131 protein-coding genes, 8 tRNA genes, 1 pseudogene and 2 riboswitches (1 of these 142 cut by a window edge) are annotated in these 110,524 nt (G+C 52.9%); of the genes and pseudogenes, 44 read left to right on the top strand and 96 right to left on the bottom strand.

Annotation, left to right across the window (positions count from 1 at the left end; all coding sequences use genetic code 11):
- Positions 1-69 carry the 5' portion of an ornithine carbamoyltransferase gene (gene argF / locus KNP67_RS04410; RefSeq protein WP_214715651.1) on the bottom strand. 960 nt of this gene lie to the left of the window's left edge, so 69 of the gene's 1,029 nt are visible here — the first part of the coding sequence; its start codon is at positions 67-69; its stop codon lies off the left edge, out of view.
- A gap of 16 nt (positions 70-85) precedes the next feature.
- Positions 86-1,315 (bottom strand): arginine deiminase, encoded by a 1,230-nt coding sequence (gene arcA / locus KNP67_RS04405; protein WP_214756347.1) that lies wholly within the window; start codon positions 1,313-1,315, stop codon positions 86-88.
- A gap of 342 nt (positions 1,316-1,657) precedes the next feature.
- Here arcA and mgtE point away from each other — a divergent pair, with 342 nt between their 5' ends.
- The 6 genes and pseudogenes from mgtE (at position 1,658) to KNP67_RS04375 (ending at position 7,472) form a co-directional block, all read left to right on the top strand.
- On the top strand, positions 1,658-3,016 hold the full coding sequence (mgtE, locus tag KNP67_RS04400) for a magnesium transporter (protein WP_214756041.1): 1,359 nt from the start codon (positions 1,658-1,660) through the stop codon (positions 3,014-3,016).
- 139 nt (positions 3,017-3,155) lie between these two features.
- Positions 3,156-4,942: pseudogene (locus KNP67_RS15645) on the top strand (solute:sodium symporter family transporter).
- Positions 4,943-5,049: 107 nt separating this feature from the next.
- On the top strand, positions 5,050-6,078 hold the full coding sequence (locus KNP67_RS04390) for a serine hydrolase domain-containing protein (protein ID WP_214756031.1): 1,029 nt from the start codon (positions 5,050-5,052) through the stop codon (positions 6,076-6,078).
- Positions 6,075-6,461 (top strand): GNAT family N-acetyltransferase, encoded by a 387-nt coding sequence (locus KNP67_RS04385; RefSeq protein ID WP_138858658.1) that lies wholly within the window; start codon positions 6,075-6,077, stop codon positions 6,459-6,461. The genes KNP67_RS04390 and KNP67_RS04385 overlap by 4 nt, the downstream gene beginning before the upstream one ends.
- An 11-nt stretch (positions 6,462-6,472) precedes the next feature.
- A complete protein-coding gene (locus KNP67_RS04380) occupies positions 6,473-7,177 on the top strand; it encodes an SDR family NAD(P)-dependent oxidoreductase (protein WP_214756028.1) in 705 nt (234 codons plus the stop codon).
- Positions 7,178-7,265: 88 nt separating this feature from the next.
- Positions 7,266-7,472, top strand: a complete 207-nt coding sequence (locus KNP67_RS04375) for a hypothetical protein (RefSeq protein WP_034779520.1) — start codon at positions 7,266-7,268, stop codon at positions 7,470-7,472.
- A gap of 19 nt (positions 7,473-7,491) precedes the next feature.
- Here KNP67_RS04375 and KNP67_RS04370 read toward each other — a convergent pair whose 3' ends face one another.
- Entirely contained in the window at positions 7,492-7,923 is a 432-nt protein-coding gene (locus KNP67_RS04370; RefSeq protein WP_214756000.1) for a hypothetical protein, read from the bottom strand.
- A 146-nt stretch (positions 7,924-8,069) separates the two neighbouring features.
- Between KNP67_RS04370 and KNP67_RS04365 the strand changes: the two genes are divergently transcribed.
- Complete coding sequence (locus KNP67_RS04365; RefSeq protein ID WP_029594539.1) at positions 8,070-9,065, top strand: MDR family oxidoreductase; 996 nt, start codon at positions 8,070-8,072, stop codon at positions 9,063-9,065.
- A 58-nt stretch (positions 9,066-9,123) separates the two neighbouring features.
- Here the strand turns inward: KNP67_RS04365 and KNP67_RS04360 are convergent, their stop codons facing one another.
- The 4 genes from KNP67_RS04360 to KNP67_RS04345 all read right to left on the bottom strand — a co-directional run bounded on the left by KNP67_RS04360 (position 9,124) and on the right by KNP67_RS04345 (position 11,611).
- The gene (locus KNP67_RS04360) at positions 9,124-9,468 is read right to left on the bottom strand and encodes a YflT domain-containing protein (protein ID WP_029594538.1); all 345 of its coding nucleotides are present in this window, start codon (positions 9,466-9,468) and stop codon (positions 9,124-9,126) included.
- A gap of 96 nt (positions 9,469-9,564) precedes the next feature.
- Entirely contained in the window at positions 9,565-11,025 is a 1,461-nt protein-coding gene (locus KNP67_RS04355) for a UDP-N-acetylmuramoyl-L-alanyl-D-glutamate--2,6-diaminopimelate ligase (RefSeq protein ID WP_029594537.1), read from the bottom strand.
- Between the two features lie 155 nt (positions 11,026-11,180).
- Positions 11,181-11,381 (bottom strand): helix-hairpin-helix domain-containing protein, encoded by a 201-nt coding sequence (locus tag KNP67_RS04350; RefSeq protein WP_029594536.1) that lies wholly within the window; start codon positions 11,379-11,381, stop codon positions 11,181-11,183.
- Complete coding sequence (locus tag KNP67_RS04345; protein ID WP_029594535.1) at positions 11,378-11,611, bottom strand: hypothetical protein; 234 nt, start codon at positions 11,609-11,611, stop codon at positions 11,378-11,380. Before KNP67_RS04345 ends, KNP67_RS04350 begins: the two co-directional genes overlap by 4 nt.
- A 130-nt stretch (positions 11,612-11,741) precedes the next feature.
- On the opposite strand from KNP67_RS04345, the gene KNP67_RS04340 reads away from it, so the two are divergent.
- Together KNP67_RS04340 and KNP67_RS04335 are read left to right on the top strand one after the other, a co-directional pair.
- Positions 11,742-11,957 carry a hypothetical protein gene (locus KNP67_RS04340; protein WP_251128688.1) on the top strand — a complete coding sequence of 72 codons (216 nt, stop codon included), beginning with the start codon at positions 11,742-11,744 and terminating at the stop codon, positions 11,955-11,957.
- A gap of 166 nt (positions 11,958-12,123) precedes the next feature.
- Positions 12,124-12,396 (top strand): sigma factor, encoded by a 273-nt coding sequence (locus tag KNP67_RS04335; RefSeq protein ID WP_029594533.1) that lies wholly within the window; start codon positions 12,124-12,126, stop codon positions 12,394-12,396.
- On the opposite strand, the gene KNP67_RS04330 is transcribed toward KNP67_RS04335, so the two are convergent.
- Entirely contained in the window at positions 12,379-13,191 is an 813-nt protein-coding gene (locus KNP67_RS04330) for an HAD family hydrolase (protein WP_029594532.1), read from the bottom strand. The two genes, KNP67_RS04335 and KNP67_RS04330, sit on opposite strands and share 18 nt — an antisense overlap.
- Before the next feature lie 63 nt (positions 13,192-13,254).
- On the opposite strand from KNP67_RS04330, the gene KNP67_RS04325 reads away from it, so the two are divergent.
- From KNP67_RS04325 to KNP67_RS04305, 5 genes are all read left to right on the top strand, one after another.
- Positions 13,255-13,506, top strand: a complete 252-nt coding sequence (locus KNP67_RS04325) for a hypothetical protein (RefSeq protein ID WP_029594531.1) — start codon at positions 13,255-13,257, stop codon at positions 13,504-13,506.
- A 115-nt stretch (positions 13,507-13,621) separates the two neighbouring features.
- Positions 13,622-14,182: an RNA polymerase sigma factor gene (locus KNP67_RS04320; RefSeq protein WP_029594530.1), complete on the top strand. Its 561-nt coding sequence runs from the start codon at positions 13,622-13,624 to the stop codon at positions 14,180-14,182.
- Positions 14,179-14,892, top strand: a complete 714-nt coding sequence (locus KNP67_RS04315; RefSeq protein WP_029594529.1) for an anti-sigma factor — start codon at positions 14,179-14,181, stop codon at positions 14,890-14,892. The genes KNP67_RS04320 and KNP67_RS04315 overlap by 4 nt, the downstream gene beginning before the upstream one ends.
- 84 nt (positions 14,893-14,976) lie before the next feature.
- Positions 14,977-15,888 (top strand): Gfo/Idh/MocA family protein, encoded by a 912-nt coding sequence (locus KNP67_RS04310; protein ID WP_029594528.1) that lies wholly within the window; start codon positions 14,977-14,979, stop codon positions 15,886-15,888.
- Positions 15,889-15,903: 15 nt separating this feature from the next.
- Positions 15,904-16,089, top strand: coding sequence for a hypothetical protein (locus tag KNP67_RS04305; protein ID WP_021065953.1), 186 nt, complete (start codon positions 15,904-15,906; stop codon positions 16,087-16,089).
- Positions 16,090-16,126: 37 nt separating this feature from the next.
- On the opposite strand, the gene KNP67_RS04300 is transcribed toward KNP67_RS04305, so the two are convergent.
- Positions 16,127-17,044, bottom strand: coding sequence for a DMT family transporter (locus tag KNP67_RS04300; protein WP_029594526.1), 918 nt, complete (start codon positions 17,042-17,044; stop codon positions 16,127-16,129).
- Positions 17,045-17,370: 326 nt separating this feature from the next.
- Here KNP67_RS04300 and abc-f point away from each other — a divergent pair, with 326 nt between their 5' ends.
- Complete coding sequence (gene abc-f / locus KNP67_RS04295; protein ID WP_214755999.1) at positions 17,371-19,209, top strand: ribosomal protection-like ABC-F family protein; 1,839 nt, start codon at positions 17,371-17,373, stop codon at positions 19,207-19,209.
- Positions 19,210-19,225: 16 nt separating this feature from the next.
- Here abc-f and KNP67_RS04290 read toward each other — a convergent pair whose 3' ends face one another.
- Positions 19,226-19,387, bottom strand: a complete 162-nt coding sequence (locus KNP67_RS04290; protein ID WP_034779568.1) for a hypothetical protein — start codon at positions 19,385-19,387, stop codon at positions 19,226-19,228.
- Between the two features lie 98 nt (positions 19,388-19,485).
- Here KNP67_RS04290 and KNP67_RS04285 point away from each other — a divergent pair, with 98 nt between their 5' ends.
- A complete protein-coding gene (locus KNP67_RS04285) occupies positions 19,486-19,818 on the top strand; it encodes a hypothetical protein (protein WP_138858646.1) in 333 nt (110 codons plus the stop codon).
- 558 nt (positions 19,819-20,376) lie between these two features.
- Here the strand turns inward: KNP67_RS04285 and KNP67_RS04280 are convergent.
- Positions 20,377-21,231: an HAD family hydrolase gene (locus KNP67_RS04280; RefSeq protein WP_214755998.1), complete on the bottom strand. Its 855-nt coding sequence runs from the start codon at positions 21,229-21,231 to the stop codon at positions 20,377-20,379.
- Between the two features lie 164 nt (positions 21,232-21,395).
- On the opposite strand from KNP67_RS04280, the gene KNP67_RS04275 reads away from it, so the two are divergent.
- From KNP67_RS04275 to KNP67_RS04245, 7 genes are all read left to right on the top strand, one after another.
- Positions 21,396-22,910 carry a BCCT family transporter gene (locus KNP67_RS04275; protein WP_214755997.1) on the top strand — a complete coding sequence of 505 codons (1,515 nt, stop codon included), beginning with the start codon at positions 21,396-21,398 and terminating at the stop codon, positions 22,908-22,910.
- Positions 22,911-23,031: 121 nt separating this feature from the next.
- Positions 23,032-24,309: a kynureninase gene (gene kynU / locus KNP67_RS04270; protein WP_214755996.1), complete on the top strand. Its 1,278-nt coding sequence runs from the start codon at positions 23,032-23,034 to the stop codon at positions 24,307-24,309.
- An 11-nt stretch (positions 24,310-24,320) separates the two neighbouring features.
- Entirely contained in the window at positions 24,321-25,160 is an 840-nt protein-coding gene (gene kynA / locus KNP67_RS04265; protein WP_214755995.1) for a tryptophan 2,3-dioxygenase, read from the top strand.
- Positions 25,161-25,174: 14 nt separating this feature from the next.
- The gene (kynB, locus tag KNP67_RS04260; RefSeq protein WP_138858641.1) at positions 25,175-25,798 is read left to right on the top strand and encodes an arylformamidase; all 624 of its coding nucleotides are present in this window, start codon (positions 25,175-25,177) and stop codon (positions 25,796-25,798) included.
- A gap of 124 nt (positions 25,799-25,922) precedes the next feature.
- The gene (locus KNP67_RS04255; RefSeq protein WP_214755994.1) at positions 25,923-26,909 is read left to right on the top strand and encodes a glycosyltransferase family 2 protein; all 987 of its coding nucleotides are present in this window, start codon (positions 25,923-25,925) and stop codon (positions 26,907-26,909) included.
- Positions 26,857-27,246 (top strand): GtrA family protein, encoded by a 390-nt coding sequence (locus KNP67_RS04250; RefSeq protein ID WP_214755993.1) that lies wholly within the window; start codon positions 26,857-26,859, stop codon positions 27,244-27,246. Before KNP67_RS04255 ends, KNP67_RS04250 begins: the two co-directional genes overlap by 53 nt.
- Positions 27,243-29,771, top strand: a complete 2,529-nt coding sequence (locus KNP67_RS04245) for a YfhO family protein (protein WP_214755992.1) — start codon at positions 27,243-27,245, stop codon at positions 29,769-29,771. Before KNP67_RS04250 ends, KNP67_RS04245 begins: the two co-directional genes overlap by 4 nt.
- Here KNP67_RS04245 and KNP67_RS04240 read toward each other — a convergent pair.
- A complete protein-coding gene (locus tag KNP67_RS04240; protein WP_214755991.1) occupies positions 29,764-30,648 on the bottom strand; it encodes a MurR/RpiR family transcriptional regulator in 885 nt (294 codons plus the stop codon). The two genes, KNP67_RS04245 and KNP67_RS04240, sit on opposite strands and share 8 nt — an antisense overlap.
- 203 nt (positions 30,649-30,851) lie before the next feature.
- On the opposite strand from KNP67_RS04240, the gene KNP67_RS04235 reads away from it, so the two are divergent.
- Positions 30,852-32,249, top strand: coding sequence for a 6-phospho-beta-glucosidase (locus tag KNP67_RS04235; protein ID WP_214755990.1), 1,398 nt, complete (start codon positions 30,852-30,854; stop codon positions 32,247-32,249).
- Positions 32,250-32,290: 41 nt separating this feature from the next.
- On the opposite strand, the gene KNP67_RS04230 is transcribed toward KNP67_RS04235, so the two are convergent.
- A complete protein-coding gene (locus KNP67_RS04230) occupies positions 32,291-32,839 on the bottom strand; it encodes a GNAT family N-acetyltransferase (RefSeq protein WP_214755989.1) in 549 nt (182 codons plus the stop codon).
- A 67-nt stretch (positions 32,840-32,906) separates the two neighbouring features.
- On the opposite strand from KNP67_RS04230, the gene KNP67_RS04225 reads away from it, so the two are divergent.
- Positions 32,907-33,353 carry a DUF4385 domain-containing protein gene (locus KNP67_RS04225; RefSeq protein WP_021065936.1) on the top strand — a complete coding sequence of 149 codons (447 nt, stop codon included), beginning with the start codon at positions 32,907-32,909 and terminating at the stop codon, positions 33,351-33,353.
- Here KNP67_RS04225 and KNP67_RS04220 read toward each other — a convergent pair whose 3' ends face one another.
- The 15 genes from KNP67_RS04220 to KNP67_RS04155 all read right to left on the bottom strand — a co-directional run bounded on the left by KNP67_RS04220 (position 33,354) and on the right by KNP67_RS04155 (position 47,656).
- Complete coding sequence (locus KNP67_RS04220; protein ID WP_214755988.1) at positions 33,354-33,791, bottom strand: GNAT family N-acetyltransferase; 438 nt, start codon at positions 33,789-33,791, stop codon at positions 33,354-33,356. It abuts the gene before it with no gap.
- Positions 33,792-33,878: 87 nt separating this feature from the next.
- A complete protein-coding gene (locus KNP67_RS04215) occupies positions 33,879-34,328 on the bottom strand; it encodes an OsmC family protein (RefSeq protein WP_021065934.1) in 450 nt (149 codons plus the stop codon).
- Between the two features lie 45 nt (positions 34,329-34,373).
- A complete protein-coding gene (locus KNP67_RS15360; protein WP_353048244.1) occupies positions 34,374-35,471 on the bottom strand; it encodes a diguanylate cyclase domain-containing protein in 1,098 nt (365 codons plus the stop codon).
- Positions 35,472-35,537: 66 nt separating this feature from the next.
- A complete protein-coding gene (locus tag KNP67_RS15355; protein ID WP_251130785.1) occupies positions 35,538-35,939 on the bottom strand; it encodes a hypothetical protein in 402 nt (133 codons plus the stop codon).
- A 134-nt stretch (positions 35,940-36,073) separates the two neighbouring features.
- The gene (locus KNP67_RS04205) at positions 36,074-36,706 is read right to left on the bottom strand and encodes an SDR family oxidoreductase (RefSeq protein ID WP_214755987.1); all 633 of its coding nucleotides are present in this window, start codon (positions 36,704-36,706) and stop codon (positions 36,074-36,076) included.
- A 23-nt stretch (positions 36,707-36,729) separates the two neighbouring features.
- Positions 36,730-37,368, bottom strand: coding sequence for a thiamine phosphate synthase (gene thiE / locus KNP67_RS04200; RefSeq protein ID WP_214755986.1), 639 nt, complete (start codon positions 37,366-37,368; stop codon positions 36,730-36,732).
- Entirely contained in the window at positions 37,340-38,176 is an 837-nt protein-coding gene (gene thiD, locus KNP67_RS04195) for a bifunctional hydroxymethylpyrimidine kinase/phosphomethylpyrimidine kinase (RefSeq protein ID WP_214755985.1), read from the bottom strand. Before thiD ends, thiE begins: the two co-directional genes overlap by 29 nt.
- Entirely contained in the window at positions 38,176-38,964 is a 789-nt protein-coding gene (gene thiM / locus KNP67_RS04190; RefSeq protein WP_214755984.1) for a hydroxyethylthiazole kinase, read from the bottom strand. Before thiM ends, thiD begins: the two co-directional genes overlap by 1 nt.
- On the bottom strand, positions 38,961-39,635 hold the full coding sequence (tenA, locus tag KNP67_RS04185) for a thiaminase II (protein ID WP_214755983.1): 675 nt from the start codon (positions 39,633-39,635) through the stop codon (positions 38,961-38,963). The genes thiM and tenA overlap by 4 nt, the downstream gene beginning before the upstream one ends.
- 81 nt (positions 39,636-39,716) lie before the next feature.
- A riboswitch (TPP riboswitch) is annotated at positions 39,717-39,821 on the bottom strand.
- A gap of 61 nt (positions 39,822-39,882) precedes the next feature.
- Entirely contained in the window at positions 39,883-41,331 is a 1,449-nt protein-coding gene (gene pelG / locus KNP67_RS04180) for an exopolysaccharide Pel transporter PelG (RefSeq protein ID WP_058765034.1), read from the bottom strand.
- A complete protein-coding gene (gene pelF, locus KNP67_RS04175; RefSeq protein ID WP_021065926.1) occupies positions 41,312-42,730 on the bottom strand; it encodes a GT4 family glycosyltransferase PelF in 1,419 nt (472 codons plus the stop codon). Before pelF ends, pelG begins: the two co-directional genes overlap by 20 nt.
- Entirely contained in the window at positions 42,727-44,574 is a 1,848-nt protein-coding gene (locus tag KNP67_RS04170) for a DUF2194 domain-containing protein (RefSeq protein WP_214755982.1), read from the bottom strand. Before KNP67_RS04170 ends, pelF begins: the two co-directional genes overlap by 4 nt.
- Positions 44,556-45,494 (bottom strand): tetratricopeptide repeat protein, encoded by a 939-nt coding sequence (locus tag KNP67_RS04165; protein ID WP_214755981.1) that lies wholly within the window; start codon positions 45,492-45,494, stop codon positions 44,556-44,558. The genes KNP67_RS04170 and KNP67_RS04165 overlap by 19 nt, the downstream gene beginning before the upstream one ends.
- Before the next feature lie 4 nt (positions 45,495-45,498).
- Entirely contained in the window at positions 45,499-46,668 is a 1,170-nt protein-coding gene (locus KNP67_RS04160; protein ID WP_214755980.1) for a GAF domain-containing protein, read from the bottom strand.
- 160 nt (positions 46,669-46,828) lie between these two features.
- Complete coding sequence (locus KNP67_RS04155) at positions 46,829-47,656, bottom strand: glycoside hydrolase family 191 protein (RefSeq protein WP_353048243.1); 828 nt, start codon at positions 47,654-47,656, stop codon at positions 46,829-46,831.
- A 104-nt stretch (positions 47,657-47,760) separates the two neighbouring features.
- Between KNP67_RS04155 and KNP67_RS04150 the strand changes: the two genes are divergently transcribed.
- The gene (locus tag KNP67_RS04150; RefSeq protein ID WP_233004872.1) at positions 47,761-48,162 is read left to right on the top strand and encodes an ion channel; all 402 of its coding nucleotides are present in this window, start codon (positions 47,761-47,763) and stop codon (positions 48,160-48,162) included.
- A gap of 13 nt (positions 48,163-48,175) precedes the next feature.
- On the opposite strand, the gene KNP67_RS04145 is transcribed toward KNP67_RS04150, so the two are convergent.
- Genes KNP67_RS04145 through KNP67_RS04135 form a run of 3 tightly spaced genes read right to left on the bottom strand, consistent with a single transcriptional unit; the run spans position 48,176 to position 49,815 of the window.
- Positions 48,176-48,328, bottom strand: a complete 153-nt coding sequence (locus KNP67_RS04145; RefSeq protein ID WP_034779628.1) for a hypothetical protein — start codon at positions 48,326-48,328, stop codon at positions 48,176-48,178.
- A 48-nt stretch (positions 48,329-48,376) separates the two neighbouring features.
- Positions 48,377-49,216: an aminoglycoside 6-adenylyltransferase gene (locus KNP67_RS04140; protein ID WP_214755979.1), complete on the bottom strand. Its 840-nt coding sequence runs from the start codon at positions 49,214-49,216 to the stop codon at positions 48,377-48,379.
- Complete coding sequence (locus KNP67_RS04135) at positions 49,213-49,815, bottom strand: pentapeptide repeat-containing protein (protein WP_214755978.1); 603 nt, start codon at positions 49,813-49,815, stop codon at positions 49,213-49,215. Before KNP67_RS04135 ends, KNP67_RS04140 begins: the two co-directional genes overlap by 4 nt.
- Positions 49,816-49,868: 53 nt before the next feature.
- Between KNP67_RS04135 and KNP67_RS04130 the strand changes: the two genes are divergently transcribed.
- Positions 49,869-50,315, top strand: a complete 447-nt coding sequence (locus KNP67_RS04130; RefSeq protein WP_021065918.1) for an NUDIX hydrolase — start codon at positions 49,869-49,871, stop codon at positions 50,313-50,315.
- Here KNP67_RS04130 and KNP67_RS04125 read toward each other — a convergent pair.
- Positions 50,286-50,996 carry a YjjG family noncanonical pyrimidine nucleotidase gene (locus tag KNP67_RS04125; RefSeq protein ID WP_131472193.1) on the bottom strand — a complete coding sequence of 237 codons (711 nt, stop codon included), beginning with the start codon at positions 50,994-50,996 and terminating at the stop codon, positions 50,286-50,288. The two genes, KNP67_RS04130 and KNP67_RS04125, sit on opposite strands and share 30 nt — an antisense overlap.
- Before the next feature lie 71 nt (positions 50,997-51,067).
- On the opposite strand from KNP67_RS04125, the gene KNP67_RS04120 reads away from it, so the two are divergent.
- A complete protein-coding gene (locus tag KNP67_RS04120; RefSeq protein ID WP_131472191.1) occupies positions 51,068-51,910 on the top strand; it encodes a GNAT family N-acetyltransferase in 843 nt (280 codons plus the stop codon).
- A gap of 12 nt (positions 51,911-51,922) precedes the next feature.
- Here the strand turns inward: KNP67_RS04120 and KNP67_RS04115 are convergent, their stop codons facing one another.
- From KNP67_RS04115 to KNP67_RS04100, 4 genes are read right to left on the bottom strand one after another with little or no spacing between them, the layout of a single operon-like run.
- Positions 51,923-52,870 (bottom strand): alpha/beta hydrolase, encoded by a 948-nt coding sequence (locus KNP67_RS04115; RefSeq protein WP_214755977.1) that lies wholly within the window; start codon positions 52,868-52,870, stop codon positions 51,923-51,925.
- A gap of 59 nt (positions 52,871-52,929) precedes the next feature.
- Positions 52,930-53,286, bottom strand: a complete 357-nt coding sequence (locus KNP67_RS04110) for a hypothetical protein (protein ID WP_214755976.1) — start codon at positions 53,284-53,286, stop codon at positions 52,930-52,932.
- Positions 53,286-54,041 carry an HAAS domain-containing protein gene (locus KNP67_RS04105; protein ID WP_214755975.1) on the bottom strand — a complete coding sequence of 252 codons (756 nt, stop codon included), beginning with the start codon at positions 54,039-54,041 and terminating at the stop codon, positions 53,286-53,288. The genes KNP67_RS04110 and KNP67_RS04105 overlap by 1 nt, the downstream gene beginning before the upstream one ends.
- A complete protein-coding gene (locus tag KNP67_RS04100; RefSeq protein WP_128123661.1) occupies positions 54,016-54,369 on the bottom strand; it encodes a PadR family transcriptional regulator in 354 nt (117 codons plus the stop codon). The genes KNP67_RS04105 and KNP67_RS04100 overlap by 26 nt, the downstream gene beginning before the upstream one ends.
- 170 nt (positions 54,370-54,539) lie before the next feature.
- Here KNP67_RS04100 and KNP67_RS04095 point away from each other — a divergent pair, with 170 nt between their 5' ends.
- The gene (locus KNP67_RS04095) at positions 54,540-55,997 is read left to right on the top strand and encodes an aldehyde dehydrogenase family protein (protein ID WP_029594491.1); all 1,458 of its coding nucleotides are present in this window, start codon (positions 54,540-54,542) and stop codon (positions 55,995-55,997) included.
- Between the two features lie 41 nt (positions 55,998-56,038).
- On the opposite strand, the gene KNP67_RS04090 is transcribed toward KNP67_RS04095, so the two are convergent.
- The 4 genes from KNP67_RS04090 to KNP67_RS04075 all read right to left on the bottom strand — a co-directional run bounded on the left by KNP67_RS04090 (position 56,039) and on the right by KNP67_RS04075 (position 58,087).
- Positions 56,039-56,377 (bottom strand): zinc ribbon domain-containing protein YjdM, encoded by a 339-nt coding sequence (locus KNP67_RS04090; RefSeq protein WP_021065910.1) that lies wholly within the window; start codon positions 56,375-56,377, stop codon positions 56,039-56,041.
- Between the two features lie 66 nt (positions 56,378-56,443).
- Entirely contained in the window at positions 56,444-56,956 is a 513-nt protein-coding gene (locus tag KNP67_RS04085; RefSeq protein ID WP_029594490.1) for a GNAT family N-acetyltransferase, read from the bottom strand.
- Positions 56,957-57,067: 111 nt separating this feature from the next.
- A complete protein-coding gene (locus tag KNP67_RS04080; protein WP_021065908.1) occupies positions 57,068-57,394 on the bottom strand; it encodes a four-helix bundle copper-binding protein in 327 nt (108 codons plus the stop codon).
- Positions 57,395-57,475: 81 nt separating this feature from the next.
- Positions 57,476-58,087 (bottom strand): serine/threonine protein kinase, encoded by a 612-nt coding sequence (locus KNP67_RS04075; RefSeq protein WP_029594488.1) that lies wholly within the window; start codon positions 58,085-58,087, stop codon positions 57,476-57,478.
- A 153-nt stretch (positions 58,088-58,240) separates the two neighbouring features.
- On the opposite strand from KNP67_RS04075, the gene KNP67_RS04070 reads away from it, so the two are divergent.
- The 3 genes from KNP67_RS04070 to KNP67_RS04060 all read left to right on the top strand — a co-directional run bounded on the left by KNP67_RS04070 (position 58,241) and on the right by KNP67_RS04060 (position 61,678).
- Positions 58,241-59,137 carry an aldo/keto reductase gene (locus tag KNP67_RS04070; protein ID WP_021065906.1) on the top strand — a complete coding sequence of 299 codons (897 nt, stop codon included), beginning with the start codon at positions 58,241-58,243 and terminating at the stop codon, positions 59,135-59,137.
- Between the two features lie 286 nt (positions 59,138-59,423).
- Positions 59,424-60,698, top strand: coding sequence for a hypothetical protein (locus tag KNP67_RS04065; protein WP_353048242.1), 1,275 nt, complete (start codon positions 59,424-59,426; stop codon positions 60,696-60,698).
- 122 nt (positions 60,699-60,820) lie between these two features.
- Positions 60,821-61,678 carry a pirin family protein gene (locus KNP67_RS04060; protein WP_021065904.1) on the top strand — a complete coding sequence of 286 codons (858 nt, stop codon included), beginning with the start codon at positions 60,821-60,823 and terminating at the stop codon, positions 61,676-61,678.
- A 24-nt stretch (positions 61,679-61,702) separates the two neighbouring features.
- On the opposite strand, the gene KNP67_RS04055 is transcribed toward KNP67_RS04060, so the two are convergent.
- The 5 genes from KNP67_RS04055 to KNP67_RS04035 are packed head-to-tail and all read right to left on the bottom strand — an operon-like array spanning position 61,703 to position 64,176.
- Positions 61,703-62,005, bottom strand: coding sequence for a hypothetical protein (locus KNP67_RS04055; protein WP_021065903.1), 303 nt, complete (start codon positions 62,003-62,005; stop codon positions 61,703-61,705).
- A gap of 10 nt (positions 62,006-62,015) precedes the next feature.
- Positions 62,016-62,798: a CPBP family intramembrane glutamic endopeptidase gene (locus tag KNP67_RS04050; RefSeq protein ID WP_214755974.1), complete on the bottom strand. Its 783-nt coding sequence runs from the start codon at positions 62,796-62,798 to the stop codon at positions 62,016-62,018.
- 15 nt (positions 62,799-62,813) lie between these two features.
- Positions 62,814-63,275 (bottom strand): GNAT family N-acetyltransferase, encoded by a 462-nt coding sequence (locus KNP67_RS04045; RefSeq protein ID WP_214755973.1) that lies wholly within the window; start codon positions 63,273-63,275, stop codon positions 62,814-62,816.
- Entirely contained in the window at positions 63,275-63,595 is a 321-nt protein-coding gene (locus tag KNP67_RS04040) for a hypothetical protein (RefSeq protein WP_131472181.1), read from the bottom strand. Before KNP67_RS04040 ends, KNP67_RS04045 begins: the two co-directional genes overlap by 1 nt.
- A gap of 56 nt (positions 63,596-63,651) precedes the next feature.
- Positions 63,652-64,176, bottom strand: a complete 525-nt coding sequence (locus tag KNP67_RS04035; RefSeq protein WP_021065900.1) for a GrpB family protein — start codon at positions 64,174-64,176, stop codon at positions 63,652-63,654.
- A gap of 154 nt (positions 64,177-64,330) precedes the next feature.
- Between KNP67_RS04035 and KNP67_RS04030 the strand changes: the two genes are divergently transcribed.
- A complete protein-coding gene (locus KNP67_RS04030) occupies positions 64,331-64,873 on the top strand; it encodes a TraR/DksA C4-type zinc finger protein (protein WP_021065899.1) in 543 nt (180 codons plus the stop codon).
- A 140-nt stretch (positions 64,874-65,013) separates the two neighbouring features.
- Positions 65,014-65,493 (top strand): helix-turn-helix transcriptional regulator, encoded by a 480-nt coding sequence (locus KNP67_RS04025; RefSeq protein ID WP_029594482.1) that lies wholly within the window; start codon positions 65,014-65,016, stop codon positions 65,491-65,493.
- 17 nt (positions 65,494-65,510) lie between these two features.
- Here the strand turns inward: KNP67_RS04025 and KNP67_RS04020 are convergent, their stop codons facing one another.
- The 3 genes from KNP67_RS04020 to KNP67_RS04010 form a co-directional block, all read right to left on the bottom strand.
- Positions 65,511-66,503, bottom strand: coding sequence for a M23 family metallopeptidase (locus KNP67_RS04020; protein WP_214755972.1), 993 nt, complete (start codon positions 66,501-66,503; stop codon positions 65,511-65,513).
- Positions 66,504-66,671: 168 nt separating this feature from the next.
- Positions 66,672-66,851, bottom strand: a complete 180-nt coding sequence (locus KNP67_RS04015) for a hypothetical protein (RefSeq protein WP_029594480.1) — start codon at positions 66,849-66,851, stop codon at positions 66,672-66,674.
- Positions 66,851-67,648, bottom strand: a complete 798-nt coding sequence (locus KNP67_RS04010) for a GNAT family N-acetyltransferase (RefSeq protein ID WP_214755971.1) — start codon at positions 67,646-67,648, stop codon at positions 66,851-66,853. The genes KNP67_RS04015 and KNP67_RS04010 overlap by 1 nt, the downstream gene beginning before the upstream one ends.
- Before the next feature lie 70 nt (positions 67,649-67,718).
- On the opposite strand from KNP67_RS04010, the gene KNP67_RS04005 reads away from it, so the two are divergent.
- Entirely contained in the window at positions 67,719-68,183 is a 465-nt protein-coding gene (locus KNP67_RS04005; protein WP_214755970.1) for a GNAT family N-acetyltransferase, read from the top strand.
- On the opposite strand, the gene KNP67_RS04000 is transcribed toward KNP67_RS04005, so the two are convergent.
- From KNP67_RS04000 to KNP67_RS03985, 4 genes are all read right to left on the bottom strand, one after another.
- On the bottom strand, positions 68,164-68,751 hold the full coding sequence (locus KNP67_RS04000; RefSeq protein WP_214755969.1) for a GNAT family N-acetyltransferase: 588 nt from the start codon (positions 68,749-68,751) through the stop codon (positions 68,164-68,166). The genes KNP67_RS04005 and KNP67_RS04000 overlap by 20 nt on opposite strands.
- A 91-nt stretch (positions 68,752-68,842) precedes the next feature.
- The gene (locus KNP67_RS03995) at positions 68,843-69,436 is read right to left on the bottom strand and encodes an NUDIX hydrolase (RefSeq protein ID WP_214755968.1); all 594 of its coding nucleotides are present in this window, start codon (positions 69,434-69,436) and stop codon (positions 68,843-68,845) included.
- A complete protein-coding gene (locus KNP67_RS03990) occupies positions 69,433-70,446 on the bottom strand; it encodes a S66 family peptidase (RefSeq protein WP_353048241.1) in 1,014 nt (337 codons plus the stop codon). The genes KNP67_RS03995 and KNP67_RS03990 overlap by 4 nt, the downstream gene beginning before the upstream one ends.
- 66 nt (positions 70,447-70,512) lie before the next feature.
- On the bottom strand, positions 70,513-70,818 hold the full coding sequence (locus KNP67_RS03985; protein WP_214715791.1) for a hypothetical protein: 306 nt from the start codon (positions 70,816-70,818) through the stop codon (positions 70,513-70,515).
- Between the two features lie 147 nt (positions 70,819-70,965).
- Between KNP67_RS03985 and KNP67_RS03980 the strand changes: the two genes are divergently transcribed.
- Positions 70,966-71,280: a hypothetical protein gene (locus KNP67_RS03980; RefSeq protein ID WP_131472167.1), complete on the top strand. Its 315-nt coding sequence runs from the start codon at positions 70,966-70,968 to the stop codon at positions 71,278-71,280.
- A gap of 85 nt (positions 71,281-71,365) precedes the next feature.
- Positions 71,366-72,151: an SDR family oxidoreductase gene (locus KNP67_RS03975; protein WP_021065888.1), complete on the top strand. Its 786-nt coding sequence runs from the start codon at positions 71,366-71,368 to the stop codon at positions 72,149-72,151.
- Positions 72,152-72,182: 31 nt separating this feature from the next.
- Here KNP67_RS03975 and KNP67_RS03970 read toward each other — a convergent pair whose 3' ends face one another.
- The 12 genes from KNP67_RS03970 to KNP67_RS03915 all read right to left on the bottom strand — a co-directional run bounded on the left by KNP67_RS03970 (position 72,183) and on the right by KNP67_RS03915 (position 81,657).
- Positions 72,183-72,977, bottom strand: a complete 795-nt coding sequence (locus KNP67_RS03970) for a GNAT family N-acetyltransferase (protein ID WP_131472165.1) — start codon at positions 72,975-72,977, stop codon at positions 72,183-72,185.
- A 67-nt stretch (positions 72,978-73,044) separates the two neighbouring features.
- Positions 73,045-73,545 carry an NUDIX hydrolase gene (locus KNP67_RS03965; protein WP_035385626.1) on the bottom strand — a complete coding sequence of 167 codons (501 nt, stop codon included), beginning with the start codon at positions 73,543-73,545 and terminating at the stop codon, positions 73,045-73,047.
- Positions 73,542-74,609, bottom strand: coding sequence for a saccharopine dehydrogenase family protein (locus tag KNP67_RS03960; RefSeq protein ID WP_214755966.1), 1,068 nt, complete (start codon positions 74,607-74,609; stop codon positions 73,542-73,544). The genes KNP67_RS03965 and KNP67_RS03960 overlap by 4 nt, the downstream gene beginning before the upstream one ends.
- Positions 74,610-74,675: 66 nt before the next feature.
- Positions 74,676-75,146, bottom strand: a complete 471-nt coding sequence (locus KNP67_RS03955) for a hypothetical protein (protein ID WP_131472161.1) — start codon at positions 75,144-75,146, stop codon at positions 74,676-74,678.
- A gap of 88 nt (positions 75,147-75,234) precedes the next feature.
- Entirely contained in the window at positions 75,235-75,864 is a 630-nt protein-coding gene (locus KNP67_RS03950; RefSeq protein ID WP_029594468.1) for an NADPH-dependent FMN reductase, read from the bottom strand.
- Positions 75,861-76,853: a ring-cleaving dioxygenase gene (locus tag KNP67_RS03945; protein WP_214755965.1), complete on the bottom strand. Its 993-nt coding sequence runs from the start codon at positions 76,851-76,853 to the stop codon at positions 75,861-75,863. The genes KNP67_RS03950 and KNP67_RS03945 overlap by 4 nt, the downstream gene beginning before the upstream one ends.
- Before the next feature lie 35 nt (positions 76,854-76,888).
- Positions 76,889-77,323: a MarR family winged helix-turn-helix transcriptional regulator gene (locus KNP67_RS03940; RefSeq protein WP_131472157.1), complete on the bottom strand. Its 435-nt coding sequence runs from the start codon at positions 77,321-77,323 to the stop codon at positions 76,889-76,891.
- A 131-nt stretch (positions 77,324-77,454) separates the two neighbouring features.
- Positions 77,455-77,889, bottom strand: coding sequence for a GNAT family N-acetyltransferase (locus KNP67_RS03935; RefSeq protein ID WP_131472155.1), 435 nt, complete (start codon positions 77,887-77,889; stop codon positions 77,455-77,457).
- A 10-nt stretch (positions 77,890-77,899) separates the two neighbouring features.
- Positions 77,900-79,027 (bottom strand): tetratricopeptide repeat protein, encoded by a 1,128-nt coding sequence (locus KNP67_RS03930; protein ID WP_131472153.1) that lies wholly within the window; start codon positions 79,025-79,027, stop codon positions 77,900-77,902.
- Positions 79,028-79,076: 49 nt separating this feature from the next.
- Entirely contained in the window at positions 79,077-79,616 is a 540-nt protein-coding gene (locus KNP67_RS03925) for a ribonuclease FAU-1 family protein (RefSeq protein ID WP_131472151.1), read from the bottom strand.
- Between the two features lie 64 nt (positions 79,617-79,680).
- Entirely contained in the window at positions 79,681-80,733 is a 1,053-nt protein-coding gene (locus KNP67_RS03920; RefSeq protein ID WP_214755964.1) for a DUF58 domain-containing protein, read from the bottom strand.
- A 3-nt stretch (positions 80,734-80,736) separates the two neighbouring features.
- Positions 80,737-81,657 carry an AAA family ATPase gene (locus KNP67_RS03915; RefSeq protein ID WP_021065876.1) on the bottom strand — a complete coding sequence of 307 codons (921 nt, stop codon included), beginning with the start codon at positions 81,655-81,657 and terminating at the stop codon, positions 80,737-80,739.
- Between the two features lie 98 nt (positions 81,658-81,755).
- Between KNP67_RS03915 and KNP67_RS03910 the strand changes: the two genes are divergently transcribed.
- Together KNP67_RS03910 and KNP67_RS03905 are read left to right on the top strand one after the other, a co-directional pair.
- A complete protein-coding gene (locus tag KNP67_RS03910; RefSeq protein ID WP_214755963.1) occupies positions 81,756-82,448 on the top strand; it encodes a hypothetical protein in 693 nt (230 codons plus the stop codon).
- Between the two features lie 92 nt (positions 82,449-82,540).
- Positions 82,541-83,287 (top strand): hypothetical protein, encoded by a 747-nt coding sequence (locus tag KNP67_RS03905; RefSeq protein ID WP_214755962.1) that lies wholly within the window; start codon positions 82,541-82,543, stop codon positions 83,285-83,287.
- Position 83,288: 1 nt separating this feature from the next.
- Here the strand turns inward: KNP67_RS03905 and KNP67_RS03900 are convergent, their stop codons facing one another.
- Complete coding sequence (locus KNP67_RS03900) at positions 83,289-84,257, bottom strand: aminoglycoside phosphotransferase family protein (RefSeq protein ID WP_214755961.1); 969 nt, start codon at positions 84,255-84,257, stop codon at positions 83,289-83,291.
- A 42-nt stretch (positions 84,258-84,299) separates the two neighbouring features.
- On the opposite strand from KNP67_RS03900, the gene KNP67_RS03895 reads away from it, so the two are divergent.
- The 3 genes from KNP67_RS03895 to KNP67_RS03885 all read left to right on the top strand — a co-directional run bounded on the left by KNP67_RS03895 (position 84,300) and on the right by KNP67_RS03885 (position 85,626).
- The gene (locus tag KNP67_RS03895; protein ID WP_131472139.1) at positions 84,300-84,620 is read left to right on the top strand and encodes a hypothetical protein; all 321 of its coding nucleotides are present in this window, start codon (positions 84,300-84,302) and stop codon (positions 84,618-84,620) included.
- Between the two features lie 24 nt (positions 84,621-84,644).
- A riboswitch (TPP riboswitch) is annotated at positions 84,645-84,743 on the top strand.
- Between the two features lie 64 nt (positions 84,744-84,807).
- Positions 84,808-85,296, top strand: a complete 489-nt coding sequence (gene thiW, locus KNP67_RS03890) for an energy coupling factor transporter S component ThiW (RefSeq protein WP_131472137.1) — start codon at positions 84,808-84,810, stop codon at positions 85,294-85,296.
- 63 nt (positions 85,297-85,359) lie between these two features.
- A complete protein-coding gene (locus KNP67_RS03885; protein ID WP_131472135.1) occupies positions 85,360-85,626 on the top strand; it encodes a hypothetical protein in 267 nt (88 codons plus the stop codon).
- Here KNP67_RS03885 and KNP67_RS03880 read toward each other — a convergent pair.
- Complete coding sequence (locus KNP67_RS03880; RefSeq protein WP_021065869.1) at positions 85,621-86,100, bottom strand: GNAT family N-acetyltransferase; 480 nt, start codon at positions 86,098-86,100, stop codon at positions 85,621-85,623. The two genes, KNP67_RS03885 and KNP67_RS03880, sit on opposite strands and share 6 nt — an antisense overlap.
- Entirely contained in the window at positions 86,082-86,582 is a 501-nt protein-coding gene (locus tag KNP67_RS03875; protein ID WP_165569440.1) for a YcxB family protein, read from the bottom strand. The genes KNP67_RS03880 and KNP67_RS03875 overlap by 19 nt, the downstream gene beginning before the upstream one ends.
- A gap of 93 nt (positions 86,583-86,675) precedes the next feature.
- On the opposite strand from KNP67_RS03875, the gene KNP67_RS03870 reads away from it, so the two are divergent.
- On the top strand, positions 86,676-87,074 hold the full coding sequence (locus KNP67_RS03870) for a VOC family protein (protein ID WP_214755960.1): 399 nt from the start codon (positions 86,676-86,678) through the stop codon (positions 87,072-87,074).
- Positions 87,075-87,187: 113 nt separating this feature from the next.
- Positions 87,188-89,017, top strand: a complete 1,830-nt coding sequence (locus KNP67_RS03865; RefSeq protein WP_214755959.1) for an LTA synthase family protein — start codon at positions 87,188-87,190, stop codon at positions 89,015-89,017.
- Between the two features lie 19 nt (positions 89,018-89,036).
- Here KNP67_RS03865 and KNP67_RS03860 read toward each other — a convergent pair whose 3' ends face one another.
- The 29 genes from KNP67_RS03860 to KNP67_RS03720 all read right to left on the bottom strand — a co-directional run bounded on the left by KNP67_RS03860 (position 89,037) and on the right by KNP67_RS03720 (position 110,510).
- Positions 89,037-89,921 carry a VOC family protein gene (locus KNP67_RS03860; RefSeq protein WP_029594450.1) on the bottom strand — a complete coding sequence of 295 codons (885 nt, stop codon included), beginning with the start codon at positions 89,919-89,921 and terminating at the stop codon, positions 89,037-89,039.
- Between the two features lie 14 nt (positions 89,922-89,935).
- Positions 89,936-90,220: a putative quinol monooxygenase gene (locus tag KNP67_RS03855; protein ID WP_029594448.1), complete on the bottom strand. Its 285-nt coding sequence runs from the start codon at positions 90,218-90,220 to the stop codon at positions 89,936-89,938.
- Positions 90,221-90,322: 102 nt separating this feature from the next.
- Complete coding sequence (locus tag KNP67_RS03850; RefSeq protein ID WP_034779733.1) at positions 90,323-91,780, bottom strand: methyl-accepting chemotaxis protein; 1,458 nt, start codon at positions 91,778-91,780, stop codon at positions 90,323-90,325.
- A gap of 147 nt (positions 91,781-91,927) precedes the next feature.
- The gene (locus KNP67_RS03845) at positions 91,928-94,588 is read right to left on the bottom strand and encodes an MMPL family transporter (protein ID WP_029594446.1); all 2,661 of its coding nucleotides are present in this window, start codon (positions 94,586-94,588) and stop codon (positions 91,928-91,930) included.
- A 3-nt stretch (positions 94,589-94,591) separates the two neighbouring features.
- A complete protein-coding gene (locus KNP67_RS03840; protein ID WP_214755958.1) occupies positions 94,592-95,035 on the bottom strand; it encodes a MarR family winged helix-turn-helix transcriptional regulator in 444 nt (147 codons plus the stop codon).
- Between the two features lie 85 nt (positions 95,036-95,120).
- On the bottom strand, positions 95,121-95,624 hold the full coding sequence (locus KNP67_RS03835; RefSeq protein ID WP_214755957.1) for a GNAT family N-acetyltransferase: 504 nt from the start codon (positions 95,622-95,624) through the stop codon (positions 95,121-95,123).
- Positions 95,612-96,085, bottom strand: coding sequence for a YfbM family protein (locus KNP67_RS03830; RefSeq protein WP_214755956.1), 474 nt, complete (start codon positions 96,083-96,085; stop codon positions 95,612-95,614). Before KNP67_RS03830 ends, KNP67_RS03835 begins: the two co-directional genes overlap by 13 nt.
- A gap of 72 nt (positions 96,086-96,157) precedes the next feature.
- Complete coding sequence (locus KNP67_RS03825; RefSeq protein ID WP_251128690.1) at positions 96,158-97,090, bottom strand: NAD(P)/FAD-dependent oxidoreductase; 933 nt, start codon at positions 97,088-97,090, stop codon at positions 96,158-96,160.
- 67 nt (positions 97,091-97,157) lie between these two features.
- Entirely contained in the window at positions 97,158-97,844 is a 687-nt protein-coding gene (locus tag KNP67_RS03820) for a DUF975 family protein (protein WP_214715840.1), read from the bottom strand.
- Between the two features lie 96 nt (positions 97,845-97,940).
- Positions 97,941-98,147: a helix-turn-helix domain-containing protein gene (locus tag KNP67_RS03815; RefSeq protein ID WP_029594441.1), complete on the bottom strand. Its 207-nt coding sequence runs from the start codon at positions 98,145-98,147 to the stop codon at positions 97,941-97,943.
- Between the two features lie 10 nt (positions 98,148-98,157).
- Positions 98,158-98,637 (bottom strand): DUF2975 domain-containing protein, encoded by a 480-nt coding sequence (locus tag KNP67_RS03810; protein ID WP_029594440.1) that lies wholly within the window; start codon positions 98,635-98,637, stop codon positions 98,158-98,160.
- A gap of 113 nt (positions 98,638-98,750) precedes the next feature.
- Positions 98,751-99,311 carry a YdhK family protein gene (locus KNP67_RS03805; RefSeq protein ID WP_214755954.1) on the bottom strand — a complete coding sequence of 187 codons (561 nt, stop codon included), beginning with the start codon at positions 99,309-99,311 and terminating at the stop codon, positions 98,751-98,753.
- A 131-nt stretch (positions 99,312-99,442) separates the two neighbouring features.
- Positions 99,443-100,003: a hypothetical protein gene (locus KNP67_RS03800; protein ID WP_131472116.1), complete on the bottom strand. Its 561-nt coding sequence runs from the start codon at positions 100,001-100,003 to the stop codon at positions 99,443-99,445.
- A gap of 153 nt (positions 100,004-100,156) precedes the next feature.
- Positions 100,157-101,338, bottom strand: a complete 1,182-nt coding sequence (locus tag KNP67_RS03795; RefSeq protein ID WP_214755953.1) for an MFS transporter — start codon at positions 101,336-101,338, stop codon at positions 100,157-100,159.
- A 217-nt stretch (positions 101,339-101,555) separates the two neighbouring features.
- Positions 101,556-103,352 carry a glutamine--fructose-6-phosphate transaminase (isomerizing) gene (glmS, locus tag KNP67_RS03790; RefSeq protein WP_214755952.1) on the bottom strand — a complete coding sequence of 599 codons (1,797 nt, stop codon included), beginning with the start codon at positions 103,350-103,352 and terminating at the stop codon, positions 101,556-101,558.
- 359 nt (positions 103,353-103,711) lie between these two features.
- Positions 103,712-105,070, bottom strand: a complete 1,359-nt coding sequence (glmM, locus tag KNP67_RS03785; protein ID WP_021065183.1) for a phosphoglucosamine mutase — start codon at positions 105,068-105,070, stop codon at positions 103,712-103,714.
- A gap of 35 nt (positions 105,071-105,105) precedes the next feature.
- On the bottom strand, positions 105,106-106,386 hold the full coding sequence (locus KNP67_RS03780) for a CdaR family protein (protein WP_131472108.1): 1,281 nt from the start codon (positions 106,384-106,386) through the stop codon (positions 105,106-105,108).
- The gene (cdaA, locus tag KNP67_RS03775) at positions 106,387-107,247 is read right to left on the bottom strand and encodes a diadenylate cyclase CdaA (RefSeq protein WP_021065185.1); all 861 of its coding nucleotides are present in this window, start codon (positions 107,245-107,247) and stop codon (positions 106,387-106,389) included.
- A 135-nt stretch (positions 107,248-107,382) separates the two neighbouring features.
- Positions 107,383-108,018 carry a hypothetical protein gene (locus KNP67_RS03770; RefSeq protein ID WP_058765075.1) on the bottom strand — a complete coding sequence of 212 codons (636 nt, stop codon included), beginning with the start codon at positions 108,016-108,018 and terminating at the stop codon, positions 107,383-107,385.
- Positions 108,015-108,590, bottom strand: a complete 576-nt coding sequence (gene sigW / locus KNP67_RS03765; protein WP_021065187.1) for an RNA polymerase sigma factor SigW — start codon at positions 108,588-108,590, stop codon at positions 108,015-108,017. The genes KNP67_RS03770 and sigW overlap by 4 nt, the downstream gene beginning before the upstream one ends.
- A 141-nt stretch (positions 108,591-108,731) precedes the next feature.
- Positions 108,732-109,634, bottom strand: coding sequence for an arginase (rocF, locus tag KNP67_RS03760; RefSeq protein ID WP_021065188.1), 903 nt, complete (start codon positions 109,632-109,634; stop codon positions 108,732-108,734).
- 199 nt (positions 109,635-109,833) lie between these two features.
- Positions 109,834-109,909, bottom strand: a tRNA-Ala gene (locus tag KNP67_RS03755).
- A 15-nt stretch (positions 109,910-109,924) separates the two neighbouring features.
- A tRNA-Gly gene (locus KNP67_RS03750) sits at positions 109,925-109,999 on the bottom strand.
- A 7-nt stretch (positions 110,000-110,006) separates the two neighbouring features.
- Positions 110,007-110,079: transfer RNA gene (locus KNP67_RS03745), tRNA-Lys, on the bottom strand.
- Positions 110,080-110,084: 5 nt separating this feature from the next.
- Positions 110,085-110,168 (bottom strand) — tRNA-Tyr (locus KNP67_RS03740).
- A gap of 6 nt (positions 110,169-110,174) precedes the next feature.
- Positions 110,175-110,247, bottom strand: a tRNA-Thr gene (locus KNP67_RS03735).
- A 29-nt stretch (positions 110,248-110,276) separates the two neighbouring features.
- A tRNA-Val gene (locus KNP67_RS03730) sits at positions 110,277-110,352 on the bottom strand.
- A 3-nt stretch (positions 110,353-110,355) separates the two neighbouring features.
- Positions 110,356-110,430: transfer RNA gene (locus KNP67_RS03725), tRNA-Glu, on the bottom strand.
- A 5-nt stretch (positions 110,431-110,435) separates the two neighbouring features.
- Positions 110,436-110,510, bottom strand: a tRNA-Asn gene (locus KNP67_RS03720).
- Positions 110,511-110,524: the final 14 nt, after the last annotated feature.

The following is a 110,524-nucleotide window of genomic DNA, read 5'->3' as shown; positions in this document are numbered from 1 at the left end:
GTCTCCTGAAAAATCGTTCAATGATAGAAAATGACGGCCTTTCAAATCAAAGTTGTACGTTGTGGACATGCTCGTTTCCTCCTCGTTAAATGTCTTCGCGGATAATCGGACAGCTCATACAGCGTGGACCCCCACGACCACGCGACAGTTCACTCGACATGATTTCGATGACTTCAACGCCCTCGGAACGGAGCAACTCGTTCGAAACGTAGTTGCGGTCGTACGTGACGACGACGCCTGGGGCGATGGCGAGCGTGTTCGACCCATCGTTCCATTGCTCGCGGGCAGCGGCAATCGGGTCCCCGCCCCCACATGGAATTAAGACGATCTCATCGAGACCGAGTGCGGCTTTTAACACGTTCAACAGATCCGTATGCTGCGTGATGTGAAGTTCGCCTACGGCGTTCAACGTCAGTTCAAAGATATTCATCTTGCCTCCTGGACCTTGGATGAACGGATGAATCGTGAACTTGTCATGGTCGACCATCGTAAAGACCGTGTCGAGATGCATGAACGCGCGCGATTTCGGAATCTCGATGGCGATGACTTTCTTGAATGTACCGCCTTTTTTCAACAAGTTGAGGGCGACCCGTTCAATCCCTTGGGCCGTCGTTCGTTCGGAAATCCCGATGGCGACGACTTCCTTCGACAACACGAGCTCGTCCCCCCCCTCCATCGCGAAACGATAGTCGCGGTCCGACCAAATCGGGATGTCGTGTTTCGCGAATCGCGGATGATAGCGCATAATATATTGTGTGAACAACGATTCACGACGACGAGCCGGCTCTTTCATCCGGTTGATGGATAGCCCGTTGCCGATTGCTGCCGCCGGGTCACGGGTGAAGTATAAGTTCGGCATCGGATCGAGATAGAACGGATACGTGTCCTCAATCATCTCGTGTAAGTGGCGCCGTTTTTCGGGCTTAATCTCAGACTTGCGAATGCCGGCCATGACGGTTTCAATCAATTTTTCGTTGTCGTAGGCGAGCAAATATTCTTTAAGTGTCTCGTACGAGCCGTTGATATTCGATTTTGACTCCGCCAAGATATCGGCGACGAATCGTTCGCGCACCCCTGGTAGTGATAACGTTTCCGCCATCAAATTTTCTAGATAGAGTACTTCGACGCCTCGATTTTGCAGCACGCTCGCAAAGTAGTCGTGTTCTTTTTGAATGACTGGAAGATGGGGAATGTCGTCAAACAGGAGTCGTTCCAAATATTCCGGGGTCAAATTTTCGAGTTCGCGTCCTGGACGTTTTAAAAGGACGGTCCTGAGTTCACCAATTTCTGAATACACGTGGATCGGATGTTTCAGCGTAGTATCCCGTGCGGTTTGTTGATCCGTCATCGATATCATCTCGCTTCCTCCTTGTGATTCGGGTGTGTTGCTACCCTTACATTATCAACTTACCCATTTCCACGATGGGCAAGTCCGACGTTTGGACTGTGGTGGATTCCACACTAAAGTGCATAGACCATGACGTGACATGAATGAACAATCACTCGAGAAACGGTGTGGCCCCTCGAATCGAGAGAAAGTGACGTATACACGCTGTATAGATTGTGAAAAAAATTCATAGCTTTTTTTTGATTTTGTTTGAGACCGCTCAAACTCGTGACATAATATAGACAAATGATGTGAAAAGGAAGTGAGTCGATGGCAATCGAACGTACAGAACGCGCCCGTCATGAAGCCCAAGTGACAGCGCTCATTCAAAAAGGGGACCCGGTCGATTTCCGCGACGTGTTCCTCACCCTCCACCCTGGTGAACAGGCCGACCTGTTCATCGAACTTGAACGTCCGGCCCGTGAGTTCGTCTACGAGGCGTTATCCCCGGAAGCGTTCACCGACTTGTTTGAAAAACTTGAACTGGACGAACAGGAACAGTTCATTCAAGAGATGCCACGTCCGTTCGCCGTACGTGTGTTGAACGATATGTTCTCGGATAACGCCGCCGACTTGATGACCGAGCTCCCAGACGACTTCATGAACGAACTGTTCGAGTTGATGGACGAGACCGAGGCGACCGAGGTCAAAGACTTGATGCGCTATCCGGACGATACGGCCGGTGCCATCATGACGACCGAGTTTATCGTGTTGAAGGCGGACAAGACCGTAGGTGCGACACTCGAAGACTTGCGCGAACTTGGACCGGAAGCCGAGACAATCTATTACCTGTACGTCATCGACACCGATCGCCGGCTCGTCGGCGTCGTCTCGCTACGCGACTTGATCGTCTCCCCGCTCGACGTGCAAATCGCGGACATCATGGGCCGGCGCGTCGTGTCGGCCCACGTCCTCGCCGACCAGGAAGACTTGGCCCGGACCGTTCAGAAGTATGACTTATTGGCCCTGCCTGTCATCGACAGCGAGGACCATCTGCTCGGGATCATCACGGTCGACGATGTCATGGACGTCATCGAACGCGAGACGACCGAGGATTTCGAAGAGCTGTCGGCGACGAAAGGTTCGTCGGACATCAACATGGGACCGGTCGAGGCGGCGATGAAGCGCGCGCCATGGATTATTAGCCTCATGTTCCTCGGGATGATCACTGCGTCGACAATCGGTGGTTTCGAGGACACGCTCGAAACGATCGTCTTGCTCGCCGTCTTCATGCCGCTCGTCATGGGTTCGGCCGGTAACGCCGCCACCCAATCGCTCGTCGTCGCCGTCCGCTCAATCGCGCTCGGGACGATTAATCGAAAGAACGTGTTGAAGATGATTCGTCGTGAGTTCGGGACGGGCGTCTTGCTCGGTCTCGCCTGTATGGTCGTCATCTTCGGCGTCATCACCGTCCTCTATGACAGTGCCTTAATCGGCATAATCGTCGGTCTGTCGATTTTTGCGTCGCTCAGCGTGGCGACCATCGTCGGGACGCTCGTGCCGCTCTTGATCAATCGATTGAAACTCGATCCAGCCGTCGCGTCGGGTCCGTTCATCACAACAGTCGTCGACAATCTCGGCTTAATCATTTATTTCACGGTCGCGACTTCGTTGCTTCGCTTTTTTTGACACCTGACCTCTCAGGTGTCTTTTTTTGTTGTGAGGTTTGTTACAGTTCTTTTACAAAAGAGAAAACGGGAAATAATCATACTTCGTGAAGGGTAGTTATGAAAAAGTACTTATAAATAAGAAGAAGTTGAGGGAGGGAATGTCGTTGACCATTCAACAAGTTGTTTACATATTAATCACAGGGGCCTTATTCATGGGGCTCGTCGCTTACGTGTCTTATCGCATGACGAAAGGGAAAGTCGAGAGTGCCGACGACTACTTCTTGGCAGGACGGGGGCTAACCGGCATCTTTATCGCCGGATCACTCTTATTGACGAACTTGTCAGCCGAGCAGTTGATCGGCTTAAACGGGCAATCGTTCGCCGGCAACATGTCAGCCATGGCGTGGGAAGTCACAGCCGGAATCGCCGCCATCATCATGGCGCTCTTTTTACTGCCGCGTTTTCTCGGAATCGGGATTTCGACGATCCCTGAATTTTTGAGCCAACGGTATGACGAGGACGTCCGCCGCTTGACGGTCCTGTTGTTCTTGTTCGGCTATATGTGCGTCACGATCCCATCGATGCTCTATTCCGGCGGATTGGCCGTCCTGCAACTGTTTGACGTACCGGAATTACTCGGAATCAGCTTCGAGCAGTCGCTCTGGCTCGTCATTTGGTTCATCGGGATTATCGGAGCCGTTTACGCCATTTTCGGTGGTCTCCGCGCCGTCGCCGTCTCCGACACGTTGAACGGGATCGGATTAATCATCATCGGTTTCCTCGTCCCGACGCTCGGCTTCATCGCGCTCGGTGACGGCAACCTCGTCGATGGGATGAAGACGATTGCAACCGAGAATCCAGAGAAACTGAACGCGATCGGTTCAGAGAACGATTCCGTTCCGTTCTTGTCCATCTTCACGGGGATGATTTTTGCGAACTTGTTTTATTGGGCGCTCAATCAATATGTCATCCAACGGGCACTCGGGGCGAAGAACTTGGCCGAGGTCAAAAAGGGGTACTTTTCACCGGTTATTTGAAGTTGCTCGTCCCGATTTTCATGCTGCTTCCAGGGATTATCGCGTTCCATTTGTATGGCACGAACGTCGATAAGGCGGACCTCGCTTATCCGAGCTTGATTGCCGACTTGTTGCCGATGTGGCTCATGGGCTTCTTCCTCGCCGTCTTGCTCGGTGCCGTGTTCAGCTCGTTCAACTCGTTGCTCAATAGTATCGCCACCTTATTCGTGCTCGATATTTATAAGCCGAAGTTCAAACCGGACGCGTCTGACAAAGATTTGATTCGTGTCAGCAAATGGTTCGGGACGTTCGTCGCGCTCGTCTCGTTCTTCGTCGCTCCGAACTTGATGTACGCACCGGACGGACTGTGGGACTTGATTCGCCGCTTCACCGGTTTCTTCAATATCCCGATTCTCGTCATCGTCTTAATCGGGATGCTCGTGAAGCGCGTACCGCCGATTGCCGCGAAACTCGTCATCGGCTTCCACGTCGTCACGTATTACTTCCTCGTCTGGGGAACGGAGCAGTGGTTCGGCTTCGACCTTGGCATCAACTTCATTCACATTTACGGGATTTTGTTCGTCCTCGAAACGACCATCATGCTCGTATTCGCAAAAGTTCGACCGATGCAACACATCAATCCGATTCGCATCGATCTTGGCCGCGTCAAGCCATGGCGTCATGCAATTTCGACTTCCATCATCCTTGTCGCGTCGATGATTTTCGTCTACTTCGTCTTCTCACCGATCGGTCTCGCCTATGCGGACGGGATTGTCTCGAGCTGGTTCTGGCCGGCGACCATCGCCTTGTTCGTTGTGACGGGTGGCCTCGTTTGGGCGTCCTATCGCTACTGGCTCCCGAGATATGAGGTTTACTTGACGAATCTCGGTACGACGGACACTGACCGTGAAGAAGCGATTGGTGAATAATCAGCGTCTCCTCCGCCTTTGACGGAGGAGACATTTTTTTGTGTGGTTAGGGATTGATTGGCCGTATGCTATGCTAAAAACACTAGACAAACTTTCGGAGGTGCCCGATGAACAAGCTTTTGGACGACGACTTTACTGACCTTCCCATTAAACCTGATTTTTCTGGATCGGCGCTCGTCATGCGACAGAACGACATCCTGTTCGACCATCAACAAGGTTATGCGAATCGGGCGGAACGCATCGAAAATCGAACGTCGACCCGATTCGGTATCGCTTCGGGCTGTAAGTTGTTCACGGCCATCGCCGTCTGCCAGCTCATCGAACAAGACAAGTTGGCATTCACATCGACGCTCGGCGAATGCCTCACCATCGATTTTCCAACGTTCGATCCGGCCGTGACAGTCGAACAGTTGCTCACTCACACGTCCGGCATCCCCGATTATTTCGACGAGTCTGTCATGGACGATTTTGAGGAATTGTGGCGGCAACGTCCGATGTATCACATCAGGCAGCTACGTGACTTTCTTCCGATGTTCCAGCACGAACCGATGCGACAAGAACGGGGCGTGTTCCAATACAATAATGCCGGGTATATCCTACTCGGCCTCATCATCGAACAAGCGAGCGGGTTGACGTTCTCGGACTATATCGAACGATTCGTGTTCAAACCGGCCGACATGACCGATTCGGGGTACTTCTCCCTCGATGCCTTACCAGCGCACACGGCGCTCGGGTATATCGACAATGTGGACGGCTCTTGGCGGACGAACCACTATTCGATTCCCGTCAAAGGCGGCGCGGACGGCGGCGCGTTCGTGACGGCACAAGATATGGCCAAACTTTGGAGCGCCCTGCTCGGTCATCGCCTGCTTGGGGAGGCGATGACGTCACGGTTGCTCACGCCTCACGTGCCAGTGAACGAAACAGGCGCACATTATGGCTACGGTCTGTGGATTCAATTGGACGCGAATCGACACGTCTTCAAATATCATGTCATGGGTTATGACCCCGGCGTCAGTTTTCATTCTGCTTACTACCCGGCCACAGACATCGTCTCGGTCGTCTGTTCGAACGAGTCAGACGGGGCGTTCGACCTCATGAAAGTCATCGAACAGAAAGCAGGTGTGTCTTCTTGAATATCCGCCCATACGAAGAACGTGACTTCGAACAGATTCAAGCGTTGAATGAAGCGGAAGGTTGGAGTCAACTCGTCCGACAACACGAGTTGACGAAACAGGCGTGGCGGCAATCGAACGTCGCCTATGTCGTCGAGTCAGAAGGACAGGTGATCGCCTACTTGCGTGGATTGACCGACACGACCGTGAGCCTGTACGTGTGCGAACTGCTCATCGCGGCCTCGCACCGTCGCCTCGGGATTGGCGAGCGACTGCTGTCACACGTGCATGCGCTCTACCCCGAAACGCGCCTCGAGATGCTCGCGAGCGCTTCATCCCACACGTATTACGAGAAATTGAATTTCCGTCCGTTTTACGGATATCGGAAGACGATTCACGAATAGGAGGAACTGCCATGAAACTAGCTATTGTGACCGGTGCATCGCGCGGCCTCGGCCGTGCCATCGCCGAGGAATTATTGAAGCGTGATTATGAGGTCGTCAATTTTTCACGGACGCAGGCGACCGATGCCTCGTTCCGTCACGTCAAGGTCGACTTAGCCGATCCGACAAGCACACTGGCCGCGATTGGACAGATGAAGCCGCTCATCGAGACGGCAACGTCCTTGCTCGTCGTCCAAAATGCGGCGTTGATTGAACCGATTCACCGGGCCGGTCAAGTGGATGATGCGCAGCTTATCGCCCACGTCCAAGCCAATCTGCTCGCCCCGATGCTCTTGACGAACGCGGTGCTCGCGTACGACTTGCCCGTCTCGCTCATCCATGTGACCTCAGGGGCCGCCAAGCGCCCCATCTCGGGCTGGAGCGCCTATTGTGCGACGAAAGCCGGGCTCGACCATTTCACGGAGACGGTCGCCCTTGAATTGACCGGGACGGACGACAAGGTCGCCTTGTTCAATCCAGGCGTCATGGACACCGCGATGCAGGAAAGCATTCGGGCCTCGTCAGAAGACGCGTTCCGTGACGTTGAACAGTTCCGCTCCTATGTGACGGAAGGACGATTGCGCACCCCTGAGACGGTTGCCCGCATTTTGGCGAAACACTTGCTAGACGAGCCGTTCGAGAATGGCAAGACGTATTCGGTGTATGACCTAGACTGATTTTTCACCTGGTATAAAATTCAGCCACCCTTTTTAGGTTCAACCGCCTACACTAGAGACAGATGAAATGAGAAAGGGTGGCTAAGTCATGAAGACGATTGCAGGAGGATTATTATTTTTCGGCTTGTTCAGTCTCGGATTGTCGTTCACGATGATTGGGGACACGGCGATTGTCGGAGCGATGGTGAGCGGTGTCGCCATCTTATGTAGCGTCGGGCTTTGGTTCGGAGCGACAGAAGTAACGCGCATCCGTGTTGCTCTCCTCGACAGCAAAAAAACGTCTTTCCCTGAATGAGGGAAAGACGTTTTTGGATTCATTGATTGTCTTCTTCTTCGTAATCATCATCAGCATATTCCTCGAAATCATACTCTTCGAAGTCCGCTTCATCGATAAAGATGTCGCGGTCATTGACGACGTGAATCGGACCGTTGGCCACATCGATTCGAATCGTCCATGCCCATGGAATGCGCAATCGGCTATAAACGCCTGTCCAGAATTCCATCGATTCTTGCTCGTATCGTTCGAACTCTGCCAGCAACTCTTTAAAAGTGATTCCTGACAACTGGAAGTTTGAGTCTTGGATTCGCTCAAGGGCATTATGCGTCGCCTCGAGCTCCGCCGCACGTACCATTTCTTCGGCCGTAGCCATCTCAAGAATGGTTCCATCCGGTGGCAGAATGTCGTATACGTTAAACAATTCGCCTTCTTCTACTTCTTCATCAAACTCATAGTCGTCGTGCCGCATGCTTCATTCCTCCTCACTCTAGTTGAATCTCTTTCATTGTACCATTCCACTCCCTGTTAGAACGAAACATTCGTGTATATATTTTGGCAGGTGGGGAATGATAACAAAGGAATAGAATACGTATCAGCGAAAGGGGCCAATTGACCATGAACGAATCATTTCAAGCACTCGTCCTCGACAAAAAAGACGACCGTCTCCATTCCACGGTGACCGACGTCAAATTCGACGCCCTTCCGAGAGAAGAAGACGGCAACGTCCTCGTCGAAGTCCATTATTCAGCGCTCAACTACAAAGACGCTCTCGGGCTGACCGGATCCGGCAAAATCGTCAGTCATTATCCGTTCATCCCCGGGTGCGAGTTCGTCGGGAAAGTCGTTGAATCCGACCATCTCGATTTCAAAGCCGGCGACGATGTCATTGCGACCGGTTTCGGCATCGGCGAACGACATTTCGGTGGCTTCAGCCGTTACGCTCAAGTCCCTGGGAACTGGCTCATCAAACTACCGAAAGGCATGGCGCTGCGAGATGCAATGACAATCGGAACGCCAGGACTTACCGCCATGTTCGCTGTTGAGGCGCTCGAACACGAGGGTGTGCATCCTGGTCAAGAAGTACTTGTGACCGGTGCTTCCGGGGGAGTCGGCAGTTTTGCCATCGCCTTGCTCCACAAGCTCGGCTATCACGTGATTGCCTCGACCGGCAAACAAGACCCGGCGTATTTGCGCGACCTCGGTGTCGAGAACGTGATGGCCCGAAGCGAGCTCGAAGGACCGGCCCGACCGCTGGATGAACAGCGGTTCGATGCTGCCATCGACTCGGTCGGAGGCGAGACGCTCGGTAATATCCTCAGCCGAACGCGCTATGAAGGGACGGTCGTTGCGTGTGGGCTTGCCGGTGGCCATGAGCTCCACACGACCGTCTATCCGTTCATCTTACGAGGCGTACGGCTCATCGGCATTGATTCGGTCATGCAACCCATCGTACGTCGTCTGAAGGCGTGGGAACGATTGGATGAGCTGCTTGATTCTAACGTGCTCAACCATATGATTCATGAGATTCCGTTGCATGACGTCCCTCGCCACGCTGAGGCGATGATGCGCGGCGAACTGAGCGGCCGGACCGTCGTTCGGATCCATGACTAACAAACAGGGCTGAATCCATCGATTCAGCCCTGTCCCTGTATTCTCCATGGTGGTGGAATTATAAAGTGAATCCGGCTGGTGCGTCTTTGACGACGACAATCACCTTGCCTTGGTCTAATTTTTTCTCGAGTTGGTCCGCTTCTGTCGATGAGAAGCCGAGCTGTTCGAATTGGGCTCGGAGCTCGTCCCCTTTTTTACGGAATACATTTTTCGCGGCCGTCCCCAGGCCGACGTCTGATGCCGATACTGTATTCGCGTCGGCGTTATCGGCCACACGATCGGTCCGGTCATCATCGTGGGTGACGACATAAATGTGCTTGTCCTCAATCCCTTTCGCTTTCATCGATTGAATGGCGGTCACAACTTCTTCATCATTTGTGAACTCTTTGTACAAAACTGACATGTGTAGTTCCCTCCTTCGATAGCGTTACAGTAAGAGTAATTACCTTCTTTTGCAAAAATTACACATTAAAAAACGATGACAGCTGTCATCGTTTCGTTAAACGGCCGGTTCTTGGCCTTTTAATTTTTTTAATTCATCGAGCAAAATGTCCGATTCGTTGAACGGAATCGACTCTTGTCCGACTCGTTCGACGTGGTCATGACCTTTTCCGACGACGACGATCCGTTTCCCGACGAGCGCTTGTTGCGCTGCATGGCGCAAGGCATCTCGCCGTTCCTCGAACGTCACGTAATGCGTGTTCGAATCAACACCTTCGAGCAATCCATCGATGATGTGCCTCGGGTCTTCCGTCCGCACGTCATGTACTGTCACGATTAAATCGTCTGAATAGCGGCTCGCGATTCGACCCATCTCTGCCCGCTTCGTCGGATCTCGGTCTCCGGCCGCACTCAAGACGACCACGAGCTCTCGCTCACCTTGCTGAAGCGTCGACAAACATTTTTCGAGTCCGTCCGGCGTATGGGCATAGTCGATATAAATCTCGCCATCTTCCGTATCAAGTCGCTCGAGACGACCTTTTGGAAGCGTGAGTCCTGGCACGTTGGCGATGATGGAGCGCAACATCAGTTCCGACGTCGAGACGAGACCGATGGCCGCAGCCAGGTTGGCGGCGTTGAATGCGCCCATGAAGCGGACCGGCGCCTCAATCGTCAGTGCGTTCATTTTGACGACTACCGTTTGGTCATGCCAAATGACTTGGATATCGGCCGGTACGTCGGCATGCGTGCTATACATGATACGTCGACGGGTCGGGGCAAACGCGGCCATCGTCTTACTGGCCGGGTCTTCGGCGTTCAAAATAATGGCGTCCCCGTCTGTCGTTTCGACTTGTTCGAATAATCGGGCTTTGGCCCGGGCGTACTCGTCCATTGAGCGATGGTAATCCAAGTGGTCATGCGTCAAGTTCGTGAACGCCGCCGCGTGAAATCGGACGCCTTCGACACGTCCTTCCATCATTGCATGCGAGGAGACTTCGACGACACAGTCGGTCACGCCGGCATCCGCCATCTCGGCCAAAATACGATGTAAGACGACGGCTTCCGGCGTCGTATTTGGTGTTTTTAATGTTTGATCTCTATAACGTGCTCCAATCGTACTGACAATCCCGACCGGCCGTCCGGACAGACGAAATAAATCATATGTCAATGTCGCGGTCGTCGTTTTGCCATTCGTACCGGTGACACCGTAAATACGCATCCGATGTGAGGGGTGGTCATAAAAGGCACTGGCCACCACGCCGGCTGTCCGCTTCGTGTCCGCGACGACAAGGTTCGGCACCTCAAGATCAAGCGGGTATTCCGAGATGACAGCAACCGCTCCTTTGGAGACGGCATCCTCAGCGAATTCATGTCCGTCCACCGTATAACCGCGGATACAGATAAATAAATTCCCTGGACTGACCTTTCTGGAATCTGTCTCAATTCCGGTCACCCATGGATCGCGTTCGATGTCATCCATCTCATTTTCTAGAATGGCGGATAAACGTTTCGTCCTCATGCTGTGTACTTCCTTTCTCATGGGTGTCGCTAGGTTCGCAAACCTTATCGTCATGGTACTAGATATTAGGCTGTAATGGAGATGACAAATATATTACTTCCCTTTTTACGTGCAATGCAATCGCCCAACCAAAAAATTCCTAGTCCAGGACGGGACTAGGAATGTATTTCGCTGTCGGTGAACCGAAGTCCTTGCTCATGAAGCGCGGTTTCCAAGATTCGCAGCACACTTGGCCCGACCCCATGTAAGGCCGCAATCTCTTGCTTCGTATACGTGGCCAACTGTTCGAGCGTATCGATATAGGCGGCCTTGAGCGCCCGTTCGGCCGGCGCCGAACATTTCGGAAGTGGTGTCATCCAATTCCCTCCTCTCGTCCTGAATCTCGTTCGATCGTCGGGAGACAGGCGAGGACACGTTCCATACAAAATGTCCGACGGGCCTTCTTGCGTATATCCCACGCGACAAGTCGATCGCCTTGTAGCTTCATCAGTTTGACGCGTCGCTTTGAAATGACCCCGTTCCGATCGATATACACCATTTCTACGACTTGTCCGTTCCGCATCCAACGCATGACCTCTTGCCTCATCTGATTTCCCTCCTTTTGTTACCTTTATTATATCGAACATTTGTTCGTAACTCCAGTCTAGAGGTGTGCGTTTGAGCGATTTGCCGTATGCTAGAAGAAATGAATCTTTTGCGAAAGGGGTTTACCCGATATGACCTATTTGCTGTTGGCCGTTTTGGCCATCGTCTTATTCATTTCCATGATTTATGCGGCCAAAGCCTTGCCAAATTTAAGCAATGTTTTATTCAACCGCGGCAGCCTGTTCGGTCAAGACACCGAGACCGTCACGTGTCCGAACTGTAAGAAAACCTTCAAACGGTCCGGTGGGAACACCCAGACATGCCCTCACTGTTATACGTCGTTTTAACCCAAAAACACCCGCCTGGCCGCTAGACGCGGACCTCGGGTGTTTTTTGAATGTGCTCGAAGCAACAAGTAACCGTTTACGCTCACCTTATAAGTGAAATAAGAAGGTTACGTCATTTGCCCGCAAGTCAAACCACGAGACAGTCTCATTCCTAAAGGAGTTCACCATGTCATTCATATCCGATCACGATTTATACGCACGATTGTTAAACCGCGACACTTCCGCGCTCGAACTGCTGTACGACCGCTATGAGCGCATCTTATATTCGCTCGCCCTCCGCTTGACGACGCGAGCCGACTGGGCCGAGGCCGTCCTATCCGAGGTGTTCACCGAGCTTTGGAAACGGCGTCTGCCGCTCGATTTGACGACCCATCGGCTGAGAACGCATTTGTTCGAGCGTGTGGAGACCGCAGCGCTACGTCTAGTCGCGAGCGCTTAAACCCGTCTGCTCTACCGCTCGATGTAACACTTCTAGAATCCCATCCGCATACATGCCCTCGGTGACACGACCATGTTCTCGTTTGGCTTCTTCCGTCCCGTTACCAAGCACATAGCCGTTGCCGACATACCCCAACATTCCTAAATCGTTCCCACTGTCCCCGAACGCGTAGGCGTGCTCGGTTTGAAACGTATATCGGTCGCACACGTAGTCGACTGCAGCGACTTTCCCCGCCCCTCGTGGGATGAAATCAATATCGTAGGCGTCTGCCGGATCCCCGGCGAGCGGGTTGCAACGACTAACGTTGACCGCGATTCCGAAGTCACCGGCACTCGAACGAATATGCTCGAGCTCCTGTGCGCTCTCGCCGAAGTAATAATAATTGTGCATCCAGCCGCTTGTGCCAAGATTCGTCTGTGGTTCAATCGTGAGTGTTCGCCCTAGCCTGTCGACGACTTGGGTGACGCGGTCTGAAAAATCATCGGGAAACCGTGACGAATAACCGGGATCAAGCTCCAGTTGTCCGGACGCCGTCACTTGATACAGCTCTGTCCCGAGACTCGCCGCGATTCGATGTGGGAAGTAACGCATCTCGGCCCGCTTCACTTTCTCCATAATCGTCTCGAGCGAACTCCCCGTCACCCACATCGTCGATAAGCGATGTGAATGATGATCGAGAAAATCTTCGAGTTGCCGCAAGTGCTCCAACTGCTTTGCGGAACAAGCATGCGGGAAGTACGTCTCGTCGAAATCAAAACAGATGAGCGTCCGTCCTTCCTTTGTAAATCGTTTCATCGTCATCCTCCTTGTGTCGCCATACCCCCTTCTCGTATAGTAAAAGGAGAAAGGACGTGCAACATGAAAAATCGTTTAAGCCGCTACTACTGTCAGTATAGCGGAATCGTGATCGGGTTCGGACTTGTCTTCGCCTTTTTGTTCGGCATACGGACATATTCATTTTGGCAACAATGGCTCCCGAACGGATTTGCGCTTCTCATCACATTCCTCACAGCAATGCTGTTTAGTTACGTGACGTATCGACTGCTCAGTGCCTTGAATTTGAAACTCTTTCACCGACTCGGCGACGCGACATCGACATGCTCCCGTTAAACACGGGACTACATAACGACCGTTCACAAAATAGTCACCTCAAATAGGCATCCATTTCACGGTTTCATCCGTTAGATCAATACAAGGGATTCCCTTATGGATAAAGGAGACAGCCATGACTGATATTGAATTGTACGAGCGCGTCAGGCAAAAAGACAAACAAGCGCTCGAGGCACTTTATGATCGCTATGAACGAATCCTGTATGCCTTTGTCATGCAGTTGACGAAAGACCGCGACCTCGCCGAAGAAGCGATGCAGGAAGTATTCATCAAGCTGTGGCGCGGCGGCGGCGTATATGATGACTCAAAAGGAAAATTCAAATCGTGGCTGTTCACGATGAGCCGTCACGTCACGATCGACTTGATTCGCAAACGAAAACCCGACCTGCAACTAGACGAGTCTTACGCTGAAGCCATCCCGGCCCCGGCCCCGTCCGTCGAGACCGAGGTCGAATGGCAAGAAGAGCGAACGCAAATCGAGACGGCGATGGCCGAGCTTCCGGTCGAGCAACAACAAGTCGTCCGTCTCATGTATTTCCAAGGGCTCAGCCAACAAAAGATCGCCGATGCGTGTGGCATCCCGCTCGGCACCGTAAAAGGAAGGATTCGATTAGCGTTGAAACAGTTACGAAGGCATCTATCCCATGATTTGATTGATAAGGAGGTGGAACGATGAACGCTTGTGACCAATTGATTGATTATTTCAACCAGCATTTGACGGAAGACGAACGCATCCGGTTCGAAGCGCATCTCGCGACATGTCAATCGTGTCAAGAAGAGCTCGAACAACTCGAGGCCCTCGTCGGCGGCGTCGCGTTCCTCTCTGAACCGGCTGAACCACCGAGCGGGATGAAGGCACGCATCCTCGACAACGTGTTCGCAGAAGACGATACGGAGACAGCGTCGAAACCAGACGAACCGACCCCGATCACACCGTTCACTGCCACGAAGAAGAACCAGAAGACGCCCTGGGGAGCGCTCGCTCTCGCAGCCGCACTCATGCTCTCCTTGATCGGGAACGGCTACCTGCTCTTGAACCAAGATGACCCGAGCGGCATCGCCTTGACCGAGACCGTCCCGCTCGAAGGCGATTCGGAAGGCGTGGCTTATCTGGCCGAACAGGACGGCCAGCGTCAGCTCATCGTCCAAACGAACGGACTCGATGCGCTCGAAGCGAACGAGGTATATCAAGTTTGGCTCATAAAAGACGACTCCCCGATTCCGACCGGGGCGTTCGTGACGGATGCTAAAGGGAACGGGACCGTCATCTATACACTCGATTCGACTGAATCGGAGACGGACTGGGATACCGTCGCTGTCACGAAAGAACCCGAACGGGGCAACACGGCACCAGAGGGCGACATCGTCCTCATTGCCAGCCTATAAGCAAGAACCGAATGACCTGACGCACCGCGCGTACGTGTCATTCGGTTCTTTTTTCGTTATGATGATAGAAAAGGAGTGGTACATATGCGTCAGCCTAAAATTGGTGTCGTCGGTCTCGGCGGCATCGCTCAGAAAGCGTACTTACCGATTTTATCGAACAGCACATCGTTCGAACTGATCGGTGCCTATTCTCCGACCGTCGCCAAACGCGACGCGATCTGTCGGGCCCATCGGATGGAGTCATTCACAGGACTTCCCGAGCTTGCGGCGTCCGTCGATGCGGCGTTCGTCCACAGTTCGACCGAGACGCATTTCGACGTCGTCTCCTATCTGCTCGCACACGGTGTCGATGTGTATGTCGATAAACCACTCGCTGCGACAATCGAACAGGCGGAACGTCTCGTCGAGCTGGCCGAGCAGACGAACCGGAAGCTCATGGTTGGCTTCAATCGCCGCTTCGCCCCGATGTATCAGCACGTGAAAGAAGCCGCTCCGTTCCACACGCTCGACTTCGTCAAGCATCGCGGGGACGGTTTGCGCGGCCACGACTATCAGTTCACGTTGCTCGACGATTATTTACACGTCGTCGACACGATCCGGTATCTCACCGGAAGCGAGTTGCGTCTAGTCACAGGGCATTTGGAGAAGACCGAAGCGAACGAGCTTCATTTCGCCCGCCACGTCTGGCAAGACGAATACGGACTGCACACGACATCGATGCACCGCAAGGCCGGGACCAATCACGAAGGGCTGAGCGCCATCCGGGACGGACTTCGCGTGACGGTCGATGAGATGGTGACGCTTCAGCGCTTCGAGCACGGCGCCCATTCGACGAAGACGTTCGGGTCATGGGACACACTCTTGACTCAACGAGGCTTTCAAGGAGCGATCGACCACTTTATCTCGGCGTTGACCGACGATACGGCCATCATGACGGACGGTCGTGAGGCGCTCCTCACACAACAGCTGGTGACGGATTTGTTCGGCTCACACTAAAAGGAGGCGTATCAAATGGATTTCTTTTTCTACATCATGGTCATCGTCGTCGTGTCCATCGCCGCAGACACGTTCAACAAGACACGGAAGGCGCGTTTAGAAGAACTTCGACTCAAAATCGAGCAAGAGAAACTCGCGATTCAGCGGCTCGAACTCGAGATGAAGCGCGACGAAGACAAACTCGATCATCACGGATTTTAAAAAGACGATCGGCCCAGAGCGGGTCGGTCGTCTTTGGTTATAAGATATGGCGCTCCTCAGCTTGACGTGTCTCGCGGACACGCTTTTGCCGTCGTTCGGTGAGTGTCGACCAGGTGACGGCCGTGATGATGCAGGCGGCACCGATGAAGAAGTTGCGGTCGAGCCGTTCGTCGAGGACGAGCCAGCCGAGGTAACCCCCGACGAGCGGTTGGAAGAAGAAAAACAGCGACCCGACGCTCGCATCCATGAGTTCGATCCCTTTGTTCCAAAAGAAGAACGCCCCGGCCGTCGAAATGATGCCAACGTATAACACACTGAGCCACAACACCGTGGTCATATCCGGCAAACCGGATGCGGCCACTTCCATTCCCATGAGCGGCGTCATCAATACGAAGGCGATGCCGATGGCGAACGTCGTGATCGTTAACGACGACATCGTCTCGGAAGCGATTTTCACATAGATGGACATGAGCGCCCACGTGATGGCGGCACCGACCAAGACGAGGCTACCGATGAAATACGTGCCTTCGACGTGCCAGCCGACGACGATGATGACCCCGAGCGTCGCCAACAGAAGTGACCCGATTTTGACAGGTGTGAGCCGCTCTTTCAAGATCAACCGGGCGAAGATCACCATGAACGCCGGCGTCGCCGCCGTCACAAGCGATCCGGTATGGGCATCTGAGAGTTTCGTGCCGATGAATTGAAAGGAAATCGAGGCGACATAGCCGACGACTCCGACGAGCGCGATCCACTTCCAGGCGCTCCTGGCAATCTGCTCGCGTCCGAACGCCCACCACATTATAAACAGAACGACAAAGGCAACGGCGTAGCGCATCCAGACGAGCGTGAACGGTTCGATATAGCCGAGCGCATACTTACTGACGACGTACATCCCGCCCCAAATGCTGGCGGCGAGCGTTAAACTGATAGCACCGAGCCATTCCTTGCGCATAGCGTCTCTCCTTTCTGATGCCTAAACAATACGACACCGTTTCCTGAAATTCCTGTCTCTCTAGTTGTCGAACTGACCGAAATCGCTTACAATAACTCTAATGATGATTGAAAGGAGGGAGAAAGGTGAACTTTGTCGGACGTACGCACTGGTCAACAGAACATTTGTACATTTTGCGTGCGATTTTTCACGATGTCGCGTAACCACAGGACCCGTCTGTCCTTTTTTAGACATTGCTGAAATACGACAAAGCGCCTCTCTTTCTTGCCGAGCGCTTCTTTGCGCTCGGTTTTTTTGATAGGCCTCTACTTTAGGAGGAACCATCTATGTTAATCGAATTACAACATATTCAAAAACAATTCGGCGGCCACGCCGTCTTAATCGATGCCAATCTTCAGGTAAACGCAGGCGAGCGAATCGGGCTCGTCGGACGGAACGGGAGCGGCAAGACGACACTCCTACACCTCATCGTCGGCGCCGATTCGCCCGACGAAGGGACGATCTATCGAAAACAACGGCTGACGATTGGCTATTTGGCCCAGATTCCTGCCCATCCCGGTAAATCAGGGCGAGACGTACTCTATACCGCGTTCGCCGAGTTGACGAGACTCGGTGACGAGATGCGACGACTCGAGGAACAGATGATCTCAAGTGACGACATCGACTCACTCCTCGAGACGTACGGCGCCCTGCAGATGCGCTATGAGAACGGCGGCGGCTATGCCATCGATTCGAAAGTGAATGCGATGATCGATGGATTACGGCTCACAAGTTTCGTCGACCGCCCATTCGACACACTCAGCGGCGGAGAACGGACCAAAGTCGGGCTCGCCTTGGCGTTGCTCCAAGAGCCGGAACTGCTCATCCTCGACGAACCGACGAACCATCTCGATTTAGAAGCGATGACTTGGCTCGAGTCATTCCTGCGTGACAGTCCGTCCACGCTTCTCCTCGTCTCACACGACCGCGTGTTTCTCGACGCCGTCGCCACACGCATCGTCGAATGTGAGGACGGGGAGTTGGCTAGTTTTGATGGCAACTACAGCGCGTTCGTCGCCCAAAAAGAAAAGAAGTTGCTCGATCAATTCCATGCCTATACGGAGCAACAAAAGAAAATCAAGAAGATGAAGGAAACGATTCGACAGCTAAGACAGTGGGCGAACGAAGGCAATCCACCGAACGAGAAGTTTTATCGGCGCGCCAAATCGATGGAGAAAGCGCTCGCCCGCCTCGAGACGATCAAAAAACCACGACTCGAGGCCGTTCAACCGGACATTCAGTTCACGGCTCAGGGGCGGACCGGACGCGATGTGTTCGAGGCGACCGACGTGACGGTCACTTACGACCGGACCGTCTTCGAACACGTCTCGTTCTACGCCGGTCATGGCGAACGCATCGCCATCGTCGGCCCAAATGGGAGCGGCAAGTCGACCCTGTTGAAAGTATTGCTCGGTCACCTCGAACCGGCGACAGGCGAGGTGCGACGAGCGGAACGGGCCCAAATCGGCTACTTGTCCCAACACATCGACTTTGATGACTCCCATCGGCTCATCGAGGCGTTCCGTGACCGCATCGCTGTCGATGAAGGGAAGGCCCGTCAATTGCTGGCCCAATTCCTCTTCTATGGCGCGAGCGTCTTCAAACCGGTCAAAGATTTGAGCGGTGGCGAGAAGATGCGGCTCATGCTCGCCATTCTCATGCATGAGGATGTGAACGTGCTCGTCTTAGACGAACCGACGAACCACCTCGACATCGAAGCGCGTGAAGCGCTTGAAGACGCACTCGACCGTTTCACCGGGACGCTCGTCGCCGTCTCACACGACCGCTACTTCTTGAACAACCTGTTCCCGATCACCTATTGGCTCGACGGGACAGCGACACGTTTCCCGGGAAACGTGTCGTATGCGCTCGAGAAACGGCAACATGAAATGAACACAGAGGTCGCCGTTCCTAAACCGAAACTCGTGAAACCGAAGCAAGAAACGACTCGCGACACCTCAGTTGATGAAGCTCGCCTGACCGAGCTCGAAGCATCACATCAAGCACTCCTGCACCAGATGAATGAGACGAACGATTTAAAAGAATTAATGACGTTGCAGCAACAAGCCGATGCGCTCCAAGCAGACATCGACACATTGTTGAATCAGTTGCTCGAATCGATTTAATCAAAAAACGACGCCCTTAGCGGCGTCGTTTTTGTTCGAACCAAGCTTGGACAAGAAAGCCCGTCACGCCAAGCGCCATCAAAAAATAGGGCACGATACGTGGGACAGCGCCCGTTTCCCCCATCATCATGAGGATCAATCCGCTCACGAACGTCCCGAGCCAATATATTTTCGGCATGTCGTCACTCCTCTATAATTTTTTTCTTGTAATTTGTCAGAATTTTTCGTAAAATATTTTGAAATTCTTATTTCCAGATATGGAAAGGAGACGCGTTCATGCCAAAACGAAACTGGGAGACGATTCTCCGATTCACCCTCGTCGTCACAATCACGCTCGCCACTTTCCTCTACGTCCGCTACTCGACCGAAATTGAGGAACGCGAACGTGCCTTAGAGCAGTACCTTGCGACTCATTATAACATTTCGGCGGAAACCTATTCGATTGACGGTACCCTTTCCTTAAGCGGTTACGTCTATGATTTGACGTTCGAAGACGAACCCGACGCCGCTTACACGTTTCAGGTCGAACAGGCCGCAGACGGCCATCGTGTGAAGTTTGAACGAGCAGATGGCAAACAACCGGACCGGGTCGCCACGTTCGCCCCATAAGAAAAAGCGCCACGTCTGTGGCGCTTAACGGTGAGCGTTTCTAGTAGAGCGGACTTTCACCCGACCGAGAAAGTTCCCGGCCGACCGTCCCATGCAATCAATCGATACGTGCTAGAAAATGGACGCGGTTCAGAACGCGATTTCGGAGCGTTCGTTCGTCTGAACATCAATCTGGCCCTGCACAGAGACATTGCCTCCAAAACGGCCATGACTGCGTTTCGACGTAATAAGGTTGAAATCCATCATGAACCTCATCATGCCCACCTGTTTTGAAACACCGAGCTTCCTAGACGTTTTGCCTCCCACATATCCTTTTTGTCTGCCCCTCACCTCTCGCTCGAGGTCAGGTGGACGACAGTTTGAATCAGGAGATCACCTAGTCCGCTGGTCTTTCAACCAACTTGTCTCTCGTTTCACCGAGCCGGCCTCAGTCAAACAACGATTGAATCTTCGTTTCATCCGTTGCCCCCTTTCAGCTCAACACGTTGAATGAGGACTACACTAATACATTAACCGTTTTACGTGACATCGAATCCCTGTTCACCATTTCTTCAAAATTTAGTCGTCGATATAATGGTCGAGCGCATAGGCGACGCCATCGTCCTCAACATCCTTCGTGATATGGGTGCTGATGTCTTTCAACGGATCGACGGCGTTCCCCATCGCAATCCTCGTTTCCGCCACTTCGAACATCGAGATGTCGTTCAAATTGTCCCCGATGGCCACAATATCCGCTTGTGGAATGCCGTGATGCTCTGCCAACTGCGTCAAGGCCATCCCTTTGCTCGCATTCGGATGACCGATCTCGATTTTCGTCCAGCCTGCCGTCGTGATCAAAATGTCGGTCCGGGGCTCATACAGTTTCCGGAGCTCGTGCAGTTTGCGCCGATCGAACGAATAGACGAAGACTTTGTACACTTCGTCGGCCTCAAAGTCGATGTCCTCGATCGCATCAACATATGTCAGCCCGAACTGTTCGTTTTGAATTTCAATCTCTCGCTCGCCCCATTCCTGTGAGAACGATTGGTCGTGTGGCAACACCTCATCCAACTCGCCCTTCAGTAAATCGGTACCCGAACGGAGTACTTTCACCCCGGCATTCGTATAAAATTCGACATACGCTCCGTGCTCATGGGCCACATCCCACAACTCCTGTACGACGTCTTTCGGGAGCGCGTGGTAATAAATGCGTTCGTTCTCATAGAAAGCGATTGCCCCGTTCCCGGACAAGATTGGACAAGTCAATCTGCTCCGTCGCAGCAACTCTTCGATATCGTGAATCGATCGGCCCGAAGAGATGGCGACCAAATCTCCCTCGGCTTGGCGACGCCGGATTGCGTCTTGGTTCGTTTCTGTGATGACACCAGTTCGAGACAATAACGTCCCGTCTAAATCGATGGCAATCAATTTCATATTCCAATCTCCTTTCAAACGCGTCTCATCATTCCATTCCCCGAATTCATTCATCTCAACGCAAAGAAAACACCATTCTGGCATATAGGCGTTTTCCTTTCACGCAAATAGGGAAATATTTATTAGTCCTAAATAATAATTTGTGCGTTTGGAAAGGAGTCCTCATGAACACTTCACCTGAAAAGCCACGCTTGAATCGCGTGTTCTACATTTCGGCGAGTCTCATCGCTCTCCTCGTCCTGTTTGGTGCGATTCGTCCGACGTTGTTCGCGACGATTGCCGGGAACATCTTCAACTTCACGACTCGCTCGTTCGGTTGGTTTTACTTACTCGCCGTCTTCTTGTTCGTCGTCTTCCTCGTCTTCCTCGCGTTCAGTAAATACGGGAAGATTCGGCTCGGGACGGACCAGGACCGTCCGCAATACCCGTTCTTTACTTGGATCGGGATGCTGTTCTCCGCTGGTTTCGGGGTCGGACTCGTCTTTTGGGGCGTTGCCGAACCGATGAGCCATTTCATCACCCCTCCGTATGCGGATACGACCGAGCTGACCGTCGAAGGAGCTCGATTGGCCATGGCATATTCCTTCTTCCATTGGGGCGTCAGCCAATGGTCCGTCTTCGCCATCGTCGGCTTGATTATCGCGTATTTCCAGTTCCGCCGAAATGCGGACGGCCTTATTTCGACGAGTCTGTCTCCGCTCATTAAAGACCGGGCTTATAAACAGCCGCTCAATCAAACGATTGATATTTTAGCCGTCATCGCGACCGTCATGGGTGTCGCCACGTCACTCGGTCTCGGTGTGCTCCAAATCAACGGTGGTTTGAACAGTGTCTTCGGGTTGCCGAACACAGCGCTCGTCCAAGTATTGATTATCGTTGTTTTGACCGTCTTGTTTTTGACTTCGACGACGACCGGTCTCGACCGCGGCATCAAATGGCTCAGTAATATCAACCTCGGGACCGCGCTCGTATTGATGGTATTCGTGTTCTTTGCCGGCCCGACCATCTTTATTTTAGAGACGTTCACCCTCGGGTTAGGGGATTATTTACAGAACTTTATCCGCTACAGTCTTCGTTTGCAGCCGTACCAGCAAGGGACGTGGGTGCGTGATTGGACCATCTTCTACTGGGCATGGGCCATCGCTTGGTCGCCGTTCGTCGGTGCATTCGTCGCCCGCGTCTCACGTGGCCGAACGATTCGTGAGTTTATCGTCGGGGTGCTCATCGTGCCACCGTTCATCGCGCTCTTATGGATTGCCGTGTTCGGCGGAACGGCCCTTCACCTCGACTTATTCGAAGGAACATCGATTGCGCAAGCGGTCGATGCCGATGTGACGAGTGCCTTATTCGTCACGTTCGCCGAATTGCCGTTCAGCTTTATTTTATCCGTCTTGTCGATTCTGTTGATTCTTACTTTCTTGATCACGTCAGCCGATTCGGCGACGTACATCATCAGCAGTATGACGACGAATGGTAGTTTGCATCCACCGCTCACTGTCCGAATCGTTTGGGGCATTTTGCTCGGCGGAATCGCCGCCGTTCTATTGATCGCGAGCGGGCTCGAGGGATTGCAGACCGCTTCACTCATCTCCGCCCTCCCGTTCACCGTCATCTTGATTCTGATGGTGTACACGCTGTTCAGTCTATTACGCAAAGAAAATGTCCGTAAAATCAAATAGGAATTAGGGTCGCCTCAAAGGCGGCCTTTTCTTTTGGGGATGCGTTCCTTCATATTGACACGTGCAAAGGCGATTGCTACGCTTTTGTCAGCATGACACGCAAGTCAAAGGGGGAAACGCTATGGCTCAAGATTTCACACGGGCGTACGCGGAAACACGCGACGCCAGCGACTCGCTCGCACCATACCGGGGAGAATTTTATTTGCCGCAAGACGGTATTTATATGGACGGTAACTCGCTCGGCCTGTTATCGAAACGGGCCGAACGGACGTTACTCGATTCACTGAGCGATTGGAAAGAGCTCGGGATTGATGGCTGGATGTCGGGACGCCACCCATGGTTCAACTTGTCAGAACAATTGGCCGCACTTAACGCCCCGCTCGTCGGAGCCAGAGCCGAGGAAGTGATGGTCACCGGGTCGACGACGGTCAACTTGCACCAACTCGTCGCCTCATTCTTTAAACCGGAAGGCAAGCGGACGAAGATTTTAGCCGACACGCTCACCTTCCCATCTGACATCTACGCCTTGAAGAGTCAACTCGAGCTCCGTGGACTCGCCCCGAGCGAACATTTGGTTCAAGTCTCGAGCCCGGACGGACGCTATTTGAAGGAAGAAGACATCATCGCAGCGATGACGGACGAGATCGCTTTGATCGTCTTGCCGACCGTCCTCTATCGCAGCGGACAAATTCTCGATATGGCCCGTCTCGCCATGGCGGCGCATGAACGGGATATCTTGATCGGCTTTGACGCCTGCCATTCGGTCGGCGCCATCCCGCACGCATTCCACGACTGGGGCGTCGACTTCGCCTACTGGTGCAACTATAAACATTTGAACGGCGGACCGGGCAGTGTCGGCGGCCTGTTCGTCCATGAACGTCATTTCGGGACGACACCTGGCCTGGCCGGTTGGTTCGGTTCACGCAAAGATAAACAGTTCGATATGGATCACACGATGACGCCGGCCGATGACGCAGGAGCGTTCCAAATCGGGACACCGCACGTCTTGAGTCTGGCCCCGCAACTTGGTGCCCTCGAGATGTTCAATGAAATCGGGATGGACGCCATCCGTGAGAAATCGCTCGCTTTGACGACGTATATGACTGCATTGATTGACGAGGTGCTCGCCCCATACGGATTCGTCATCGGCAGCCCGCGCAACGAGACGCAACGCGGTGCACATTTGAGCCTCGAGCATCCGGAGGCGGCCCGCATCTGTAAAGCGCTCAAACAACATCGCGTCATTCCGGATTTCCGGGCCCCGAACATCATCCGACTCGCACCGGTCGCGCTCTACAACACGTTCACCGATGTGTATGATGTCGTGATGACGTTACAGACAATTATGGAAAACAAAGAATACGAGGCGTTCGAGAACGTCCGCGAAGTCGTGGCCTAAGGAGAATCGATATGAGTGAACGGATTGAACATAAAGTCGAGCAATCGATTCAGACAGACTTTTCAAAAGACATGTCATACGGTGACTATTTACAACTCGACCCGATTTTATCGAGTCAGCACCGCTTATCGGATCATCATGACGAGATGCTGTTCATCATCATCCATCAGACGAGTGAGCTCTGGATGAAATTGATTTTGCATGAACTGACGGCGGCCGTGACCGCCATCGAGACGGGAGAGCTCGAGCGTTCGTTCAAGATGCTCGCCCGTGTCTCGAAGATTCAACAACAGCTCATCCAGTCGTGGAGCGTCCTCGCGACGTTGACTCCGGCCGAGTATTTGGAGTTCCGCGACAAACTCGGTTCGTCTTCTGGCTTCCAATCGTACCAGAACCGCCAAATCGAGTTCGCCCTCGGCTTTAAGAACGCGCGCACACTCAGTGTGTACGCCCATGATGAGAAGCTATATCCGCTTCTCGAGTCGTCGCTACAGGCACCGAGCATCTATGACATGACCGTTCGCGAAATGCATCGCCGTGGTCTCGCCATCGATGACACCGTGCTCAACCGGGACGTCACGAAAGACTGGGAATGGAACGAGAGCGTCGAAGCAGCTTGGGTCGAAGTATATCGCGATGTGAACAAGTACTGGGACTTGTATGAGCTCGGCGAGAAACTGCTCGATATCGGCAGCCAGCAGCAGATGTGGCGCTTCAACCATATGAGCACCGTCGAACGGATTATCGGTCAAAAGATGGGGACGGGTGGATCGTCAGGCGTCAATTACTTGCGCCGCGTCCTCGACCACCGTTTCTTCCCTGAACTTTGGACTGTCCGGACAAAACTGTAAGGAGGACGAACACGATGACATGGATTGATGTTTCGCAACCGCTCGAAGACACGATCACGACATGGCCAGGCGACACGGCGTTCCGTTACGAGATCGCGTGGCCGATGGCCGATAGCGGTTCGGTCAACGTCGGGAAAGTGACGATGAGCCTGCATACTGGAACGCATATCGATGCCCCGTTCCATTTCGAGGACGCCGGACAGCGCGTCATCGATCTCGATCCCGGGCTCTATATCGGTCCGGCCCGGGTCATTCATCTCCCTGGACACGAACGAATCGAAGCGACGGACTTGGACGGTTTTGACTTGACCGGCGTCGAACGGTTGATTCTCAAGACCGACGGCTGGCCGAACAAGCAGGAATTCCCGAGCCACATCCCTGAACTCACGCCTTCACTTGCCGACCGTCTCGGCGAACTTGGGATTTACTTGATCGGTCTCGATTTGCCTTCGGTCGACGCGATCGACAGTAAAGAGATGGCGGCGCACCACGCGCTCGCCCGCAACGGGGTCCACATTCTCGAAGGACTCGTCCTCGACCATATCGCCCCTGGTGATTACGAATTGAACGCCGTGCCGCTCCCGATCGTCAAAGGTGACGGCAGTCCGGTGCGCGCGCTCTTGCGTTCGCTCGACTAATTTGACATCCATCCGGAAAACCGGGTGGATGTTTTTTTGAGGGAAACATGGGGAAAGGCTTGAATCCGGCTTAGAGAGGGAACAGGGATACTGTTCTCATTATGTAAAAAGGAGTGGTTTCTTCATGAAAGTAATCTCATTTATTCTCCCTGCCTATAACGAAGAAAAAAACATTCCACTCGTCTTTGAAGCGATTCGAGAACAATTTGAGGGGATTTCTTACGACTATGAAATTGTGTTCATTAACGATGCGAGTTCAGACGATACACTCGGTGCAATCAAACGATTGGCGAAACGCCATCCCGAAGCGCGTTATGTCTCTTTCTCACGAAATTTTGGAAAAGAAGCCGCTATCCTCGCCGGCCTGCAACACGTAACCGGTGATGCGGCCATCATCATGGACACGGATCTTCAACACCCATCCGCTTTGATTAAGCAAATGGTGGTTGGTTACGAGGAAGGTTATGATCAAGTTATTGCTAAACGCGACCGCACCGGGGAGAGTGGTATCCGAAAAATCGCCGCTCAAACGTATTACAAATTAATTAATAAAATCGTCGATGTCGAACTTGAAGACGGAGTCGGTGATTTCCGTCTCCTCAGCCGGGAAGCCATCGACGCACTATTGCGCATGAACGAGAATCAACGCTTCTCGAAAGGATTGTTCTCCTGGATCGGGATGGAACAAAAAGTTGTCACCTACAAGAACGTTTTACGCCAAAATGGTGAGACGAAATGGTCATTCAATCAGCTATTCAACTATGGCGTCGACGGTTTGATTTCCTTTAACTCAAAACCGCTCCGTTTTTGTTTTTACACGGGCGTATCGATTTTGGTACTGTCGATGCTTTATATTTTGTTCACTTTGTTCGGAATTATTCAAGACGGTGTCGAGACCCCAGGATATTTCACCCTCATCTCGGCAATCCTTTTGCTCGGCGGGATTCAACTCGTCAGTCTCGGGATTATCGGCGAATATGTGGGGCGCATCTATTTCGAGACGAAACAACGTCCCGCTTATTTGATTCAAGAAACTAATATGCAAAGGAAGAGTGTGAATGAACAAAAGAAAGGCAGAGTTTATAAAATTCATCGTCATCGGGGGAATTAACACCCTCAATTACTATACGATTTACATGCTGTTTCATCACTTATGGAAAGTCGGCTATGGGGTCTCTCATGTGGTGGCGTTCACGCTCAGCATGGTCGCCTCTTTCTTTTTGAACAGCTATTTCACGTTTCAGGTCAAACCGACGCTACGCAAATTTTTGCAGTTCCCGCTGACACAAGTCGTCAACTTCACGGTCACGACCATCTGTATCTATCTGCTCGTCGAACAGTTCGGTATGTCGACATCGATTGCCCCATTGTTCGCCATCTTCATCGCCGTCCCAGCGACATTTATCGTCACGAGCAAAATTTTGAAACAAGGGCATACCGCTATATGAAGAACGTATGGCTTATCGTTGCAGCACTGGTCGTGTCCATCATTGCGCATGCCTTTCTCATCTATTATCAATCACAAGGCGGGTATGTCGCCGGCCCGAACGATGGATTGTCCCAGATGGTACCGTTCAAACATTTTTTATATGAAACGTTCCATAAAGGCAACCTTGTCTATGCCGAAGACTTCGGATTCGGTGGCGGGACCATCACCCAACTCGCTTATTATTATGCGACGTCCGTCGTCTTTTGGCTTACGGTCGCAGTCGTTTCCTTGTTCGACGTGCTCGGACTCGTCACGCCGGACCTCGAACTTTGGTTACAGCTCACCCTCTTCGTGAGTGTCATCCGTCTCGCCGCCGTCCTATTGTTTGCGACATATGCGTATCGGCTGTTCCACGTCAGAACATCTCACGCCTTCATCGGCGCAGTCCTATACGGCGTGTCCGTTATATACATCCGCCATGTGACATTTTGGGAGTTTTTCGCGGACGCCTTCCTTTGGGTTCCACTCCTTGTCATCGGACTCGAACGCATCATCCGGCTCGGCCGTGCCGATCTCTTTATCGCTATCAGCGCACTCATGCTCGTCAACAACTTTTATTTCGCGTACATCAATTTGGTTTTCGTCTTTGTCTACGTCGTGTTCCGCCAGTTCATTCACTTCCCGGAAGACCGTCTTAAACGCCGGCAACAGTGGATGTTTTATGTTGGTTCTGGTGTGCTCGCGTTGCTCCTTAGCGCTTTCGCATTCATTCCGGCGACGTATGGATTTCTGCAAAATGAGCGACCGTCTTTCGAGCACGAGATTGACCTGGTGCGATTCGATAACATTTTGTACGATAGCCCCCTGTTCATCATTCCGGCCGTCTTCATCCTATTCGCGCTTTATCGCCCACTCTATCGTCAGACGGCGTTTCGTCTCTTTGCAACGATGAGCCTTTTATTCACGGTACTCCATTTCAGCCCACACGTCGGAAGTTTCTTCAACGGGTTCTCGGCCCCGCAATATCGCTGGGAATATCTTGCGAGCTTTACAATCGGTGGTGCGGTAGCTGTCGGTTTATCGCATTGGCGGTTTGAAAGGAATGCGTTCCTTACTGCCGCTATAGGCACAATAGTGTTCTATCTCCTGTTCGGTCTGTTCGGGAATGTGACATGGCCTATCGGTCTCGTCATCTTTGGATTGATGCTCGTCTCGGTAGCGTCGCTTTGGTGGAAACCCCTCCTCGCGCCATACATCATTCTCGCCTCATGCCTCATCGTCTTTAACGGCTATACGAAACTCGTGCTTTACGATCAAGCCATCGTTAAGACGAACGAGTCATTCGTGAACAGTTCCGATTACGACAGCGCCGAACAACGTGAACTTGTTGCGCTCGTACAAGACGATGCCGCTCCGCTCGAACGACTCGATTGGATGGTCCCTTTGCGCAACAACACACCAATCGTCCAGTCGTTTCTCGGGACGAGCTTGTACTCGAGCATATTGAACGGGAACCTGTTGACGCTCTATTGGCGCGACCTTGAAATCGATATGGGACGGGAGAGCGTAAGCCGATACGGCTCGCTCGGCAATCGCGCCAACCTGCATCACTTATTATCGAGTCCGTACTGGATGCGCCATACCAACGTGGCGAGTGAAGCACCATACGGTTTTACCTTGCTCGCCGAGAGTGACCGGTATGCTGTCTATGAAAGCGAGACGCGTCTCCCGTTCGTCCGGACGACGACGTCCACATATCGTCAAGATGCTCTGGAAAACGCCTCGATGTTAACGCGCGAGCAAGCGATGTTGACCGGCGTCATTTTAGAGGATGGCGACGAAGCACCACTACCGGCCCAATCGATCAACTTTACGATGGAGGCTACCGACGCCGCACTTGAGGCTGAGACGCTCCGCGTCACAACGGACGACGGTGGCATCGACTTGATTCCGGACATCCCGCCGACGGCAACGGGAGACTTGTACGTCTCCTTCGACATTCGAAAGCTGGAGGGCGACGGGTTCTTCATCAAACTAGGTGGGTACCGGACAACACGTAAACCTGAGGCGTCGATTTACCGGACCGACCTCACATCGATGACGCTCCGCACACCGATGTCCGAGCGCATCCCGTTACGTCTTCCCGAAGGCACGTATGCACTCGAAAATGTGACCGTCGAGTGGGAAGATTATACGACGCTCACCAACATGATTCAAGAGACGAATCAGCGTCCTGATATCCCCTTCACCTGGGATGGTCCCGACCTTGACTTCACCATCGAGGATGCCGAGCCAGGAACGTATGCTGTTCTCCCCGTCCCATTTGAACGCGGGTGGCGCGCTTCCGTCAACGGAGAAGCCCGTGACGTCTTACAGGCCAACTATGCGTTCAGTGCGATCCAGCTCGATCAAGGACGAAACGAGGTCGAACTGACGTATCGGCCGCCCTTCTTTAAGATCACAACGGCGATGACATTGCTTGGTCTCGTCTTCTTCATCAGCTATCTCGTATATGTACGCCGCAAAGAGCATCCGTTCACGTGAACGGATGCTCTTCTTCTTGCATGACCTCACTCGAACTTTTACGATGGTCGAACCGTTTCGAGATTTGCACTTTGTAAGCCATGTTCGCCTCATAGTCTGTCGAGAACACACCAGCGTACAACAGGTCGAGCAGGCAATGAATCGAATCGTTCGTCGTGAAGCTCCCGATTTTCGAATAGAGGCGCTCACGGGTCGTCAAACGGAGCGTACAATCCGCCTGGTTCGAGATGGCATTCTCCCCTAGACTCGTCAAGGCGAGCACCGGCACACGTTGTTTCTTTAAGTAAGGAATAAGTCCGACCGTATAATCACTTTCTCCCGTATAGGAGATCAGGAGCGCACACGTCGTTTCGTCCGAGTTGGCCGCTTCGAACTCGGCGTCGAATTCGCAGAGACTGACTTGCTTGCCGATTCGGTTCATCTTTGACTTGAAGTCGTGACAGAGCAACAAATTATGGATGACAGAAAAGACTTTGATGTGCCGCGCCTCACACAACATCGTTACGGCCTGCTCGAACGCCTCGTGATCGAGCAACGACAGCGTATCCTCAATCGTCATCTGCTTGAGCGCCGCCAGCTTGTTCGCCACGACCATCAAGTTGTCCTTGGGTGAGAATGGCTCATTGGCATCGATATCCGAGAAGTGACGATTCAAATACTCGATTTCCTCCAAAAACTGTTCCTTCAACTCGAGCCAACCCGCAAACTCCAGTTTCGTGGCGATGCGACTTAACATCGATGGGTGTGTATACGTCGCCTCGGCGATTTGTTTCATCGTCTTGTCGTGGATCCGCTCCCGCTCGACGAACAAATAGTCGATGACGGCCCGTTCTGATTTAGAGAACAGGTCTTGCTTCATTTTCTCGGTCAATAGCATGTCCGGTCTCCTCTCGTGAATTGAATTCACAAAAATAAATGTCTATATGTTTCTTTTTGTAAACGCTTTCGGAGTTGTCTGTAAATCTATTGTGTTCATTTTTCTATATTTTATACTGAATGAGAAATGAGAAGATACATTCAGCGCTGATATTCATTTACACATCTGAGACTATTTTGTGAACATATGAGGAGGAGATTGGAATGACAACGGGAATCAAGCTCGTCACCATCGGGGGCGGCAGCAGCTACACACCCGAATTGATGGAGGGGTTCATCAAGCGTTACGAAGAGTTACCGATTCGTGAGATTTGGCTCGTCGATATCGAGGCCGGGAAAGACAAACTCGACATCGTCGGACAGATGGCGCAACGGATGTGGGACGCTTCTCCGTATGACGTCAAAGTACATCTGACGCTCGATCGTCGAGAAGCGTTACAAGATGCCGACTTTGTCACGACACAGTTCCGTGTCGGTTTGCTCGACGCCCGCATCAAAGACGAACGGATTCCGCTCTCGTACGGTATGGTCGGCCAAGAGACGAACGGGGCCGGCGGTATCTTGAAGGCGTTCCGTACCATTCCTGTCATCCTCGATATCGTCGAAGACATGAAACAGCTCTGTCCGGACGCCTGGCTCGTCAACTTCACGAACCCGAGCGGAATGGTGACCGACGCGGTCATCCGTTACGGCAAATGGGACAAAGTCATCGGACTGTGCAACGTGCCGGTCAATGCGATGATGGCAGAACCGGAACTAATCGGCAAGAAACCGGAAGAATTGATTTACTCGTTCGCCGGATTGAACCACTTCCACTGGCACCGGGTTCATGACGTGCATGGTCAAGACGTCACGCGCGACATCATCGACAAGATGTATGACGGTGATTCCGGCATCCCCGCCAATATTCATGACATGCCGTTCTTCAAAGAACAACTGCAACAGATGAATTTGATTCCTTGCGGCTATCACCGATACTACTATCGTGCCGAAGAGATGCTCGCCCACATGCTCGAGGAATATCGGGACCCGGCCGTCGGCACGCGGGCTGAGCAAGTGAAGCAGACGGAAGCCGAGCTGTTCGAGCTGTATAAAGACCCGAACCTCGACCATAAACCGGAGCAACTGTCTAAACGCGGCGGTGCCCACTACTCGGATGCGGCGTGTGAGACAATCGCCTCGATTTACGCCAATAAGAACACACATATCGTCGTCTCGACGAAGAACAACGGGGCCGTCCCTGATCTCGCACCAGACGATGTCGTCGAAGTATCGGCCTATATCGGTGCGACCGGTGCGAAACCAATCGCGTTCGGCGCGCTCGCCCCCGCTGAAAAAGGATGGCTCCAAGTTATGAAGAACATGGAGCTGTGCGTCGAAGAAGCGGCCGTGACCGGTGACTACGGGCTCGCCCTTCAAGCGTTCATCATCAATCCGCTTATCCCGAGCGGCGAGACCGCGAAACGGGTGCTCGATGAACTGCTCATCGCCCATAAAGATTACTTGCCGCAGTTCGCCGATAAAATCGCTGAACTTGAAGCGAACGGCGTCACGATCAAAGACGAAGTCGTTCAAGCGCTCCAACCTGTCGAGCACGCATAAATAAAAGCCAGCGCGTCGCAAATCGACACGTTGGCTTTTCTTCACGCTTTAACACGTTCGTACTCCTCTTTCGTCACGACATAAATGAGGCTCTGCACAGTGCGCCCATCTAAGCGCGTCAACTGTTGGGATGTCGTGAACACGTATGTGAATCCTGTCTTTTCGACGACACGGCGCGACTGGTCGTTGAAGTCGAAATGACCGCACCAGATGCGCTCGAGGTCGAGGTCGTCAAAACCGTGACGCATCACTTCATGAACGGCCTCCGGGATGTACCCTTGCCCCCAATGGTCCGGGCTGAGGACATACCCGATCTCGCGTTGCCGGTCATGCTGAATCTCAGGGTCCGGCCGGCGGTCGTGCAACCCAAGACTGCCGATGACTTCACCCGTCTCTTTTAACGTGATGGCCCAGACGTCTTGGTCTTGTTGGAACAGCCGGATGACGTCACGCGTCTCTTCGACCGATTGGTGCGGCGCCCATCCTGCTTTTGGTCCGACCCGCTCGTCTTGCGCGTATCGAAACATCTGTTCAGCGTCCTCGAGTTGAAACGCCCGCAACTGGAGCCGGTCTGTATCAAGTTGAATCATCTTGTTCTTCCTTTCTGTCGTTTCCCTCGGATTCGTTCCGGGAATGAGTCCATGAGGAGGGATGACGATGCCGTTTGATTATGATTTAGATTTTGAAACGATTGATTTCCGTAAACAACCGGAGCTGTATCGGGTCGGACGAGGTGAACAAGGCGTCCTACTCGTCGAACCGTATAAAAGTGAGATTCTCCCCCATTGGCGTTTCAAGACGCCAGATATCGCCAAACAGTCCGCTGATGAGATTATGGAGCTGTTCGAAAAATACCGGGCCAACGATGATTTCGTCGGAATGGATATGGCCCGCAAATTCATCCAGATGGGCTATACCCGGGCGAGACGTTACGCCAACTATAAAGGCGGACGAAAATATAAGGACGACGGCGACATCCACGACCGACAAATCGATGAAGAAAAGGCGGAATCGGCCCGCATCTTCAAGGAACGATGGGACCAACTTCGAGCAGATGAAGACTATTTGAAGCGAAAGAAAGCCCACCAGAAACAGTACGGATGATTACCGGGTCATGACGAGAAAACGGGTCGACCCTTTTTCAAACGAAGTGACCTGTTGAAATCCCAGCCGCTCATAGAGATGGATCGCCCGCTCGTTGAACGCGGCCACCGTCAACCGGAGCGGTTTGCCTTCGCGCGCCGCTTCTTGCATCACCAACTGGACGAACGCACGGCCGTTTCCCTGCCCCGTTCGGTCCGGATGCATGCCGAGCCCGAGGTCGACGCATGTGTCATCGTAGACGTATGTATCGTTCGGCACTTGTGCGTACGTGCCGAGACAATAGAAACCGATCAACGCCTCGTCATGGACGGCCTGATACGCCATCAGTTCATCCAGCCCTTCCGCTGAAGCTTCTTGGTTATAGAAATCATACGGTGCCTCGTACGTCCACGCTTGAATCGCGCGGGCGTCTTGCTGTGTCATCGGGCGAATGTCCATGACAACCTCCTTTCTCACGTCTCTTTTTGTTCGTGCTCGTCGGCAAACATTCCTGTCTACATCAAAAAAGGATGGGTCGCCCCATCCTCACTTCCGTGTCCACGTCGCCGTGATGTCGACGTCGGCCGCATGCATTAAATTGTGGATTGGACAACGAGCCTCAACGCCTTTTTGGAGCGCCGCAATCCGTTCATCCGATTCGGTCGTATCGAGGACGATGTTGACGTGTACTTTCTCAAAATACGTCCGTACTCCTTCAACGCCTTGGAAGCCGCGCGGGTCGAGCGTTCCTTCGGTCACGAACGTCACCCCGTCATAGTTGAAATCTTGGTCTTGCGCCACGTAGGCAATCATGATTGTCGTACACGACGACAACGCCCCGAGCAAATATTCGAGCGGATTCGGACCGGCGTCCGTCCCGCCGAGACGTTCCGGTTCATCGACGACGAACGGTTCGAGGTCACGCACATGCACCGTCGTCTTCACACTCGTCGCTTCCCCTTCGGCTCGCATCGTCACTAACGGTTTTTCAGTCATATTGTCTCCTCCTCTATCAAATTGCCATCTTCATTCTCGTTCCCGTTATTTCGGTCCATGTAACACTTCGTCATAAATCGCATAGTCGTTTTTACCGTGTTGCTTGATTTGATACATCGCCTGATCAGCTTTATGAATGAGCGTGTCCAAGTCCGCCCCTTGATCCGGTGCGACACTGACCCCGATGCTCGCTCGAATCGGAATCGTCTCCCGTCCGAGCCGGAACGGCCGCTCCGTCAGCAGCAACTGCAAGCGCTCGACGAACGCAACGATGTCATCTGCATCGACGTTCGGCACATACATATAGAACTCATCCCCGCCGACGCGCGAGGCCAGTCCCGCTTCCGGCGTCGCCATCTCAAGCAACTCACCGAGATGAATGAGAAAATCATCGCCGACTTGGTGGCCGTACGTGTCGTTGATTCCTTTAAAGCCGTCGAGGTCAATGAGGACAAGCGCGACCGTGTCCGCTTGCAGTAATGCCTGGTCGGCCTGCTCATAAAACGCCCGACGGTTCGCGAGTTTCGTGAGCGGGTCATGATAGGCGAAGAAGCGAATCGACTGTTCGGCTTCTTTGAACGAATGGACGTCTCGAATCAAAATCATGCCGTGTATTTTTTGATCGATATAGACGAAATCACCATCGATGACGACGTACCGTTCTTGTCCCGATTTTGTCTGAATCTTCGTCTCGAACTCGAGAAACTTTTTTTGCGCATGGAAATGTTGGTCGTAATGCGCACTCCATTCGTCCCGCTTTTTCTCGGGCAACAAATCGACAAAACGTTCATTGACGACACGGACCGTATGAAACAATGTGCGCGCGGCCGGATTCGCACTCTCAATCTCTCCCTGATCATCGACGAGCAGAATCGCCGACGGGTTCAAGTTATAGAGCGTGCCATACCGTTTGACGTAAGACGCTAGGAAATCAAGTCGATTCATCGCGACGACGAGAGCGACCGCCCAGACAAGCCCACCGTACATATACGCGTAAGGCGGCATGATTCCGCGGAGCTGGACGTATCCGAAGACGATGTCCCAGACAAGAACGGCGACGGCCGTCCAAATGAGCATGCGCAGGACACGCTGATGCTCGAAGCGCTCGGACCGCTTAAGGGCATACATCAATAATAGAATCACAAGAAAATGAAACACGTTACCGACGGTCATCGTCGTCAAATAAGACGCGTTGAACTCAGGATAAATTCAGACACCGACTTGGTCGAAACGCTGACTGTTCAAGATGTTCTCTTGACGGATGAACGTCAAGGCGACCGGGACGAGCGGCAAATAAATGGCATACGGATAAATCCATCTCGGTAACTTCGCCCCGACGCCCGTCACTTTGACAATGAAGTGGACGGAACACACAAAAATCAAAATGCCAGCGTTGCCGAACCAATAGGTGACGAAGGCGGGACTGGCTTCAATTGGGGACAGATGTCGTCCAAACTCGCCCAAGAACAACATCGCGTAGCCAAATACGAACAGGCTGAGCAGTCGATGCTCGACTTGGCGAGGGTTCCGGAGCAAAACATCAAGGGCAAGGTGGCTCAATAAGAAAGCCGGAAGCAAGTAAACGGCCATATAGAGAAATAGTGTGGTCACGGATAGACCCCTTTCTTCAAACAAATCCATCTCTTACTTTCTCTATCGGTCGAAGCGAATCCTTTCTCGAGTGCGCGGACACATCCATACAAAAAGCGAGCGGAACCAAGTCCGCTCGCAGTCGTCATCTCTTTTCATAACGTGTCTTCGATTGCCGTGTCGCCTTTGACGAGGTCAATCGCTTGATTGTAGGCCGCGTCATGACCGATGAGGTGGGCCAAGAAGGCCGCCACGTCTGCACGTGGAATCTCACCCGTTGAGACGTCGCCCGTCTTCACTTTGCCCGTGCCAGCGTCGTCCGTGAGAGCGCCCGGACGAACGATCGTATACGTCAGTCCGCTCTCCTCGAGCAAACGATCGGCATGATGCTTCGCGACATAGTATGGTTTCATCTCTTCCGGCCATGCCGAACGATCTTCCGCCTTCAAGGCGCTGACCATGACGAACTGGTTTACATTCCCGTTCTTGGCAGCCTCGATGCTTTTCGCCGCGCCGTCAAGGTCGATTAACAGCGTCTTGTCGGCTCCGGTGCTACCACCTGAACCGGCTGCGAAGACGACCACGTCCATGCCAGACATTGCTTGTTCAAGTGACGAGACGTCACCTTCGAGGTCGCCTAGGACGGCCTGATAGCCTTTTGACGTGAAGTCATCGAGTTGCTCTTGTTTTCGAACCATCGCCGTGACTTGGTGTTTCCCTTCCTCGTGCAATCGTTCCACGAGCTGTTTTCCAATCTGTCCATTCGCGCCTATTACAAATACGTTCATCTGTCTTCCTCCTCGATTTGAATTCAGAGACAAGCGAAACGCCGTGTGGCTATGGCCACATCCGGTGCAGAAGCGATGGCTGAGATGACGGCGACGCCGTCCGCCCCGTCGTTCCGAATCATCGGGACATGTTCCGGTAAAATGCCGCCAATCCCCACGATTGGCAGCTCTCGATACATGTCTCGGACTTGCCGGATGAGTGTCGTCCCGTTCACTGCCCCGGCATCTTCTTTCGAAGTCGTCGGGTAAATTGGGCCAATGCCTACATAATCCGCATGCTCGATGGCTGCTGCCGCTTCTTCGAGCGTGTGGACCGAGACACCGAGCCACTTATCTGGACCAATCCGCTCCCGAACGATTGCGGCCTCGGCATCGTCTTGTCCGATATGCACGCCGTCCGCATCAATGCGCGCCGCCAATTCAACATCGTCGTTGATGATGAACGGGACGTCATACGAACGACAAAGTGCTTGCAGGGTCCTTGCCATCGCTTCTTTTTTATCCCCATACAGTGCCTCTTTACCTTTTTCACGAAATTGAAAACATGTCACGCCACATTGGAGTGCCGTTTCTACCGTCTGGAGCATGTCTTTCGTGTTCGGTGTCCCGCATACGAAGTAAAGCCGTAACTGTTCAGCGAGTGCCCGCCTTGATGGATTCAATCGTCACGCCCTCCTCTCCATACGCCACATATGCCCAATGGTTCGTCGGTCCGTGTCCGGCGCCGATCTCGAGGCCATGGGTGATGGCGCTTTGAATGAACCGCTTCGCCGTCACCGCCGCCTCCATGATGGAACGACCTTTGGCAAGTTCCGCTGTAAGCGCCGCCGAAAATGTACAACCTGTTCCGTGTGTATCGCTCGTCTGGATGCGCGGGGCCGAGAGGAGGAACACTTCTGACTCCGTCATGATCAAGTCTTCGGCAGTTTCACCTTCGAGATGGCCGCCTTTTAAAATAACCGCGCGCACACCGTACGCTAACATCCGCCGAGCCGCCTCGAGACGATCATTAAACGATCGAATCGTCAAACCGGTCAGCACTTCCGCTTCCGGCACGTTCGGCGTGACGACTGTCGCGAGTGGCAACAAGAAGGTCTTGAGCGCATCGACCGCCGTGTCCTGTAAAAGCGGAGCCCCTCCTTTCGCAATCATGACCGGGTCGACGACGAGTCGGTTGAAGACATGACGTTTCACCCCGGTAGCGACCGCCTCGATGCGCGACGCATCAAATAACATCCCGGTCTTACATGCTGCGATCGAAAAGTCCGAACCGATTGCATCGAGTTGTTGCGTGACGAGTTCCGGCGACACTGCTTCGACCCCATGCACCCCACGAGTGTTTTGAGCGGTGACGGCCGTCAGAACGCTCGTCCCGAACACGCCGAGCTCTTGAAACGTCTTCAAATCAGCTTGGATTCCCGCTCCCCCGCCAGAGTCCGAACCCGCAATCGTCAATACTTGCGGCCGCATCATAACACCACCTCAATACGGTCGCTCGGCAACTCGACGGCCGTCATCTTGCCGAGTTCATTCAAGAAATGAACGGGGAAGTCGCCCGGTCCGTCCGCCAAAGCGGTAGCCAGTTCGCCGCACCGGGCATATCCGGCGAGCGCTGTCGCCGTGGCCGTAACCGCATCCCGTTCGACCGCAAGGAACGCACCGACGACCGCACTGAGTAAACAACCGGTCCCTGTCGTCCGGGCCATCGCGCCAGTGCCGCCTTTGATTTCAATCGTCGCGTCCCCATCGCTGACGACATCCGTCTCTCCGGTCACGGCAACGACACAGGTGTAGCGTCGTGCCGCCGCGCGCGCGATGTGATTCAAATCAACCCGCGTTTCCCCAGCGTCCACGCCGCGCGTCGCCGCGTCGAGACCAATCAATGTCGCGATTTCTCCGGCATTGCCTCGGATGACCGTCGCACGGACAGATTGCAGAATCGCCTCGGCGACGTCGCGCCGAAATGAGGTCGCCCCGACACCAACCGGATCGAAGACGACTGGACGACCTGCTTGATTCGCCGCCTGTCCGGCTCGAATCATCGTACGTTCCGTCATTGCATCGAGTGTACCGATATTGAGCACGAGCGCATCGCTTAAAGACGCCATCTCGGCCACTTCTTCGACCGCGGACGCCATGACCGGGGCCGCCCCGATGGCGAGCAACCCGTTCGCTGAAAAGTTGGCGACGACGATATTCGTGATGTTGTGGATGAGTGGCCGTTCGGCTCTGACTTTGTCCCATAAGTCGCGCTTCATCGTGTCACCCCCGCCGGTAAATCCCACGACTCGAGCGTCCACGCCATCTCCCAAAACGCATGTTCATAATAACAACTCTTCAAGAACAACTGTTGATACCGAAAGCGTTCTTCCGCTGTCGCTTGTCCGGCGAGCACGTCGAGTCGTTCAATCTGTTCCTCGACGAGGTCGCGGAACCATTCCGACCCGTACGTCGCAATCCACGTCGCATAAATCGGATGATCGGGTGTCGCGTCTTTCATGCGTTCGCCAATCTCGTAATAAACCCAATAGCACGGCAAAATTGCTGCGAGCACATCACCGAGCGTTGGACCGGCATGTTGCATATGGAGCGCATAGGCGTAAGCCGTCGGAGCCGGCTCGAACGTCGCCCACTCTGCGTCCGTCACGTCGAGCAACGTGAAAAACTCACGATGCAGCGCATGCTCTGCTTCGATGGTATGGAGCGCGTGCGTCAAAAAGCGGCTCGCCACTTCCATGTTCGGGGCGAGGGTCGCGCCTTTCGCCTGTACTTTCGAGAACTGATTCAAATAATACGAGTCTTGCATGACGTAATGCCGAAACTTCGCCTCGTCGAGTTCACCCGTTCCGAGCTCGCGGACGAACGGATGGTCAAAGCTGGCTTGAAACAAGGTCTCGGCCTCTTGTCGTAGATGTGCGGTGAATGTCATGTTTTCTCCTCCTTTGTGATCAAAAAAGACGCCGCCTCCCATAACGGAAGCGGCGTCGGATTTACACAAAGTGTACGAAAACAATCGGTTCGCCCACTTCCCTACGCTAGCGTGAACTAGATCAGGTTCAAAGGGTCTGGACCTCGTCCATCTCAGCCGCGTCACGCGACTCCCCTAGTGGTAAACATTATGAAATTCGGTCGTCTACGACCACATCATATCAGTCTTTCCCTGTACTGAAAACCCTTTATCGCGAAAAGCGCCGGTTCAACAACGTCCCCATTTGCGAGAACCGCTCGGTGCCGAGCTTGCGACGGTTCGACGCGGCGAACACGTAATAATCGACTTTGCCCATATAATAAATCAAACGCAGGCCGGCCAAGAAGAACGTGATCGTTGTGCTGACGGCAAAGCCGACACCGTACCAATCGATGCCGCGCGGCAAGAGCAGTAACGTGAACAACGCGTTCAACGTGAAGAACGAGATGTTGACGAACAACGCCCCGCGCCGGTCCTCGAAATAGAGCAACAACAACGTCAAGATGAGAATCATCGCATTCGCGAACGCCGCGAGCGTCGTCATCCGAAAGATTTGACCGATCTCATCCGGGACACCAATCCAACTGACGAACACGCCCGCCATCAGGATGGCGAACAGCGTCACCACGCCTTGGCTCCGCGCAAGTCGAATCAACTCATTTTTCAATACGGACGTCATCGTCTGTTTCGCCTTCTCGATTTGATGGAGTGCCCCGCCGTAGTTGATCAATCCATAAAACGTACGGTAGCGCTCATAAAACCGGGTCTCGACAGCGACGACGAACAACAGCTGCGTCGGGATAATCGTCAAGTACGACCAAAAGATGGCCGTGTCATAATACGGGTTGAACAAGAACGAGTCCGCGATGATCACACGTCCTTCACCGAACCAGATGATGAAATTCGTGACCCAAATCCCGAGCACGTACAACACGCCGATGGCGAACAAGTCTGGATAGCGGTCGAAGTACTTGAAGTACGAGAACTCTTTCACCGCGTAACGGAGCGGGAACGTCCGGAGCATCGCGAAGAACAACCCGAACAACGTCACAATCATCCCGACCGTGAAACCGAGCAACAGCTCAAGACTCGACGGGTCGACCATGAGACGGCTAATCGCATAGACGCTCCCGACCGAGATGAGTCCGCCGAGCAGGAAGCTATAGGCCACGGCTTGATAATACTTGGCGGCACTTAAAAACAAGAACATGACCCAGATGACGTTAATCGTCATGAATAAAACGAACAACGTCAGTTTGTACAGAAAATCGAGCGGCGACAATAGCCAAAAGATACTATACAGCAAGCCTGCCGCGAGAATCGTCACTTTGAGCATCCCGGTGAACACCGGGAAAATCTCATGTGCCTTCTTCTCATAAAACAAGTCCGCCACGTATCGGGTGACGACGAGCTGTTGAAAACTGAACAAGATTTGCGAGAAGATGAACGCGTACGAGACCGAGATCATGAAGAGCGTCCGTTCGGCGAGCGACAACGTCGGCATTTGGAACGCCAACCATTGAATCGTACCGACGACCAAGATGACAATCAACCACGGTCCGGATGTGACGAGGCCGGAGAACGTGTACGCCTTCAGCCGGGACGAATAGTAGTCTTCTTGGAACAACTTCTGTAACTTAAACCCGATGCCCGCCATACTGTTCCCTCCTCGCTTCATAGATAGCCTTATAGCGGTCCACGACTTGTTGGAGACGATAATATTGGCGGACCCGCTCCCGTCCGTTCTTGCCGAACCGCATTCGTTCCTGCGGGTAATCCATCATCCATTCGACTTTGTCGGCGACCGCTTCCGGATGAACCGGTGGCACGATGAAACCGGCCGGACCAAACGGGTCATCCGCTCGTCCGTATAAAAGCTCGGAACAGGCGCCGACATCGGTGGCGACCCACGGAATCCCGGCGGCCATGCCTTCGAGAATCGCGAGCGGCTGCCCTTCCGAGATGCTCGTCAGGAGCAGTAAATCAAAGGTCGGCAAATACGTTTGAACGTCCACTTTCCCGGCCAGTTCGACATAATCACTCAATCCGCTCTGTTCGATGAGCAGACGGCACTCTTCCGCATATTCTTCATCCTCGTCGAGTGGACCCATGATTGTCAGTTTGAACAGACGATGCCGCTCCTGCAAAATCTTGGCGGCGTAAATCATCGTCTTCAAGTCTTTGATGGGAACGAGGCGGACGATGGCACCGATTTGAAAGAGGTCGTGCTCCGGACGATTGACCGTCGCCTGGATTTGTCGGTCGGCAATCCCGTTGGCGATAATTTTCGTCTTCTCGCTCGGGGCGCCGATCCATTCCTGATATTCGCGATTCCGCTCGAACAAGGTGATAATTTCATCGGCCGCGTTATACGCCTCGCGGGACAAGTGGTGGAAGAACCGGACCCATCTCGGCTTATACGGCGCCGGAATCCAATACGACTGTAAAATTTCTTCCTCGCGTTCACGGGAATAAATGCCATGCTCGGTCAAGATGAACGGGATCCCTTGCGTCTCTTTCATGTAGGAAGCGACTACCCCGGCATAACCCGTCGATACGGAATGGACGAGGTCGACTTTCGGGAGCGGCTGATGGAGCACCCGCAAAATCGGGGTGTACATGCTTTGCCACATCCAGAAATAGTCGATGAACGAGCCGCCGTTCATCTCTTCGGCGTAGGCGGCCTTCACGTTGCGCCAAAAGAACTCGCTCGCGAAAAACGCCTCGCTCGAAGGCACTTCTTTCCCGAGTAGTCGCAACGCTTGCCGGTTCGGGCTTCTTAACATGAGCCAATCCGACACGTTCTGTTCGTCGTCGGCACCCCACTTCAATCGTCCCCTCGCGCGTTCACCTACGTCGTTCAAATACAGATGGGTGATGCCCGAGACGTTCGGAGGGAGCGCGTATTTCATGTCTTCTGGCCGTTTCTCGGTCGGTTGAATCGAGATGATTTCAAACGACACCTCGGGCATCGCCTCGATTAACGTCTGCGTCCAGCTCGATACGCCTCCGCTCACGTACGGATAACTGCCCTCTAAGACAAGTCCGATTTTCATTGCGCTTCCCCCTTGATGTCGATCTCAGCGTTCGCCGATGTCAGTTTGACGAGATAGAGCGGTCGGTCGGCCTCCCACTGCTCGACCGTCCCGAAATCAAACTTTCCTGTCTCGAGTGACTGGCCCGGTTTCAGGCGAATCGTAAAATGAGACGGGTTGACGAGCCCTTCCCCGGCCAAATAGACCGTCGACTCATCGAACGTGACGTTCAAATCAGCTTGTTGGTATGTGATCATCTTTTCGGTCGCATAGTGTTGCGTATATGCCTCGAGGTGCGGATATTGATCCTTCACGTCGTGGACGATTTTGCGAAGACTCGCGAACATCGTATCCCAATCCCGACCGAAGGCCCGGTCGGGGTCGATGACATCATCCGGGTGAATGAAGTGGGAAAACACACCGAAGTTGGCGATTGCATCGACCATTTGGAAAATCGATCCGCGCTCTTCCCCGTAATCGCTTGTCACACGCGGGAAATGGTACAAGTTCGGATGCGTCGCATCAAATTCGAACTCTTGGACGAAGTCCCCGCTCTCCGGCTCCCCCGTGTAGAGCGAAGCAATCGTTCGCAGTTCTGGCAACGCCTCGGCGATCGCATCGACCCCAGTCCGGTTGAGCGCGTTCGACGGCGGAACGTATGACTTGAGCGTTTCAGCCGGGAAATAGTTCGCAAACACGGACTCGGCTTGAAGCAATGACCGTTTCATCTCGTCTTTATCTTGCCACGGAATGTACCCGTACGTCGGGTCAATCGGTTCATCGGCCGTGACGAGCGACTGGTGGTTATAGCCATGGAGTCCGATTTCCCCACCGTGGGCGATCAATTTGCGACCGAAGTAGAGCATTGGGAACTCACCCCGTTTGATTAACTGTTCGTCGACGAGCTCCATCTCCTCTTCATATGTCCCAATCATGGCACCCGTGTAAATCAAGTCGTCGTCTTTCGCCAAATCGACCATATCTTCCCACCAATCCTCGGCGAAGAAATCTTTGACCGATTTATCGAGCGGGGTCGCGGACACGTCCTTCATTTTCCCGTCCATGACCGGTGCCGGGAAATCATCGATGTACATGAGTTTGATCGCTGCTTGTGCTGTGACGAACGCCGGCGGCATCGTGCCGAGCGTCTGCACGAACAGACCGCGGATCATCTTTTGGTTCGTGATTGTCGTGTTCCAATAAAGGACGTTCCCTTCGCCGACACCGTATTCCCAAAGGATCGGGAATCCTTCGGCCGACAACATGACGTTGGCCTCGTCTGCAATCGCAAAATCGACGACGCTATGGACAAATAAGTCGTCCGGTGGGTTCAAGTCGACATACCCAGGGAAAATCATCTCTTCAAAATTTAGACCATACACGTCCGGTACGTACTCACCGATTTCTTCGATGCCGGTCAACGCGTTCCATGCCGGATCTTTAAACCGATTCGCAAAGACGAGGTTCCCGCCTTGTTCGACATAACGTTTCATTTCCACGAACGGCCATCTTGTCGTATCTTCACCCGTGAAAATGATGATGGTGTATGGAGATGGCGAAATCGATCCGACGGCGCCTGGGTTCACTTCGCGAACATCAAGTTTCGCATACTGCAGACCGTACAGCAGGTTGTCCGCTGTTTCGACAGCCAAATCACCTTCATCCCGGACGAGATAAACTTGAAGCTGATGCTGACCCGCTTTTGCCGAGGCATCACTCTTCAACTGATCGATGTTCATCTGTTGCTCGGCGACGTTTGGCAACAACGTGTGTAGCGAGTGGATCCGTAAGTATTGAATCGCACCGACGACGACTAAAAATAAGACGATGAAGAGCGAGAATGAGATTACAGTTCGTTTTTCCATGATGTCGTGTCACTCCATTCTTCAAACAACAGTCGGTACTCATACGGTACGTCCTCCAGTGAGAATTGGGTCTGCATCATAAACATGACCGCCTTCACTTCGTTCCAACGTTCGCGCTCATAATAGTAATTGATCAGCATCAGATGAGCCTCGATGCGTTCCGGGAAATGATGGACGTACTCTTTTAAGATGTTCAATTGCTCTTTGGGCCGCTCTAACGTGAGATAAATCTCGTTCAAGTCCTCGTAAATCCAAGGCGAAGGTGGATAGAGCGTCTTCGCTTTCAATAATTCCTCCAGCCATGCGCCTCGCTTGTCCTTCAACATGACCTCGGTGATGAGCTCACTATGGATCATGCGTTTATAAATCGTCGCAAGCCGTCGAATCGTGTCTGGGTTACCTAAGTCGTATTCGCGTTTGGCGTGTTTCAATTCTTGTTCATATTGATCGATCAAGATGTTCATTGTCGCCGCGGCGTAGTGGACAGTCTCGCTGTCCGTGCTCTCAAGTCCCATCTGCAAATACTTGCCTTGCTGGTCAATCGACTGGTTGACGTGCGTCAAAATCGAGTGTTTGCGGATAGCCGGATCTTTCGAGTTGATGGCGTCGGTGAGCGGTAACAGATGACTGCTGCTGCTCGCTTCATGACGAATTTGTTCATAGTTGACGACCTTGAAGTCGATATAGTCGTCATAGTCTTCAATCAGACCGCTCCGACCGAACCGTTCAGCAAGCCGATACACCGCATAGACGGCAAGTTCGGCGAGAAACGGTAAGAACAGACCGAAGCTGAGCGCCGCCACCGCGACGCCATAATCCGGCGCTTTCATTCTTCGTTTCAACACGATCAATAATCCGAAGGCGAGCAGTGCATGAACGACATAAATCCCGATCAATACGAGTCGAATGGTAGACTCCATCCCGTCACACTCCCTTCTGGATTAAAATCCCTTCGATCCGGTCATAGATCCGTTGACGGTGTTCTTCACTCGTTCCTGGGAGTAAGAGCAACAGCTTGTTCTCATCCGGGTCATACCCGACGACATCGATCTCCCGTAAATAAGAATGGACGATGGCCTCGATACTCTCGAGTGAGACAGGCTCATAGCCGAGCGGATATTCGAGGACGATATACGGCTGTCCATGGTGAATCTTCTTTTGTTCTTGGATGGCGACGAGTTCTGTGAACGCTGTTTTCTTATAAAACGAGGTGCCTTTATGCATCTTCTCGTGCTGCTCTTTACGAATCAGGTTCTCGGCATTTTGAATGCGTGTGCCAATCCACGAGAAGAGGATATTGAGAACGTGCAAGTCATCGGTCGTCAATTTCCGAAGCGGCAACCGTTTGATGACGACGACTTCTCGGGTCATCCCGTCCACGATGATCGGTGCGAGCAACATCGGGTCCGTGTCCTCGTCGTCGAGTTGACGGAGCGTCGTCTCTTGGACTTGGAAGAACCGTTTGAACATGCTTGACGCCTCGTCAAGGAAAATCGTTTGCGGGAACTCTTTCGTTTCGGTTTGCCGAATCAAGAGGCGCATCGATTTCTGGGAGCGGTCGACGTGGTAAATGGCGACATCGCTCGCTAAAAACGTCTTTTTCAGCAGGCGAATCGTTTCGCTTCGAATCAGTTCCGGGTGTGGCAAGTCGAGCGATACGGCAAGTTCATACAATTGGTTCAAGCTGTATTCGGATTGAAGTAGTTTTTGACGAAGTGTCGTTTGCGAAGTGTTGAGTAAATCGACGGTCTCTTTCAAATACGTGTTCTCATCTTTCAGTTCCTCATTGCGGAACTGACTGATTTCATAACGCTCTCGAAATGAGGTGCTGAACAACCCGACGATGACGGTGATGGCGAAGTAGTAAAACAGTGTAAGAAGTGAGTTTGTATCGTAGAACAAGAGGAAGATGTCCCCTCCCATTAAGCCGGTGTATAACACTTTATAGAGGAGCAAGATGCCAAAACTGATTAAGCCGAAGATAGTGCCGTATCGTAAGGCGAATAAGATGGCGGCCACATAAAACAAGTTCAGTTCATTTTGAATCGTGCCTAGGCTGAAGAATAAATCGATTCCGATCAATAGTGCGAACACGACAAGAATCTCGACCCATTTGAGCCATGGACGGTCTTGAGCGTACAGAATGATAATCCCCTCCTCATGGATAACATCTCTTCAGTTTTTAATGCGGGATGATCCCCTGCCCTCGGACAGGTATACATAGTCCCTTATCTTCCCTTACCCTAATTACCCCCTAAAAATCCCACGTATTGTAATAAGTCGGTTCGTGATAATGGATGAATCCGTTCGCTTCGGCCATATCCCGACTTGTCGCCTCTTCTTGGTCTGAGACGGTGAGGACAGCGATTCCGTATTCGTCCTGAATCGCGTTCATTCGATCGAGCATCTCCATCGACCAAGAGTCGGACGTGATTTCCGTGTAGTTAAAACCTTCCCACATGAAGCCTTCCACATAAGGCGCGCTCGTTCGTTCGAGCGTCTCGATGCCCCAGTTTTGGACGACTGGGACGCCCGGATATGCCTTTTCAATCGCTTGTAAAAAGGCCTCGAGCCCAGCCAGCTGTTCTTCTAAGTCGTCCGGATAGTCGAGGTGGACGTCATCGATATCCCCGACCGTATCGAGGAAAATACCGTCCAAATGTTTATTGATGACTTGTTTTTGAATTTCGCGGATTAAAATTTTACGGAAATCGGACGAGCTGATATCCGTCAAATACGAATCCCATTTCGGGAAATAGATGCGTTCCCCGTCTCGATAGAAGAAATCGTCTTTGTCCATTTGGCCGATGAGCGCCCGATTCCACGTGTCTGCTTCCATCACGTTAATATAGCCGAGCACTTTCGTCCCGTTCGAGCGGATCGTCTCAATCTGTTCCGGTGTATACCAAATCGGTTCGATGATGACGAGGTCGTATCGGGCCATGTCTTCAATGATCGCCTCGGTCGGCATGTTGTAAAAAATCTTATAGGAATGGATTTCATCAAAATCAAACGGCTCTTTCGTCGTACATCCTCCTAAAAAGAAGATGAACAATAAGCCGCCCATTAAACATCGTCGCACTCGGACACCTCCTTGTTGAATGAATCCGTCTTGGTGTGAATCGGTCCGTTTGACGGTGAACGATCAGGGAAACAACATAATACAGACTGTCACAGAAGGGAGAAATGGGCGTGAATACCATTTTATTGACGATTGCCCTATTATTCGTCGGCTTGAACGTGTTTACCTTTTTTCGGCGCCAAACGTATAGACAGACCGGTTTCGACATGCGCTTGTTCAGCCACTTGTTCGTCAGCCTATTCGGCGTCATGATCGGGTTTGCCTTGATTTACTACGCGCTCTCACGCGATGGCGTCATATTGGTGACGTCACTCGAGACGATGAACGCGGTCGATCCGAACTGGCGCAATCTGCTTTACTTCAGCGGGGTCACGTTGCTGTCTATCGGATTCGGCGACCTGTTGCCAATCGGTCCGGCCCGGTTGTTCGCCTTGCTCGAAGCGGCCATCGGGATTTTGTTGCCGACAGCATTTTTTGTAAAATCGATATACAAAAAAGAAGACTGAAGAAAACAGTCTTCTAACGTCCAGTAATCAGCAAATACATGTTGAAGGCGACAAGTCCAAGCGGAAATAAGGCCACGACTAAAATCGGCCATTTTTTCGTCCGGATGCCGACAAATAAGAGTAAACTCCCCACTAGGAGCGCGATGAACGTCGTATACGGATTCAAGCGTCATTCCCCCTTCTATAGAGGGGCTTTTCCCGACTCAACCGAAAACTAATCGTTTGAACACCAAAGCGTAGAAAAGGCGTCACGAATTCGTCGGGCTTCCATCTCCGCAAACGGATATCCGGCTTGGTCGGCCACGCGGCGACTGACACATTCAAATTGTTCCACCAATGTCGCATGGGCCGTTTCCATCGCTGTCACTTCGACCAAAGTGTATGTATCAAGATAAGCCTGCCATACTTCAGGGGCCAGATGCTTCTCAAGCCCATCCCCGGACTTTCCTCCGTTCGCCGTAAAGTTTGTCGCAAAGCCGACGTCCCATGCAAGCATCTGCCGGAGCATCGTTCGCATGATCGTCACATGGTCGAAAGCGTATAACAGTTGACCCCGCTTGATACCTTTGACGACGTAAAGCGACACCCACCAAAACTCGTTCCAACACTGCTCATAGTCGAATCGGCTCGGTCGTTTGATGCGGTACGTGTCATCAGATGGGATCGTTTGACCGGCAATCTCGTCTTTATCAATGAGGACGAGACTGAGTGAGTCAGCGTGAATCGCTTCCTGCACGTCACGCATAGGACGGACGGTCAAATCGACGCGATGACCGGCTGCAAACTGGACGAGAAACGCGAAACGCTCATATTCGTCGCCTCCCGGCACCTCGTCCGGCGTCTGCATAATCAAGACGTCCCCGAGCGGCGCCATCCACGAGCGGTCCTCGATGAACGCGATCACGTCTTCGACGAAACAAGTGACATCGACGTCTTGAAAACGGTCTGGTTTTACGTGCGGATTGACGAGCGACCCGTTCAAGACGAGGACGCGGACGTCTTCCCGCTCCGCGGCCATGGCCGTCAAGTGCTCGAGCACTTGCTCATTGGTCATATGACGTTCGCCCCGAGCGAGCGGGCGACTTGGACGGCCTGCATGACGTCAAGCGTCGCTTGTTTCAGAATGACGTCCGAGAAATCGACACCATCCATCTCGGCCCCTACAAAATCGGCACCGGAGCAATCCGCGTGTTGCAACACGGCGCGGGACAAGACGGCGTTCGTCCAGCGTGATTCTTTCAAATCCGCACCGTATAAATCGGCCTCGGTCAACCGGACACCGGACCAATCCATCTTCCGGAGCGGGGCGTGACGCAGATTGACGAACGACCAATCTCCTTCACGCACGACGACCCCTTCGAACGTGCATGACTCGAACGACGAGCCTGTCATCTTGCACTGATCGAACTCGCTCAAAAACAGATTCGCCCCATTGAACTGACAGTTCAAGAACGAGCTGCCGCTGTGGCGCGAGGCGTTCCACTTCGAATCGGTGAAGTCACAGTTGATGAAACGACACTGTTCGGTCTCGAACTCGGTCGCATCGATATAGGTGAAGCGACAGTTCTCGAACGTCGTCTGCGTAAGTTGGATGTCACGGAGCGTCTCGTCGCGGAAGTCCTCACCTTTATAACTCTCATTTGATTGAAACATGACCTGCCTCCTTGGCGTATACTTGATGTAGCTTAAGGAATGGAGTGATGAAAATGGATATCGTATTTCCGACCGAGCACGGCACGTTCAATTATCGCGTTGCCGGCATCTGGGTCCAGGACGGTCATTTGCTCGTTCATCGGAACGTGAACGATGACTTTTGGGCGTTGCCGGGCGGCCGGGTCGGCATCGGCGAAGAAGCCGAGCTCGCCTTGACGCGTGAGCTGCAAGAAGAACTCGAAGCGACACTGACGGGAACGACGTTCGCTTTCGTCTCCGAAAATTTCTTCACGTATTTGGAGCGCACCGTGCATGAGATCGGCATGTACTTTTATGTATCGGGTGACCTCCCGCTCCGGCATGGAGACTTCCACGGACCGGAAGGCGATCACCTCATCTATCGTTGGCAGCCGCTCGACGCGCTCCGGGACTTGAAACTCTTCCCGGAGACACTCTATGCGTTGCCGCAATCACTGCCGCCCCACTTTATCGATCGCTGAGCTTGATAGAATCGACTTCAACTCGTGCAAGTCTTGAATCTCATATGTCGTCTCGACCGACGCCGCAATCTCGTGCGGATTGTACCAGCACGTGTCGAGCCCATACATGCGCCCGCCGGCGATATCTGCCGTCAGCGAGTCACCGACGATGAGTCCACGTTGCGGTGCCACGTTCGGCACGCGGTCGAACACGTAATCGAAGAACGGTTTCATCGGCTTTTGCGATCCGGTCGCATCCGAGACGAACACATCCTTGAAATAAGGAAGCAGTCCCGACGCTTCGAGCCGCTTGAACTGCGTCTCCGTCACACCGTTCGTGACGATATAGAGCGGATACTGTTCACTGAGCGTTTGGACGAGCTCGAGTGCCCCATCGATGATGTGTACCCCGTCGTGCAAATGGTCGCGATAGCGCTGTTCGACTTCATGCGCGTCGATTGTGATGCCGAGCGTATCGAACAGTTGCGTGTGTCGGCCCATTAAGACGTCTTCCCGTCCGACCTCGCCACGCTCGAACGCGCGCCATAATCCGTTATTGATCGTCACGTACTGTTGTTTCAATTCATCTGTCATCCGAACGTTGTGTGCCGCGAGCAACTGCTCCAAGGCGACGTGCTCGCTCTGTTTAAAGTCGAGCAACGTGTCGTCGACATCGAATAAAATCGCTTCATACCGTTTCATAATCTCTATTACCCCTCTCTGCCTCTAATGTACAGGAACAGACATAGAAGTTCAAAAAAGGAGCGAGCCCTATGCCCAAAAAGCCAATCACCAACCTCGAGTATTCGAACAAAGAACTCGAATCGTTTTTTTACTTTGCCGATGAGACATTCGGCATCGATTTTCGCGAGTGGTACAAAGCTGGCGAATGGACTGACCACTATCGCTGTTATTCATTGACGTTCTATCGGAATGTCATCTCGAACGTCGGGATGAGCCGAATGACAGTGATGATGGACGGAACCGCGCGCGAAGCGTATCAAATCGGAACGGTCATGACGGACGAGATCCGACAAGGACAAGGGCTCGCCACCCGCATCTTTAAGCATTTGTTCAAGCAGCATGACACGGATGGGTTGCCTTATTTTTTGGCTTGTAACGAAGGGGTTGCACCATTTTACGAGCAACAGGGGTTCTCCGTCCAACCCGAACCGGAGCTATTCGTTTCAGTCTCGGGATCGGCTTCCCTACTCGAACATGTCGACGTCGATGCCGAACAGTGGCGCCGTTTCAAACTGGAGTCACTCCCGTTTTCACCGCGTCTGTATACGACAGACGACATGCACATTTGGATGTTCCATTACTATCAAGGGATGGACGAGGACGTGTATCGTTTCGATGACGTCCATGTCATTTATATGATTGAGCGCTCGCGCTTAAACTTGTATGCCGTGCTGTCGCCGCGGCCTGTCGATATGCGTGACGTCGTGGCCCGGCTCTCCTTTGAAGGCATCACCGAAATCGTCTTTAAATTCACGCCGGACCTGGACGATGTGGAGCAACGTCCGTCCCGCGACGGCCAATGGATGATTCGCATGAACGAAGGACAATTTTTCCCGGAAGGTTGTCGCTTTCCTTATTTATCGAAAGCATGAAAAAAACTCGCCTTAGGGGCGAGTTTTTTGCGTATGGAAGGCATGTCCGAGCGACTGCGCCGCTTCTTTGACGGCTCGTCGCGCTTCCGGAACGTATGCGTAGTAGTTGACGAAGCCGTGGATGAGTCCTCCGTAATTGTGATACGTCACCGGGACACCGAGACTAATCAATTTATTGGCGTACGCTCGGCCGAGGTCACGGAGCGGGTCATATTCGGCCGTCAACAGCGTCGTCGGCGGCAGTTTCGCCAAATGTGGCGAAACGATTGGCGAGGCGTAGGGGTGGATCAATTCAGTCTCGTCATGAAAGTATTGGTGTTGGAACCAACGAATCAACGCCTCGTCGAGCAAATAGCCGGTCGCATACTCGATTAACGATAACGGCAGATTCTCCTCGGTCCCCGTCACCGGATAAAATAACAGCTGATGCATGGCGAGGGGACGGCCTTGCTCGATGGCCATCAAAGCGCTGACCGTGGCGAGCGTCCCCCCAGCGCTGTCACCGCCGACGGCGATGCGCTCGGCATCGATTTCGAGTTCCGAGGCGTGATCCGCAATCCAAACGAACGCCTCATAGCTGTCGTAGACGGCTGTCGGGAATTTATGTTCCGGCGCGAGTCGATAACCGACCGAGATGACGGTACAGTCGGCCTCATTCGCGATCGTCCGGCAAATCGCATCATGCGTGTCGAGACTCCCCGTGACATAGCCACCCCCGTGATAATAGACGAGGGCAGGGGCAAACGTTCGACTCGATCGATAGATGCGGATTGGAAGTGAGCGATTCGGGAGCGTGATCCAGCGCTCCTCGACATCAAGCACATGTTCTCTATGTTGAAATCGGGTCATCATTGCGTCTTCTTGTCGTCTTAATTCGAGCGGATCCAATTGGTCATATGTGGTCGAGAGCTGATTTTGAAACTGGTTCAAATAAAATTGAATCGTCGGATTGACTGGCAATGGGAATCCCTTCTTTCTCTTTTAGGCGTTCAGTTGCCTATTCCCAGCCGCGTCCGACCTTAAGCAGATTCACGTGCTTTTTGCAAAGCACGACGATACATATACGCCAAAACGACACCACTCGCGTAAACAATGGTCCAGACATTCACGAGGATAGACTGGCCAATCGGCTTGAAGAAATAATCCCACGCCCCATCGACGTGCCAAACCATCGCCGTGGAAATGACATACGATACGATGAGCCCACATGCGAGCCACGGGACCATCCCACGCCGCCCAAACCACCACACACTCGACCACACGATCGCTGGAATCAGAAGATAACCGAGCGCATTCCCCCATAGAAAGTCTGCCGCTGTCACGAAAAAGCCCCACGGCAGACACAAGATCGCGACAAAAATGATTCGTCCGAGCATCATGCTTGCCCCTGTTGATTCTTTTTCCACCAGACGAACAAGAAGACCCCCATCCCGACGAACAGAATCAGCATCGAGAAAATAAGTTGTTGCTCGAGCGGCAAACTCGTCTGGGCAAACGCGTATTGTGGTCCGAATAAGAGAATCGGAATGATCAGATTGATCCATGTCTTCGTCCACACCGAGACAGTGAGCAACGTGACGACGGCCAGTCCGAACAATACGAGTTGACCGGTTGGACCGAACACGATCGTCGGGGTCTCGACGAAGATGTCGAGTATCATCAGCCCGAGGAACAATGTCATCGGCAGCGCAGCGAGCGTGATGTACGTCGCCCCATTTTTAAATTTGCTTTCTTTTGAGCGGACCGACATGTGGCGGAACGCTTGTGAGGCGGCCAGCAAGAACAGGACGGCGATGAGCGGGAACCCAATCAACTGGACCGTCGAGAATGTCATCTCGCCTTGAATGAAATTAGCGATGATGATGTAGGCGAACACGTTCGGAATGATCATCGCAACAATTTTGACGAATCCCTTCACGTCAAACGTCATCTCGCTTCCGAGGTGTTGCATGTAGTCTTTCGGGCTCTGGCCGACGACCTCGTCCACACCTTTTCCCGCTCGTTCCGCTTCTTCGAGATGGTCTTTTAACTCCTCGACAACTTCTTTTACTTCATCTTCCGATTTCCCGCTCGACATGAGATATACCGCCAAGTCATCCAAAAAATCACGACTCTTTTTTAAAAGTTCCATCTTCATTCCCCTCTCCGAGTACGCGGTCGACACCGCTTGACACTTCCGCCCAACGTTGTTTGAAGGCCAGCAACTCTTGGTGCCCCGCCTCCGTCAAAATGTAATATTTTCGTTTCGGTCCCCCTGATGGTAACGCTTTTTGGACCGTCTCGACCCACCCTTCTTTCTTCATCCGTAACAGGACCGGGTAAATACTGCCCTCACTCACCATCGTGAATCCGTACGCCTGCAACTTCTCCGACATCTCATAGCCGTACGTCTCTCCTTTATCGATGATGGCCAACAGGCAACCTTCGAGCAATCCTTTTAACATTTGACTCATCGCCATGGCGTATCCTCACTTTCACCAAACTAACTTGTTATACATAATAGTAATGGAAGGAGCTACCATTTGCAACTACTTTGTAAAACAAGTTAGTTGCGCATCGATAGGTTTAATTTTTCAAATCAGGTGAATACTTCTTAAGGTGAAGCAAAAAGATAAAGGAGTGTTTGAACATGCATACCGATTTTACGAAGATGTACATTGATGGCCAATGGGTCGAAGGATCAAGCGACAAATCGATCGATAACACCAACCCGTTCACGGACGAGACATTGTTCTCGATTCGTTCGGCCGACGAGTCTGATCTCGACAAGGCTTATGCCGTTGCGAAAGAAGCACAAACCGAATGGGCGACGATGCTGCCACAAAATCGACGGGCCTTGATTGAGAAGTTCGCCGAAGTGACGTTACAACATAAAGAAGACATCATCGAGTGGCTCGTCAAAGAATCGGGTAGCACACGTATCAAAGCAGAAGGTGAATTTTTAGCATCGATGGCGATCATCAAAGAAGCGGCGACGTTCCCGTTCCGCATGGACGGACTCATCAAGCCGTCAATCGTCCCGAACAAAGAGAACCGGGTTTACCGGAAACCGCTCGGTGTCATCGGCGTCATCAGCCCATGGAACTTCCCGTTCCACCTCGCGGTCCGCTCAATCGTCTCCGCGCTCGCGACGGGCAATACCGTCGTCGTCAAACCGGCGACAGCGACACCGGTCACAGGTGGTCTCCTGTTCGCCTCGTTATTTGAAGAGGCGGGTCTTCCGAAAGGCGTCTTGAACGTCGTCGTCGGTCGCGGTTCGGAGATTGGGGACGCCATCGTCGAGCATCCGGTGCCAAAACTCATTTCGTTCACTGGTTCGACCGAGGTCGGCAAAGGCATCGCCGAGAAGGCCGGACGCCTGTTGAAGAAAACAGCGCTCGAACTCGGCGGGAATAACGTCTTCGTCGTGTTAGACGACGCCGACATCGACCGTGCCGTCGAATCGGCCGTCTACTCGAAGTTCTATCATCAAGGGCAAATCTGTATGTCGACGAACCGGATTCTCGTCGCCGAGTCGATTCACGATGCGTTCCTTGAAAAATTTGTGGAGCGGGTTCGCGCCTTGAAGTTCGGCAACCCGAACGAATCGGATACACAAGTCGGGCCGCTCATCGATCACGATCAAGTCGACCGCATCCTCGATCAAATCAAGCAGACGGTCGACGCCGGTGCGACGCTCCAGGTCGGCGGCAACGCTGACGGGAACGTGCTCGAGCCGACCGTCGTGAGCGGTGTCACAAATGACATGCCACTCGCGAAAAATGAGATTTTCGGACCGGTCGCCGTCATTCTGTCGTTCAAAGATGACGCCGAGGCGCTGAAACTCTCGAACGAACTCCCGTACGGACTGAGCGGTGCCGTCCACGGTTCAATCTATCGCGCGACCGAGTTCGCCCGCCAAGTCGAGACGGGGATGATTCACGTCAACGACCAATCGGTGAACGATGAGCCGCACTTGCCGTTCGGTGGTGAGAAAGATTCTGGTCTTGGCCGTTTCAACGGCGAATGGGTGCTTGAGGAGTTCACGACGCTCCAATGGGTATCGGTCATGCATGAACGCCGTGAATACAAACCATTTTTCTCATAAGCACAAAAAACTGTTTCGGTCCGTGGACCGAAACAGTTTTTTTATACCTTCTTGACGAATTCTGATTTGAGCTTCATCGCACCGAAGCCGTCAATCTTGCAGTCGATGTCATGGTCCCCGTCGACGAGACGGATGCCTTTCACTTTCGTGCCTTGTTTGACGACGAGCGACGTCCCTTTCACCTTTAAATCTTTGATGACCGTGACCGTGTCCCCGTCTTGGAGCACGTTTCCGTTCGCGTCTTTGATTTGCGCGTCCGCTTCTGCTTCAGCCGCCTCACTCGGTGACCACTCGTACGCACATTCTGGACAGACGAGCAAGCTCCCGTCCTCATACACGTAAGACGATTGACACTTCGGACAATTCGGTAGTTCTGTCATGCTGATTCCTCCATTCGATTCACTGTCCCCAGTATACCGTATTTTCGGAACGTCGACAGCTAGCGGTCAGCCTTCTTGCGGAGCCTCGGGGCCTTTCAAATCGAGTTGATAAAACGATAAGTCGAGCCACTTTCCGAACTTGTAGCCGGCTTTTTTAATCGTACCGGAATGGACGAACCCTAACTTTTCATGTGCTTTGACGCTCGCGATATTGGCTGCATCGATGCCACCAATCATCGTCTTCACATCCCGCTCTTCACCGATCCGGATAATTTCTCGGAGCAACTTGTTGCCGATGCCTTTGCTGCGGTATCCAGGATGGACGTACACCGAGTGTTCGACCGTATAATGATAGGCCGGCCAAGGACGAAACGGTCCAAACGTGGCAAAGCCCATCACGACATCCCCTTCCTCCCATACGATGATTGGAAGTCCGGCCGCTTTTTTCTCCTCGTACCAAGCGATTCGATTTTGAAGCGTCACCGGTTCGTAGTGATAGACGGCGGTACTGTTGACGATGGCATCATTATAAATATGTAAGACAGCTTGAAGATCATCTCGACGACAATTGCGAATCATGAGAACACCACTTTCATACGTTTTCTTCATTATACTTATCTCGATTTCAAAATACACCTGGCGATTCGCTCCCACATAAAAAAGTCAGCCGTTTTGACTGACTTTTTCACATTATGCTGCCAAACGATCGCACATCGAGGCGCACTCGACACAGACGCGCGCACATTCTTGGCAATGGGCATGCTTATGTTTCTCGCATTCCTGGGCACACGCCTTACAGACGACCGCACAAGCCCGGGCGAGTTCGGGCACGAACGCCGAATCTCGCGTCATCGCCTCGGCGAGAAACGAACAGATGGCGGCGCACTCCCGGTCGAGCCGGATGCAGTCAACCATCATCTTAACGTCATGTTCTTCCAGGCACGACTCGAGACAGTAATTACACGTCTCCACACAATCACGTAACGTCTCCAGTTCATTTGCATAAATCCGATGCATACAATCAGCCTCCTTTTCCAAAACGAAGTGACAGTCACATCCTCTTTGTTCCCTAATCTTCAAAAGAAAAACGACCGTCGACTAGTGTCTCGGGTCGTTCACAAACGTACGGTATAAATAGGCGACTCCGTTCAACAAACGCTCTGAATAGCGCTTCGGCATGAAACGGAGCCGATAAAACCGATACATCCGCTTCAAGTCTTCCCATTGGTGATCGACGTGCTGTCCTTGGCGGAAGCGGGCCAAGTCGATTAAATAAATACGGCCTTCCGGCGTCAAAATCAAATTGCGCAAATGAACGTCCGATGGCGTCAGCCCGAGGTTTCGTGCCGCGATGAGCGCTGCATCGACTTGCTGAATGTACGACGCATCAATCCAAATTCCTTCCGTCAAACATTCGAATAGCGTCTTGCCCTCGATGTAGTCGATGACGATATAATTCACACCTGCTTCATACAAGCGTGGGAATTGAGGTAACCCTTCGAGCGTTCGATAAATCACAGCCTCTTCAGCTGCGATATGCGTATAATCCGGAAAGAACACTTTGATGACGAGTCGCGTGTCTTTTATGCGAAACACGGCGGCACTGCGCCCAATCCCGTGCAGTTCGAGATCGGCATGAGCGGCGGTCACGTATGTTTCCTGACCTTGTTGCTCAAACGTGACGTTCGCATATTGTTCGTAATGATTCATAAGTCACTCCTCTTTTTCTAATCATCTCTGTCTCATCATAACTGAAATCGCTTTAGTTTGACTCGGTTCATGTCCTTCCAATACGCCCCAAAAGTGACGCCCTCCTGTTTTATCCTTATAATGAAAGCGACAAACAATGAGGAGGAACTTACCATGCAACGCATCGAACTGACAGAAGACTTATCATTCTCACGAATCATTCACGGCATGTGGCGTTTGGCCGAATGGGACATGAGCCCGCAGGAACGCCTCACTTTCATCGAACAATGTATCGAACTCGGCATCACGACGTTCGATCACGCTGATATATACGGTGGCTATACGTGTGAAGGATTGTTCGGCGAAGCGCTTCGTCTCAAGCCATCACTCCGCGATCAAATCGAGATTGTGACGAAGACCGGCATCAAGCTGACAGGCTCTTTCAACCCTGGCCAATCCATCAACCATTATGATACGACGAAAGAACATATCATCCGTCAAGCCGAGCGCTCGCTACAGGAGCTCGCCATCGATCAGATTGACACGCTTTTGATTCACCGTCCCGACCCGCTCATGGACCCGGACGAAGTCGCCGAGGCGTTCATCACGTTGCAACGAAGCGGAAAAGTGCGTACGTTCGGGGTCTCGAACCATGTGCCGGCAACCCAACAGTTGTTACAGTCACGTTTACCGTTCCAACTCGTGACGAACCAGCTTGAGCTCTCACCGATGCAACTGAAGCATTTTGAAGATGGTACTGTCGACCTATGCCACGAGAAACGGATGCCACTCATGGCGTGGAGCCCTCTCGCCGGCGGACAACTGTTCACCGAGGCCGCTTACGCACCGCTTCGTGAAAAATTGGAGGAAATCAGCGATCGACATCAAGCGGGCGGCATCGACGCCGTCGTCTACGCGTGGCTCTTGAAGCACCCGGCCAAGATCATGCCGATCGTCGGATCTGGGAAAATTGAACGAGTTCGGACCGCCGTCGATGCGCTTCAGATTGACCTGACGCGAGAAGAATGGTTCGAAATTTTGAAGGCGGCCCGTGGTCGCGACGTGGATTGAAGGTAAAAATAAACAAATAACCCCTTTTTAATTCCATTTTGTTATTTTCGACGATTTTCGTCATTTTCAAGAACGTCTACATCACAACGTTCATTCGTCAAAAATCGACACGTGTCAAATGGAGAAATTCCATTTCATATCCATAAGTGTAAAACAAGCCCGTTCAGTTCAAGTGGAGCGGGTTTTTTGATTTTTTTAAAAAAAATCGCATTAATTTTCCTAAGACTATAGTCACAAAAAAATGGTGCTAAAATGATGAAAGTTAATCATTAAAGGAGTGCGCCCTGTGAAAAAGTACCTGATTCTTTGTACGCTCGCCATGTTGTTCGTCCTGTTCGGATGCGAAGAAGAACATGCATTTCGTTTACATACGGCTCCAGAGTACTATCAAGGTCGCGCCTCTCTGCCTTCTGGTCAACAAATCGAGATGACCGAGTCCGACCGGACGAACGTCCTTGATGCCTGTTACCCAGAGGACGCCATCACCCGTGTGCCTGACGGAGAGCGTCTCTTGATTGGCACGGTCAAATTGAGCCAACCGCTTACGACGACGGCCTCGACCGAAGTCTTTCCGACCGCCACATTTTTTGAAGTGGAAAATCAAACCTACGTCCAATGCCAAGGCGACACCATCACCTATATGAAACAAATCGATGCGTTGCCGGATAGTCTCACTCCGTACCGCGACCAAGCCGTCTCATCATCCGCGACGTCCAACCTTCGCGTTGCGCAACCGCACGAGCAAGTCCATTTCACCGAAGAGATGAAAAAACCGGTCGGCAATGAGCCTTATCCAAAACGTCACGGTTTCGAACAGACGCTCGTCCACGTGACGATGCCGTTCAACGGTTCGTTCGAATTCACGTTCGAATCACCCGAATCGCGTGAGACCATCACGTTGCCCATCAACGAATCGTCACGTCAACCGTTCCTGTCCCTCGGCTTAGGGACCGAAGTGTCTCAAGACACGCAACAGTACGGGCTCCATCTGTCATCAGATCAGACGTTATATGAGGACGTCCTGCGACCGCAGGATGCCACCTACGATCGAATGCTCGGGACGCGGCAGGCGAGCACGCTCCCGACCAAGCTCGTTCCGAACGAGCGCTATCCACTGTTCAGTTTCTCCTTCATCCGCGATGGCAAACCTTATAAACAAGTCGTTTCTATCACCTATAAAGAAGAGACGTTGTTGCACGGCGACCGCTTGAAGACAAAAATGCGGCAACAATTCGCCCATCGACGTCACGTCGTCGCCCATGAACTGGCTCTAATCGGCACAGAATCAAAAGATGCACCGTTCTTGCATCATGCCAACGCCGAGACCGTCCAGTTCGTGTTTCAAGCCATCGATCGCTCAAAAGCCGTGACCACGGCCGGAACCCCAGCGCCGACCCCTTATTTGACGGTGTTCGAGGGCATTCGTGCTCAAACGTTCGATATCAGTTACATGGAAGATGATGTGATTTTGACAAACACGAAGACAGGCTCACATTTCAAATTGCTCCGCGCCGATGCCGAACGGTGGCGCGACCTTTCCATCGGACAAGCAAACAACTGACGACACTTTTCAAGCCAGACTGGCTCACCGGTCTGGCTTTACACGTTATATAGGCAAAATCGGAAAGCCTCCTTGGCTCGCTATGCGACAATGACAACAAACAGTGCAAAGGAGAGAGTGTGATGACGAAACGATTCGAGCGCGACGTCGCCAGCCATTGGCCGGTCGCCTATAAACAAAACGGATATCCGCACGTGCAGCAGGGTTGGGTCTTGCCTCCGGAACGAAAAGACGAGTTCGACCCGTTCATCTTGATGGCCGAGGACTGGTTCAAGCGGGGAACGTTCTCTGACCATCCTCACCGCGGCTTCCAGACCATTACCTACGTGATTGACGGACGACTTGAACATATCGACAACCATGGCGGACATTCGATTTTAGATGCGGGTGACGTTCAATATATGAATGCGGGCTGGGCGGCACGTCATGCCGAGGAGGCCGTCGACGACGACTTGATTCATACGCTTCAACTATGGCTCAACTTGCCGAAAACACTTAAAACGACGACGACATCTTACCAAAACGTATATGTCGAAGAGGCACCGCTCGTGCCGATTGACGGAGGACACGTGCGTGTCTATTCGGGTGACATCGCCGGAGTGACCGGACCGATGGACAGTCTCGTTCCCATCACGATGAGCGAAGTGAGCTTACAGAGTGGGGCCGCCTATGAGCACATCATCCCGACGAATCATAACGCTTTCGTTTACGTTCTCGCGGGTTCCCTCGAACTCGGGACGTCAGCGACACCGCTTGCGAAGACGCACGCGGCGACGCTCACGTACGATGAGACGAGTGACGGTGAGAGCGTGGTCCGCCTCAAAGCGACGTCACGTGCGAAACTGCTCATCTACTCAGGTAAGCCGATTCGGGAAGACTATATCGCCCACGGTCCGTTCGTCATGAACACCGAAGAGGAGATTCGTCAGGCGTTCCGCGACTACCATGCCGGTGGTTTCGGTCCCCCGGCCGTCAAATAAAATAAGCCGCGCCTAGGGCGTGGCTTATTTTTTATCTGGCATGAGCACGGTCTGCTGCGTCGGGACACGACCGATTGGGACGGTCCGTTCGACGAGGACGTACCGCTTGCCGTTCACTTCAAACTTCCGGTCACCGAGGTAATGAGCCGACTTCCCGTCTTCATACAGCTTCGTCAAAATCGCCGGCACGTACTCGTTCAAGTTCGTGTAGTGCTCATCGAGCGTCATGACAATATTGCCTTTCCCATAGCCTAACCATTGGTTCGACATGAATAACATGAGCGAAATGGTGCCGATGACACCGATGACTAAAATGACTGTCTCCATCAAATCCTCCTCATCTCACCTTCAAAAATTGTGAATCGTAGCGTCGCGCCAATACGAGCACGAGGCCAATCAAGAGCGCAGACGAGACGACCGGTACAAGGTCCGGCAAAGCATCCCCCGCGCTAAAAAAATCGAACGTCCCGTGAAAGATGATCGCCGGCCAGATGTTTCCCTCGGCCTGAACGGTCAACCATCCTAAAAAGAACGAACCGAACAAAAGACCGATCCCCCATCCCATCACCATGAACCCTGACATCGCTTGAAAGTCAGGATCATATAAAAAGACGGGCACATGCCAGAACGCCCAGACGAAAGCGATGACGACGGTCGACGGTCGGACGGCCATTCGTTTGCTCAACGCCGGGAACAAATACCCGCGCCATCCGCTCTCCTCACCGAGGCCGTACGTCGCCACCCAGAGCAACCAGAGCCATACGGGCGACCATGCCGGCAACTTGTCATTGGCGAACCAGCCCGGGACGTCCGGTGTGCCTACAAAGATGGTGATGACCATCATGCCACATCCGAACAAGACAACCGGCAACAGCACGGCGAATAGCATCCAACGAGTTGCGACGCGTCCGTAGAGCCGGCGTAGAAACACTTGAAACGCAGACCATCCGTCCAGCCAAATCGTCGTCAGCCATGCTGCGACGAACGGACCGAACGCGCCGGCAAAGTGTAGTGCTGACGACGAGACGCCGGTCGAGCGAACGAGCCAAATATTCAGGCCCCAACACGACCACGACAGGCTGAACGTCAATACAAGGAACAGCGAGATACGCCGCGCCATGATGGGCTCTCCTTTCTATAGATGCTTCACGACGAACTGTCGCTTCGGCTGAAAGCCAATTTCGCTATAAAACGCGGCCGCCGCTTCGTTCACCGACCAATAATCCAGTTCGATTGACGGAAATCCGTGTGCGATGGCATAGCGTTTCACTTCTTCCATGACCAAGCGTCCATACCCTCGCCGCTTCGCCTCCGGGTTAATGCTGATTTGATGCACGTAGAGTGTCCGGACAGCTTTCCGAAACGCGTTCGCCTCACTCACTCGCTCTTGAAAACAGACGTAGCCGACTGTGTCTCCGTCGACCTCTGCCGTGAAGAAATGATAATCGTCTCGCGCCATCATCTCCGAAAACGCCGCTTCCATCGAGGCGTGATTGTAAGGCGCAAAGAACGCCGGCGCCAACTGAAGATGATGTTCATGGATTGGACAGTTCAACGTCGCAATCAACGCCGCATCGTCGGTTCGTATCAACTGCATCATAACGGCCACGAACCTTCATTTTTATAGTCCCGCGTCTCCGTGACCCCGTGCGGCTTTTCATCCCCACGCAACGTATGGTTTGTCGTTTCCTGCTCTTTGCCGTGCAAACGGTGTTGAATCGGACGGGCCAGGAAGTAGCCGCCGAACAAGGAGACCGGGAAAATGATAAAGGCGGTTCCTAGAAACAGGTAGGCGTATGCACGCATCTCGTCTATTCCGACGAAGTGATTGACGCCATAGCGCAATCCAAAAAATAAGCCGACAAATAACAGTGCGACAAACGCGTACTCGATACATTTCCCGAGAAATCGTTTCATCTCATGACCCCCCTCAACTGATTAGTTTTCTGTACGAGATGAAACGGTAAAATGTTTCAAATTTGTTGGCGAGACATATACCACAACGTCGCCTCCTGCTCGGTCGCGGATACCCAGTCTTGTTTTCCTTGGATATAGCTCTCGATATCTTCCGGATGCTGGCTCGCCAATTGTTGTTTAAGCGCCGCATACTCGTCCCGTACGTCTGGGAACGTCATCAAATAATCGCGGAACGCGAGATGGCGGGTCACGCCTTCATCCCCTTCCTCGAACATATGGACGTGAATCGTCCGGACGTCTTCTCCTTTAGCGAAGAAGCGCCGTCTCGGAATCCCATGCTCGCCGAAACTTCGATACCCGAGTGCCTCCATGTGCCCGACCCATTCATCAATCCGCTCGATTTCTCGTACGACCGGCATGATGTCGATAATCGGTTTCGCATCGAGTCCCGGCACCGACGTGCTTCCGATGTGATGAATGGCGACGATTTCCCCTTCAAACAAGCGTTCGAGTTTGGACGCCTCTTCCTTGAATTTCGTCTCCCATATCGGATCATACGGGACGACCTCTACTTTTCTCATGGTCCATTCCCTCCTTCACAATAATCGTTCCGTCTCTTTCATCATACCCGTTTTTCAAATCGTTTAGAAATCACCTTCGCCAATCGAAAGGTTTGTCCCGTCGCAAAATGGGAAATGCTAATATTAATGAAATCAGAACTGGAGAGTGGACCGCATGTTGACACAACAGCAGATTGATACGTTCAAAGAACGTCTATTAAAAGAGAAAGCGAAGACCGAAGGATATATGGAAAATCGGGAAGAAGTATATGACGAAGGGGAACTGTCCCACTACGATAACCATCCGGCAGACTCAGGAGAAGAATTATTCTTGCGCGAACGCGACCAAGCGCTAACTGAGCTCGATGAAGAGTTCTTGAGTGACGTCGACAAGGCGTTGCTCGCCATTGAGAACGGGACGTATGGCAAATGTGAGGTGTGCGGCGAAGACATCGAGTTGGACCGTCTTGAAATCATCCCTGAGGCGACGCTCTGCATCCAGCACGCGCGCGAGCAAGAAGAGAACGAGCACTTGACCGACCGCGAACGTCCGGTCGAAGAGGACGTGCTCAATCCATCTGAGACGGCTGCCCGGAAACAACTCGATGGGACCGACGAACCAGGCCAAAGCACGGATGCGTTCAGCCAAGTCGAAGATTTCGGGAGTTCGGATACGATTGCCGATAGCGAGGGCAATCATGACCCGACACGTGAATAACATCAGTCAGTGACCGAGCGAAAGGAGTCCCTCTCCTTTCGCTTTTTTGATGGCTCGAGGAAACGCCCTTCTTCATCCGATATCTTCCATCTTTCTATACCGCGTGATACACTGTGTAAAAATACACTTTAGGAGCAGGTATGCATACAAAAGAAACGTTTTCCGAACTGATTTCAAGCAAGCTCAAACTGATTCGTACCGAGCAAGGATTATCGCAAGAAGAACTATGTACGCTCGTCGGCATCTCGAAAAAAACGTTGATTCAAATCGAGAAGCGACGTCTGAACGCGAACTGGACGACGACGGTCGCCATCTGCGCTCTATTCAATCAAAGCCCATATCTCCATTCGTTGATTGGGGATCAACCGATCGAGTTCATTCGTCTCGTCGCCCATACCGACCCGAGCCTGGCGACGAAAACGTTGGGCGGACACGTCTGGTGGACGACGATTGAGCACCAAGGGAAGTACCGGATTCAACAGAATATGGTCAGTCAACATTACCGGATTCTCGACCACGACGACTTCCGCTGGTTCAGTACGTTCGACCGTGACGAGGCGTTCCGGAAATTAATCGAACTGCGCGCGACCCATGATGAGAAGGGAGACACAAAAAAATGACGCAACGAATCGTTGCGTCAATACGTCGCTTTGATGGGCGACGCGCCACCGAGCACTTCGGCGACATCCATCGGGTTGACCGTGTTGCCGGCCGAACTTGATGAATAAGCATATTCTCCTTGATGCACTTCGAAATGGAGGTGCGGACCTGACGAGTTGCCCGTGTTGCCGATTTGGCCAATGCCTTCGCCTTGGAGCAACGTCTGGCCTGTCTTCACTTCGATTTTATGCATATGGGCGTAGACCGTCGTCCACTTTTGACCATCGATTTCATGCTCGATGAAGACGTGTTTCCCATACGGGCCGCCTGATTTGACGTCCGTGACCGTCCCAGCCGCCGCCGCATAAATCGGTGTGCCGACGTTCGCCGCGATATCGAGCCCGTTATGGAACGTATATCCGAACTGGCCGCTTGCCGGTCCGTAACCTTGTGACAGACGTCCGGTCGCTGGCATCATAAACTTGTCAGGCGCAAGCGCCGCCGTTTGTTGCTTCAAGTCTTTCAATTGGGCCGCTTGCCCTTTCAACTGCTTATAGGCAGCCACGTGAGCCGAGCGGGCTTGTTGTCGCTCTGCTTTCACGTCCGCCCGTTTGCTCTCAAGCGCTTTTAATGATTGTTTCGTCTCAGCTTGTTTGGCTTGCAAATCACGCTTCGTCTCTTCAGACTCCGCCGCCTCTGCCTTGGCGCTCGGGAGCACGGTTGACAATACTTGTTTGAATAGAGACTTGTCAGCTGTCTCCGGATTCAATGCCGTCTCGAATGACGCGAGTTTTGATTTGGTCTGCTCAATCTTCTGATCGATTGCTTTCGCGCTCTGATCGATCGTTTCGACGTGACGTTTGGCTTTGGCGACCGATTGTTTCGACGTTTGAATCCGTTGTTCGGTCTGTTGAAGCGATTTCGTCGTCTTGACGAGGTCTTGCGGGGTAATTTGATCCGCGGATACAGCTGAAGTCCCTGATAGAATCAGGACGCCTGTACCGACGGTGACGAGTAGTTGTTTCCACATATATTGATAAAACCTCCAGATTGGATGATTCGCTAGCTTGATTAAAAAGCTACAAGTGCGAATATAGCATCCACGTCTGAAAAGTTCAATATATGAAGCATTTCATTTGTATGTCGAACATATCAAAACAGTGAACTCGCCATCCATAAACTTCATTGAAATTTCACATCATCGCCTTCGTTGTAGGACGATGACGATGATACTAACGGCAGCCAGGATGGTCAGCGCCGGTCCGCCGAACAAAAAGAGTCGATCGAGGCCAGATGGCAGGTTCGTCGTCAGACCGAGAATCGTGAACAAGTTCCCGACGATCAGACCGAGCATGAGGACAGGCAACAGGACGCGCATTACGTCTCTATCCCGGGCTTGATCATCTCGAATTGAGCAATCTCGTCCTGGACGAACCCGAGCTGTCGCGCTGCCGAGAGCAACGCCGGGCGATCCGACGTCAACGTCAGGCGAATCGGTCCTTCAGCCGCGGCCGCACGCAATAACCATTCGGCGTCCTCGTCGCGACCGAACACATCCAGCAACAGACTGCCCCGGAAGAGCAGTGCTCCGCTCGTCTCGCCTTCCCTCACTCGCACGAGCTCGGTCTGTTGTTGTGTTGTGCGGACATCGACTTGCCAAATCGGTGTGTGCCCCGCTGCCGGATAATACGTATCGAACAGTTCAAGGATCGGTGCCGGTTCCCGTGTCGCGTTCGTCTCGGTCGGTACGGATTGAAAGTACATAATCTCTCGGACGACACGGTACCCGAGTCGGTCATAGAGGGCGAGCGCGGGATCGTTCCCTTGAATGACCTCGAGCAGACGCGTTCCCGTCGCCTGTTCATCGAACTGTCGCATCAATTCGTGCGCAATGCCGAGATGTCGATAATCAGGGGCGACGGCCAAGCCGCCGCAACGAGTGACCCATCCCGTATCGAGGTGCGCCACGCCGCTCAACATGACGGCAACAGGCCGACCGTCCGCATAGGCGACGATGGAACGCGTCGGCTGGTTTTGATCGCGGACAAGGAAAACGGCCTCAAACTGGGCCTCATTCATGTCAAAGCGAATCATGTAATCGGAAAAGCCGTCCATGAAGGCTCGATACAAATCTTGGAGCGGTGGATGTTGGACATAAGTAATCACTGGATGCATCACGTGTTCGTTCCCTTCACTTATATTTCGGTATACTGGTGGAGACAGCTGATATGGAGGAGGATTCATCATGACGACGAGACTCGAACCACTTCGCGAGGCCCATTGGCCCGTCTTGAACACATTCACGTTACCGCTGGATCAAGAAAAATATACGACGCTCCCGATTGACCTCGATTCCCCCCTCTTAGACGGGATTCATCCTATCGTCATCGTGGCCGAGGAACCCGTCGGCTTCTTTTTGCTCCACGATACGGAACGGGTCGCCTCGTATACAGAGGCAGACGACGCGTTGTTGCTCTCGATGTTCTCGATCAACCATTCGGCGCAAGGGAACGGCCATGCCAAAGCGGCACTCCACCAGTTGCCGAACTATGTACGAGCCCACTTCCCTCATAAACACGAGGTCGTGCTATCGGTCAATCTGAAAAACGAAGCCGCCTTTTCCCTTTATCAGACGGTCGGCTTCATCGACACGAAGCGCCGAATCGACGGCCCCATCGGCCCGCAGCGCATCATGTCGCTAACGGTCTAAGTTCGCCTGGCAACAGGCCATACACGGCCGTGTCCGTCAGTCGCATCCCATCAGCGGACAAGTCTTCGTTCCGGAGCATGCCTTCTAGCTGAAAGCCGAGCCGTTCCGGAATCAAGCGACTGCCTTCGTTTGTCGACTCGCAGCGAATCTCGATCCGTTTGAAATCGAACTGGGCGAAACCGAAACGGACGACCGCCTCGACCGCTTCCGTCATATAGCCACGACCGGTATGCGTCGAATCGAGCCAATACCCGATTTCCGCTTTCGGGACGTCCCAATCAATCCCGAACAGGCTGACCGTCCCCACGAACGTCCCCGTCTCCCGTAAAAAGATGAGATACCGGAAACTTTCGCCTGTTCCGTACAATTCTTGCGCCCGTTGTAAATTCGCTTCCGTCTCAGACAACGTCGGTACGTCTTGCGCGAACGGGAGCCATCGCTTCAACTCTTCATGCGATCTCCGAATCGACTCGTTAACGACACGCGCATCCGTATCGGCGAGCGGTGCCCGTAAATACAGACGCGCCGTCTCCACGCCGAGCGGGATTGTGTCTGGTCCTGTCTCCATCTTTCTTCCCCCTCTTTACTTACGAAAACACCAAATGAGCAAGCCGCCTATCCCGACCACGAGCACGACGTGAAGCAGTTGCCATAGGACTTCAATCATGGCGTTCCTCTTGAGCGGCTTTTACACCTGCCATCACTTGCTCCCAGTAGTTGGTCGGGTGTGGTACGAGATCGCGTTTCATCACGACCCGTGTCTCTCCTGAGATGACCGATGTCGTCTCCACCTCGGATTTCGTCCCGTCAATCAGTGCGTGCAGCGCCTTGATCTCGACCGAGACGACATCGGCCACTTCCGTTTCGTCCAACGTGAACGCTTCGCCATCATACGAATAGACGTACGTGTGGGCGAACTCGCGGTCTAAAAACGTATCCGTCTCGATGACGTCTTCGAAGACGCCGAGCGGAGTCAGTTGGTCGAGTGTCAATTCGAGTCCTAACTCTTCTTGAATCTCGCGCACCCCGTCACGAACGGTCTCCCCGGCGCTCAAGTGCCCGGCGGCCGTGATATCGAACAACGCGGGGAAGTCCGCCTTCGTATCGCTGCGAAGCTGTAACAGGAGGCGGTCGTGATCCATCATCCAGCAGTGGAACGTCTCATGCCAATCCCCGTCCCGATGAACGTCTGCCCGTGATTTCAAGCCGATTTTCTTCCGACGGTGGTCGACGATTGTAATGAACTCGATCATGGCATCACCCCGTTCTCTAAAAAGGTGATCGTTCCCGCCGTCGCGTCGAGTTCGACCTCGATGCCAATCGGAAACACATGGGACGGGAACGTATGCCCGATATCGACGTTCGTCAAAATCGGGAAGTCGACGTCTCCGAGCACTTCGAGCAACAAGTCCTCAAATGAAAACGGCGCGCCGGCCGCATCGAAATGTTCATGCTTTCCGATGACGAGACCGCTGATGACGTCGAATACCCCGGCGAGCTTGAGCATGCTGAGGGAACGCTCCTCGTCCGCCATCGTCTTGAACGAGTCTTCTAAAAAGAGAATCGCACCGGTCACATCAGGGAAATAATCCGACTTTAAAAAGCCGGTCATCGTGTTCATGTTCCCGCCAATCAACCGCCCCTGGGCCTGTCCGTCTCGAAGGGTAAGCCAGCCGTCATTCGGACGGAACGTCTTCTCCCGGTCCTGGGTCGACCAATCGATCATCTCCTCGGTCCACTCTCGGGGCACGTCGAGCGTATACGGTGCCGTCCGTTCTAAACCGAGCACCTCTCGCACGTAACGTTCCCCGTCGGCGAACATCGTCTCGTACTCTCCGAACGACGGGACGATGGCCGGACCGTAAAATGTCGTCACTCCCGTCTGCGTATAACAAGCGAGGAGGAGCGCCGTGACATCGCTATAGCCCATGATGATTTTCGGCTGTCGTCGCAACGCTTCATAATCGATATACGGTAAGAGCGAATTTGAGTTCGTCCCGCCAATCGTACTGATGATCGCTTTGACGTCCGGGTCACGCAATAGCGCGTTGACCTCTTCGGCCCGTTCTTGAATCGAGGCCGAGCGATATCCTTCCGAACGATGCGTGCATGAGCCTTCCTGAACGATGAATCCCATCCGTTTCAGTTGTTCGATTCCGCGCGTGTATCGTTCCGGGAACCGTGCCGGTGCCGGGAACGACGGTGTGATGATTCCAATCGTGTCTCCCGGTCGTAGCGCCGGGGGGTGCTTCTTCGTTAACACAGTCATCCCTCCATCAAGTGCGATGCCTTCACTGTACGAGTTTCAAGAGTCGGATGACAACCTAGTTCAAAACAAATCAGGGTCTTCCGAAAGGGTCCGTGCTTTTCGGATTTTCTGCGGCCGTCCGGTCCAACCAAGTGTGAGAAAGAAGAAACCGCCTCCGATGACACAGGACAACCCGACCAGTCCCGCGACGATGCCGTCAAATCCGAAGCGTTCCCCGCTCACGACGAGCAACAGTGGCGAAAAAAGCAAAGCCACGCCTAGTAGCAATACGCCACCCCACATCCGTCGCCGTGGAAACCCGATTGTCCACCAGCCGAATGCCACCAATCCTAAAACGATTAATCCAATCATTCCGATTAGAACCATCCTCAGCGCCTCCACTCTTCAAATTGTCTTGTTTTATTCCGCGTCAACAATTGAAAATCCTGTCAAAAAGGCACTATAGAATTCCTGCAAACCGGGTAAATAACTATTGGAAACCACCGTACCGGAATCGCACAGAGGAGGAACACCATGAGAACCCGACTCATCTTTGCTCTGGCATTTATCGGTCTTTTTTTAGTTGCTGTTTATTGGATCAGTACACGGGACGACCATCAAATCGAAGGTCGAATCGAACAGATTGACATCCCACAGCTGATGATTGGACCACATGACTTGTCAGACGACGAGTTAACGTTGCAGACGATATTAATCAACGAACGAACGAAAGTGACAGGAGAAGCGAACGATGTGCAACAACTCCGGGTCGGACAAGTCGTCACGGTCGAACTCGATCGCGACGCCAAGTTGAAAATCGCGGTATCGATTCACGTTCAACCCGAATGAGTCGTTTCACCTTTTTTCAGAAAACGGGCTTAGGTTTCATAGAACGGTGGAATATGAGAACAGGAAGCTGAAAGGAGCGAATTGAATGATTTCAAATACATTGTTATCGGGGAAGGTCGCCTTCATCACAGGCGCGGCATCTGGAATCGGACGTGCCACTGTCATCCGGTTCGTCCAAGCCGGGGCGAAAGTCGCCATCGTCGATTTGAACTTAGAAGACGCGGAACAACTTGCGACTCTGATTGGAGAAGAGCGTGCCATCGGCATCAGTGCCGATGTGGGGAACGAAGACGAGATGAAACGAGCGTACGAGCAGACGGTTGAACGTTTCGGCCGCGTCGACATCGTCTTCGCGAACGCAGGACGAAACGGCACGATCACACCAATCGAGCACTTGTCGCTCGAAGATTGGAACGGTGTCGTCGAGACGAACTTGACGGGCACGTTCTTGACGGTGAAACATGCCATCCCTCATTTAAAAGAACGAGGCGGCAGTGTCATCATCACGTCGTCTATCAACGGAAACCGTTACTTCAAAAACTTTGGGTTCAGCGGCTATGCGACGACGAAAGCCGGCCAGACCGGATTCGCCAAAATGGCAGCAGCCGAGCTCGCCCAATTCGGCATTCGCGTCAACTCGATTTGCCCGGGGGCCATCGACACGAACATCGATGACTCGACGAATCGCGATGACGCCTTGCTCGAAGAAATCGTCATCCCGATCGAGTATCCGGAAGGAAATCAACCGTTGGCCGGGAAATCCGGCACGGCCAAACAAGTCGCGGACGTCGTCTTGTTCTTCGCGAGCAACATGTCGAGTCACGTCACCGGCTCTGAGGTGTACGTCGACGGTGCCGAATCATTACTTTAACAACAACAGGTCGCCCCGCGGGGCGACCTGTTTATTTGAGAATTGGGCTTTTCATGACGGCTTTCTGGTAAAACGGAATGAATCCTAAGCGCTCCATGTTCCGTCCCGAGGCCGTATCGACTTTCGTCGTCACGGTCACGTACTGGCAACCGGCTGCTTTTGCGGCCGCAATCCGTTCCAAGATGAGCTGTGTCTGATAGCCTCTGCCCCGATAAGCGGGAATCGTGCTCGTCAAAAACAGTTCGCCCATTCCGTCCTGGACGGCAAGAATCCCACCGGCGACGGCCATCTCACCTTCGCGGACGAGAAACGCCTGGTTTTCGGGTAACGCGTAGAAGCCTTTCGCGGTATCAATCGTCTCTTGCATGACCGTCCCAGTCTCGGCAAAGCCGGCCGCGATGGCTCGAGCCCACTCGTTCACGTTATCGGCGTGCACGCGTTCGACCGCATGCTCCATATCCGGGAATACGAACGTGTTCACGTCGAGCAACCACACGTCCAGGAAGTGGTCGAGCGTATAGTTTCGCTCTTGGAGCAACCGAATGAGTGACATGTCCGCGAGCGGACAAACCTCGATATGTAGGCGGGACACGTTCTTGCCGCGTACCCATTTCTCCATCTGGTGCAAATCGTAAAAACTGGTCGGTCGATTCAAACCGAAGCCGACCGCAAAACTCGTATTGCCCATCCGAAAGACGTGGCCTTTGTTTTCGACAATCAATTCCGAACCTTCATAGGGAGGGGACTGTTTCCGATGCCGAATATAGGCAGACGTCCCTTCCGCTTTGATGCGTTCGATCCGCCTGGCTAGTTCTAAGCGTCTCATCTCGTTCCCTCCCCACTAATCTCCCCTGAGTTTACCACACTTCGATTGCGAACAGATTGTGATTCCGTTACAAGGCGAGACGCAAGTCTGACTCAAATCGAAGTAACCGTTCCCGGACAGATGGGACGAGATCATCCAGGGCCATCAATTCTGACCAATCGACGAGACGAACCGCTACGACTTCGTCTTCCTGAAGCACCAAGTCATCAAGTTGCAGCGGAGTATCGGTTTGATAGCGATACAGGTCTAGAAAATATGTCTCGCGGCGTAACGTCGCCACCCACTCCAACTGGTCAGGTTCGATCCAGAGACCAATCTCTTCACCAAGTTCACGAATGGCACCGTCACGGCTCGTTTCACCGGCAAGAACGGAACCACCCGTCCCTTCCCAAAGAAGTGGGTGCGTCTTGCCTGGATGGCGTTGCGAGAGCAACACGTTTCCGTTCACATCAAACGTGAACACCTCGATGACGGTATGATACGTGTCCACTGCTAACTGTTCGCCGCGCACGTGCGTTTTGCCGAGCGGACGCCGCTCTCCGTCGACTAAATCCCATTGCTCACTCAAAGCCGGACCTCGTCAACGACAAACGAGGATGACCCTTCAATCTCTTCGATGAAGTGTGATCCGAACAGCATCGCCGGTGTGAAGCTGCCAGGGATGACGCGGCCTGAACTGACAAGTCGTGACACGACCTCAAGCGCCCCGTACACGGTAAAGGCATATGTGCTCGCCGTCTTGATGCGGACGATCACTTTACGTCCTGAGGCGTTCGTCGCTTCGCCCCAGACATACGTCGAGGAGCGTTCCCGTTCTGACTCGTCCGGTCCGCTCACATGTTCATCAACATAACGGAGCAGTTTCCCTTGCACCGCGTCGCTGCCGAGAATCGGACTGAACCAAGACAAAAGACGCGCCCCGTAAGCGTAAGCCGTAGGGACCGGGACCCACGTCGTGATGTTCGGAATGCCCGTCGTATAATAGGCGGTCGAGACGTCTCCCCATGGAATGGCGATGGCCGTTTTCTTGCCGCGTCCGAAATCGATGTGACGACGTTTCTCGCCCAGCGGGAACGGTGTCAATTCGCCATCTTTTCGTTCGGCACTGCTCGACCCTAGCCCACGGATTGCTGTTTTCAGCGTCCCGCGCGAGATACCGGCGGCGGCCGAGAAACCGAGTGCGAGATTCGTCGCGTCCGGCATCAGCTCTTTCAGCTTCCGGGACACACAGTCGGTCGGAATGACGTCGAATCCGACACCCGAACAGAGCAACACGCCTGCTTCTTGTGCGAGCTTAGCCCGTTTCTTCGAGTGGATGTATTCGAACACCTCGATTTCCCCGGTAATATCCAAGTAATGTGTCTTCGTGGCGAGACACGCCTCGACCATCGGCCGACTCGTATCGGCGAACGGTCCGGCACAGTGTAACACGAGGTCGATGTCTTCCAATTGGCGTGTCGCCTTATCAAGCGACAAGTTGAAGACGCGCGTCTCGCACCCGAGCTCCTCCCCGAGCTTGGCGATCGCGTCCGCACGCCGACCCGCGAGCACCGGTGTCATCCCTTGTTTCACCGCTTGACGGGCAATCAGTTCGCCTGTATATCCGTTCGCCCCATAAATCATCCATTTCATCACGATTCCTCCTTCAACTCTGCAAACATGTCTTTTCTTTGTTCCCTATCCTGCCAACTTTCACCCTTATAAACGATGCATCACGTCTTGCATCACACCGCCCAAATAGACGATGCCAAAAGCCGCCACTACGACACCGACTGGGATGATGAGACTCGACCAAGCCTGTCTCGTTTCGAATCGACAGTCTTTATGCGACAAGTAGCGGTCAATCATCCAATATAAAACTGCCGCTCCTGCACCAAGCCAGAGCAAAACAAGTCCGAACCCGATATGTAAGCCAAACGAGACGAGCGGCTCGAACCGCATCGACATTCGGCGTGCCACCCAGTCGCTGAACACTGATGTCAACACCCCATACGTGACGATGACCGGGAAACTGACTGACAAATAGGTGGCCGTCAACATGAGAAGCCCGTTCACCGTGTCCGCTATCCCTCCGCTATCCGGATATTGCGGGATGACGACCCAACATGCCAACAAGAACGAATAAACCGGGGTCGTAAGTGACGCCGCGATGATTTTTCTAGTCCACATGTCCATCCTCCTCTTCCCCTCTCACTCTACACGACCCGACTAAAAAGCGCACAAAAAAACCAGCCTCGTGAAAAGGCTGGTCGAGTCATCAGTTATTCGCAGCTTCTGCCGCTTTCGAACGGACCGTCTGCATCGCTTCTGTCCATGGGACGAGCTGATCGAGCATGTCGTTGACCGATTGGACTTGAACGTCTTTCGGTGCGAAATGTGTCCCATTCTCGAAGTCTGTGAAGAGCGAGAGCGCTGGGTGGACACGGACGTGAGCGATCAAGAGCTCGCTCAAGACACCACGCAAGTGTTCTGTCGCACGTGCGCCGCCGACCGAACCATATGAGACGATACCGGCTGCTTTGTTATGCCATTCGTTGCGTAAGTAGTCGAGGGCGTTTTTGAGCGCACCTGTGATCGAGTGGTTGTATTCTTGGACGATGAAGACGAAGCCGTCCATCTCCGCGATTTTCTCAGACCATGCCGCGGCACCTGTTGCGTCGCCGCCTGGCTCGCCGAGAAGCGGGAGGCTGTAGTCTGCGATATCGATGATTTCATAGTTAGCGTCACCGCGTTTGTTCGCGATTTCTTTCACCCATTCTCCGACTTGCGGGCTGACGCGTCCTTCACGAGTAGATCCGAGTACGATTCCAATTTTCAACATGTTAGTTCCCCCTTGTGAGTTGGTTGGTTCTTCTTGTTTACCGAACAAACGATTTAAAAAGCTCATTTCATGCCCTCATATTCTTTCTCAAACGTTTTTGTACTTCTGACCGTATCAATCGGTCGAACCATCGCTTCAATCTGTTCCCGCTTCGGTTCTAAGAACGGCGGGAGTGACAATTTCTCACCGACCGTCTCATACGGTTCATCGCCCATGAACCCTGGTCCGTCCGTTGCCCATTCGAACAGGATTTGCGGCGCGACCCGTGCGTAAGACGATTCGAAGAAGAAGCGGTCGACATAGCCTGATGTCGGTAACCCGAACTGTTGCAATCGTGCCGTCCATTCATCGAGGACACTGCGGTCATCGACACGGAAAGCGACGTGATGCACGGTTCCGAACCCTTGGCGCGCGACTGGTGACGTCTCGTCATGAATGACGACGACTTGCGCCCCGTTTCCACCCTCACCTCCTTCAAAGAGATGCGCATCGCCTTCTTGTCCGATTTCTTCGAACAACATGACTTGCTCCATCACTTGTTTGAAATACGTAAAATCCGCGATGCGGATAAAGATTGGACCGAGACCCGTGATGGCGTACTCGAGCGGCACCGGGCCGTTTTGCCACGGCTCGCCTGACGCGACACCGACGTTGAACTCATCTGAGATGAACTGGTACGCCTGCTCGTCGAAGTCGACGAACGCGAGCGTCTTCTTGCCGAACTGCTCGGTGATGCCTTCATGCTTCACGCCGAGGCGGTCGAAGCGACGTTCCCAATACGTGAGTGCCTCGTCGGTCGGGACGCGGAACGACGTCTTGGCGATTTCATTCGTCCCATGCACGCCTTTTGGGATGCCAGGGAAATCGAAGAACGTCATATCTGTTCCAGCGCTGCCTTTGTCATCGGCGAAAAATAAGTGGTACGTCTGAATGTCGTCTTGGTTGACCGTCTTTTTGACGAGGCGCATTCCGAGGACGTTCGTAAAGAAGTCATAATTCTTCTCGGCGCTGCTCGTAATCGCCGTCACGTGGTGAATTCCTTTTACATGGTTCATTCGAATCGCTCCTTAAAATCTTGATTTCGAGATAATCAGTTAAAATTTTTTGACGCTTCGGCGCGTTTGCCGACTGTCTTCAATTGAGTAATTGTATTTGCTAAATCGAGGCCGTCGAACAGCTCGTCCATTCGTTGTTCATGGGCCGGAAAGATGCGCGACATGAGTGTGCGCCCTTCTTCAGTAAGCGCCACATACGTGACGCGCCGATCGCTCGGACAGGCTTTGCGAATCAAGTAGCCTTTCGCTTCGAGCCGATCGACGATGTACGTCATGCTCCCGCTCGTCAATAATACCTTTTTGCCGATCGTTTGAATCGGTTGATCGCCTTTATGATACAGCAGTTCGAGCACCGAGAACTCGGTCGGGTTCAGCCCGTACTCGGCAACCTCTTGCTTGACCACGTCTTGAATCGACTGTGAGGCCCGAAGTAACACCGTAATCGCTTTTAACGTTTGTCGTTCTTCCATGTGTTCCCCTCCTCTACTGAGAGAAAACAATACTTTAAATTTAATTATCTTTAATTCGAGATAAATATAACACGAGAAAATAGACTGGTCAATCAATTTGTCTCAAAAAAAAGACGAGTTGCCTCGTCTTGTCACGCACGGCGAATGACCGCCATCTCCCGGCCGAAGCGATTGCCTTCATCGACAAAGCCCAAGCTTTCGTATAATCGATGCGCGCCCGTATTGTCAGGATGGTAACCGACGACGATCGGTTCGGTGCCGAGCTGTTCTACTTCTTCCAGCATGAGTTCGGTCGCTTTGCGTCCAATCCCTTTTCGTTGGTGCGCATGGTCGACCATAATGCGATACACCCAGCGCGCGTCCAACTCTTCGAGTACCGTATTGTACATGAGAAACCCGACCATCGTCTCGTCCTCGTAAATCGCATACGCCCGCAGCGTCGGTTCATACATCGCTTGCAGCAGCGAAATCGCATTCGGTTCCATATACGCTTGTTGCTCGTCACTCAGAGTGAGCTGACAGCACGTATACCAGTTTTGTTCTGTAATCGGTTGAAGTGTGATCATCCGGTTCTCCTTAATCGTATGTCTCGTCCAAGTTACGCGCATAAAACACGATGGCGCGACGATACCGTTTAATGCTGTCATCCGGCTCCGGGCTTGCGAGCAGTTCGAGCAACGTACCGGTCGCTTCAGTGTGGCGCCCGAGATTATAATGGGTCATCGCTTGAAATACTTTGAGCGCCCCGATGTCTGGGAACTGTTCAATCGCCTTGGCGAACAACGCCTCAGCGTCCTCGTAGCGGCCGAGCGCCCGGTACGTGCTACCGAGTCCGATATACGTCTCACGGAGCTCTTCGCCGGCAAGCCCGAGCCGAATCGCCCGTTCATAATGTGGGACGGCTTGACGCTCTTCGCCGAGCGAGTCATAACACGAAGCACAATGGGCATGGAGGCGCGGATTTTTCTCGTCTTGCCGGAGCAACATCAGGAACAGCTGCTTCGCCCGTTCGAGCTCTCCGTTCTCACGGAGACGAATCGCTTCGTCGAGCCCCTTCTCTTCTGGGGTTTGAACTTCCAAGTCACTCAAGTCATCAAGCCACGCTTGCAACAATTCGTAATAGCGCCCAACATGGACGCCATCGACGAGGGCATGGTGGGCTTGGACCGAGAGCGGCATCGTCATCCGGTCACCGGTCTCCGTGAATTTGCCCCAGGCGATGCGCGGCACCGTATCATGCTGTTGGTCGTGTGTCGGGTGGCTGATGCTCGTGAACGTGACCCAAGGCACGCTCGTGATGTAAAGCAGACTGTCCGGCTCATCGTCGCCGACAACGACTTCCCGTTTCGCCCCGCTCATCCGGGCCGTCACTTCTTCCATAAAGTCCGGGAACGCGTCTTTATAGGTCGCCGTGCAAAAGTTGAAGACGTCATCGTCCATCATGACGGTGAACGATGGATGTACGACGTCGTGCTCGATGACCTCGTCGCCGCGAATGCGGTAGCGAAGCTCCGGGATGGCGTTCGCCGTCTTGACAGCACCGTACAAGAACAGTTTAAAGAACGACTGGCCGGTCCGTTTGGCGTGCGTATGTAACTTCGTCACATCAACGCTCGCCGTCACATTGAAATGTGGAGCGTCAAACGCCTTGAAGAATTCGTAGTGCTTCTTGCGCGACCACGTCTCGGTATTGATGATTTTCATGATTCGTCCCCCTGTTTTTTCTTTCACTGTACCAAAGGGAACAGGTCGTTCAAAGTTTTTGCTTTAACTCGGTGTAATGCTCGTTCGCCAAGTCGAAATAGACGAAGTCCCGACGTTCAATCCGGTCGAGCGTCGCATGGAAGTCACGCCAGCCCTGCTCGACGAGCTCCGGCGTCAGTTCTCCGGCCACCGTCGCTTCCTCGAACTCGTCCTCGTCTTTGCGGACGACGTCCCCGTTCGGGAAGATGAGGATGTCGAGCAACAAGTCGTCCATATACGGGATTCCGTCCTCGTATCCGATCGCTTCGACGATATCGATGTACCATTGAACGATGTGTCCTTCATCATTAAACATGACGGTCACACCGAACGGCTCGTCGTCCGGGAAATATTGGAGCCAGGCGTAGCCAGCGTCGGCGACGATGAACTCTTCTCCCTTGTGCATCTTATATTGAGGTGCGCGGACCGCATCGATTTGAAACAAGGCGACGGTCCCGGAGAAACGGTCATCATGTACCTCCATTTGCGCGTAGCGATGTTGCAAAATCCGTTCCCAGTCTCGACGATTGGCAAATTTCCGTTTTGGCATATGTCTCTCTCCTTTTGACCCAATTCATACGTAAAGAGTTCGCCAAAATCCGACATTTCCCTGTTCAATCGTACAGATTGTGTTGATTGAACGAGACGAGGTGGCTTTGCTTCAATCGTTTTCGCTCGACCATCCGCGTAAAGGCGTCTGTCGAGATGAAGCGATTGCCTGGGTGAATCGTCGCTAACTGTAGCAAGATGAAGCGTATGCCGCGCTCGCCTTCCTGAAGCGGGACATGGAGCATCGTCCCATCCTCATTGAATCGATTCAAGAACAACTCGATTTTGCAGTCCTCTTTTAACAGGCGCGATGTGACGAAGGCGGTTTGGCTGATGAGCGATTCAAAGTCGTGATGGAGCGTATAACCGGACGGACCGGTCAAATCCAAGGCGAACGTGAACGTATCGAGCGTCGTCTGTTGAAACACTTTCGACTGCAGTCGTCCGAGTTTTGCGGTCGCATACCAATCGATCTCCTTCACCGGTTCCCCTTCATACGGTTTCGACCCGATCAGTTGCAACGGATTTCGAAGCGGTGACGCCAAAAGTGGCCGGTCCCCGAGCGCTAGCCGCTTCGTCCCGACCGGTGGATGTAACAGGAGCGATGGAAGCACGGTCCACTCTGTATCGACCGGTCGTTCATACAAATACGTCCCAAGGCGAAACGGGAGCGTGACGGCGATGACGCATTCCTCGAACATGGCTGGACCGCGATACTCGGCGCGCACGACCAATTCGTGCCGGGCTCGACCGACATCGACCTCATAGTCGAGCACGTTCGGAAGGCGCTCATGCGCCGGAAAGCTGATCCCTGAGCTCGACTTCAAACGAACCCGTAGTGGTAGTCCGAGCCGATTCAACTCGTCCACCCCATCAACCACCAACACGAGCCGACTCTCATCTCCGACAAACAGCAATTCTTCGTATTGTGTGAACCGGAGATCGATGTGCCGCTCAAGTTGTTGCCGCGTCCGCTCGAGCATCCAAATCGCACTCGCTATAATGAAACATAGATAGCCCAACCCATAGACGTACGGGAAGAACACGAGTATGGCTCCGCTCACGAGATATATAGGGAGGAGCCGGCGCTGCAACGAGGCGTGCGTGGACAGGATCATCCGTCAGCCCTCGACCGGCACGGGCACCGTGTCCAGAATGTGCGCGACGACGTTCGCTTTGGTCGACTTGATGCCGCCTTCGAGCGTCAAGCTGATGCGATGGGCGAGCACGTACGGCGCCACGGCTTTGACGTCTTCCGGGATGACATATAGCCGGCCGGCCAAATAGGCATAGCTTTGACACGCGCGGAGCAACGCGATCGCGCCGCGCGGGCTGACCCCGACCTCGACAGACGCGTGCGCCCGGGTCGCATGGACGAGACCGAGCATATAATCGAGGACATCGTCTTGAATCGCGACTTGTCTCGTCTCGGCTTGTGCTTCTTGCAGCGAGGCGAGTGACGTCACGGCTTCGATGTGTTTGCGGGTCTCGGTCAACACTTGCAACAACAGTTCCCGCTCTTCGGCGGCGTCCGGATAGCCGACCGGAATCGAGATGAGGAACCGGTCAAGTTGCGCGTCTGGGAGCGGGAACGTCCCGGCCGATTCAATCGGGTTCTGCGTGGCGATGACAAAGAACGGTTTCGGCATCGGATACGTCTTCCCACCAATTGAGACTTGTCGTTCCTCCATCGCTTCGAGCAGCGCCGACTGGGTGCGCGGGACGGCCCGGTTGATTTCATCAATCAGGACGACGTTCGCGAAAATCGGACCTTGCCGATGGTCAAAGCCTTGCGTCTTCATATTGAAGTAGTCGGTCCCGATGACGTCGGACGGGAGCAAATCGGCCGTAAATTGGATGCGCGAGAATGACCCGTCCAAACTGCCGGCGATCGCTTTGGCGAGCAACGTCTTCCCCGTTCCAGGTACGTCCTCGAGCAAGATGTGCCCTTCGGCGAGAAGCGCCGTGCAGCAGAGCCGGACGACTTCACCTTTCCCCAAATACACTTCATTCAACTGTTTGATGACCGCTTCGATTCCCATTTCGTTCCCCTCCGTTGGTAGATGTCTTATTCGAAGTTTACCTGTTTATGGTAATATAGACAATAAATAGTCTGAACATTCCGATAAGGAGGGAAAAGATGAAGTGGTCATCTCGATTTATAGGGTTCCTTGTTGTGACAGCTTGTCTCGTAGTGATGTTCGTCTTTATCAGCAAGGAGACGTTCAGTTGGTTCCAAACAATCAATACACCTGCTCCAATCAGTGTGATCGAAATGGGCAAGCCAGAAGAGGCACCACCGCCAAAAGGTGGTATTGATTTGGGTTCTACCGATGAGAAGGGAAACGATGGAGAACGGCAAGTGAAGGAAGACATGCTCAAATTCAAATTTGGTAGCGGGAATGGTGATGCCCCAGGCGGACTCGGCACATTGTTCGCCTTCCTTGCCGCCATCGGGTTGACCGTCTATGGCGTGCGTAGATGGCTGCGTCGTCGACGGGGGAAAGGATTCACGTTTTCTAGTAGACAGAATGCCTTGGCGCCACTGTCTCTCAACGCGGACACATCGATTGAGGCACGGACGTTCCCGATGCTCACGAATATCGAACTGAGGGATTGGCTGATCACGTTCAACGCGTCGCTCGCCCCTGAGTTAAAACTTCGGACGAATGAGACGGTCGTCGACTGGTTCGAGCGCATCGAGCTGACAGATATCGATGCCTCGCTCTATCATCTGATTCGCTATGGTCCCGCATCCGATCATGACATCCCGTTCGAGCAGCAACAACGCTTTCACGAGGCACTCGACCGCTACTTGAAGCGGCAACCCTGAGCGAGAAAGTACCCGGGTTCTCAATGACTGGCAAACATGCTACGCTCATTGATAACAGGAAAAAAATGTAACTTTCTTAGGAGGTTTGATTGATGAAACGCCTAGGCCTACTCGGATTCAGTGTGTTTTTATTGACCGGGTGCACCGATTCCGTTGAGCAACCCATCGTCCCAGCCGATACAAATGAGCCGTCGTCCGAAGACATCACCGCTTGGACGCGAGAAGATTTTAAGGACGTCTTCGACCAATACGAAAAAGTAGCGCCGCTCTTGACGGCACTCGAGAACGATGGTCTCAAACCGTTCCGCGAGACGTTCGAGCACGTCGTCATCGCCGGCGACGGCATCCAGCATACATACGCCGATATTCATCCGTTCAAACTCGATGACGGCACGTACGCCACCGTCTATGAGAGCGAGAACGGGGACATCGCTAACGGTCCCGAGTCGGTCGCCCCGCTGTTTTGGCAAGAAGCATCGTTCCTTCAATTCGTCGAAGAGATTGAAAAACGGAAATATGGGACGAGTGCCCCACCGACGGACGTCGTTTTGACCGAAGACGAGTTTCAGGCGCTCTATAACCGTCACGCTTATACGTCCGCACTCATCGTCGAGCTCGACGAATGGGGCGTGCAAGTCGCGCGTGACCCGCTCGAGAACGTCATCATCGCTGGGAACGGGGTCAAGGAAGTGAAGGCCGATTTGATCGTCTTTGAGGTCGAGGGTGGCTATGCCATCGTCTATGACCGGGACGGTGAGATCTTCAAAGGGCCGGAGTCGATTGCTCCGCTGTTTTGGAGCGAGACGGATTATGAAAACCTACTCGAGAAACATGAATGACTTATGGGACACGTCGTTTCAAGTCCCGGTACTCGAGTAGCAAATTGAGCCATTGCGCCGGCTTATCGCTCGACTCAGCTACATCGTACCGGTACCTCGTCACATACACATGCCACGACAAGGCACGATAGACGCAACCGAGCTCTTCGGCGATCAATAGATGACGCCAAAGTACGTCCTTGGGTGCGACGCCGCTCCACGCTTCCAAGTAAACCGTACGCATCGTTTGAATCTGTTCATACCAGGCGACCTCGTCTTCTTCCGGCAATAAGTCGTACAGCGCGTTCCAAAACACGCGCACGCTGAAAAACGGATGCGTGACGGTCGCGTCGCCCCAGTCGAGGATACACAAATCATTCGTCCGTTCCCGCCAGAAGATGTTGCCGCCGTGTAAATCACCGTGCTCGAGACTCATCGGCATCCCAATCGCCAGCTCATCGCACATCGCGATCAATTCATCTTGAAGCGCGAGCATAGCCTCGGCTTTGTATTGCTCGAGCCCGGCGCAGAGCTCAGGTAAATACGTGCGAATTTCGCCCTTCAACTTGGCCGGTCGACGGTCCGGGATGCCGTAAGACAAGCAGGTCTCGATCTGGTCGACCTCCTGTCGCTGCAGCTGTGCGTATTGACGCAACGCCGCTTCGTATCGACTCACGTCCGGCCGTGCACGTAACACCTCTCCGCTGATGTCTCGCATGAGCAGCCAATTCTGAGCTGAATCGATGGCGATGACGTCGGGGACGAGATTTGGATGCCGCTCGGCCAGAAACGCCGACAATCCGGCCTCGCCGCGGCTGATATCGGTCACCGCTTTGGCGTAGTAACGTTCCTCATTGAGCGCGCCAACAAGCAAGTACGTCAAATCGGTATCTTTGATCACGTGCCACCTCGCATTCTGCACGTTTGCCTCAATCCATCGTTCGAACCGTTCACGAAACGATCGGTCACGCCATGGGATTGCCTGTCTCATCCTGTTCACCCTTTCTTTCATCATCTCCTAGGAGGAAACGATATGGACGTTGTATATTACTCATACCCGGTCGATGCCATCTTGTATATGTACTTAGGGGCGACGGCCGTCGTCAGTCTCACCATCGGGCTGCTCGTTTGGCATCTGTTCAAGCGCCGAGCTGTCGGCTTTTGGACAACGCTCGTTCTCAGCTTTGTCGGGCTGTCGCTCTCGCTCGTCTGGTTTCAAAACGCGTCCGTCGCCGCGTTCATGGGGACACTCCCGTGGCTGATCAATCTCGTCTTCTCCCTTTTGTTGTACGGCCTATTCATCGGCATCATCTATGTCACGTTCCGACCACGAAAGCTCGACCGCGTCAAATGACGGTATGCTATACTCATGTTAATAAACGACCACTAGGGGAGCCTTCGGGCTGAGACGGCATGCGCCGGACCCTTCGAACCTGATCTGGCTCATACCAGCGTAGGGAAGTGGTGTGGGATTCGTCTGTTTTTCCACGCCACTTTTCCACTTGGAGAAGTGGCGTTTTCATTTTGAAAGGAGACTATCTATGCGTATTCAACAACTCACTTGGATGGCGATGCTCGTCGCCATCGCCGTCATCGGTTCCCTGTTCATCTCGATTCCGACCGGTGTCGCCCGTGCCTATCCGATTCAACATATGGTGAACGTCATCGCCGCCGTCACCGTCGGACCGATCGGGGCCGTTCTCGTCGCGTTCGTGACCGGACTCGTCCGTGTCATGACCGGTACTGGGTCGCTCCTCGCGTTCCCTGGTGGCATGATTGGCGCACTGCTCGCAGGTATCTTTTATATGAGGACGAACCGCGTAGCCTTCGCCGCATTTGGTGAAGTCATCGGGACCGGCCTCATCGCTTCGCTCGTCGCCGTCCCGTATGCCAAGTTATTGATGGGGACCGAGTTCGGGGCGCTGTTCTTCTTTCCAGCCTTCCTTGCCTCGAGCGTGACTGGGTCCGTGCTCGGCTGGATTGTCTTGGCTCGGGTCAAACAATTGCGACCGCTCACGGCGAAGCGATAAGTACTTCCCTCCCACTGATAGTAAATGGTAAAATCAGGATATCAGATATTAGGAGGTCATTTTTTGAATCGATTGACGCTATTACTGGTTGCCACCGCTTGCTTGTTCATGTCCGGTCTCTTGTACACGCTTGAACGCATCGCCACGTTCACCCGCTGGAATGCTCAAATTGCGACGGGCACGTTCTCCAGCGAGCCGATGTTCGTCGATGTGCTGCTCCAAAACGTGTTCATCTCGATTTTCGGAGTGGCTGCGATCGTTCTCTTTTTCAAAGCGGGCAGTGCTGTTCAAGGCTCAACGACGACGAAAACAGGGACGGCCGACTTATGACGGCTGTCCCTGTTTGACGTGATACACCCAAATCTCTTCCCCGTTCGCCTCATCAATCAGGCCACTGTCGACAAATCCCCCCTTCGCATAGAACCGTTTCGCCGGTTCGTTCATCGGATGCAGACTGAGGATGAGGTCATCGACATCGAAGCGTTCTTTCATCCACTGAATCGTAAGTTGTAAACATGTTGAACCGATGCCTTTCCCTTGCTCTGTCACATCGATCATAAATCGATCGAGCCAGATGTAACGCTCCACCTTGTTCTCGGCCCCAATCATCATGAAGCCGACGGGATGCTCATCGCGACAAAGCGCATAGCACTGCCACGCATATTTGACATCGGTTTCCATCTCGCGAAGCGATTCGGCGTTTGTTTCGATAAAGCGAGCTTGGTCAGAAGCGACGGTCAAGGCGACAACAGCCTCCCGGTTTGTGTCATCGACAAGTTGAATCGTCAGCGTATCGGCAGCCATCGGCGCACCTCTTCCATGTCCAGTCCGCGCTTCGGCAAGATATAGGCGCTGACCGAGGAGTTGTATAGATACACATAATCGTCCTCCTCGACGACTTCCTTGATTCCTGCCCATGACACACGCGTCTCGCCGAACTCATTTAAATCGCGCAGACCAGTCTCCTCCAAATCCATCGTGTGGGGGCCAATCATGCCTTCGTTGCTACGTTCGTCGATGAGACGCCGCGTCTGCTTCCGGACATGCCGTTCAAAGTATTTCGGATAATACAGGAACCAAAGAATACTCGCGACCCCGTATATGCCATATAGCCACCAGTCCGTCTCTTGGAGCCACGTCGCCAGCACGAAAGCAGCGCCTAAAAAGATAAGTGGTCCGATGATTCGCTGTAAGAGGATCATCCGCTTTCCTGTTTTCGAACGTTTAATATGGCTCAAGTTGAACCGGATATAGTCGTCTTCTGTCAATTCGTATTGGATTTTCATCATCATTCCCTCCTTGGTGTCCTATACGTCTCACGTGAAGAAAAGTTCCGTTCAGAACGTTGATTGGATAAACTAAAAGAAAGGAGTGACATCATGAAACAAATCCACCATCTCTGCATCCAAACGCCCGACTATGAGGCATCCAAACGATTTTATGAGGCGCTCGGCTTCGAGCTCGTTCAGGAGTCGCCCGACTTTCATACGCGCGCGTTCAATAGCTGGCTTAAACTCGGTGATTTTTATATCGAGCTCCAAACGGCGAAAGTCGATGAGACGTTGTCACCGTATTCGAAGCATGTGGCCGGCCCGGTCCACTTCGCGCTTTATGTCGATGACCTCGAAGCGGAAGTGAGACGGCTAGAATCACTTGGCGTGACGTTCCTACCAAAGCGCGGCGGGAACATCTACTTCGTCGTCGATGGATATTTAAGTAAACTAAAAGCCCCGGAAGGCACGATTATCGAGCTCCGGGACACGTTTGTCATCAAGTGAGGCGCTGCCTCGCTTTTTTTATTGCTAAAATCGCACACCCTCATGTTTTTCGCCGTCTTCGAACAGGTACATGACAGAGAACACACTTTGTCCGTAACGTTTGGAGGCCTTTCATGAAATATCTCGATTATTGGAGTTACTTATCGCTCTCCCTCGCCAAGCTGTTCCTATTCAGTCTGTTGACGGCGAGCGCGTTCGACCTGCGCTTTTTGTTCATCAATCTAGCGACCATCTTGATGATGACGAGTTGGGCGCTACTCATAAAACAACAGACGCGCCGCTGGATTTTGTTCGCGTCGCTGTTTCTGCACAGCACGCTCCTCATCTCGGACGTCTGGTACTACCGCTATTTCGGTAACTTGCTGTCGGCCGCCCTACTGTCTGATATCGGCCAGATGGGAGACGTCGGGGGCGGCTTTCTGACACTGATTCAAGCGCCCGACTTCATCTTGTTCACGGACTTGCTCGTCTACGCGGCTGTCCTCCTCTATATGAAGCGACACCCCATCACGGAACCGAAACGTCTCGGTCGCCGTTTGGCGGTCGCCGGTTTTCTTATCGGCTTCATCGTCTTTACCGTCCCGACCGTCGTTCATTACGCCGAAACAGATCACCGGAAAAGCTCGATTTCGAATATGCGCGAGTATTATCAGCTCGGCTTTTGGGGCTATCACGGCCTCGATGCATTCCGCGGCATTCAGGACGCCCTTCATCTCGATGACGACCTGACAGAACGGGAGCGCAACCAAATCGAAGCGTTAGCGACCGAACCAGTTGAGACCACAGCCGATACGAACGTCATCGTCGTCCAACTCGAGTCGTTCCAAGCGTCCGTAATCGGCCAGACGGTTAACGGGCAAGAACTGACGCCGAATCTGAATGCGCTCCTCGACAAGATGCTGTATTTCCCGAATTTTTATCATCAGACGCACGAGGGACGGACGTCTGATGCGGAATTCACCGTCAACGCCTCGCTATACCCTGTCAAATCGGGGTCGGTATACACGCAGTATGCGACGAACACGTTTGACGCCTTGCCTGAGCAGTTACGACGAGCCGGCTATGATACGGCCGCGATGCATGCGTTCGACAAGGAGTTTTGGAATCGTGCCAACTTCTATGAGCAGATTGGCTACAATCACTTCTTCCACCAAGACGATTATCCGGCCGATCCGGTCATCGGTATGGCCGTCGGCGACAAGGAGTTCCTGACGACATCGGTCGACCACTTGGACACGTTGGACGAGCCGTTCTATTCCTTCATGGTCGCGTTGACGAGCCATACGCCGTATGAGATTCCGGACGAGGAGAAACGGTTGGATTTATCGGAATACGAGGACCCGCTCCTCCAAGACTATTATCATACCGTCCACTACACCGATGCCGCCGTCGGTCTCATGATTGAACGACTGAAAGCCAACGGAACGTGGGACGACGCCTTGGTCGTCTTTTATGGCGACCACGACAGCGGATTGACCGCTGCCGGTGACGAGATGGCCGTGAAAGCAGGTGCCGACTCCACGGTCGACCTGTTCCAGCTTGACCGTTCCGTCCCGTTATTCATCAAACCGGCCGGACTCGAACGAGGTCAGACGGTGAATGCGAGCGGCGGTCAAGTCGATTTGGCCCCGACCATCCTCGATTTGCTCGGGATGACACCGACGTACATGCTTGGAAGTTCGCTCCTCGACGACGAGCCCAATTTGACCGTGTTCCGGAACGGCTCGTTCCGCTACGACGACCTCTATTTTGTCCCGGATTTGACAGAGCCGGTCGGTGGCGGCATGTGTTATTCGGTCGAAACCGGTGATGACTTACCGCTTCAAGCATGTGAACCATACATTGACGAGGCCGCCGAACAGCTTCGCTTATCCGATACAATGATTGAGAAGGACGCCCTGTCCGACTTCACACCAAACGACAAACAAGCCGCCCCGAAGTAATCGGGACGGCTTGTTTTGGTCAGTAGACGTTTCGTAAAGCGGCGACATCGATTTTCTTCATCGGTAAGAACGCTTGCGTCACGCGCGCCAATTGTTCCTTTGTTCCGGTCGTCAGCATCTCTTCCATCTCCCAAGGCACGATTTGCCAGGAGACACCATACCGGTCTTGGAGCCAGCCGCACTGTTCCGCTTCCGGGACGGCCGACAGCTTGGCCCAGTACTCGTCAATCTCGGCTTGCGACTCACAAAATGCGATCAGCGACTGCATCTCATTGAAGGCGAATTGATGATTCTCCGCGCTGTCCATGGCGACGAACTCGCGTCCGGACAAGACGAAGCGGGCGTAATTGAGCTTCCCTTCCAACTCTGGACCGTCTGTCGCTTCGTAACGAATCATATGGTCTTCGAGCACATAAGAATCCGGGAAGATGGAGATCCAGTCGTTCATCGCCGCCTCGGCCCGACCGAACACGTCTCCGACGAACAAGAAGCACGGGGTCACCGTCTGGATGTCCATCCCGCCGCTATGCATGATTTGCCAGGAGACACCGTACTTGTCTTTCAACCAGCCGTAGCGCTCACTGAAATCATACGTGTCGAGCGGCATGAGCACCTCTGCCCCCTCCACAAGCTCGTTCCACAGCGTCTCCACTTCTTCCGACGTCGGGAACGCAACCATGTATGAGATGGACGGGTTGCGCTCCTTCAGCGGACCAGCACCGAGCAGTTGAAAGAACTGTCCCGCCAGCGAGACGGTCACAATCGTCGTCTCACCTGATGGCGTATCCGTCAGTTTCGTCGTATAGTCGACGAATGAATCAGGAAATCTCGACACGTACCACTCCGCAATCGCCTCGACGTCGCCTTCGAACCAAATGCACGGGATAATCGGTTGAGTAATCATAATCCTTTCTCCTTTCAGACTTCACGCAGACGGTACACGTCACGGACGGCGAGTAGCGTCTCAGCTGCCTTTCGGTATGCTTGGTAATGTGGTGAGTTGATGTGATGGTCAAGCGCCATCTCGTCTTCGTACTTTTCATAGAACACGAACGTGCCCGGGGCATCGATTGACTCATGGAGCACATACGTCAGGCACCCCTTCTCTTGTCGCGACGGAGGAATGACCTCATCGAGCGCTTGCCGTAACTCGTCCTCTTTCCCCGGATGTGCCTTCAAAATAGCGGTGATTGTAATTGCCATATGCGATTCCTCCTCATTTTAGGACTGACGCAAAACTGTTCCCGTTTTGGAAGAGATGTATACGCAAATGGACACGCCTATTTGTAAAGGCGTGTCCATCGTTTAGACGAGTTCGTTCGCAATCTCGTTCAGTTCTTCAATTTGATCTTTCAACGAAGCTAACGCTTCTTGCTGTGACATCGTCAGCACATGAACGTCTTGACTGTTCACTTCGAGCGCTGTCATTAGTGCCGACATTTGGGAAGTCACTTGGTGAACTTTGTTCAGTTCTGATGCGACGACTTGGAGCTGTGTCGACGTCTCATCCACGGTGCTTGCGACCGTTCCTGTCGTTTGGATCATGGAGAGAATCGATGTCCCGCTCTTACGGACTTGTTCTTCCTGCGTCGATAAACGTTCTGTACTACCGTCGATTGCACGTTCCGTCACTTGCACCTCCTGCATGACGAGTTGGATAATATCATTGATTTGAGATGAGGCTTGGGCCGTTTGAGCCGATAGATTCCGAATTTCGGACGCGACGACTGCAAATCCTTTTCCGTGTTCCCCCGCTCGCGCTGCTTCAATTGAAGCGTTGAGCGACAGCAGGTTTGTCTGAGACGAAATCTGCTGGATCGTACCCGTGATGGTCCGCACTTCTTGGAAACGCTCCGCCAATCCTTTAAACGCATGATTGACTTCACTGATACTTAAGTTCAGTTCAGCGAGCGACCGTTCTGTCGAGTCCATATTTTCATGCGATACATGAGCGTCCTGCAAGACCCCACTCACTTGAGACGTCGTCTCCTGGAGCTGTTGTTGCATCCGCTCAAACGCCTGTACAGTTGAACGAATTTGCGAAGCGACGTTTTGAATCAGACCTGCTTGTTCCGACGTCCGTTTCGTCATCAAACCGATTTGTTCTGTCACTTGCTCCGAAGCATTTGTGACAGAGTCGACTGAATCATTCATCGTGAAGACGGCCCCATGAAGTGTGGTCGCACTCGCTGTCGTCTTCGCCATCGTTAGCTCGATTTCGCTAGCGTGTTGTTCTGACTTTTCTTGTTGCGTGAACGTCTCATGTAACAACTTCGCACCAAAGAATGACACAAAGTATGCGCCAGACAAAGCCATTGTGAGCACAGTGAACCAAATGACGAGATCGAGCGGCGTTTCAAATGAAAAACGCCCAATCAATACAGCTCCGACCGATACGATAAGCGCGAGAATGCTGCCGTACAGCACAAGATGCCGATTCAAGTACATCAACATCAATACGATATACAGAAAGACGATATTTTGAATCGCAGTACCTGGCAGCGTCAAGATAATTGCTGAAGCTGCAATGTACATCAACGTGACGAGCCCATACTTCAACCAAGTATGTTCCACATAGAAGCGATGGCCCAGCCATGATGCGGCTTGAATGACACCGCCTATCAGAATAAAATTGACTGCGCCTTGCCCCGCGAGCTCCCCCATCCAATACAAAACACCCATGATCGGATAAGAGAGGAAAAATAAAATAATCACCATGCGCGATACAAACAACGAACTCATTTTTTCAAAATGATTCACCATAATTATTGCCTACTTTCAATAGAATAAAGATCTATATTATATTTCGGCGTATTTTTATTAATCTCAAGTCCGTCTTTCTCCATTTCGCTGACATTGACTCAACAAATAAAAACAGCACAACAATTGTTGTGCTGTCCATCGCAAAATTTAGTCTCTATCTTTACTTTTTTGTTTGAACGGCCACCATACCCCGTCCCCGAACGATACCGTGATTGCTGGGATGAGCAGTGGCAACACAATCAATCCGTATAACAACAGTCCGGTGATGACGATCGTCGCAATCTGGACGAGACTGAGCACGCCAGACGGGATCATCGCCCCGAACGTACCGGCAAGAATGACGGCCGCGGTCATGATGACCGTCCCCATCTTCGTCATCGAATGGACGAGCGCGTCGCGCACCGTCATTCCGTTAATCGACTCCTCGCGGAACCGGTCGAGCAGGAAAATCGAATAGTCGATGCCAAGCGCGATCAACATGACGAATCCGAAGAACGGAACGGCCCAACTGATGCCGTCATAGCCGAGTCCTTCGACGAAGATGAGCTCCGTGATGGCTGCTGACGTGTAATACGTCAATAAGAGCGAGCCGATCATATAGAGCGGCATGATCATCGACCGGAACAACACCGTCAAAACGATGAACAGCGTCACGAGCATGATGGCGACGGTCCGATTGAAGTCGTTCGTCGACGTCTCATTCAAGTCGCTGTTAATGCTCGAGATACCGGCATACCCAATCGTTGCCTCCGCGAACGGCGTATCGGTGACGACCCGGTCCATCGTCGCTTTCACGGTCTCGACCGTGTCAATCGCTTCCGGCGAATATGGGTCCATCTCGAGGATGACTTCGAGCTGTGTCGCCGTCCCGTCGTCAAATACGTAGCGCTCGACAGCTGGAGCGAACTCCTCTGACGTGAGCGTCCCTTCCGGTAGATAGACGCCCGTATCGCGCAGGCTGTCCGAGCTACTCAGGTCTGATAGGAATGCTGCCACTTCATTGATGCCTGTCTCGATTTGAACGAGCCCTGCGTTCGCTTCACCGACACCAGCAGCGAGTTGTCCGAGACCCGTTCCGAGTTCCCCGGCTTGGGCGCCTTGTGCTGTCAATGCCGTAGCTGCCTCGTTAATGCCTGCCTCGATTTGACCGAGACCGGCCGACACTTGCCCGAGCTGCGTTACGGTCGCAGGAATATTTTGCGTCGCCGTGAGTCCTTGGCCAATCAGACCGAGCTGAGCGTTCAATTGACCGAGTCCCGCTGCCGCTTCCGCGAGCGGGGCACCGGCGTTCGTTGAACCGCCCGGCAATTGATTGACGACGGCGTCAAGACCAGCTTCCACTTGCGTGAGTCCATCCTGGACGTCACCGAGGCCAGTCTCGGCTTCCGTCAATCCTGCACTCACTTGTTCGAGCTGGGTGTCCACGTAAAAGTCATCGATGACGTCACCGGTCGGACGCGTCACCGAACGGACGCCGCTCACCCCATCGATTTTTTCAAGTTCACTCGAGAACTTCTCGATATACGGAATCTCCGCTTCGGAGAGGTCGCCGTCTTGTTTCAAAATGACTTGGACTGGCAGCGACTCCCCTTGCCCGAATCCTTCTGAAATCAAGTTGAGGCCGCGTACGGAATCATAATCGTCACCGATCTCATCGACCGTATTGAATGACCGGGCATCGTCATACGTGAACAACACCGGTACGGTAATCAACGCGACGACGAGAATCGAGACGAACGGCCGATTGACCGAGATGCGGCTGAATCCGGCCCAGAGGCGGCTGTCGTGATGTTCGCCCGCCTTTTTCGAGGGCCAGAACAAACGATGCTTGAGCGTCGCCATAAAGAACGGCACGACCGTGAACAAGATTAACAGTAAGACAGCAATCCCGACCGCGACGGCGACGGCTGATTTGAAGATTGGGAAATCGGCGAAACCGATAGCCGCAAAGCCGACGAACACGGCGAGACCGCTGATGAGGACTGTCCGCCCTGCCGTTTTGTACGTGTTGACGATGGCATCTTCAATCGCGTGACCCGCGCCGAGCTCTTCTTTATACCGGCTGAGCAGCAAAATACAATAGTCGGTTCCAATCCCGAACAAGATGGCCACGAGGAAAATCTGCGTATAGTTCGAGACCGGGAAACCAAACCAATCAACAAAGAATGCGACGAACGATTGGCTCAATAAATACGTGAATCCGACCGCAATGAGCGGGATGAACGGTGTCACGATTGAGCGGAACACGAGTAGGAGCAGTCCGAAAATGAGGACGACCGTGATGATTTCCGTCTTCTTCAAGCCTTCCTGCGCACTCAAGTTCACATCGTTGTTGATGATTTCTTCACCTGTGATGTAGACCGTCTCGTCTTCCGGGAGAATGTTCGCCCGCACGTCGTCTGCGAAGGCGTTGATGTCTTCCATCGACCCTTCGACCGTGATTGGGACGAGCACGATGCGGCCGTCCTCCGAGACGAGCTGTGCTTCCGTCTCTTCACTTTCAAACGGGTCGAGTACGTCTTTGACGACCGTGTCGTTTTGTTCCATCTCGTCGATGACCCGGGAAATATCGGCCCGTTCGGCATCACCGAGCGTTTCGAACTCATAGACGAGTGAAATTGTCTTGTCGCTCTTCCCGGCGGCGTTCAAGATGTCCTGCGCCCGCTGCGAGTCCATATCCTCTGATAATTGGAAGCTGCCGGCTTGTTCGGCCTGCTTCGTCAAGTTCGGGGCCGCCACAAACAAGGCGGCTGTCAAGACGATGAGACCGATTAAGATGCCCCAGCGCCATTGGATGATTTTATGCACGTGTTATTCCTCCCCAATTCGAAGCAGCTGTTTAATTTTCCGGAACGTCCGGACGAACTGTTCGATTTCTGTCTCTTCGATATTTCCGTCGAGCAACGATTCGACATAACGGTAGACGGCCGCATCCGCTTCTTCGACGATGCGATGTCCGGCTTCCGTCAACTCAATCAACCGCTCGCGCTGGTCATGCCCGCGTCGACTGACGACGAGCTCTTTGTCGACGAGCTTTTTTAACCGGTTGGAGACGGCGCTCTTATGAACTCGTTGTTTTTGGGCCAACTGGCCGGCTTGAATCGGACCGAACTGTTCGAGCAGCTTGAGCAGCTGCAGCTGTTCAAGCGAATAGTCATGCCAGACGTCACCGTCCATCGCCTCGATGACATGCTCCGCACCTTGGAACATGACCTCTTCGAACAACTGGACGGCCTCCCGCATCAATTCTTTCATTTTGGTTTACCCCCTAAACTAGATAAAGATAGTTTATGCCCTAAACTAAGAACGGTCAACTAAAACGACCGATGAAGTCGCTCCTTCATCGGTCGAGTGGATATACATACGTATAAAACGTCAGCGTTTGTCCTTCCCATTCCATCTGTCGTGCCTCGCCATCATGGATAAAACCGGCACCCCTTAATACATGTTGGGACGCCACATTGTCGCTTGTCGTCTCGGCTCTCAATCGATTGAATCCAGGCAACTTGAACGTCAACAATTGTCGCAGGGCCGCCGTGGCATACCCGCGTCCCCCATGCCCCGCTCCGACCCGGTAACCGACCTCGCCAGTGTCGGCATCGGTATGATGAACGTTCAGACGCCCGACGATTGTGTCGTCGCGCCAAATCAAGTAATAGTACCCGTCCCCGTTCGTCTGCTCGCTCAATAGTTGCTGCAACGCCTGATGGAATGATTCCGGCTCATAGTAGGTGTCGCCTCGGCTCGGAACCGAACGCTCGAAATACGTGCGATTCTCGCACTCGAACTCATACAGCAACGCCTCATCTTGAAGACGTAACGCCTTTACGCTTACCCGATCCATGTGACGAGCGCCTCCCGCTGTCTCGACGCCTGGGCGAAGACACGTTTCAACTCATCGAACTGGTCCAATAAGTACTGTTTTTCCTCGAGTCCCCACTCCCGTTCAAATGGGTACAGTTCCTGCTCATTCATCGTCGTGACATCGTAACGCGCTTCTAGCGCCTCCAGCTCGATGTATTGAAGTCGGGTCGACAAGTCCTCGACTTCTCCCGGCATCAAATAGGCGATGCCCGTCTCTTCGTCGATGACATCCCCTCCGAAGACTGCCTTCCCGAGCGAATGACGGTCGATCTCGTTCAAATCGGTCGCCCCGGTCAATAAAAAGTAAAGACCGTGCCACGCCTTATCGATATCGGTCTGTCGTTCCTCATCTTCTAACAGTTGCTCGAAACGCTCCGGCTCTTGAAGCAGTGCTGTCAACTCTTCGACCGATACCCGCATGTATGCGCCAACCATCCCCATGTCTGATTCCCCTCTCCAATTCATATGTCTGACTATTCGGCACGGTCATGAAAAAAACCTTCCGAAGAAGGTTTAGCGCATCGCTTCCGCGACACGGAGTCCTGAGACGTACGCGCTCTCGAACCGAGTCCGGCCTGAAGCGTCATCCGGCTCGAGGAAGACGTCACCGGCCAAGAAAATCGGCTCGTCACGCAATCGATGGTAAGGCTCGTTCCAGACGTCGGTCGCCTGCGCATAGCGCCACCGTTTCAACTGCCTCGATTGAATCACCGCCGACCCTGTCACCGTTTGCAACAGGCGCTCAATCTCACGAAGCGTGTCTTCGTCCGCTCGTTCATACCACTCCTCGCTCCACGACTCGTCCATATAGACGCTGACGAGTTCGGTCGCCGAGATGCCTTTTTGGCGGTTGTTGATGACTTTCAAGATACCCGGCGCCAAGTCTGTATCGAGAATCCCGTCCGGACCGATGGGAGTATCGCTTGCCAATTCGAACAAACCGACAAACGTCGGGGCGTACGTCAATTCACGTAACGCCGCATCGACCGGAAAATCTGCGAGCAAGTCGAGCGTCTGCGGGAGCGGCGACGTGATGAGGAGACGGTCATACTGTCGCGTCGTCACATCCGTCTGGACGCTGACCTGACCATCTCGTGTCGTGACCGTCTCGACCCGTTCGTTCAAATGGACGGTCAATCCGTCAGCCAACCGTTTGGCCAAGACGTTCATCCCGTCGACGGCGACGTAGCGCGGATACGGGTCGGCGTACCACACGTTGACCCACCCTTTCGTCTGCCAGTCGGCGACATCTTGTTTGAGTTCTTCCCCTCGTACGGTGAAATAGACAGCCCCGTGATCGGCTTTGCCGTCTCCGATCCGTCTCGTCGCCAAGCGTCCCCCGACGCTCCGACTCTTTTCAATCAATTCAACTGTATGACCGTGACGGGCGAGGTCGCGTGCTGCGACAATCCCGCTCAGTCCGGCACCAATAATACCAATGTTCATGTCCATTCCCCCTTCTGTCAGGAAGATTGTATCATGACCGAGGACCCGTCGCCGGAACCGATGCGCTTCACGCCGATCGATTCCATTGCTCATCATACTCACGGCGCGTGTCTTCATACATGACAGCGAAACGGCTGACGATGAACGGGCGAATCAGTGTCAAGGCAACGAGGTAAATCCACGATCCGAGAAACATCATGTCGAGTTGTATGAAAAAAATCCAACCAACTAGATACATCGGGATGAAAGGCAAAATCAGTTTGAACGCATCCCACTTTCGTCCGCGCATCAACGTCCGTGATTTCGTGATCGCCTCTGTGATGGACAAATCGGGCTCGTCGCGCAAGATAAAGAAGGTGAAGGCGTACGAGAAGTACTTCACGATGCCCGGTACAAGTAGTAACAATGACCATAGCACTTGGAACAACATGACGAGCAATCCGGCAAGCAAATGTTTACCGTAGCGATGTCGGAACGGCGTAAAGACATCGCGTAACGACGACGACTTCCCGCGGACCGTTTCTAACATCAACCAGTTGTAACCGATGATGACCGGGAGCAGTCCCGCGTACAAGATGAGACCCGCTAGACTGATCAGAGTGAGTGCCAATGAATCATATTCGAACCCGAAATAATACGGATCCATCATCAATCCAATCTCTAATACAATCGAGCACACAAATGACCAGATAATCAATGTACCCGTCTTCCCTTTTACTGCGGCGCGCGCCCGTTCATTCCATGTCTGAATCATCTTGTTTCCCCTTTTCGTTCTTCTTTCCTGTCTTATACGCAACGTGATGGAAAATGTTTCAAACTCCACAAAAAAACAGGGTAATCGCCCTGTCCATCAATCTTCCCGATATTCTAAAATGTCGCCCGGCTGACAGTCGAGCGCCTGACAGATTGCTTCGAGCGTCGAGAAACGAATCGCTTTCGCTTTGCCGGTCTTTAAAATCGACAAGTTCGCCATCGTGATGCCCACTTTTTCAGACAGCTCGGTCACACTCATCTTTCGTTTCGCCAACATTACGTCAAGATTTACGATAATCGCCATATGTCTCACCTCAGACCGTCAAATCATTTTCTTGCTTCATGTCGATGGCACGCTTCAATAGTTTCTGTAACAGTTCCGCGAATACGGCGACGACGAACGCGGCAAACACAAAGACGAGCCCGATGAGAAGGAACCCAGGCGCATCATCTCGCTCGGCGAACCAGTAGAAGAACGGGAGCGTTCCGATATAGACGGCCGTGATTGCCAACGCACAATACTTGATTGTGCGGAGTGATTGGACAGCCCGATACGAGAACCCTTCGTCGCGGTCGATCAACCGGAGCAGCATGAACGCTTGGAACAACGCAATGAAGAACGGGATGGCCGATACATACATACCAATCACAATCGGACGAATCGAGTCCTCAATCCAACTCCCACTCTCGACCGCCTCGCGCCAAATGTACGGAAGCAAAAACAAGCAGGCCGCCACAATCGGGACAGCCAGAACGAATACGGCCAACCGTAAAAAAACCGTCTCTCGTTTCATGATTCAGACACCTCACCTCGTTTGATACCTTCATCATAATCTGTTTTTTATCGTTTATCAATAAATAATCGTCGTTAATAAATAAAAACCTCAGGATATCCTGAGGTTGATCTTTATTTTAGGGCTTCGAGTTCATCCTCTGTGACCCATTTGTGGTTCGTGACGTCTTCCCCGTCGTTTGTCGTGAAGTCGACCATATACACCGTCGTCTGTTCGGCCGAATCAATCGTCGCCTCGGCGCCGTCCATCCCGTCCATATGGTCTGTGGCCAGAGTGGCTTCGGTCCCTTCTTCTAACGGTGCCTCGCCTGGATTGTCGAGTTCTTCGTGAATGACCCACTTGTGATCCTCGACCGGATTGCCCCCATCCCTCGGGGTATAAGAGACCGAATAGACGGTCGTGTCATATGCACCGACGATTATCGCCTCGGTGCCATCCATGCCCGGCATATGGTCGGCCGTCATCATCGCGGTCGACCCGACCGGGAACGTCGGATCTGTCGCTTCACTTAACCCGCTCGGCACCTCTCCTGATCCCGAATGGTCCATCATCGAATGGTCCGAATGTTCTTCTGTCGAGTCGCTCGTCTGCTCCTCCTCGGCATCTCCACAAGCTGCCAAAGTCGTCGCGAGCAACATCGCGCTCAAACCCGTCATCCATTTTTTCTGTCTCATCGAATCTCTCCCTTACGTCTTTATGTGTATACGTTACCCTGCTGCTAAGGTGATGAGACGTTTTTGAGACCGATACGATGATTTGTTATCGCTTTGACACATTAAAAGACCGCCTCGCGGCGATCTTTTAATTAATGCGCATGCTTCACATCCTCGAATAGTCCGAGCGCGAAACCGGCCACCGCTCCGATTGTCGTCACGATGAGCACGTAATTCAAATCAACCCCTTGCCAGAACTGGCCTTGCATCACGTTCGTGACTTCAATCAAGACGGTCAACACGAGTGCCGTGACGAAGCTGGCCAATAGGAAGAAGCCGAGTGCCTTCTTCCCGTACACGATGACGCCGAGCATCGTACCGAAGGCCGTCGTCACCATAATCAGGAATGCCGTGTTTCCGTACGTGTCACCGAGCGTCGGGAAGATGGCTGCGAACGTTTCACCGACCGCAAACCCGAGCAAGATGGAGGCGACCATGCCAATCGTGCTCAAACCGACATTTCGAATCAAGTGTTCTCGGTGACCGAGCAATAAGAACAACAAGATGCTGCCGACGACACCGGTGAGGAACGTGACGAGCACACCGGCTTCAATGAAGAGACTGAAGAGGAAACTGCTGAGTAGGAACGACACTAAACCAATCAACAACCCGATTGCCCAATGCGTCCGGTGACTTCCATGGACAATGTTCATGATGCTCATCCCCTTTTATGCGTCCTACTATCCTATTGACCACTTTTTCAACTATGAAACGAGTTCTCTCTTTCTAGTTGGCGGTTTCCAATCGAATTCTCCACATCGTCACAAAAAGACCGTCCCCAAACGAATCACGGGACGGTCTGTGCCTCAATGGTGCTTGATTTTTCTCAAGAAAACCAACATCGGGAGGAGCAAGAGCGCCGCTGCCCCAAGCCCTCCTTGAATCGACGTGTAAAGGGCGAGCAATCCAATCAGCGGACCCCCAGCGACTTGACCGAACGCGTCGACCTGACCGAACATCGACAAAATCGTCGCCCGGCCTTTCGATGGGAGCCGCTCGTTCGTCATAACGCTCATGAGCGGATAGTGCACGTTACGCAGTGCCGCAATCGTCCAATACAGCAACACGGCCAACCAAAACTGTCCGACCGAGGCGAAAGCAAGCATCGCGATGATGAGCAGCACGTTGAACCAAAACAAGGTCGTCGCATAGCGTCCTTTGACGTATAGCTCGACACCTTTCAACACCAACATGTTGAGTAGAAACGCGACGGCATAGAACAAGCCGAACCAATACACGGCCGCCTGTTCCGACAACTGGAACGTCTCAATCAAATGCGCGCCCCATAACCGGTCGAATCCTTCACTAGCGAGACCCCAGACGAGCGTGATGGCAGCCAAGCCGACGAGAATCGAATTGCCACGGATATGGGTGTATCCGTCCCGAACCGTCCGTTTCGCTTGCACGAGATTCGACGTATCGGCTCGCGTGATCGGTTCGAACCGCGTCTCTGGCAAGACGCGCCATGCGATGATCGCGAGCGTCACCAACATCCCCCCGGCAAGCACGATTGTCATTTGGACAGACGTGACTTCAGCGAGGAGGACGGCGAACCCAATCCCGACGAAGCGGCCGAGCGAGCTATACTGTGCACCTCGCAAAAACACTTGTTCTAAGCCGTCATTCCCCATCTCATCGGCAATCCATGCCTGTTCGGCCCCGCTGATGAACGTCCAGCCGATACCCCATAACGCTGACGCGACCGCGATGGCCCAAAATTCAGGGATGCCCCCTTCTAGCAAATGGGCCAGTCCAATCAAACCGATTCCGATGACCATCGACCGCTTCCGCCCATATAAATCGGCGACGAGACCGGTCGGTAGCTCAAATAGTAAAATTGATACTTCTAATATCGTTCCGATCAAGACGAGTTGTAACGCATTCAACTCGGCGGTCATCACATAATAGATGGCGTTCAACGTGAACACCATCTGTATGATGAGCGAACGCGAACTCGATACTGCATAATACAGCTGTTGAATCTTCAATTGTATATTCCTCCGATAGGATTGTTCCAATACAGTGAATCATCGGAGGAGGTGGCCAACTTATGAACGCACGTCCTCCGGCAGGATGAATGTGTCAAATAGTTGGATTTGCATGGCGTTCTCTCCTTAGTCGTTATACCTTCAGTATACAAGCCGGTTCGCATGACGTAAATCACAACAAAAAAAGCCAAGATCCCGAAAGATCTTGGCCTATCATTTATTCGACTGTGACTGATTTCGCCAAGTTACGTGGCTTGTCGACATCGCAATCACGCGCAAGTGCCGCGTAATAAGAAATGAGTTGAAGCGGTAACACCGTCACGAGCGGTGTAAGAAGTGGTTCGACACGCGGCAATACGAAAGCATCGCTCTCGTGTTCCATGCCTTCCATCGAAATCGTGCAGGCAACGGCACCACGAGCGACAACTTCCTTAATGTTTCCGCGGATGTTGAGGTGCGTGTTCGGTTGCGAGACGAGTGTGATGACCGGTGTGCCATCTTCAATCAAGGCGATTGGTCCGTGCTTGAGCTCACCACCTGGGTAGCCTTCTGCTTGGATATACGAGATCTCTTTGAGCTTGAGGGCACCTTCGAGACCGACGTATGAATCCATACCGCGACCGAGGAAGAACGCGTTGCGTGACTCTTTCAAGAACTTGTCTGCCAATTGCTCAAAGATTTCTTTTTGAGCCATGACCGAGTCCATGATCGTCGCGATACGCGCGAGCTCTGTCATGAGGTCAAACGGAAGCTTCTTGCCGTTCGCACGAGCGATGTCGTAGGCGAGGATGGCGAGCACGGCGATTTGGGCCGTGTATGCTTTCGTCGATGCGACCGCAATTTCCGGGCCGGCGTGGAGGAGCATCGTCTCGTTCGCTTCACGCGAGAGCGTCGAACCGGCAACGTTCGTGAGTGTAAGCGCCTTGTAGCCGCGCTTCTTCACTTCGACGAGGACCGCACGGCTGTCCGCTGTCTCACCTGATTGTGAGATAAAGAGGAACAACGGCTTCTCTGTGAGGAGTGGCATGTTGTAACCGAACTCAGAAGCGACGTGCACTTCTGTCGGCACACCTGCGACGCGCTCAATCAATTGCTTGCCGACAAGACCAGCGTGGTAACTCGTACCGCAAGCGACGATGTAGATGCGATCCGCTTCCGAGACGAGCGAGCGCACGCCTTCCGTCAGCTCGATGTCACCGTTCTCGTTCTGGTAGTGCTGGATGATGTTGCGGATGACGGCCGGTTGCTCGTCCATCTCCTTCAACATGTAGTGCGCGTACGTGCCCTTCTCGATGTCTGACGCATCGATCTCGGCCGTGTACGGGGCACGTTCGAGGACCTCGCCGTCGAGCGTCTTGATCGTCGCCGATTCGCGCGTCAAGATGACGATCTCGCCGTCGTGGAGCTCGAGGTACTGGTCTGTCACTTGGAGCATCGCCATCGCGTCAGACGCCACGACGTTGAACGTGCCGTCGCCGAGTCCGACGAGGAGTGGTGACTTGTTCTTACCGATGTAGAGGCGCTCTTGATCCTCTGAGTCGATCATCGCGATCGCGTACGAGCCGTGGAGCTCAGCCAACGTCTTGCGGAACGCCGCCTCGACGTCGCCAAGTTCGACGAAGTTCTTCTCCATCAACTGGACGATGACTTCCGTGTCCGTCTCCGAGAGGAACGGGACGTCGAGCGTCGCCTTAATCTGCTCGTCGTTCTCGATGACACCGTTGTGGACGAGCGTGAAGCGGCCCGTCGTGCTCTGGTGCGGGTGGGCGTTCGGGACGCTCGGCACGCCGTGTGTCGCCCAACGTGTGTGACCGATTCCGATCGTGCCATCTACTTCTGCTGGGACGACTTCGCGTAGCGCAGCGATTCGGCCGACTTCTTTATGCACGTTCACGTTATCATGCATCAAAGCAAGACCTGCCGAGTCATAACCACGGTACTCAAGTTTTTCAAGACCTTTGAGAAGGATTTCCTTCGCTCCGGTGTTCCCAATCATTCCTACAATTCCACACATACAAAAATCTCCCTTTATTTTCGATTTCTCGAAAAAGGAAACGGGCTTTTTCTAAGAGCTGTCAACGCGCTCCCCTTTGGCCGTCCGGTCGCCCGGGCGTTTTGAGGGTTTGCTTGTAGTCGTGACAGGCGACTAGGAGGCATCCGCCGAAAACTCGATAACCTCCAACCTCGTCAACTCCGTAGAGTTCTGGCGCTTGTTTCGTACTGGGTGTCCTTCCGTTTCTAAGGGCACGCTCTTAATAGTACAAATCACACCTCCATTCGTCAAGAAAATCACATAATTTCACAGTGACAAAACGGAAACAAAAAGGGAACCCGCAGACGGATTCCCTTGTTTTATTCCCTATTTCGACAAAATTATCCTTCTACACCGTAATCTTCGCGAACAACTTGTGCAATTCGTTCGACATAACGGTCACACTCTTCTGATGTCGGTGCTTCCGCCATGACGCGCACGAGCGGTTCCGTACCAGAAGCGCGGACGAGGATGCGGCCGTTGCCGTTCATTTCTGCTTCCGCTTCTTGAATCGTCGCGAGAACGCGGTCGCCGTTCATCGCCTCGTTTTTGTCTGTGACACGGATGTTGACGAGTTTTTGTGGGTAGACCGGCATCTCAGCCGCGAGTTCTGATAGCTTGCGGCCTGTCGTCTTCACGATTTGGGCGAGTTGAACGCCAGAGAGCATGCCGTCTCCCGTCGTCGAGTGGTCGAGGAAGATGAGGTGACCCGACTGCTCGCCACCGAGTGTGTAGTTGTGTTTCTTCATCTCTTCGACGACATAACGGTCACCGACCGCCGTCTGAAGCGCCGTCATACCAGCATCTTCAACCGCTTTATGGAAGCCGAGGTTACTCATGACCGTCGCGACAATCGTGTTGTCTTTGAGACGGCCTTTCTCGCTCAAGTACTTCCCGCAGATGTACATGATTTTATCGCCGTCGACGATATCACCGTTCTCATCGATTGCAATCAAGCGGTCGCCGTCGCCGTCAAAGGCGAGACCCATGTCCGCTCCTTTTTCACGAACGAACTGTGCCAAATGCTCAGGGTGTGTCGAGCCGACACCTTCGTTGATGTTCAAGCCGTTCGGCGAGTTGCCGATCGTCGAGACGTTCGCTTCGAGGTCAGCAAACAGACGTGCTGCCAATCCGCTCGTCGCACCATGGGCGCAGTCAAGGGCAATATGGAGACCGTCGAAATCTTCGTCAACCGTCTGTTTCAACATTTGAAGGTACTTCTGTGCACCCTCGTAGTAGTCTGAGACAAAGCCGAGGTCTTTTCCGACCGGGCGTGGCAACGTGTCTTCCGCCGCATCCAAAATCGCTTCGATTTCCGCTTCTGTCGCGTCGTCGAGCTTGAAGCCGTCGCTACCGAAGAACTTGATGCCGTTATCGGCTACCGGGTTGTGCGATGCCGAGATCATGACACCAGCCGTCGCATCGAGCGACTTCGTCAAATAAGCGACACCTGGCGTCGAGATGACGCCGAGACGCATCACTTCGGCTCCGATTGATAGGAGACCCGCGATGAGCGCACCTTCAAGCATATGACCTGAAATGCGTGTGTCACGGCCAATCAATACTTTTGGCTGTTCGCCGGCTGGCAAGTGTTTCGATAACACGTAGCCGCCCGCACGACCTAAACGATATGCTAACTCTGCTGTCAATTCTGAGTTCGCGACACCGCGGACTCCATCAGTTCCAAAATATTTACCCATAAATTCAATTCCTCACTTTTGTATGATTGAACGCCTCATTGAATCGAGGACGTTTCGGTTTGTTCATCGACGCTCGTTAACTCGATGTCGATTGTCTTCGGTGAGACGACGGTCACACCTTTTGGTACTTCATAGTCGACGTCGACCCCGTGTAACCCGCTCGGGAGGCCCGTCAAATCCAAGGTCACACTCACACTGTTCGACGTGATGCTCTCTAAGAGGGACCGCTTCCCGGACAAGGTGACCCCGATCACTTCAGGGGCTTGGAGCGTAAAGTTCGTTCGGTCATATCCTCGTACGGTCACAGGTACTGTCAATCGGACTCGTTCCGTCAATTCACCCGTGTCGTCTCGCGACTCATCCGCCGCTCGAACGAGCAATTGGACTTCCACTTGCTTCATCTCAAGCGATGAGGCACCCTCCGGCACGGCGAGCGTTGCGGTCACTTTTCCGGTCTTGTCGATGCCGTCTAAATCGATCGGCTCCGTCTCGACGGTGTCGATTGCATCGAGCACGTCTTGTGGCGCAAAGACACGGACTTCCGTCTCTTCTAGCAACGTGTCGACGAGTCTGAAGTCATCGGCCACGTCACCGGTCGTCACCGCCTCAATCGGGAAGACGGCACTTTGTTCGTAGACCTGGACCGACACACTGATGATGTTCGGTTCGACGGTAACATTGAGCGGATTGCCATTGGCATCTAAAATCGTTGGCGTCAATTCACGCGTGAACGTTTGACTTTGATTGGCGACATCGACGTTTAACGTGATTTCTTGAACGTTTTGAATCCGACTGGCACCGCCCGACACTTTCACTGTCGTCGGTTCGATGTCGGCGTCACCGACCACTTTTCCTTCTGGCAATTGGTCTTTATTCAATAAGTTGACCGATACCGGGACTTCGACCGTCTGTTTGCGGTCAATATAGATTTCGACCGTATCCCGCTCGAGTTCGACGTTGACGTCTCCGCCAAAGCCGCGTGCCTCGACCGGAACGCGATGGAAGCCTGTCCCAAGGTTCGTTAAATCGACGAAGACTTGATAATCTTTCACCAACTTGGTCATCGTCAAACTGCTGGACGGACCTTGCAATTCGACGCTCATTTCTTCTGGGACGTTATATGCCACGTACTGCACCTCATCGAAGAACACTTCGACGGGAACGTCGAGTGTCATCGAACTTTGTCCGACAATCGGGAGGGCGTTTGTGGAGTTAGTCGACGAACTCGTCTCGGCGACCATGAAATAAAGTAGGATGGCTAAAGCAAGTGCGATGACGCGGAGAAACCATTTATGTTGTAACCACTGATCAATCACTTACTTGTCCCCCCCTTTTTTATTGAAGAACGAGAGTGTCGTCTCTTTTTCTTCAATAACGAGTTCTTGGATCAATTTATTACGAAGTCCCTCCTCATCCAACTCTCGATACAGACGTCCCGCAATCGCGAGCGACACGGCGCCTGTTTCTTCAGAGACGGTGAGCGTCACGCTATCCGTCACTTCACTGACCCCGATGGCGGCCCGGTGTCGGGTACCTAGCGCTTTATCGATATGTGGACTTTCCGACAATGGTAAATAACAGGCTGCTGCCGCAATTTTCCCATCTTGGATAATCATTGCCCCATCATGGAGCGGGGTGTTCGGAATGAACAGGTTGATAATCAGTTGTGACGTGATGTGTGAATCCATGCGGATCCCGGTCTCGACATACTCATTCAATCCCGTATCGCGTTCAATCGCAATCAGCGCACCGATGCGACGTTTTGACATATATTGTGCCGAGCTGACAATCGCTTCAATCATTTGACGCTGTTTATCCTCGTCACTCGTGCTCGTGCGACCGAACAAGTTACTCGTTCGCCCTAGATGCTCGAGCCCACGTCGGAGTTCCGGTTGGAAGATGATGATAATCCCAAGTAATCCGTAGGTGATGACCTGGTTCAATAAGAACTGTAACGTCTTCAACCCAAAGAATCCGCTGAGGAACCAGCTGACAAGGATGATGGAAATCCCTTTAATCAATTGGACCGCTTTTGTCCCACGTACAATCATCATCAATTTATAGATGACATACGTGACGACGACAATATCTAAAACGTCATTCAAATAATCGTACCAATGTACGTTTTCTGAAAGACTAAAGAATGATAAGAATGAAACCTGTTCAAGTAGCGGCAAATGCTCCCCTCCTCAACTACCTAGCCAATTCGTGCAAATTACATTATATCACATTTCTGAAACCACGCATCGCCAGACGATAAAACGAAACCAGATTGAAACGAACAAAAAAGACGCCGTCTCCGGCGCCCTCTTTTAGAAGATTTGTTTGAACGAATACCACATCCACTCAAACATCCGATCGATTTGTTCGAGTTCTCCCGTGACTTCTCCAGCGCTAGCCAGATAAGCCCGACCATTTACGGCCGTCGCGTTCCCGTTGACCGTCCCTTCAATCCGGAGGTCACCGCCTTGCACCGTGATGTCCCGCTCGACGGTTACACCTTGTGGGACGACCACCTCGTTCGATGTCACAACGATGCCCGGCACTTTCGTGTATGTCATCGTCTCCGTCGATTCATTCCATAAGCCAAGTGTCGCGCTCGACATCAAACTAAAGAAGAGAGCGGCCGCCATCAGTCCTGGATGCTTACGGAACCACGTCATCCATTTAGATTGTGGTTTCTGTTTCGTCCGGACTTTTTCTTCAAATCGAGTCACTGGTGCGACCTCGACCCGTGCTTTCGCTTCCGGTAAGGACGCCATGACACGGGCTGTAAAATCATCGGATAGTTTGGGCCGTGGTAAGGCCTTCAGTTCGGCATCTATTCGTTCGTAGTGGAGGTACGCTTCATATAACTCATCGTCCTCCAACAATTGACGTAGTTCGTCAGATTCTTCGGGCAGGATGCCATCTTCCAAATATTGTTGTACTTTTTCTTCAGGAGTCAATTGAACCCCTCCCTGTTTTGAAAGATTGTTTTTAACATTTCTCTTCCCCGGAAGATCCTTGTTTTAACCGTAGCAACCGGCATATCGATCATGACGCTAATTTCCTTCAGCGATAAGTCATCCACGTATTTCAACAGCAATGGAATCCGATACTTGTCGGGCAGCTGTTTAATCGCTTCATGCATCTCACCTCGAATTTCGCGATGAACGACTTGGGCGTCGGGTTGGGGTGCTTCATCAGCCAAGTGGTCCTGATAGGTCAAGCCATCGGTGCCCGCAATCTCGGCATCCATTGAGTATTCCGGCTTTCGCTTTCTCAGACGGTCGATTGCCACGTTTGTCGCAATCCGGTAAATCCACGTCTTGAACTTGTACTGGGGATCATACGTATCGATTCGGGTATACGCCCGAATAAACGTCTCCTGGGCAGCATCTTCCGCTTCGCCTCGATCATATAATATCTTATAAGCGACAGCAAAGACACCATCCTTGTACAGTTCTACCAGCTCAGCAAACGAATCATGATTCCCCGACCTTAATTCGTCGACTAAACGGGTGGTCAGCCGTTCCATCAGTCCACTTCCCCTCTCCGCAACCTATGCGGTCATCCTTCTATACGGATTTGTCTCTATGTAGGTTTCATTAAAATCGCATGACAATAAAAAAAGTTTCCAAGTCCATTGTAGCAAACAGACTTGGAAACTGTAAGGTCGTCAGACAGTTTCACTTTCCAATAACAGGTTTTCTTTGGATTTCAAAATCGTCTTACATAACTCGAACGCCAACTGGGCCGTTGTGTCATCATGATCGAGCGATGGATTTAATTCTACGAGTTCGACCGCAATCAAATCGTCAGCCTTCATCACTTCGGCCAAGATGGCTTTGCCTTCTTCGGCGGTCAGTCCTTGATCGACTGGCGTGCCGGTACCTGGAACAAGTTTCGCATCCAAGCTATCCATATCGAAGCTAAGATAGAACCGGTCCACACGTGCGCGCAAATAAGCGAGTGCCTCGTCCATCATGACGTCGACGCCCCGTGTCCGAATCTCTTCGACTGTGATGACTTTAATACCGAGTCGATTGATCTCTCGAATTTCACCTTCGTCAATATCCCGAAGCGCCATATAGACCAAATGTTCGGGCGCGAGTTTCGGTTCACGTCCACCGACCTCAGTCAGGCGGATATCTCCCATCCCCATCGCCGCAGCAAGTGGCATCCCATGAATATTGCCCGATGGTGAGGTCTCACCCGTGTTCAGGTCAGCGTGCGCATCGACCCAGATGACACCGTATGGCCCCGTTTTGGCAAGACCCGCCAGCGTTCCGATTGCCATGCTGTGATCGCCCCCAACGATCAACGGGAATCGCTTCGCTTGAATGTCTGCATCGACGACCTCCGCGAGTTCTTGGACCGTGTATAAGACTCCATCTACCCGCTTCAAATGCTCTTCACTGTTAATCATTTCAGATTCAGGTAAGACACGGATCGTCTGTTGCTTCGTTTCTGCTGGCAATAGTGTTTCCAATCCGAGTGTCCGTAATTTTGATGGACCTTGTTCTACGCCATGTTTCCCCTGTCCATAACGTAGCGGTACTTCAATATATGACCAATTCATCCCCATTCCCCCTTGAACGTTTATAGCTTCATTGTAAACGCTACCAAACTCGTGGTTCAACTTCACACAATGATGAATAAACATACAAAAAGGCAGCCTGAATGGTGGCAGGCTGCCTTTCTCTGTACTCTCAAGTGAATGGTTCATGGATTTAGGCAAAAAAAAACTTAAGTCATAAGTAACTTAAGAAAAAAACAAATGGTGGAGCCTAGCGGGATCGAACCGCTGACCTCCTGCGTGCAAGGCAGGCGCTCTCCCAGCTGAGCTAAGGCCCCGTCAAGGGAATAATATGGAGCGGAAGACGGGATTCGAACCCGCGACCCCGACCTTGGCAAGGTCGTATTCTACCACTGAACTACTTCCGCATAAAAATGAGCCATGCAGGGCTCGAACCTGCGACCCTCTGATTAAAAGTCAGATGCTCTACCAACTGAGCTAATGGCTCAAACCTGGTGGGGGGGGGCGGATTCGAACCGCCGAACCCGAGGGAGCGGATTTACAGTCCGCCGCGTTTAGCCACTTCGCTACCCCCCCAAGGAGTGCCGGCGAAAGGATTCGAACCCTCGACCCTCTGATTACAAGTCAGATGCTCTACCAACTGAGCTACACCGGCATATATGGTTTGATTATTTATTAAAAAGATGGTGGAGGATGACGGGATCGAACCGCCGACCCCCTGCTTGTAAGGCAGGTGCTCTCCCAGCTGAGCTAATCCTCCAAATGGTGACCCGTACGGGATTCGAACCCGTGTTACCGCCGTGAAAGGGCGGTGTCTTAACCGCTTGACCAACGGGCCTTAATTGGCTCCGCAAGTAGGATTTGAACCTACGACCTACCGGTTAACAGCCGGTTGCTCTACCACTGAGCTATTGCGGAACGATCTTGCCTGG

Origin of the sequence: Exiguobacterium sp. s157, assembly GCF_018618205.1 — a bacterium.
In the GTDB taxonomy this organism is placed as follows: Bacteria; Bacillota; Bacilli; order Exiguobacteriales; family Exiguobacteriaceae; genus Exiguobacterium; species Exiguobacterium chiriqhucha.
This window is presented reverse-complemented; position numbering and strand designations above follow the sequence as displayed.

What these genes read in the sequence shown, in the direction of transcription:
- abc-f (WP_214755999.1), top strand. Translation starts at nt 17,371, where the DNA reads ATGTTAATCGAATTACAACATATTCAAAAACAATTCGGCGGCCACGCC.
- KNP67_RS04100 (WP_128123661.1), bottom strand. Translation starts at nt 54,369, where the DNA reads ATGGCGATGAGTCAAATGTTAAAAGGATTGCTCGAAGGTTGCCTGTTG.
- KNP67_RS03945 (WP_214755965.1), bottom strand. Translation starts at nt 76,853, where the DNA reads ATGAACCATGTAAAAGGAATTCACCACGTGACGGCGATTACGAGCAGC.
- KNP67_RS04280 (WP_214755998.1), bottom strand. Translation starts at nt 21,231, where the DNA reads ATGAAATTGATTGCCATCGATTTAGACGGGACGTTATTGTCTCGAACT.
- KNP67_RS03970 (WP_131472165.1), bottom strand. Translation starts at nt 72,977, where the DNA reads ATGAGACGCTTAGAACTAGCCAGGCGGATCGAACGCATCAAAGCGGAA.
- KNP67_RS04165 (WP_214755981.1), bottom strand. Translation starts at nt 45,494, where the DNA reads ATGGAGTCTACCATTCGACTCGTATTGATCGGGATTTATGTCGTTCAT.
- KNP67_RS04055 (WP_021065903.1), bottom strand. Translation starts at nt 62,005, where the DNA reads ATGGAGACAGTCATTTTAGTCATCGGTGTCATCGGCACCATTTCGCTC.
- KNP67_RS04390 (WP_214756031.1), top strand. Translation starts at nt 5,050, where the DNA reads ATGAACAAGCTTTTGGACGACGACTTTACTGACCTTCCCATTAAACCT.
- KNP67_RS04300 (WP_029594526.1), bottom strand. Translation starts at nt 17,044, where the DNA reads ATGCGCAAGGAATGGCTCGGTGCTATCAGTTTAACGCTCGCCGCCAGC.
- KNP67_RS04125 (WP_131472193.1), bottom strand. Translation starts at nt 50,996, where the DNA reads ATGAAACGGTATGAAGCGATTTTATTCGATGTCGACGACACGTTGCTC.
- KNP67_RS04240 (WP_214755991.1), bottom strand. Translation starts at nt 30,648, where the DNA reads ATGCTATTGACCGAGAAAATGAAGCAAGACCTGTTCTCTAAATCAGAA.
- tenA (WP_214755983.1), bottom strand. Translation starts at nt 39,635, where the DNA reads ATGACATTCACCGCACATCTACGACAAGAGGCCGAGACCTTGTTTCAA.
- KNP67_RS04305 (WP_021065953.1), top strand. Translation starts at nt 15,904, where the DNA reads ATGGATTTCTTTTTCTACATCATGGTCATCGTCGTCGTGTCCATCGCC.
- KNP67_RS04345 (WP_029594535.1), bottom strand. Translation starts at nt 11,611, where the DNA reads ATGAGGCAAGAGGTCATGCGTTGGATGCGGAACGGACAAGTCGTAGAA.
- KNP67_RS03865 (WP_214755959.1), top strand. Translation starts at nt 87,188, where the DNA reads ATGAAATATCTCGATTATTGGAGTTACTTATCGCTCTCCCTCGCCAAG.
- KNP67_RS04275 (WP_214755997.1), top strand. Translation starts at nt 21,396, where the DNA reads ATGAACACTTCACCTGAAAAGCCACGCTTGAATCGCGTGTTCTACATT.
- sigW (WP_021065187.1), bottom strand. Translation starts at nt 108,590, where the DNA reads ATGGAACGGCTGACCACCCGTTTAGTCGACGAATTAAGGTCGGGGAAT.
- KNP67_RS04225 (WP_021065936.1), top strand. Translation starts at nt 32,907, where the DNA reads ATGCCGTTTGATTATGATTTAGATTTTGAAACGATTGATTTCCGTAAA.
- KNP67_RS04040 (WP_131472181.1), bottom strand. Translation starts at nt 63,595, where the DNA reads ATGAAACGATTTCTCGGGAAATGTATCGAGTACGCGTTTGTCGCACTG.
- rocF (WP_021065188.1), bottom strand. Translation starts at nt 109,634, where the DNA reads ATGAATTGGTCATATATTGAAGTACCGCTACGTTATGGACAGGGGAAA.
- KNP67_RS03995 (WP_214755968.1), bottom strand. Translation starts at nt 69,436, where the DNA reads ATGATCGAGTTCATTACAATCGTCGACCACCGTCGGAAGAAAATCGGC.
- KNP67_RS03940 (WP_131472157.1), bottom strand. Translation starts at nt 77,323, where the DNA reads ATGGAAGAACGACAAACGTTAAAAGCGATTACGGTGTTACTTCGGGCC.
- KNP67_RS04340 (WP_251128688.1), top strand. Translation starts at nt 11,742, where the DNA reads ATGACCTATTTGCTGTTGGCCGTTTTGGCCATCGTCTTATTCATTTCC.
- KNP67_RS04130 (WP_021065918.1), top strand. Translation starts at nt 49,869, where the DNA reads ATGGATATCGTATTTCCGACCGAGCACGGCACGTTCAATTATCGCGTT.
- kynU (WP_214755996.1), top strand. Translation starts at nt 23,032, where the DNA reads ATGGCTCAAGATTTCACACGGGCGTACGCGGAAACACGCGACGCCAGC.
- KNP67_RS04310 (WP_029594528.1), top strand. Translation starts at nt 14,977, where the DNA reads ATGCGTCAGCCTAAAATTGGTGTCGTCGGTCTCGGCGGCATCGCTCAG.
- KNP67_RS04070 (WP_021065906.1), top strand. Translation starts at nt 58,241, where the DNA reads ATGCAACGCATCGAACTGACAGAAGACTTATCATTCTCACGAATCATT.
- KNP67_RS04000 (WP_214755969.1), bottom strand. Translation starts at nt 68,751, where the DNA reads ATGGAGACAGGACCAGACACAATCCCGCTCGGCGTGGAGACGGCGCGT.
- KNP67_RS04325 (WP_029594531.1), top strand. Translation starts at nt 13,255, where the DNA reads ATGAAAAATCGTTTAAGCCGCTACTACTGTCAGTATAGCGGAATCGTG.
- KNP67_RS04030 (WP_021065899.1), top strand. Translation starts at nt 64,331, where the DNA reads ATGTTGACACAACAGCAGATTGATACGTTCAAAGAACGTCTATTAAAA.
- KNP67_RS04235 (WP_214755990.1), top strand. Translation starts at nt 30,852, where the DNA reads ATGACAACGGGAATCAAGCTCGTCACCATCGGGGGCGGCAGCAGCTAC.
- KNP67_RS04095 (WP_029594491.1), top strand. Translation starts at nt 54,540, where the DNA reads ATGCATACCGATTTTACGAAGATGTACATTGATGGCCAATGGGTCGAA.
- KNP67_RS03830 (WP_214755956.1), bottom strand. Translation starts at nt 96,085, where the DNA reads ATGGGGATGGTTGGCGCATACATGCGGGTATCGGTCGAAGAGTTGACA.
- thiM (WP_214755984.1), bottom strand. Translation starts at nt 38,964, where the DNA reads ATGAAGCGCGACTTATGGGACAAAGTCAGAGCCGAACGGCCACTCATC.
- KNP67_RS04035 (WP_021065900.1), bottom strand. Translation starts at nt 64,176, where the DNA reads ATGAGAAAAGTAGAGGTCGTCCCGTATGATCCGATATGGGAGACGAAA.
- KNP67_RS04090 (WP_021065910.1), bottom strand. Translation starts at nt 56,377, where the DNA reads ATGACAGAACTACCGAATTGTCCGAAGTGTCAATCGTCTTACGTGTAT.
- KNP67_RS03835 (WP_214755957.1), bottom strand. Translation starts at nt 95,624, where the DNA reads ATGGATCGGGTAAGCGTAAAGGCGTTACGTCTTCAAGATGAGGCGTTG.
- KNP67_RS04075 (WP_029594488.1), bottom strand. Translation starts at nt 58,087, where the DNA reads ATGAATCATTACGAACAATATGCGAACGTCACGTTTGAGCAACAAGGT.
- KNP67_RS04330 (WP_029594532.1), bottom strand. Translation starts at nt 13,191, where the DNA reads ATGAAACGATTTACAAAGGAAGGACGGACGCTCATCTGTTTTGATTTC.
- KNP67_RS03810 (WP_029594440.1), bottom strand. Translation starts at nt 98,637, where the DNA reads ATGAAACGAGAGACGGTTTTTTTACGGTTGGCCGTATTCGTTCTGGCT.
- KNP67_RS04110 (WP_214755976.1), bottom strand. Translation starts at nt 53,286, where the DNA reads ATGCTCGGACGAATCATTTTTGTCGCGATCTTGTGTCTGCCGTGGGGC.
- thiW (WP_131472137.1), top strand. Translation starts at nt 84,808, where the DNA reads ATGCGTATTCAACAACTCACTTGGATGGCGATGCTCGTCGCCATCGCC.
- KNP67_RS03870 (WP_214755960.1), top strand. Translation starts at nt 86,676, where the DNA reads ATGAAACAAATCCACCATCTCTGCATCCAAACGCCCGACTATGAGGCA.
- glmM (WP_021065183.1), bottom strand. Translation starts at nt 105,070, where the DNA reads ATGGGTAAATATTTTGGAACTGATGGAGTCCGCGGTGTCGCGAACTCA.
- KNP67_RS04230 (WP_214755989.1), bottom strand. Translation starts at nt 32,839, where the DNA reads ATGATTCAACTTGATACAGACCGGCTCCAGTTGCGGGCGTTTCAACTC.
- KNP67_RS04135 (WP_214755978.1), bottom strand. Translation starts at nt 49,815, where the DNA reads ATGTTTCAATCAAATGAGAGTTATAAAGGTGAGGACTTCCGCGACGAG.
- KNP67_RS03910 (WP_214755963.1), top strand. Translation starts at nt 81,756, where the DNA reads ATGAAGTGGTCATCTCGATTTATAGGGTTCCTTGTTGTGACAGCTTGT.
- KNP67_RS04015 (WP_029594480.1), bottom strand. Translation starts at nt 66,851, where the DNA reads ATGCGCGTCCTGTTGCCTGTCCTCATGCTCGGTCTGATCGTCGGGAAC.
- KNP67_RS04245 (WP_214755992.1), top strand. Translation starts at nt 27,243, where the DNA reads ATGAAGAACGTATGGCTTATCGTTGCAGCACTGGTCGTGTCCATCATT.
- KNP67_RS03875 (WP_165569440.1), bottom strand. Translation starts at nt 86,582, where the DNA reads ATGAAAATCCAATACGAATTGACAGAAGACGACTATATCCGGTTCAAC.
- pelF (WP_021065926.1), bottom strand. Translation starts at nt 42,730, where the DNA reads ATGAAAATCGGACTTGTCTTAGAGGGCAGTTATCCGTACGTGAGCGGA.
- KNP67_RS03915 (WP_021065876.1), bottom strand. Translation starts at nt 81,657, where the DNA reads ATGGGAATCGAAGCGGTCATCAAACAGTTGAATGAAGTGTATTTGGGG.
- KNP67_RS04150 (WP_233004872.1), top strand. Translation starts at nt 47,761, where the DNA reads ATGGGCGTGAATACCATTTTATTGACGATTGCCCTATTATTCGTCGGC.
- KNP67_RS03920 (WP_214755964.1), bottom strand. Translation starts at nt 80,733, where the DNA reads ATGATCCTGTCCACGCACGCCTCGTTGCAGCGCCGGCTCCTCCCTATA.
- KNP67_RS04060 (WP_021065904.1), top strand. Translation starts at nt 60,821, where the DNA reads ATGACGAAACGATTCGAGCGCGACGTCGCCAGCCATTGGCCGGTCGCC.
- pelG (WP_058765034.1), bottom strand. Translation starts at nt 41,331, where the DNA reads ATGGCGGGCATCGGGTTTAAGTTACAGAAGTTGTTCCAAGAAGACTAC.
- KNP67_RS04050 (WP_214755974.1), bottom strand. Translation starts at nt 62,798, where the DNA reads ATGGCGCGGCGTATCTCGCTGTTCCTTGTATTGACGTTCAGCCTGTCG.
- KNP67_RS03935 (WP_131472155.1), bottom strand. Translation starts at nt 77,889, where the DNA reads ATGATCACACTTCAACCGATTACAGAACAAAACTGGTATACGTGCTGT.
- KNP67_RS03975 (WP_021065888.1), top strand. Translation starts at nt 71,366, where the DNA reads ATGATTTCAAATACATTGTTATCGGGGAAGGTCGCCTTCATCACAGGC.
- thiD (WP_214755985.1), bottom strand. Translation starts at nt 38,176, where the DNA reads ATGCGGCCGCAAGTATTGACGATTGCGGGTTCGGACTCTGGCGGGGGA.
- KNP67_RS04120 (WP_131472191.1), top strand. Translation starts at nt 51,068, where the DNA reads ATGCCCAAAAAGCCAATCACCAACCTCGAGTATTCGAACAAAGAACTC.
- KNP67_RS04285 (WP_138858646.1), top strand. Translation starts at nt 19,486, where the DNA reads ATGCCAAAACGAAACTGGGAGACGATTCTCCGATTCACCCTCGTCGTC.
- KNP67_RS04365 (WP_029594539.1), top strand. Translation starts at nt 8,070, where the DNA reads ATGAACGAATCATTTCAAGCACTCGTCCTCGACAAAAAAGACGACCGT.
- kynA (WP_214755995.1), top strand. Translation starts at nt 24,321, where the DNA reads ATGAGTGAACGGATTGAACATAAAGTCGAGCAATCGATTCAGACAGAC.
- KNP67_RS03815 (WP_029594441.1), bottom strand. Translation starts at nt 98,147, where the DNA reads ATGGCGATTATCGTAAATCTTGACGTAATGTTGGCGAAACGAAAGATG.
- KNP67_RS03895 (WP_131472139.1), top strand. Translation starts at nt 84,300, where the DNA reads ATGGACGTTGTATATTACTCATACCCGGTCGATGCCATCTTGTATATG.
- KNP67_RS04370 (WP_214756000.1), bottom strand. Translation starts at nt 7,923, where the DNA reads ATGCGGCACGACGACTATGAGTTTGATGAAGAAGTAGAAGAAGGCGAA.
- KNP67_RS03985 (WP_214715791.1), bottom strand. Translation starts at nt 70,818, where the DNA reads ATGGTTCTAATCGGAATGATTGGATTAATCGTTTTAGGATTGGTGGCA.
- KNP67_RS03960 (WP_214755966.1), bottom strand. Translation starts at nt 74,609, where the DNA reads ATGAAATGGATGATTTATGGGGCGAACGGATATACAGGCGAACTGATT.
- KNP67_RS04290 (WP_034779568.1), bottom strand. Translation starts at nt 19,387, where the DNA reads ATGCCGAAAATATATTGGCTCGGGACGTTCGTGAGCGGATTGATCCTC.
- KNP67_RS03800 (WP_131472116.1), bottom strand. Translation starts at nt 100,003, where the DNA reads ATGAACATTGTCCATGGAAGTCACCGGACGCATTGGGCAATCGGGTTG.
- KNP67_RS04170 (WP_214755982.1), bottom strand. Translation starts at nt 44,574, where the DNA reads ATGGAAAAACGAACTGTAATCTCATTCTCGCTCTTCATCGTCTTATTT.
- KNP67_RS04375 (WP_034779520.1), top strand. Translation starts at nt 7,266, where the DNA reads ATGAAGACGATTGCAGGAGGATTATTATTTTTCGGCTTGTTCAGTCTC.
- KNP67_RS04025 (WP_029594482.1), top strand. Translation starts at nt 65,014, where the DNA reads ATGCATACAAAAGAAACGTTTTCCGAACTGATTTCAAGCAAGCTCAAA.
- KNP67_RS03860 (WP_029594450.1), bottom strand. Translation starts at nt 89,921, where the DNA reads ATGATTACTCAACCGATTATCCCGTGCATTTGGTTCGAAGGCGACGTC.
- KNP67_RS04350 (WP_029594536.1), bottom strand. Translation starts at nt 11,381, where the DNA reads ATGACACCACTTCCGAAATGTTCGGCGCCGGCCGAACGGGCGCTCAAG.
- KNP67_RS03825 (WP_251128690.1), bottom strand. Translation starts at nt 97,090, where the DNA reads ATGAACATTGGTATTATTGGTGCCGGACTGAGCGGGATTGTCGCAGCA.
- KNP67_RS03880 (WP_021065869.1), bottom strand. Translation starts at nt 86,100, where the DNA reads ATGGCTGCCGATACGCTGACGATTCAACTTGTCGATGACACAAACCGG.
- KNP67_RS03850 (WP_034779733.1), bottom strand. Translation starts at nt 91,780, where the DNA reads ATGGTGAATCATTTTGAAAAAATGAGTTCGTTGTTTGTATCGCGCATG.
- KNP67_RS04085 (WP_029594490.1), bottom strand. Translation starts at nt 56,956, where the DNA reads ATGATTCGCAATTGTCGTCGAGATGATCTTCAAGCTGTCTTACATATT.
- KNP67_RS04080 (WP_021065908.1), bottom strand. Translation starts at nt 57,394, where the DNA reads ATGCATCGGATTTATGCAAATGAACTGGAGACGTTACGTGATTGTGTG.
- KNP67_RS04220 (WP_214755988.1), bottom strand. Translation starts at nt 33,791, where the DNA reads ATGGACATTCGCCCGATGACACAGCAAGACGCCCGCGCGATTCAAGCG.
- KNP67_RS04105 (WP_214755975.1), bottom strand. Translation starts at nt 54,041, where the DNA reads ATGGAACTTTTAAAAAAGAGTCGTGATTTTTTGGATGACTTGGCGGTA.
- KNP67_RS03930 (WP_131472153.1), bottom strand. Translation starts at nt 79,027, where the DNA reads ATGAAAATCATCAATACCGAGACGTGGTCGCGCAAGAAGCACTACGAA.
- KNP67_RS04255 (WP_214755994.1), top strand. Translation starts at nt 25,923, where the DNA reads ATGAAAGTAATCTCATTTATTCTCCCTGCCTATAACGAAGAAAAAAAC.
- KNP67_RS04010 (WP_214755971.1), bottom strand. Translation starts at nt 67,648, where the DNA reads ATGCATCCAGTGATTACTTATGTCCAACATCCACCGCTCCAAGATTTG.
- glmS (WP_214755952.1), bottom strand. Translation starts at nt 103,352, where the DNA reads ATGTGTGGAATTGTAGGAATGATTGGGAACACCGGAGCGAAGGAAATC.
- KNP67_RS04020 (WP_214755972.1), bottom strand. Translation starts at nt 66,503, where the DNA reads ATGTGGAAACAACTACTCGTCACCGTCGGTACAGGCGTCCTGATTCTA.
- KNP67_RS04045 (WP_214755973.1), bottom strand. Translation starts at nt 63,275, where the DNA reads ATGCAGTTGATACGAACCGACGATGCGGCGTTGATTGCGACGTTGAAC.
- KNP67_RS04320 (WP_029594530.1), top strand. Translation starts at nt 13,622, where the DNA reads ATGACTGATATTGAATTGTACGAGCGCGTCAGGCAAAAAGACAAACAA.
- KNP67_RS03900 (WP_214755961.1), bottom strand. Translation starts at nt 84,257, where the DNA reads ATGAGACAGGCAATCCCATGGCGTGACCGATCGTTTCGTGAACGGTTC.
- kynB (WP_138858641.1), top strand. Translation starts at nt 25,175, where the DNA reads ATGACATGGATTGATGTTTCGCAACCGCTCGAAGACACGATCACGACA.
- KNP67_RS04215 (WP_021065934.1), bottom strand. Translation starts at nt 34,328, where the DNA reads ATGACTGAAAAACCGTTAGTGACGATGCGAGCCGAAGGGGAAGCGACG.
- KNP67_RS04140 (WP_214755979.1), bottom strand. Translation starts at nt 49,216, where the DNA reads ATGACCAATGAGCAAGTGCTCGAGCACTTGACGGCCATGGCCGCGGAG.
- KNP67_RS04205 (WP_214755987.1), bottom strand. Translation starts at nt 36,706, where the DNA reads ATGAACGTATTTGTAATAGGCGCGAATGGACAGATTGGAAAACAGCTC.
- KNP67_RS04360 (WP_029594538.1), bottom strand. Translation starts at nt 9,468, where the DNA reads ATGTCAGTTTTGTACAAAGAGTTCACAAATGATGAAGAAGTTGTGACC.
- KNP67_RS04380 (WP_214756028.1), top strand. Translation starts at nt 6,473, where the DNA reads ATGAAACTAGCTATTGTGACCGGTGCATCGCGCGGCCTCGGCCGTGCC.
- KNP67_RS04315 (WP_029594529.1), top strand. Translation starts at nt 14,179, where the DNA reads ATGAACGCTTGTGACCAATTGATTGATTATTTCAACCAGCATTTGACG.
- KNP67_RS03820 (WP_214715840.1), bottom strand. Translation starts at nt 97,844, where the DNA reads ATGATTCAGACATGGAATGAACGGGCGCGCGCCGCAGTAAAAGGGAAG.
- KNP67_RS03980 (WP_131472167.1), top strand. Translation starts at nt 70,966, where the DNA reads ATGAGAACCCGACTCATCTTTGCTCTGGCATTTATCGGTCTTTTTTTA.
- KNP67_RS04335 (WP_029594533.1), top strand. Translation starts at nt 12,124, where the DNA reads ATGTCATTCATATCCGATCACGATTTATACGCACGATTGTTAAACCGC.
- KNP67_RS04005 (WP_214755970.1), top strand. Translation starts at nt 67,719, where the DNA reads ATGACGACGAGACTCGAACCACTTCGCGAGGCCCATTGGCCCGTCTTG.
- KNP67_RS03855 (WP_029594448.1), bottom strand. Translation starts at nt 90,220, where the DNA reads ATGGCAATTACAATCACCGCTATTTTGAAGGCACATCCGGGGAAAGAG.
- KNP67_RS04355 (WP_029594537.1), bottom strand. Translation starts at nt 11,025, where the DNA reads ATGAGGACGAAACGTTTATCCGCCATTCTAGAAAATGAGATGGATGAC.
- KNP67_RS04250 (WP_214755993.1), top strand. Translation starts at nt 26,857, where the DNA reads ATGAACAAAAGAAAGGCAGAGTTTATAAAATTCATCGTCATCGGGGGA.
- KNP67_RS03805 (WP_214755954.1), bottom strand. Translation starts at nt 99,311, where the DNA reads ATGAGACAGAAAAAATGGATGACGGGTTTGAGCGCGATGTTGCTCGCG.
- KNP67_RS03955 (WP_131472161.1), bottom strand. Translation starts at nt 75,146, where the DNA reads ATGTGGACTAGAAAAATCATCGCGGCGTCACTTACGACCCCGGTTTAT.
- KNP67_RS03840 (WP_214755958.1), bottom strand. Translation starts at nt 95,035, where the DNA reads ATGAAAGAATTGATGCGGGAGGCCGTCCAGTTGTTCGAAGAGGTCATG.
- mgtE (WP_214756041.1), top strand. Translation starts at nt 1,658, where the DNA reads ATGGCAATCGAACGTACAGAACGCGCCCGTCATGAAGCCCAAGTGACA.
- KNP67_RS03925 (WP_131472151.1), bottom strand. Translation starts at nt 79,616, where the DNA reads ATGCCAAAACGGAAATTTGCCAATCGTCGAGACTGGGAACGGATTTTG.
- KNP67_RS03905 (WP_214755962.1), top strand. Translation starts at nt 82,541, where the DNA reads ATGAAACGCCTAGGCCTACTCGGATTCAGTGTGTTTTTATTGACCGGG.
- KNP67_RS03950 (WP_029594468.1), bottom strand. Translation starts at nt 75,864, where the DNA reads ATGAGCTTTTTAAATCGTTTGTTCGGTAAACAAGAAGAACCAACCAAC.